This is a genomic window from Pseudomonas sp. GW821-FHT09D08 (assembly GCF_059416305.1).
This window is the reverse complement of the sequence record NZ_JBWKOX010000017.1, coordinates 1-114,916: the sequence shown is the minus strand read 5'-3', so window position 1 is coordinate 114,916 and position 114,916 is coordinate 1. Positions and strand designations below refer to the sequence as shown.

The following is a 114,916-nucleotide window of genomic DNA, read 5'->3' as shown; positions in this document are numbered from 1 at the left end:
CCCATTCAGTGGTCACCGGCAGCCCGGCCAGCCGGATCAGCAGCAAGCCCGTGATGATCTGGATGACGCCCGCCGGCGTGGTGATCCAGGTGTCGAACCGTACGACCATGCGCGCCACATGGGCGATCACCTGCGGATTGCCGGTACGACTGGCGGCGATCAGGTAAAGGTACGAGCCCATGCCGAAACCGAACAGGAAAATCGCCGCGATGATGTGCAGGTACTTCAGGCACAGGTAGAGCATCCGTCAGGCCTGCCCGTCAGAGAAGCGCAACGTCAGGCTCAGCTTCGTCGGTTCGTTGATGGCGGCCATGTATTCGTCGACGCTGATTTCGCCTACGCACGGGCGGGCGCCAGGTCCAGGCACGTAGCCGTGGGCCATTTTGATGGCGAGGGCGACGGCCGCGCAGCTGGGGATTTCCGGTCCCTTGTCGTCCAGAGCCGTGAGTTGCACCGCCAGGGACAGCGGCTGGCCTTGCCTGCCCAGGCCCTGCACGTCGATGTACATCGCGCTTTTGCCATCGCCAAATCGTTCGAACCAGGTGCCCAGGCGATGCAGCCTGGCGGCCCACACGAGGTGGTCGCGCACGATGCCCATGCGTAGCGCCCGGGCCAGCAGGTAATTGGCGACGCCGCCCAGCTTGAGCCCCGCACCGGCCTTGAAGCGCAGGGTATGGGCGCCATAACGGCCGGCGAATATATCCATGTCGGGCACGTCCACATTGGCCAGCACCCGCGTGCCGAGCTGGGGCATCCTGCGCAGGGTCAGGTCCTGCCAGCCCAGCACGTCGTGCACCTGGCCCTGCTTGAGTTGCTTGATCGGTTTGCCCGCATAGGCAAGCACGCCTTCGATGGTCGACAGCCCCGGCATCTTCGCCGACGAGGAAATGCCATGCTCGATGGCGTCGATGCGCATGAAGCGATCGCGGTACTGATCGATGAGGGCGGACGACAACGTCGGCACAGAGCTGCAACCGCTGAGGACGGCCACGCCCGCCTGCCGGGCTTTCGCGTCCAGCACGCCGATGCCATTGACGAAGGCCCGGCAGTCCGACAGGTCGCAGTAGTTCACGCGCGCATCGATGCAGTGCTGGGCGACGGCATAGGACTGCCCCTGGAACGGGCCGCCGGTGTGGATCACCAACTGGATGTCCATCGCCTGCAAGACGCCAGCGAACCCGGCTGCCATGGCGTCGCCGCGCCAGCTTTCGCACACGCGGCCGGAGGATGTTTTCAACCCATCGACTTTGCGCTGCAACTTGTGTGGGTGGCGGCCCGAGACCACCAGTTCAATGCCCGGCGCGCCCGCCAGGTGCCGGCAAATGATGCTGCCGAAGTTGCCGTAGCCGCCGATCACCATCACCCTGAGTGCCATTGCCTGCTTCCTTGATCAATCAATTGTGCGCCGAGCCTGAAGCGGCCGGCGGTTGAAGATACCCTATGTATCTAACCGCCTGAGCCAGGATCGACACTCAGGCGGCATTACTCCCCGGCCTCAGGGCTGCTTACGATAAAACCCGGTCAGGTAGTCCTGGCTGTCCGGCGCCGAGTTGTGCTCGATCACGGCAAAGCCCTTCACCAGTTGAATGTGATACGGCCCGGCCCGAGGGGGCGCCTGGGGTGCGCGCACGATAATCAGGTTTGCGGTTTCCATCGGCACGCGTTGGTACGTAGTGATGATGATCTTGTCGGTGCCGGTGTCTTTGAGCGTCACGCTGAGTTCCGCCACTTCCCTGCCCTGGGCATCGCGTTCGGGAAGGATTTTCAGGTCCAGGTCACCGTCGCGGTCGAGGAAGTCATCGCGCATCTGGTAATGGCCATCGCGCTGGTCACGGGCCACGTCGCCGAGTTTGTCGTACTCAGGCTCCCGGTCCTGCCTGTGCAGTTGAATCTGCAGCTCGGGCTGGTCACCCTTGGCGCCACTGACCCAGGTGCCCGCGTAGTCATAAGGTTCGACGGTTTCCCGCGTGATGCGCCAGATGCCGGTTTGACGGCCATCATCGGCATATTCGTGCAGGTAGATAAACGACTGGTCGCCGTATTCACCCTGGTCGCCCACCAGCTTGATCGCCTTGCCGCTGCCGCTTTTGATGTAGCGCAACTCACCGATCAGCACCGCGCCCTGTTGCTGGTACCAGAGCTGCACCGGGATCTTGCCGTTGAGGGTGCCGGCCAGGAACTCGGGGTCTTCGTTGACCGGCCCTTCCAGCCTGGGTGTTTCCAGCCACTGGCCGTCCTTCCACTCACCGGTGGTGCGCAGCATGTAGCCGCTGGGCATGCTGTTGTTGGCGTCATCGTCCGTCGCCGGCACTTCCGCCTGGGTGTACGCGCTGAGTCGCACCAGTTTGCCGTCGCGCATCTGATAGCGGCTGGCGCGGGTCCAGCAGCAACCCCGGTCGGTCTGCGAATGGATAATGCCGTCCTTGGGATTGATCGAAAACATCCCGCCGGAGGTCTCGTTGGCCAGGTCGGTCAAGGGGCCATTCAGCACCCAGTGGGGCGTGTGCGGGTCTTGCAGATACACGTCGTAACTGGACTGGAAGTCCTCGTCCGCACCGGTGCCATTGCGGATCGCCAGGTCCTGGCGGCCGTCCTGGTTGAAATCGGCGAAGTACACCACGCCGTTCTCCCCCATCAGGCGCCAGTCCACGGTTCTGCCTTGCTGGTCCAGCGGCACCTGGGCATCCGGGGTCTGCAATTGCTGAAGGATTTCGAGGGAGCGTTTGTCGCGCAGGGTGATGAGCGCCGGCGCCAGGTGCTGCAAGTCCTGCGGCACCTCTGGGAACAACACTTCGACCAGGTATTGACCGCTGGGGTCATTGACCGAGAACGAACGGGGCTCGGCCATGACGGGAGCGGCCAGGGCCAGGGAGAGGAGTACACCGCTGAGTCGCGTACGCATCCAACGCATCCTTGCTGAAATTCGGGGGCGGCAGTGTAAAGGCAAATGGCGAAGGCTTCGAACAAATCGCTGTTTAGGCGCACTCAATGGCTGCTATGTTTTGTGCCTCACGCGCCAAAGGACGTGCCATGGAACCGTTAGCCACCAACGCTGCATTGGTGATCATCGACATGCAGCAGGGCATGAATGACCCGAAGCTCGGGCGCCGCAATAATCCGCAGGCCGAGCAGCAGTTGCAGCAATTGCTCGGCGCCTGGCGGCAGTCGGGGCGGCCTGTGGTGCACGTCAGGCACATCTCCCGTACCCCCGGCTCGGTATTCTGGCCGGGCCAGCCGGGCTGCGAATTTCAGCCTGCGCTGCAACCACTGGCCCACGAACACGTGGTGGAAAAGAACGTACCCTGTGCCTTTATCGCCACCGGGCTGGAACGCTGGCTGCACGCGCGTTCGATCAAGCAACTGGTGATCGCCGGGGTGATCACCAACAACTCCGTCGAAGCAACGGCACGCACAGGCGGCAACCTGGGCTTTGACGTGCTCGTCGCCGCAGACGCCTGCTACACCTTCGATCAAACCGATGGGTCCGGGCGCCTGTGGCCAGCGGAGGACGTGCACGCACTGTCGCTGAGCAACCTGGCCATGGACTACGCCAGGGTGGCCGAAACGGCCGGGATTCTCGGCGCTATGCGCTGAACACGCCGGCTTGCACCAGCATGTCAACCAGCGCTTCAGGCCAGACCGTTTCCTCGGTGGCACGCAACGCCTGAGCCGACCACCAATGATGGTCCGCCATTACCTGGGTTTCTTCCAGCGTCCATTCGGCCCTGGACAGTTCGGTGTTGGCTGTGTGCACCACAAAGTAGTGCTCGACAGCCGACACCGTTTCACCGCTGGGAAGCATCAGCGCAAATCGGCGCTCGGCGATGGGCGCTGCAACGGCCTGCACCTGGATACCGGTTTCCTCGCGCAGCTCGCGGATGGCAGCGGCCTCGAAAGTCTCCCCCGGTTCGACACCGCCGCCAGGGGTAGCCCAGTAATTTTGACCGGCCAGTGCGCCGTCTTTATGGATAAACCTGAAGAGCAGTACTTCGTGCGCGGGGTTGATCACCAGCAGTCGTGCAGCCTTTCGTTCACGCATGGGTGTATTCCTTGCTTAATTTTCCAGTAATTGCGCGATAGCCTTACGCAGCTCCCCATGCACGTCTTCCGCGTACGGCAACGCATTTTTCCAGTCATAAAACCAAACGGGCATCTTGCGCTTGTCATCCGGTTCCGAGGCGTAGCGCGGGAAAATATGGCAATGCAACTCCGGCTCCGAATTGCCCAGGATCTCGTAGTTCATCCGCAATGCACCGCTGGCTTGCAGCACCGCGTCGCCGATGCGCGCCATGTCGAGCAGGTAGATCGCGCGGGCGTCGGCATCCAGTTCGTTCAGGCTGGCGACCACCGGGTCGGGCAATAGCAGGCAGTAGCCAGGCAGGAATTGCACATCGCCCATCACTGCCCAGCCTGAGGGCATGCGGCAGATGACTTTGTCGTTAGTGCCGTTGCGGGCCTGTTCTACGCGTTCCATGATCAGCGGCATACCCTGTCCTTGCGTTAGGTGAGTGCGGGCTACATCTTAACCATCGTCGACATTTTCAGCACTGGAAACAGCCCATGCGCATAGCCTGCCTTCATACCGCAGCCAGCAACATCGGCGTCTTTGAAACCGCCGCGAAAGCACTGGGTATCGGCACTGATGTGCTACGTCATGAAGTGCGCGCCGACCTGTTGGCTGCTGCCGAAAACGCCGGTCTTCTGAGCGCCGACATCTGCGCATCCACCGCATCAGCCCTGCTTGCACTGGCTGAACAGGCCGATGCCGTGGTGCTCACCTGCTCGACCCTGGGTCCGGTCGTTGAAGGTATCTCCAGCAGTGTCCCGATCCTGAGGACAGACGAAGCGCTGGCCGCCTCGGCGGTGCAGGATGGCGGAAAAATTGCGGTGCTGTGCGCGGTGGAAACCACCCTCGAACCTACCGCGCGGCTGTTTCACAAGGCCGCGCTGCAATCGAACGCGGTCGTCGAAGTGCGGCTGGTTCCGGGGGCATGGCGCTTGTTCAAGGCAGGTGACATCGACGGCTACCTGGCGACAATCGCCAAAGCTGCCGATGCCGCCTATAGGGATGGAATGACACGGGTTGCGCTGGGCCAGGCGTCGATGAGCGCGGCCGCCGTGCAGGTAACGGCCGGCCCGCTGCCCCTCACCAGCGCAGCGACCGGGCTGGCGGCAGCTATGCGGGCCGTTGCCCTCAGTGCGGTTGTGCAACCATTGCACGCCAGGCCTGAACGCTAGGTCGCTCGTTGACCCTGGCCTGCCAGGCGCGCAGGGCTTCACACGTCTGCGGCACCGGCAATTGCACCAGGTCCGCGAAGATCATGCCGCCGAGTAACGCGATATCGGCCATCGAGAAGGCATCGCCCGCCACAAAATCGCGGGTCTTGAGCACGTTATCGAAATAGTGCATCCCCCTGACCGCTTTGTCCCGCATGCGCATGCCCCATTCGGCGTTCTGATAAAGCTCGACCTCAGGCCCAAGCCCAGGGGTGGCATGATGGAAATACACGCTGACCGCATCCATCAATTCAATCTCTGCGCGCTTGGTCATCATGTGGATCAGGCCTTGCTCGGTCGGCGTCCTGCCGGTGAGGGTCGGGTTGCCATCGAGCGTGTCCAGGTACTGGGTGATAGCCGTGCATTCAGCGATGAACGTGCCGTCGTCCAGTTGCAGCACTGGCAGGGTGCCAGAGTAGTTGAGGGCCAGGAACGCAGGTTGTTTGTGTTCCCCTTTCCATAGGTTGACCGACACGAACTCAACGCGCGGCAACAGATTTTTCTCGGCCAGCGCTATACGAACACGCGCTGGATAGGGGCCGTTGTACCAATCATAAATTTTCATCAACGGCGGTTGGGATACGTCGGGTTGTGGTTGTTGGAACGTCATGATCTGCTCGCCTACCTGTCAAGTGGTAGGTAAAGACTGGAGGTATTATTTCAGGCCGTCAAGCATTACCTACCAGTTGGCAGGTAAAACCTTATCAGCGTAGAATTCGCCCCTCCCCCCACTGAAGAGCAATCCACACGTGAGTGAAAATGCCCGCGAAGCGATTCTGGAGGCCGCCAGACTCGCCGCTCAGCACTACGGCTACAGTGGCATCAACTTCCGCAGCATCGGCGAAACGGTGGGGATCAAGAACGCCAGTATCTATTACCACTTCCCGAGCAAAGCCGATCTTGGCGCAGCCGTCGCCAGGCGCTATTGGGAAGACGCTGCCAACGCCCTCGCGGCGATACGCAGTGAGAACCCGGATCCGCTGCAGTGCCTGCGTGCTTATCCGAGCATCTTTCGAAAATCACTCGAAGACGGCAACCGCTTGTGCCTCTCCAGCTTTATGGCGGCCGAATACAAGGACCTGCCCGAGCCGGTGAAGGAAGAGATACTGACGTTTGCCAATATCAACGTAGCCTGGCTGGCGGCGTTGCTTGCCGAGATCGAACCCGCCGGTGCAGAGGCCTGTGAGCGTCGCGCGCGTGCCATCTACACCGCCATTGCCGGCGCGCAGTTGATTGCCCGCACCCGGGCCGATCTCGGTTTGTACGACGAACTGGTCCAGAGTTATCGGGACGCGGGGCTTATCCCGGCGTGACAAGCTGGAGCCCTGTCGGCGACAGGTAGCGCTCCAGCAATGGCCCCATCGCTGTTGGCCCAACAACACTGCTTGGACAGCTTGTGCTGAATCAACACACGCCTCTTCCCCCAAAAATCCACATATCCCCTTGAAATAAAAGCATTTAATTCTCTGGCATGACGCGTGCAATCGCCTTCGCATACTGACGAAGGATACCCCCATGCCCCAGACACTGCCCCAGGCGCTGTTGCGCCAAGCCCACACCCGAGGCTCGGCGATTGCCTTGCGCTTCAAGCGCCTGGGCATCTGGCATGAGCGTAGCTGGAGCGCGGTGGCTGACGAGGTCAGCCAGCTCGCCGCAGCCCTGCATCAACGCCGCTTCGGGCCCGACGATAACCTGTTGATCCTCAGCCAGGCGCGCCCCGAAGCGTTGCTGCTGGCGCTGGCCGCGCAATGGCTGGGCGCCAGCGTTACGCTGCTGGACCCGGACCGCGACAACCGGGCGCTGCTGGCCGGGCTGCGACCGCGCTTCGTGCTCGTGCAAGACCTGGAAGCGCTGCAACAACTCAGTGAACGCGGGGTGGTGGTATTTCTTGACGGGCGTGGCCTGAGCCAGTTCGCAGACGTCGATTTGATCGACTATGCCGAGCTGCGTGCCGATGCACCGCCACCCGCCCACGCCCCGCAGCCGAGCGACACCGCCTTCGTCTTTCATGCCGACACGTCCCTGCACTTGACCCATGGGCAACTGCTCGCGGGCGGCCGGACGCTGGTCGACCGCGAACACCTCGGCGCCGACGACGAAGCCCTCGCCGCACGGGTGTTTGCCGCCAGCGGACAGGCACGCTACCTGCTCGCGCCCTGGCTGCACGCCGGCTTTCGGCTGAACTTCCCCGAGGCCCTCGCCACCCGCGACACCGACCGCCGCGAGCTGGGCCCGACCCTGGTGCTGGGCACCCGCGAATCCTATGGGCGCCTGGAGCAATGGGTGCGTGAACGCCTGCCACTGCCGGGCAGCTTCGGCCATCGTTTATACGACTGGGCCATGCAGCCGACCCCCTCCCCCGTGCGCCGCTGGCTGGGCCATTGGCTGGTGCGTCGGCCGTTGCTGGATGTGCTGGGCATGAGCCGCCTGCGCGTGCCCTTGCTGGTCGGGCCGCCACTGCATCCGGAAAGTGCCGCCTTCTTTGCGGCCCTGGGCATTCGTCCCGGCCATTGGCAAGAGCCGTCCACCCGCCACGAACCCAGCGACCACTTGCTGCCTCAATCTGCCTGACGAGCCTTTTATGCCCACACCCACTGAAGTGGTATTACTGCGGCTCGATGACATTTCCCTGTCGTTCAAGGGCATCAAGGCCATCACTTCCATCAGTTTCGAGGTCAAGGCCGGTGACATCTGTGGCCTGATCGGCCCCAACGGCGCGGGCAAAAGTTCGCTGCTCAATGTGATCAACGGGGTCTACCACCCCCAGGGCGGCAGCATCCACTACGCCGGCCAGACCCGGCGGCGCATGCGTGCGCACCAGGCGGCCGAAGGCGGGATTGCGCGGACTTTCCAGAATATTGCGCTGTTCAAGGGCATGAGCGTGCTCGACAACGTGCTTACCGGGCGCAACCTCAAGCGCCGCAGCAGTTGGCTGGAGCAGATGCTGCGCGTGGGCCGTGCGCCACGGGAGGACGACGCCCACCGCCTGCACGCGGAAAAGGTGATTGCCTTCCTGCAGATCCATCCCTGGCGCCACGTGCTGGTCGGCACCCTGCCCTATGGCCTGCAAAAACGTGTCGAACTGGCCCGCGCCCTGGCCGCCGAACCGACCCTGCTGTTGCTGGATGAACCCATGGCCGGCATGAACGCCCAGGAGAAAGCCCAGATGAGCCAGTTCATCCGCGACATCAACCGCGAGTTCGGCACCACCGTGGTGTTGATCGAGCACGACATCGGCGTGGTCATGGGCTTGTGCGACCACGTGGTGGTCCTCGACTACGGTCGCAAGATCGGCGACGGCACCCCGCAACAGGTGCGCGCCAACCCCGATGTCATCGCCGCCTACCTGGGGACCTGAGCATGGAATTTTTCTTCGAAGTGCTGATCGGCGGGCTGCTGGCGGGCGTGATGTATGCCTTGGTGGCGATTGGTTTTGTGCTGATCTACAAGGCCTCCGGCGTGTTCAACTTTGCCCAGGGCGCCATGGTGCTGTTCGCCGCGCTGACGTTTGTCAGCCTGTTGGAGCGCGGCTTCCCGTTTGCCTGGGCGTTCCTGATCACCCTGGCGAGCATGGTGGTGCTGGCGCTGCTGATCGAAAAAGTGGTGCTGCGGCCCTTGGTCAATCGTCCACCGATCATCCTGTTCATGGCCACCCTCGGGCTGTCCTACCTGATCGAAGGCTTTGCGCAGTTCCTGTGGGGTGCGCAGGTGCACGGGCTGGACCTGGGCATCGCCGACGAGCCGCTGGAAATCCGCGGCATGCTGCTTTCGCAATTCGACCTGTTTGCCGCCGGCACCGCCGCCGCGCTGGTGATCGTGCTGTCGCTGCTGTTCAACAAGACCCGGGTGGGCCTGTCGTTGCGTGCGGTGGCCGATGACCCGCTGGCGTCCATGGCCATCGGTATTCGCCTGCCGCGCATCTGGGCGTTGGTGTGGGCGGTGGCCGGGTTCGTCGGGCTGGTGGCCGGGTTGCTCTGGGGCGCACGCCTGGGGGTGCAGTTCTCGCTCTCGCTGGTGGTGCTCAAGGCGCTGCCGGTGCTGATCATCGGCGGGTTCTCGTCCATCGGCGGGGCGATTGTCGGCGGCTTGATCATCGGTGCGGCGGAGAAAGTCGCCGAGATCTACCTCGGCCCGATCATCGGCAGCGGCATCGAGAACTGGGTGCCCTACGTCCTCGCGTTGCTGTTCCTGCTGGTGCGGCCTGCCGGGTTGTTCGGCGAGCGCGCCATCGAACGGGTTTGATTGTCCTTGGGGAAATGCCTGCATGTTGTATCAAGAAGTCGGTCAAATCAGTACCTCCTACGCGGCCGAGCGCCGCACCTTTCGCCTGCGCCAGGACCGCGTCGCGCTGTGGCTGCTGCTGGGCGTGGCGTTCTTTGCGGTGCCCTGGCTGGGCAATGACTACTGGTTCAGCGCGATCCTGGTGCCGCTGCTGGTGCTGTCGCTGGCCGGGCTGGGGCTCAACCTGCTGACGGGCTACGCCGGGCAACTCTCCCTGGGTTCGGCGGCGTTCATGGCGGTGGGCGCGTTTGCCGCCTACAACCTGCAGTTGCGGGTGCCCGGACTGCCGCTGCTGGTGAGCTTTGCCCTGGGTGGCGTGATCGCCGCCGCGGTGGCGGTGTTCTTCGGCTTGCCGAGCCTGCGCATCAAGGGCTTTTACCTGCTGGTGGCGACCCTGGCCGCGCAGTTCGTGGTGGAGTGGGTGCTCACCCGCTTCAGCTGGTTTACCAACGACAACGCCTCGGGCGTGATCACCTCACCGCCGCTGCTGATTGCCGGGCTGGATTTCAGCTCACCGCGCGGCCGCTACGTGCTGACGCTGGCCGTGGTGGTGACGCTGTTCTGGCTGGGCAAGAACCTGGTGCGCAGCGAACTGGGCCGCAACTGGATGGCGGTGCGCGACATGGACACCGCCGCTGCCGTCATCGGCATTCGCCTGTTGAAGGCCAAGCTGCTGGCGTTTGCCATCAGCGGCTTCTACCTGGGCATCGCCGGTTCACTGTGGGCGTTCGCCTACCTGGGCACGGTGGAGCCCCACGGCTTTGACCTGAGCCGCTCGTTCCAGGTGCTGTTCATCATCATTATCGGCGGCCTGGGCAGCGTGCTCGGCAACGTCCTTGGCGCGGCATTCATCGTGTTGTTCCCGATCCTGTTGGCCAATCTCTTCGCGCTGTTGCCCGCTGGACTGATGGATGCCGGACAGCTGGAGAACATCCAGAAGATGCTGTTTGGCGCGCTGATCATCGCGTTTTTGATCAAGGAACCGGAGGGGCTGGCCCGTCTGTGGCAGCGCTTTCGTCAACGGGCCAGGGTTTGGCCGCTGCGTTACTGAACTCAATAACCCCCCAGGAATGACCTCCATGACACACCGCTTATCGCTGCGCCGCCTGGCCTTGGGCCTGGCCCTGATCACCGCCGGGCTCACGGCCGGCGCCCAGGCTGCCAACGAACAATACTTCCCGTTGCAGAGCTACCGGGTCGGTCCGTACGCCGCCGGTGGCACCGGTTTTTTCGGCGGCTTTATCGACTACCTGCAATACATCAATGCCAAGGGCGGGGTGAACGGCGTCAAGCTGACCTGGAGCGAATGCGAGACCGAGTACGTGGTGGAAAAAGGCGTTGAATGCTATGAGCGCCTCAAGGGTGGGCTCAACGGTGCACCGGCCGCCGCCACCAACCCGCTGTCAGTCGGCATCGCCTATGCCACCCTGGACCGCTCCACCGCCGACAAGCTGCCGCTGATCACCATCAACCATGGCCGCACCGACTCTACCGATGGCAGCGTGTTCCCCTACGTGTTCCCGCTGCAGCTCAACCCGTATTCGGAAGTCTCGGCGATCATCAACTACATCGGCCAACGCGAAGGCGGCGCCGACAAGCTCAAAGGCAAGAAAATCGCCGTGCTCTACCACGGCTCGCCCTACGGCAAGGAAACCAATGGCGTGCTCGAAACCCTGGCGAAAAACGCCGGCTTCGAACTGACCCTGCTGGAAGTGCCGCACCCCGGCAACGAGCAGCAATCGCAGTGGCTGAACATCCGGCGCCTCAAGCCCGACTGGGTGATCCTGCGCGGCTGGGGTGTGATGAACCCGGTGGCGCTCAAGTCCGCGCAGAAAGTCGGCTACCCGGCCGATCACATCATCGGCAATATCTGGAGCAACTCCGAAGAAGACGTGGTACCGGCCGGTGCCGCCGCCAAAGGCTTTATCTCGATCACCACCCATCCGTCGGGCACCGACTTCCCGGTGCTGCAAGGCATCCAGCAAAGCGTGGTAGACGCCGGCAAGGGCAACCTGGCCGACCCCAAGCGTTTCGGCACCGTGTATTACAACCTGGGCGTGGTCAACGGCATTCTCAACGTCGAAGCCCTGCGCCTGGCCCAGGAAAAATACGGGCAAAAACCACTGACCGGCGAGCAGGTACGCTGGGGCTTCGAACACCTGAACCTCGATGACGCACGCCTGCAGGCGCTGGGCGCCAAGGGCCTGGTGCAACCGCTGAAACTCTCCTGCGCCGACCACGAAGGCGGCGGCGCCGTGCGCTTCCAGCAATGGGATGGCCAACGCTGGAACCTGATCAGCGACTGGGTACAAGCCGACCGCGCCTTGTTGCGGCCGATCATCGAAGCCTCTGCGGCGCAGTACGCCAAGGAGAAAGGCATCACTCCACGAGATTGCAGCAAAGAGCAGTAAAACGACCCAACTGTGGGAGGGGGCTTGCTCCCGATGGCGGTGGGTCAGCTAGTGAATCTGTTAGCTGACACACTGCTATCGGGAGCAAGTCGAATCGTCGCACCGCCCCTCCCACATTCAGACCGAGGTGTGTCAGCCCATGCCTATTTCCACCACGCCATCGTTCAACCGCACCGGCCATACCCGCAAGCGCTGGTGCGGTGCCTCCAGGCATTGGCCGTCGTGCAAACGGTAATGCTGCTTGTAGATCGGCGCGGCCACCACCAGGTCGCCCTTGATGCTGCCGACCAGCCCGCGTCCGATCACATTCGCGCCGGATTCGGGGTCGTGGTTGTCGATGGCGTACAGCGTCTGGTCCTGGGCGCCAGGCAGGTAGAACAGCGCGACTTGGGCGCCATCGAGCCACACCACGACGCCGGAATTACTCACCAGGTCGGTCTCTTTGCACACGCTTTTCCAGGTGGCCAGGTTGCGCTGCGTGTTGGACTGGCTCATCAGGCAAGCTCCTCGGTGACGGCAATCAGGTTGAGTTCGGCGGCCATGATCGGCCGACGCTGGCCGCGTTCCTGGACAAAGTGGATGTCCGGGTCGGGGCGTTTGTCGTTGACGAAGGTGCGGAAGCGCTTGAGTTTTTCCGGGTCCTTGAGGGCGTTGGCCCACTCGCATTCATAGCGGTCGACCACCCGTTGCATTTGCGCTTCAAGCTCGGCGCCCAGGCCCAGGCTGTCGTGCAGGATCACGTCCTTGAGGAAATCCAGGCCGCCTTCCAGGCTTTCGCGCCAGACCGAGGTGCGTTGCAATTTGTCGGCGGTGCGGATGTAGAACATCAAAAAGCGGTCGATGTACTGGATCAGCGTGGCGTCATCCAGGTCGGTGGCGAACAGTTCAGCGTGGCGTGGGCGCATGCCGCCGTTACCGGCGATGTACAGGTTCCAGCCCTTCTCGGTGGCGATCACGCCCACGTCCTTGCTCTGCGCCTCGGCGCATTCACGGGTGCAGCCGGACACCGCGAACTTGAGTTTGTGCGGCGAGCGCAGGCCCTTGTAGCGATCTTCGATCAGCAGCGCCATTTTCACGCTGTCCTGCACGCCGTAGCGGCACCAGGTGCTGCCGACGCAGGACTTCACCGTGCGCGTGGATTTGCCGTAGGCGTGGCCGGTTTCAAACCCGGCCGCGATCAGCTCGGCCCAGATGTCCGGCAGCTCGTGCAGTTGCGCGCCAAACAGGTCGATGCGCTGGCCGCCGGTGATCTTGGTGTAGAGGTCGTATTTCTTCGCCACTTCGCCAATCACGATCAGCTTGTCGGCAGTGATCTCGCCGCCGGGAATACGCGGCACCACCGAGTAGGTGCCGTTCTTTTGCATGTTGGCCATGAAGGTATCGTTGGTGTCCTGCAACGGCACCAGGGACGCGTCCATGATCGGCTGGTTCCAGCACGAGGCCAGGATCGACCCCACCGCCGGTTTGCACACGTCACAGCCGATGTGGCCACGGCCATGCTTGGCCAGCAGTTCTTCAAACGTGGTCACCCCTTCCACGCGCACCAGGGCATACAACTCCTGGCGGGTGTAGGCGAAGTGTTCGCACAGGCTCTTGTCGACGCTGACGCCACGGGCAATCAGCTCGTGCTCGAACACCTGCTTGAGCAACCCGGCACACCCACCGCAACCGGTGCAGGCCTTGGTCTGCGACTTGAGCAGGCCGAGGTCGCTGCACCCGGCGTCGATGGCCGAGCAGATCGCGCCCTTGTTGACGTTGTGGCACGAGCACACCGTGGCCGAGTCCGGCAAGGCGCCTGGGCCGAGGGTCGGTGCGCCGCTGGACGATGGCAGGATCAGGCTGGCCGGTTCGGCCGGCAGCGCGATGCTGTTCTGCATGTATTGCAGCAAGGTGTCGTAGTATCTGTTGTCGCCGACCAGCACCGCGCCGATCACGTGTTTGCCGCTCGCATCCACCACCAGGCGCCGATAGCTGGCAGTCGCCTCGTCGATGAACTGGTAGCTGCGCGCACCCGGTGTATGGGCGTGGGCGTCGCCGATGGAGCCCACGTCCACGCCCAGCAACTTGAGCTTGGTGGACATGTCGGCGCCGACAAAGGGCTCGGCGCTGTGCTCGCATAACAGCGCGGCGACGCCACGGGCCATCTGGTAACCCGGCGCAACCAGGCCGAACAGGCTGCCGTTCCAGGAAGCGCATTCGCCAATTGCGTAGATGTGGGGATCGCAGCTCAAGCACTCATCGTTGATCACCACGCCGCCGCGCGGGCCAATGTCCAGGCCGGCCTGGCGGGCCAGTGCATCCTGGGCGCGGATCCCGGCGGAGAACACAATCAGGTCAGTCTCAAGGAATTCGTCATTGGCAAAGTTCATGCGATAGCGGTACTGCTCGCCGGCGCTGATCGACTGGGTGGCGCGGGACAGATGCACACCGACGCCCAGCCGCTCGATCTGGGCCTTGAGGGCCAGGCCGCCAAAATCATCCAGCTGCACCGGCATCAAGCGCGGCGCGAACTCCACCACATGGGCTTCCAGGCCCAGGCTTTTCAGGGCGTTGGCGGCTTCCAGGCCGAGCAGGCCACCGCCCACCACCACACCACGGCGGGCATTGGCGGCAGCGGTGCGAATGGCGTCGAGGTCTTCGAGGGTGCGATACACCAGGCGCGAGTCGCCTTCGGCGCCCTCGATCGGCGGCACGAACGGATAGGAACCGGTGGCCAGCACCAGCTTGTCGTAGCCCACGCAGCCCTGGGCGGTGATCACTTCACAGCGTTCGCGGTCGATCTCCAGCACCGGTACACCCAGGTGCAGGGTCACACCCGGTGTCTGGTACAAAGCGGCGTCGGACAACGCCAGGGACTCGGCATCGCGGCCGGTGAAATACTCGGAAAGATGCACGCGGTCATAGGCACGCATCGGCTCTTCGCTGAACACGTGCAACCGGTAGTGATCCAGCGCGCCGCGTTCGATCAATTGCTCCACGCAATGGTGGCCGACCATGCCATTGCCGACGACGATCAGGGTTTTCATCTGTTTGTTCATAGCAAGCACCCGACAACGTTCATCACGGTTTAAAAAGCAAAAAAAAACGCCTGAAACCTTGCGGTTCCAGGCGCCTTTGCCTGTTCTTATGCGGGATCGGATCGGCGACTGCGCCGGATCTACCGCTTTATACCCCTGTTGTCGATCGTCGTTGACCGAGATGGGTTGAGGGGGAGCTTGCAGGGTCTGTGCCAATTGGTCGCGAGCCTTACTGCGACACCTTCTAGCGGTACTCATCGAATCTGAATGCACACTTCAGCGCCTCCAACTGGTGCATCCCGCGACAAAAAAGTGCATTCCCGGATAAAAATCAAAGGGTCACGGAAGAGCGGGCTTATTGTGGTGAGCGGGCTTGCTGTGGTGAGCGGGCTTGCCCCGCGCTGGGCTGCGCAGCAGCCCTAAACCCAGGCACCTCAGTCCTTACAGGAAGTAAGCAGCGGCAGTGATGGGGCGGCTTCGCCACCCAGCGCGGGGCAAGCCCGCTCACCACAGTAATCCCGCTCACCACAACAAGCTGGCTTGCCACAATTTGCCCGTGCTTAAGAAATTGGCGCGTGACTTGCTAGGAACACACACAGAGCAGTCAACGCTGATTGCCCATTCACGACAAAGGCGCCGTGCAATCCCCGTTTCCAACGGAGGGTTGCAGGGCGCTTTTTTGTTGGCGGGCAGAAAAAGTTTCGAGGGTGACGGATGGCAAACCAAAGCGTACGCAGTGTGTGTCCCTATTGTGGTGTGGGCTGCGGCATCATCATGCAGGTCGAGCACAATAAGGTGGTCAAGGTCATCGGTGACAAGGCCCACCCCACCAACTTCGGCCGCCTGTGCACCAAAGGCACCACCTGCGGGCAGGCCATCGCCGAGTCCGGGCGGATGGAGAACGCCTACCTGCGCGAGAAGCGTGACCACGACCCGGTGCGCATCGCCATGGACACCGCCATCAGCGAAACCGCCGGGCGCCTGCGCGGCATCCTTGACAGCCACGGGCCGGATGCCCTGTCCTTTTATGTGTCCGGGCAAATGTCCCTGGAGGCCCAGTACCTGATCAATAAACTGGCCAAGGGCTTTGTGCGCACCAACAACGTCGAGTCCAACTCGCGGCTGTGCATGGCCAGCGCCGGCAGCGGCTACAAGCTGTCCCTGGGCTCCGACGGGCCGCCGGGCTCCTATGAAGACTTCGACCGCGCCGATCTGTTCTTCGTGATCGGCGCCAATATGGCCGACTGTCACCCGATCCTGTTCCTGCGCATGATGGACCGGGTCAAGGCCGGGGCGAAGATGATCGTGGTCGACCCACGGCGCAGTGCCACGGCGGACAAGGCCGGCCTGTACCTGCCGATCAAACCCGGCACCGACCTCGCCCTGCTCAATGGCCTGTTGCACCTGCTGGTCAAGAACGGCCACACCGACCCCGCGTTCATTGCCGCGTTCACCGAGGGCTGGGAGGCCATGCCCGGCTTTCTCGAGGACTACCCGCCGCACACGGTCGCCGAGATCACCGGCCTGGCCGAAGCGGATATCCGCCAGGCCGCCGACTGGATAGGCGCCGCTGCCGAGTGGATGAGCTGCTGGACCATGGGCCTCAACCAAAGCACCCACGGCACCTGGAACACCAACGCCCTGTGCAACCTGCACCTGGCCACCGGCGCCATCTGCCGCCCCGGCAGCGGGCCGTTTTCCCTCACCGGCCAACCCAACGCCATGGGCGGCCGTGAGATGGGCTACATGGGCCCGGGCCTGCCGGGGCAGCGCTCGGTGCTGGTGGAAGCCGACCGCGCATTTATCGAAGATCTCTGGCAGATCCCCCCAGGCAGCCTGCCGCGCCGGGTCGGCGGCGGCACCGTGGCGCTGTTCGAACAGATGAGCGCCGGGCAGATCAAGGCCTGCTGGATCATCTGCACCAACCCGGTGGCCAGCGCGCCCAATCGCCGCAAGGTCATCGAAGGCCTGCAAGCCGCCGAACTGGTGATCACCCAGGACGCCTTCCTCGACACCGAGACCAACCGCTACGCCGACATCCTGCTGCCCGGCGCGCTGTGGGCCGAGGCCGAAGGGGTGATGATCAACTCCGAGCGCAACCTGACCCTGATGCAAAAAGCCGTCGAACCACCGGGCCAGACCTTGCCCGACTGGCAGATCATCGCCAGGGTCGCTTGCGAGATGGGCTTTGTCGAAGCCTTCACCTATGCCAGCGCCGCCGAGGTCTTCGACGAGATCAAGCGCGCCTGGAACCCCAAGACCGGCTATGACATTCGCGGCGCCAGCCATCAACGGCTGCGCGCGCAACCGCTGCAATGGCCCTGCGCTTCAGACGCCGGCGCGGACCGCAACCCGATCCGCTACCTGAATACAGGCACGCTCAGATTCGCCACCGACAACGGCAAGGGCCAGTTCCTGGCGCGCCCACATATGCCGCCGGCGGAGATGCCGGATGAGGCCTTCCCTTTCGTGCTCAACACCGGGCGTTTGCAGCACCAGTGGCATACCCTGACCAAGACCGGCAAGGTCGCCACCCTGAACAAACTCAACCCCGGCCCCTTCGTCGAACTGCACCCCGAAGACGCCGCCAGCCTGGGCATCCAGGACAAGGACCGCGTGGAGGTGCGCTCCCAGCGCGGGCGTGCCGTACTGCCTGCGGTGGTCACCGACCGCGTGCGGCCGGGCAACTGTTTTGCGCCTTTCCACTGGAACGATGTATTTGGCGAAAACCTGGCGATCAACGCGGTGACCAACGACGCGGTCGATCCGATTTCCCTGCAACCCGAGTTCAAGTTCTGTGCCGTCGCCCTGGCCCGGGTCGAGTTGATCGATCACCAGTTTCTCGATGGGCCGGTCTCGCAAGACCTGCCCCCCTTAGCAGAGGACCTCACCCTGTCGCGCCTCGACGCCTTCGCCGATATTGCCGGCCTCCGTAACGTGCCAGCGCCGCCACTGAGCGACAGCGAGCGTACTTACCTGGCAGGTTTCCTCAGCGGTCTGCGCTCCGACGCCGGGCGCCTGGCAGCCGGTGTGCCGGTGATGCCAACCCATGCGCCGCTGACCAAGGATTCCCGACTGTGGCTGGACGGTTTGCTCGGCGGATTGTTCAGCCGCGCAGAAGCCAGCGCCGTCGCCGCAACGCCCTCCCCGGCCGTCACCCTGTTATGGGCCTCCCAGACCGGCAACGCCGAAGCCCTCGCCGAGCGATTCGCCAAGCGCCTGCGCGACGCCGGTATCAGCGTCGAGCTCAGCGCGATGGCGGATTTCCCGGCCAGCAAACTGGCGAACACGCAAAACCTGGCGCTGATCAGCAGTACCTTCGGCGACGGCGACCCGCCGGACAATGGCGAAGGCTTCTGGCACAGCCTCAGCACCGCCGAGATGCGCCTGGAGTCGCTGCGCTTTGCGGTACTGGCCCTGGGCGATCCGAATTACGACCAGTTCTGCAAGCACGGCAAACGCCTTGACCAGCGCCTGCTGGAGCTGGGCGCGACCCGCCTGCTGGAGCGCGTGGATTGCGACACCGAATTCGAAGAGCGCGCCGATGCGTGGCTGGCCCGATTCCAACAGACCCTCCACCCGGCAAAGCCCGTAGCCCCGGTAACACCCGCCACACCGGCCGGCAAAACCAAGCTGCATGGCTCACGGCTGCTGCTCAACCGGCACCTGAACCCGCAGAGCACCCACAAGGAAACCCGCCAGTTCGCCCTGGACCTGACCGACTCCGGGCTGAGCTATGAAGCCGGTGATGCCCTGGGAGTGATGCCGCGCAACTGCCCGGAACTGGTCAGCGAACTGCTCGACCTGACGCGCCTGGATGCCAGTGCCTGCGTGAACATCGACACCTTCGGCGATGTACCGCTGCACCAGGCATTGACCCAGCGTTTCGAAATCGCCCGCCCCAGCAGCGACACCCTGGCCTTTATCGCCGAGCGCAGTGCCAACCCAGGCCTTAAGCGCCTGCTGAGCCCCGAGCACAAGACCGAACTGCAGGCTTGGCTGTGGGGCCGGCAATTGGTGGATGTGCTGCACGCGTACCCCATCGATTGCTCGGCGGACGAACTGCTCGGCACCCTCAAGCGCCTGCAACCACGTTTGTATTCAATCGCCTCCAGCGCCAAGGCCTACCCACAGGAAGTGCACCTCACCGTGGCCGCCGTGCGTTATGGCAAGCGCAAGGGCGTGTCCTCGACCTTCCTCGCCGACCGCGCCGCAGACAGCGAGGTGCCGTTGTTCGTGCAGCCGTCCAAACACTTCCGCACACCGGCCGACGGCGACGTGCCGATGATCATGATCGGCCCCGGCACCGGTGTGGCGCCGTTCCGCGCGTTTTTGCAGGAACGTCGGGCCCAGGGGCACCAGGGCCGCAACTGGCTGTTCTTTGGCGAGCAGCACGCGGCCAGCGACTTCTATTACCAGGATGAACTGCAAGGCATGCAGCGCGACGGCCTGCTCACCCACCTGAGCCTGGCGTTCTCCCGCGACCAGGCGCAAAAGATCTACGTACAGGACCGCATCCACGAACAGGGGGCCGAGCTGTGGCGCTGGTTGCAGGACGGCGCCAGGCTGTATATCTGCGGGGACGCCAGCCATATGGCCAAGGACGTCGACCAGGCGTTGCGCCAGGTCGCGCAAACCCACGGCGGGCTTGGCGTTGAGGGCGCAGTGGAGTACTGGCGCCAGTTGAGCGAACAGAAGCGTTACCTGCGTGATGTCTACTGATTGGATACAGAACAATAAGCACTTTGTATTGTGTACAAAAAACCCTAAAGATTTACCGGCACCGGGCCGAAACAGCGGTGATAGCAAATCGCCGCGCTGTTTTTCCTGAGCGGACGATTTGACCACCCTCTGCGCTGATGGTCGTCTCGATGAAAATAAAAAATAAGCTGGTGCTTGCATTTGTCTCTGTGGCGTTTATTCCGGTAAGCCTGGTGGCCGTGATCTCCGTGATGAACACACGGACCCAGGCGGTGGATCAGTTTATCGATGGCAGCACCCGGGAAATCCGCCAGATCGATGGCAATATCCGCCAGTTCTTCGACGGCACACTGCAGAACGTCGATCAAATGGCCACCGATCCTGTATACACCGCCGTGGACTCTCTGAAGAATTACCAGCCTGCCGATGCAGCCAGCCAGCCGATGCCGGCGGCGGCGCAGGATGTGATCAAGCGCTTTGCACGCTTCGGCGCCACGCACCCGGCCGCCGCGATCCTGTCCATCGGCCTGGAAGACGGTACCTACGCCAAATGGCCGGATGACCCGCAGCTGGCCAAGTACGACCCACGCACGCGCCCCTGGTACAAGGCCGCGATGGCCAGCCCCGGCAAGACCGTGCGCACGCCGGCTTACTACTACGACAAAGACGATGTGGCGCTGGTGGGCACTGCCCGGGCGTTGCTGGATAACGCCGGCAAGGCCAAGGGCGTGTTCGTGGTCAGCGTGTCGCTGAAGAACCTCACCGAACTGGTCAAGAGCATCAAACTCGGCGAAAGCGGCTACGTGATGCTGATCGAAGACGGCGTGGTGCTGGTCGACCCGCGCGACGCCGCCCACAGCTTCAAGCCGCTCAAGGACCTGGGCGCCGCCTATGCGCACCTGGCCGAGACGTCCCAGGGTTCTACCGAGGTGGAAATCAACGGCGTGCGCTACATGGCCAACGTGTGGACCTCTCCCGGCCTGGGCTGGCGCTATATCGGCCTGATCGAGCACCGCGAAGTCATGGCCGAAGCCACGCGCATGACCTACCTCACAGCGGTCATCGTCGGCGTGCTGGTGCTGATCTTCGGCGTGCTTGCGGCGGCGTTTTCCAAGGTGATCGTCAAGCCCATCGGCCAGGTCAGCAGCGGCTTGCAGTCGATCGCAGAGGGCGAAGGCGACCTGCGTCACGCACTGCAGGTGCAGGGCAAGGATGAAACCGCTGAACTCGCCGGCTGGTTCAACAAGTTCCTTGCCGCGATTCGCCAATTGATCCAGCACATCGGTGCCGCCTCGGCCAATTTGCACAACGCCTCCAAGGTCAACAGCGAAGTGGCGCACAACATGAACGAAGCCGCCGGGCGCCAGCGCGAGGCGGTGGAACTGGTGTCCACCGCGTTCAACGAAATGGTCGCCACCGCCAACGAAGTCGCGCGGTCCTGCAGCAGTGCGGCAGAGTCGGCGGAGAACGGCCATCGCCGCGTGGCCGAGGGCAAGCAACAGATCGAAGTCACCACCGATAACGTCAACCGCCTGGGCCGCCGATTGACCGAGTCGTCCGACGCCATGGTCGAACTCGAAGCCGGCAGCCGCAGCATCAACCAGATCATCGGCACCATCCGTGCGATTGCCGAACAGACCAACCTGCTGGCCCTCAACGCCGCCATCGAGGCCGCCCGTGCCGGTGACCAGGGCCGTGGTTTTGCCGTGGTCGCCGACGAGGTGCGCGCGTTGGCCAAGCGCACCTCCGACTCCACCGGCGAGATCGAGCAGCTGCTCGGCACCCTGGAAAACAAGACCCAGGAAGTCACGCAAAAAATGGGCAGTTGCCTGGACCTGTCACGGGCCAGTGTGTCGTCCATCGAAAGCGCACGGGACAGCTTTGAAGGCATCCAGTTGTCAGTCAACGAGATCCGTGACCAGAACCTGCAAATCTCCGCCGCCGCCGAGGAGCAACACAGCGTGGCCGAAGAGATCAACCGGCATATCCAGCAGATCTACGACGAGGCGCGGCTGGTGGAAAGCCTGGCCAACTCGGCGCAGGACGACTCGGGGCGCCTGTCGAATCTGTCGGATGAGTTGAATGGCCTGGTGGGGCGCTTCAAGTCCTGATGAATGCCGCGATCTGTTGCCACATCGCCCGTGGGTTGGAATACATCGGGAAGTGCCCGCACGCGGCAATGGGCGCCAGGCGCACGCCGTTGGCCTGGATGTGCGGCAGGTAGGACAGCCCGGCGTTCTGCTCGCCGTACATGAACAGCTTCGGGCATGGCAGGCCGAGGAACTTGTCCATCAGGTCGGCGTTATCGGAAAGCGTCACCATCGACTGGAATATCCCGCGCACCGCACCGGCGCGGACCTTGTGGCGCAGGCTCGCTGAATACAGGGCGCTGGCATACGCCGGCGCCTGGCGGGTGCGTTCGATGAAGGCACTGAAAAACGCTTCGGGATCCTGCGCCGGGTAGTCGACAATCTGGCGGCTGAGAAAGCAGTCTTCCGCAGCGATATTGCCTTCGATATCGGTGAAGCTCAGGACACGGCCAGGGAAACGGTGCGCCAGCAGCAAGGCCGTCAACCCGCCCATGGAGTGGCCGACCAGGTGGAAACGTTCGATCTGGAAGTGCTCCAGCACCTGCAAGGCGGTTTCGAGCAGGAACGGGATGCTGATTGCCCCCAGGTCGGCGCATTCACTTTCGCCACAGCCGGGCGCGTCATACGCAACAAAGGGATGCCCGTCGAAAGCCGGGTGCAGGACGATATCGGCGTAGTCTTCCTTGGTGGAGCCAAAGCCGTGCAGGAACAGGATCGGCGCGTGCTCACCGGAGCGATACAGGGCGGCGATATCCAGCGATACGCCATCTACCGTCAGCGGCAGACGGGTGTGAGTGAACGACATGGCGAGGGCTCCTTGAACACAAAGGCGGCCAATTTCAAGGGTTTCCCTACGCGTGTAAATGACCGATTGCAGAACGTTTTCATACGCCAATCGTATGAGCCTGGAATTGTGCGACCAGTTCTGTGACTAGCGGGTTTGGCCTTTGCGAGTTCCAGGCGACCGCCGTCGTCACGACGTTGAGTTTCTGGGTCAAGGCCCGCAGCACCACGTTATCCGGCGCGAGTTTTTTCAACGAAGCCGGCACCAGCGCAATCCCCTGGCCGCAGCTGACAAAGGCAATCTGCGAGGCCACCGAGCGCACCTCATGCAGCACCCGCGGCGAGAACCCGCTGGCGCGGCAGGTGGCGATCAGGTTGTCGAAATACACCGGGCTGACCTTGCGCGAAAACATCACCAAAGGCTCGCTGGCCAGGCTCGCCAGGCTGATGCGCGTGCGCGACGCCAGCGGGTGATCGCTGGGCAGCGCCACCATCAGGCGGTCCTCGCGCAACGGCAAGGACTGGATCGCCGGGCCGAGGTCGCCGTCCAATCGCGCAAACGCCAGGTCGATATCCCCCGCCTCCAGCGCCGGTACCGCCTCCACGCTGTCGATCTCGCGCACCGATACGGTGAGCTGGGGGTATCGCTGCTTGAGCAGGTCGATCAAGCCAGGCAACACATCAAACATCGCCGTGGAAATCGCGCCAATGGTGAGCATGCCCGACTGCCCCGCCACCGCCTCCTCCACCGCCAGCTCCAGGCGCTCCAACTGTTCGGCGAACTTGCGCACCGCCGGGAGGATCGCCGCACCCACCGGCGTCAACTTGGCGCCCCGCCGCGAACGCTCGAACAACGTGACCTTGAGTGCCTGCTCCAGCACCTGGATCTGCTCGCTCAACGGCGGCTGCGACATGCCCAGGCGCTTGGCGGCACGGCCGAAGTTCTGTTCTTCGGCCACGGCGAGGAACAGCCAGAGGTGGCGAATAAGGCGGAAGTTGATCATGGGGATTCCATAGGCTTGACGTATGAAAGGTCAGGTTTAACGCTAATAAACCTATCATCTTTGGATAAGCCATATGGCGCAAGCACAGCCCCACATTTTTAATCCGCTACGTACGTAGGAAGGACGGTGGGTGAATCCATCCAATCCAGAAAAGCCCGAAGCCGCGCGGTGAAGTTTTCCATCGTGGCGCCAGGGTTCCTGGCCTCAAAGAGAAAGAACGCAAGGTGAGTGACCCGCTGCGGATACCCCCGGACGAACATCGCCACATGCTCTTCGAGGGTGCGGGGCCATGTCGACGCATCTTCCGAACGCAATACATGGGTGGACCTGATCAGCTTGCGTGAAGCCTCGCGCTGCAAGCGAAGTCGCTGCGTCTCGGTGTCGGCGCACGCGATGCGCGTGAGGTACGTGCTCAATACGGCGTGAAAATCACCATTTACCGCCAGCGCGATGTCACGGGATGGCCGAAACCGTTCGAAATGCACTGACAGATCATTGCCCCACAGGCAGCGGCACTGGTGTTTGAGCCAGAAGCCCCACCTGTTGCGGTTTTCCGCCGCCAGTACTTGCGCGCGGTGGCCGATATCGAAATCCACCTTGGTGACAAGGGGGTGCCGCTGCTCCAGCGCACGCCGGACTGCCTCCAGCCGGGCCAATAGCTCCGCGGTTGCCGGCTCGCGCAGCACCAGGGTGAGGTCGAGGTCGGAAACGCCGGGAGTGGCATCGCCCCTTGCGACACTGCCATAGAGATAGAGGCCGTCCAGGCCCAGGTCGTCCCTCGAGAGCGACGCGCAGACGTCCGCCAGCAACGGCTGGTATTCAAGCTGCACGGGGGTGTCGGGGACGGTGAGGATAAAACCGTCCGCGTCGATGCCCGCAGAAGGCGTACTCATGGGCGATGCACCTCGATCACCAGCCCTTCCGCCTCGCTCGGCACGCAGAAATGCCGGGTGATCAGGTCGAACTCGGCATCCGTCGCCGCGAAATCATGATCGCCCCGGGCATTGCGCGCATGCAGCCTTGCGCGGCAGGTGGCGTCATCCAGCTCGAGGTAATGCAGGCGGTGCGGCACCTTAGCGGCCTGCGCCAACCCCAGCAGCCATTCGCGATTGGCCAGGGTATTGGCGGGAAAATCCAGCACCACGTTGACGCCGGATTCAAGCAGGTTGATCACCAGCGGGCCCAACACCCCGCGAATACGCTGGGCACAGCGCAGGTAGTCGGCGATCGAGAGGATTTCACCGGGGTACAACTGGGCGAGCCAGGTGTCTTCGCTGAGCAGGATGGCGGCGTGCTCGGCCACCAGGGTCTTGGCCAGTGTCGACTTGCCCGAGGCGATCTTGCCGCACAGCAGGTGCAGGGTTGGCATGGGTACGGCTCCTTATGTGAAGCCTTGAGCATGCCAGCTTTCCGGCTGGTTCTTAATATTTCGACACGAATTATGCTGAACTATCTGACAGGTAAGGCGTTCATTTCCTATGCGCAGCCCCGACCAGGGGCGTTGTACAACAAGGAGCCGCCTTACCATGACAACCCTTCCCGCCTACCGATACATGCCGGGGCCGCTGCATGCGACCTTGCTGGCCGGCACCGTGCCGCTGTTTCTCGGGGCCTTGCTCAGCGACATTGCCTACACCCAGACCTACCAGATTCAATGGGCCAACTTTGCGTCCTGGTTGATTGCCGGTGCTCTGGTGTTCTGTGGGTTCGCGTTCCTGTTTGCGCTGGTCAACCTGCTTCGCGCCGAGCGCAAGGCGGGGCAACCCACGCGGTATGTCCTGCTGCTGTTAGCCACCTGGGTATTAGGGCTGGTCAATGCCTTTCAACATGCCAAGGATGCCTACGCCTCAATGCCTGCCGGGCTGATCATGTCGGCCGTCGTCTTGCTGCTGACACTGGCGGCCACCTGGACCGGCCTGCGCTCGGGAGGTGCCAAATGAAAACGCCCCACACACTGAGCGTATTGAGCGCCGCGCTGTTGCTGAGCGCCTGCGGCGGCGAAGGTGACAAGACCCAGGCCCGTGGCCCCGACCCCACGTTGCCGGAGCAACAAAGCAGCCTGTTGCCGAGCATGAAGATCGCCGAGCCCACCCCCTGGGGCGATCAGAAACCCAAGGTGCCCGACGGCTACAGCGTCACGGCCATCGCCACCGACCTGGCCATCCCGCGCCAGACCCTGGTGCTGCCCAACGGCGACATCCTCATCGCCGAAGGCCGAGGCGGCAGTGCGGCCAAGCTCAAGCCCAAGGATGTGATCGCCAGCGTGATCAAGGCCCAGGGCAATACCAAGGTCAAGGGCGGCAACCGCCTGACGCTGCTGCGCGATGCCGACGGTGACGGCACCTATGAGTTGAAGACGGTGTTCGCCGACAACCTCAACGCGCCCTACGGCCTGGCGTTTGCCGATGGCAAGCTCTACGTGGCCAACCAGGATGCGCTGGTGCGCTTCGACTACACCGATGGCCAGACCAAGGCCAGCGGCGCACCGGTGAAAGTCACCGACCTGCCGGCGCAGATCAACCATCACTGGACCAAGTCCCTGGCGGTGAGTGCCGATGGACGCCAGTTGTATGTGGGGATCGGCTCCAACAGCAACGTGACCGAACGTGGCATGGAAGTGGAAATCGACCGCGCCATGGTCTGGCAGATCGATGCAGCGACCGGCGCGCACAAACCATACGCCACCGGCCTGCGCAACCCGACGGCGCTGACCATCCAACCCGACTCCGGGCAACTGTGGACGGTGGTCAACGAGCGCGACGAACTCGGCCCCGACCTGGTGCCCGACTACCTGACCTCGGTGAAAGAAGGCGCGTTCTACGGCTGGCCCTACAGCTATTGGGGCCAGAACGTCGACCCGCGCGCGCAACCGCAGAACCCGGCCAAAGTCGCCGCCGCGATCAAGCCCGACTACAGCCTGGGCTCCCACGTGGCCGCACTCGGCGTGGACTTTTCCATCCCGGCCATGGGCGAGCAATTTGCCGACGGCGTATTCGTCGGCGAGCACGGCAGCTGGAACCGCGACAACCCGGTGGGCTACAAGGTGATCTTCGTGCCGTTCAGCAATGGCAAGCCATCGGGTGAGCCAATTGATTTCGCCACCGGCTTTCGCGGTGACGACGGCAAGACCCGTGGGCGCCCGGTGGGGGTGACGGTGGACCCGAAAGGCGCGCTGATCATCGCCGACGACCTGGCCAATACCGTGTGGCGGGTGACGCGCAAGCCATAGCGGCATATGACAGGGGCGGCGGCGCCCCTGTCAGCCTTCATCCTGCAATTGCACCTCCAGCCAGTCGAGCAACGCCATGACTTCAGCGCGAACGTCCTCTCCCTGCTGCCGATAAATCGATAGCGCCTGGGGCAAATGCACACTCTCGACACAGGGCCTTACCAGCGCCCCGCTGTCAATCAACCGGCTCCCATGGCGCCGACTGGCAGCCCCCCTGGCATGCCTCACGACGAGCCTCGTGCTGTCGAACATCAGCAGTTTTCATCAACCTGCATTGGATACACGCGCCTGGTTCGCGGGGCTGGTTTTTTCCCTGCGTGCGGTCGCCCTCTGGTTGTGGTTCAGCGTGATCAACCAACGGCAACTGACGCACCTCGCGGCGCAGGCAACCGGCCTCTGGACCGCACTGATGATGGGGGGCGCCGGTGTCGCAACGCTGTGCCTGCTGCCGACACTCGGCTTCGGCCTTTCCCAAGCGGGCCCGCTCTATGCCTTGGCCCGAGCAAAGCCATTGACATGATTGCCTAAAGCAACAATATAATTGCCTAAGGCAACCATTCGAGCATCCACCATGTCCACTCCCCTGCTTGTGGAACGCGCCGGCATCGTGCGCGGCTTCAATCGCTTCTACACCCACCAGATCGGCGTGCTGCAGGAACACCTGCTGCACAGCGACTATTCCCTGACTGAAATTCGGGTGATGTACGAGCTGTCCTCCCGTGGCGACCTCACCAGTGCCGACCTGTGCCAGATGCTCAGCCTCGACGCGGGTTACCTGAGCCGCCTGACCAGTGGCTTCGAGAAAAACGGCCTGATCCAGAAAGTCCGCTGCGCCACCGATGCGCGCGCGGTGCAATTGCACCTCACCGATCTCGGTCGCGCGGTCCTGGCGCCGCTGGAACAGCAGACCCAGGATGAAGTCATCGCCCTGCTCGAGAGCCTGCCCGAATCCCAGCAGCAGCAATTGACCGACGCCATGCAACGCATCCAGGCCCTGTTGCAAGGCAGCCCTTCGAGCTACCTGCTGCGCGATCCACGCCCCGGGGATATGGGCCTGGTGGTGCAGCAGCAAGCCGCGCTGTATGCCCGCGAATACCATTGGAACTGGGAGTTTGAAGCGCTGGTGGCGGAGATCGTCGCCAAGTACCTGCGCGAGTTCGACCCGGCGCGGGAGCGCTGCTGGATCGCGGAGAAGGATGGCGAGGTGGTGGGTTCGGTGTTCGTCGTGCGCCATGACGATACAACCGCCAAGCTGCGCATGCTCTACGTGGATGCGAGTGCGCGGGGCCTGGGCATAGGCCGGCGCCTGGTGGACGAATGCCTGCGCTTTGCCCGCGATGCCGGCTACACCCGCATGATGCTGTGGACCATGAGCGCCCTGACCGATGCGCGCAAGCTCTACCAGAAAGCCGGTTTCGAGTTGGTGGAAGAAGAGCCCACCTTGAGTTTCGGCAAACAGCTGGTCAGCCAGACCTGGGCGCGCGCGCTGTAGCAAAGGCGCTTGAAGGAATGGGTATCGACACAACGTTATGGGTGATTCGACGGACCTGTGGCGAGCGGGCTTGTCCCGCGTTGGGCTGCGCAGCAGCCCCTAAACCTGGCGCAGAGGCGTGTCTGATGCACCGCATTCGTCTTCATCAGGGGCGCTTCGCACCCCAACGCGGGCGGTGCGACGATTCGACAAGCCCGCTCACCACAGAGGTAGCGGGTCTGGGTTTACAGGTCAGTGATTTCCTTATGGCGCGGCACCAGGGTCTTCATCACGCTCCACGCCACCAGGTACGCCAGCGCACAGATCGCGAACATGATCATGTAGCCGGTGTGGATGTCATTGATGGACTTGTAGTAGTCGAACACCCAGCCGCCGATCTTGGTCATCACCACACCGCCGATGCCGCCGGCCATGCCGCCGATGCCGACCACCGAGGCCACGGTCTTCTGCGGGAACATGTCGGACACGGTGGTGAAGATGTTGCACGACCACGCCTGGTGCGCCGAGGCGCCGACGCCGATCAGCAATACCGGGACCCAGAAGCTGATGTAGCCCAACGGCTGCGCCAGCAACACCACCAACGGGAACAGCGCGATCACCAGCATGGCTTTCATGCGGCCGTCATAGGGGGCATCGCCACGGGCCATGAAGTAGCTGGGGAACCAGCCGCCGCCGATGCTGCCGACCATGGTCATGCTGTACAGCACGGCCAGCGGCATGACGATATCGGCGCCTTTCATGCCGTATTGCGCCGACAGGTAGGTGGGCAGCCAGAACAGGAAGAACCACCACACGCCATCGGTCATGAACTTGCCGAAGGCAAACGCCCAGGTCTGGCGGTAGGTGAGCAACTTGAACCACGAGACTTTTTTCTGTACCGCGCCTGCAACCGGCGGGATAGAGGGCTGCTGCGCCTGGTCGCTGCGGATATAGGCCAGCTCTTCGGCCGACAGGCGTTTTTGCTGCTCCGGCTTCTCATACACCGCCGCCCATACCGCCACCCACACAAAGCCCAGCATGCCGATGACCATAAAGGCCGCTTCCCAGCCCCACATCCCGGCGATCAGGGGCACACAGATCGGCGCCAGGATCGCGCCGACGTTGGCGCCGGAGTTGAAGATCCCGGTGGCCAGCGAGCGTTCTTTCTTGGGGAAATATTCGGCGGTGGCCTTGATCGCAATCGGGAAGTTACCCGCCTCGCCGATCGCCAGCACCGCCCGGGACAGCATGAAGCCGGCGATGGATACCGGGATCACTGCCAGGCCGAGCGCACCGCTGACCGCGGCGATGCCCTCGCCCATCGGCACCGAAAACGCATGCATGATGGCGCCGGTGGACCAGACCGCAATCGCGATCACATAGGCGGCCTTGGTGCCGATCTTGTCGACGAACCGCCCGGCGAACAGCATGGAGATCGCATACACAAACTGAAACACCGCCGCGATATTGGCGTAATCGGTGTTGCTCCAGCCAAATTGCGTCGACAACTGCGGCGCGAGCAGGCTGAGCACCTGGCGGTCGAGGTAGTTGACGGTGGTCGCGAAAAACAACATCGCGCAGATGGTCCAGCGATAGTTGCCTACAGCTTGGCCAACGCGCTGGGCGTTGATGGGCTCGATCAAGTTCATGGCATCACTTTTTATTTTTGTTAGGTAGGACATATGTAACGTCATATGTCGTCGTACAACTGTGGCTTTTATATCGGGCTACCTACCCGCTGTCAATCTGAAAGATTACGGCTTTTGCGGGCTATCTCACGGGTGTGAAAAGTGTCAGGCGCAGCTAGGTTGTAGGACGACAAATGCGCATGACCCGGCTCGGCGCCTTGCCGGGCACATCGTCGAGCACACCGAACGGCTGCATGCCGACCTTCTCCAGCACACGGATCGACGCCGCGTGATCGGGCCGCACCAGGCCGAACACTTCCGGCAGACGGAGGGTGTCAAACGCCAACGCCAGGGCATCGCGTGCCAGCTCAGTGGCGTAGCCCTGCCCCCAGGCTTCCACGGCAAAGCGGTAGCCCAGGTTGACGCGCGGTTGCGTGAGGTAGTTAAGCGGGGCGACTCCACCAAAGCCGATGATGAAGTCCGGCGCGTCAATACGGGCAACCGCCCACCAGCCATAGCCGTTGTCGGCCCACTGCTGGAGCCAGTGATCGAGCAGGCGTTGGGCCGCGGACAGGCTGGGCATGGGCCCGGAGGGATTGAAGAGATTGGTCAGCGGGTCACCGAAGATCGCGAATAATCGCTGCACATCCCCAAGCTGTGGCGGACGATAGACAAGGCGGGAAACGGTGGCAGGCATCGGGATAAGTCCTCTTTACAACTGTGGCGAACGGGTTTGCCCCAGGGTAGGTGCTCACCCCGAAAACCCAGGCAATTGCACGCAAATTGCACCCCAGGCAAAAAAACGCAAATAGCGGTGAATTATTTCATGTCCGCTTGTATCTGAACTGACAGAGCGGTGCCATTGCAACGATGGCACCTCCCCTGTTCTGTTTTAGAGTGGTCCGCATGAAATTACGTAAGAAAAGCGTCAAGCCCATCGGTTTGAAAGACATCACCATTGTTGACGACGCCAAGATGCGCAAGGCGATCACCGCCGCCGCACTGGGTAACGCCATGGAGTGGTTCGACTTTGGTGTCTACGGGTTTGTCGCCTATGTATTGGGCAAGGTGTTCTTCCCCGACGCCTCCCCCAGCGTACAAATGATCGCGGCACTGGCGACGTTCTCCGTGCCGTTCCTGATTCGTCCCCTGGGCGGCCTGTTCTTCGGCGCGCTGGGCGATAAATACGGACGCCAGAAAGTCCTCGCCGCGACCATTGTGATCATGTCGCTGAGCACCTTCGCCATCGGCCTGATCCCCGGGTATGCCTCCATCGGCATCTGGGCGCCGATCCTGCTGCTGCTGTGCAAAATGGCCCAGGGCTTCTCGGTGGGCGGTGAATACACCGGCGCCTCGATCTTCGTCGCCGAATATGCGCCGGACCGCAAGCGCGGTTTCCTCGGCAGTTGGCTGGACTTCGGCTCCATCGCCGGTTTCGTCCTCGGTGCCGGCGTCGTGGTGCTGATCTCCAGCGTGCTGGGCGAAGCCGACTTCGAGGCCTGGGGCTGGCGCCTGCCGTTCTTCCTGGCCCTGCCCCTGGGCATGATCGGCCTGTACCTGCGCCATGCGCTGGAAGAAACCCCGGCGTTCCAACAGCATGTCGACAAGCTCGAACAGGGTGACCGCGAAGGCCTGACCCATGGCCCGAAAGTGTCATTCAAGGAGATCGCCACCAAGCACTGGCGCAGCCTGCTGACTTGCATCGGCATCGTCGCGGCCACCAACGTGACGTACTACATGCTGCTCACGTACATGCCGAGCTACCTGTCCCATAACCTGCACTACTCCGAAAACAGCGGCGTGCTGATCATCATCGCGATCATGGTCGGCATGCTGTTCGTGCAGCCGTTCATCGGTTTTGTCAGCGACAAGATCGGCCGCAAGCCCTTCATCATCGCCGGCAGCATCGGCCTGCTGTTCCTGGCCATTCCGGCCTTCATGCTGATTACCAGCGGCAAGACCGGCCTGATCTTCGCCGGCTTGCTGATCCTGGCCGTCGTGCTTAACTTCTTCATCGGCGTCATGGCGTCCACGCTGCCGGCGATGTTCCCCACGCACCTGCGCTACAGTGCCTTGGCCAGTGCGTTCAACGTCTCCGTATTGATCGCCGGCGTCACCCCTACCGCGGTGGCCTGGCTGGTGGAAAGCACCAACGACCTGTACATGCCCGCCTACTACCTGATGGTGTTTGCGGTGGTCGGCCTGATCACCGGCCTGACCATGAAGGAAACCGCCAACAAACCCCTGCGCGGCGCCGCACCGGCTGCGTCGGACATGGAAGAAGCGAAGGAGTTGCTACAGGAGCATCACGACAATATCGAGCAGAAAATCGAAGACATCGACGCCGAGATTGCCGAACTGGAAGCCAAGCGCCAGAACCTGGTGCAGCAGCATCCGCGTATCAATTAAGACCTGACCAAGCGTGGTGGCAAGGGCCGCCACGCCAGTGGAGTGTTCAACCATGCTTCCAAGCTTCACCGCCGCACACGCGTTACTCAGCGCCGACGAACGCGCTGCCATCGCCGAAATCGAAGCCACCACCAGCATCCTGCAATTGGTCACCCGCCTGACGGGCATGCGCTTTGCCGGCATCGCCAAGTTCACTGACCTGGAATGGATTGTCTGTTCAGCGCACGACCCCTTCGACATGGGCATTCATGCCGATGACGTGCTCGACCTGGAAACCACCCTGTGCAGCGAGTTCTGCATCAACCCGCAGACCCTGTTCATCCCGCAGGTCAGCGCCAATGGCCGCTTTGCCACGCGCCCGGTGGTCAAGCAATACGCCATCGAGAGCTACGCCGGGGCGCCGATCTTCCTGCCGGATGGCCGCCTGTTCGGCGCACTGTGTGCGCTGGATTCCCGGGCGATGCTGTTTGACGACCCCAACCTGCCGGAAACCCTCAGCCTGTTTGCGCGGCTGATCGGCTGCATCTTCTACGCTAACTTGACGCCAGCGGATCGCTGACCGGCGCTTTGCCGCGCAGCATGGCCATATCGCCATGCTGGACACGCGGCACTCGCTCGACATCAAGCGCCGCGCCTCGTTGAGGCGCAGCCATTCCTGATACTGCAGCGGCCTCGGTTGACGCCAACACCGAAGCACTAAGCTTTTTACCCGCACCGCCGATAACCCGTCATACCAATGACTTGCAGCGACGTCCTGCGGGAAACCATGCCGAACTCTCTCGCCCCTATCGTCCGCACCTTGTCCGACCGCAGCAGCCTGTCGCTGGCGCGCACGTCGCTGTTCAATTTCGTGGCGTTGCTGGCCCTGGTCTTTGCCGCCGCTGCCTATTCCCTGGTTTACCTCGCGCACGAACTGGATCACTCCGAACAGCAGGAAAGCGCGTTTTATACGCGTAAAGCCGTGCAATCCCTGGAGAAGTCCCTGCGGGTGACCGTCAAGGACTACGCCTTCTGGAGCGATGCCTACAAGCACCTGCACATGACCGTGGACAGCGACTGGGCCTACGCGCGCGGCAACGTCGGCGCCACGCTGTATCAGGACTTCGGTTTCCAAGGCCTGTTTGTGGTCGATAACGACAATCGCACGGTCTACTCGGTGATCAAGGGCGAGCTGCAAAGCGTCGAGCTCTCGCAGTGGCTCGACCAGCCCTTGACCGAAATTATCGAGCAGGCGCGTGCCGGGGCTGAAAACGAAACACCGGTCACGGCGTTCATCAATGTACGCGGCAGCCCGGCACTGGTGGCCGCCGCCGCGATCACGCCCGGCACCGATCCCACGGTAGAGCCCGATGGCCGGCCGGCCTCGGTGTTGATTTTCGTCGACGTCCTCAACAGCGCCAAGTTGCACGCAATCGGCGATGAGTTCGGCGTGGGCAAGCTGCATGTGGCCACGCCCGATGACATCGGCCAGACCCTGGTTTTCCCCCTGGGCGACAACGGCGTCGCCGGCAGCCTGCACTGGGAACCGGCCCGGCCCGGCCTGCGCTTGATGGGCGTAGGCCTGCCGCTGCTGGGCCTGGCCGCGCTGCTGGTGTGCCTGATGACCTGGGTGATACTGCGCCGCACCACCGCCGCCGCCCTCGCCCTGGATGCCAGCCACACCTCCCTGCTGGACAGCCAGGCCGCCCTGGCCACCAGCGAGGCGCGCTTTCGCGACGTGGTGGAGGCCAGCTCGGACTGGGTCTGGGAAATCGATGTCGGCTGGCGTTTTACCTATCTGTCGGAGCGTTTCGAAAGCGTCACCGGCCTGACCCGGCAAGCCTGGCTCGGGGCGGCGATGAGCGACCTGCTGGACACCGAGGCCGACCTGCTGTCGCAGTGGCTGAGCACTCCGGGCCGGCGCGTGGACATCAGTGTGCAATGCCGCTATATCGATGCCCAGGGACAGGAGCGCACAACCCGGCTGTCGGCCCGGGAAATGCCCTGTGGCGGGTTTCGCGGGACGGCCACCGACGTCACCGAAGAAGTCGAAGCACGTCGGCGCATCGAGTACCTGTCTCAACACGACGCCCTGACCGGGCTGCCCAACCGCACGCGCCTGCAGGCATTCCTGGACGGCAAACTCAAGGCCCTGCCCAGCGCCGAGCAGCCGCTGGTGATGCTCAGCCTCGACCTGGACCGCTTCAAGCCGGTCAATGACCTGCTCGGCCACGCCGCCGGTGACCGGGTGCTCAATCAAGTGTCCGGCCGCCTGGCTGCTTGCGTGCGCCATGGTGACCTGGTGGCTCGCGTCGGCGGCGATGAGTTTGTGCTGATCCTCAGCGACGCCGGCAGCCAGGATGAAGTCGAAAGCCTGTGCCTGCGCTTGATCGAGTCCATCGAGCAGGCGATCAAAATCGACGAACAAGAGGTGTTTATCAGCGCCAGTATCGGCATTGCCCTGGCGCCCACCGATGCCCGCGATGCCACCGAACTGCTGCGCTACGCCGATATCGCGCTGTATGAGGCCAAGGCGGCCGGGCGCAATACCTGGCGCTTTTACTCCGGGGACATGAATACGCGGATCATCGAGCGGCGGCGCCTGGAGAGCGATCTGCGCTTTGCGATCAAGCACGCCGAACTGCGCCTGCACTTCCAGCCGCGCTATCGCATCGCCGATGGGCAGATGGTCGGGGCCGAAGCCCTGGTGCGCTGGCAGCACCCGGTACGCGGGCTGATCGCCCCGGACACCTTTATTCCGATTGCCGAAGAGTCGGGGTTGATCCTGGCGCTGAGTGACTGGGTACTGGCAACCGCGTGTGCATGCGCGGCGCAGTGGCCGGACACGCTGTTCGTCTCGGTGAACCTGTCACCCACCGAGTTCAAGCGCGGCAACCTGGTGGAGCGCGTGCGCCACGCCCTGGACGCTTCGGGTATCGACCCTGCGCGCCTTGAAGTGGAAATGACCGAAAGCGTCATGCTCGAGGACGCCGTCGGCGCACTTGAGGTGATGCGCACGCTCAAGCAACTGGGCATCCGCATTGCCATGGATGACTTCGGCACCGGCTATTCGTCCCTCAGCTACCTGCGGGCGTTCCCGTTCGATGGCCTGAAAATCGACCGCAGCTTCCTCACCCGACTGGAGGAAAGCGAGGATGACAAGGCGATTATCCAAGCCATTGTCGGCTTGGGCCGTGCCCTTGCCCTGACGGTCACGGCCGAAGGCATCGAAACCGCTGAGCACCTGGCCATGCTCAAAAGCGTGGCGTGTGAAGAAGGCCAGGGCTACTTCCTCAGCCGACCGCTGGATATCGACGCATTCAACGGCTTGCTGGACGACTACTGCGCCGACGTCAGCGGAAAAAATGACTCGGGGTCTTGCCAAACTGTTTCTTGAACATGCTGGTAAATGCGCTGGGGCTTTCGTAGCCCAGCTCCAGGGCCACGTCGATAATCTTCTGCCCCACCGCGATACGCTCCAATGCCAGCAGCAGCCGCGCCTGCTGGCGCCATTGGCCGAAGGTCATGCCGGTGTCCTTGCGGAACAGGCGCTGGATGGTTTTCTGGTCGAGGGCCAGGCGCTCGCTCCAATCCGCCACGGTGGAGGCATCGCCCGGGTCCTCCTGCCACGCCAGGCAGATCTGCTGGATCCGCAGATCGGCGGGCTGCGGCAGCGACAGCGGCAAGGCCGGCAACAGCGCCAGCTCGTCGAGGATCAGGTGCATGATCCGCGCATCGCGGGAGTCTTCGGCATAGGGCGGTTTCAAGCTCACGGAGGCCTTGATCAGCTCGCTGAGCAGCGGCGAAATACTCACCGCCTTGGTCTCGGTCGGCAGGTTGGGGAAACTGTCGGGGCGCACGAACACGCTGCGCATTTTCAGGGCGCCCACGCAACGCAGGGAGTGCACGTGCCCGCAGGGCATCCAGAAGCCGCGATTGGGCGGCACCGTCCATTGGTTGTGCGCCGAATGCACCACCATCACGCCTTCGGTGGCGTAGAGTAATTGATGCTTTTCGTGACTGTGGTCGGGGATCACCCAGTTTTCCGGATAATCGGTGGCCGAACTGATGACGGCCCAGTCGCCCTCATCGATTTCCTGCAAAAATTTATCCAGTGATTTGATCATTTCGCCCTTTTTACGATGGTTGCCTCCCGAATTACGCGAGACGGGCATTCCTGGCGAATCTAGCATAAGCTCTGAAACAAATTGAAATGGGCAGCCTGCTCAAGTACTCGCTGCCCCTGTTCGCTGCCTTGTATGGAATGCCTGCATGTCGACCCTGACCGCATCACCTGCCGCCACCTCGAGTCCGCCCCAAGTAAGCCCGTTAGTCCTGCGTATCCTCGGCGCCTGTGCCCTGGCGCACCTGATCAATGACCTGATCCAGGCCGTATTGCCGTCGATCTACCCGATGCTCAAGGCCAACTACGGCCTGACGTTTACCCAGGTCGGCCTGATCACCCTGACGTTCCAGCTGACCGCCTCGCTGCTGCAACCCTGGATCGGCTACCACACCGACCGGCATCCCAAGCCGTGGCTGCTGCCGGCGGGCATGGTCTGCACCCTGGTCGGCATCCTGATGCTGGCGTTTGTCGGCAGCTTCCCGGCGATCCTGCTGGCGGCAGCCCTGGTGGGCGTCGGCTCATCGACCTTCCACCCGGAAACCTCGCGCGTCGCCCGCCTGGCCTCCGGCGGGCGCTATGGCCTGGCGCAATCGACCTTCCAGGTCGGCGGCAACACCGGCAGCGCGTTGGGGCCGTTGCTCGCGGCGGCGATCATCATTCCTTACGGCCAAGGCAACATCGCCTGGTTCGGGCTGTTTGCCGTGTTCGCGATCCTGGTGCTGTACGGCTTGAGCCGCTGGTACCGCAACCACCTCAACCTGTTCAAGCTCAAGCAAGGCGGCAAGGCCACCCACGGCTTGTCCAAGGGCCGCGTGACGTTTGCCCTGGTGGTGCTGGCGGTGCTGGTGTTCTCCAAGTACTTCTACATGACCAGCCTGACTAGCTACTTCACGTTCTACCTGATTGAAAAATTCCACCTGTCGGTATCGAGTTCCCAGATGTACCTGTTCCTGTTCCTCGGTGCGGTGGCCGTGGGCACCTTCGCGGGCGGGCCGATCGGCGACCGGATCGGGCGTAAGAAAGTCATCTGGTTCTCGATCCTCGGTGCCGCGCCGTTCACCCTGGCCCTGCCCTACGTCGACCTGTTCTGGACCGCCGTGCTCAGCGTGGTGATCGGCTTTATCCTCGCCTCGGCGTTCTCGGCCATCGTGGTGTTTGCCCAGGAACTGGTGCCGGGCAATGTCGGCATGATCGCCGGGATCTTTTTCGGCCTGATGTTCGGCTTCAGCGGGATCGGCGCGGCCTTGCTCGGCCTGCTCGCCGACAGCCACGGCATCGAGTACGTCTACACACTGTGCTCGTTCCTGCCACTGGTGGGCATCCTGACGATACTGCTGCCGTCGACCAAAGGCGTCTAGACCGCCGATCATCGGATGGCTGTATGCCATTATCCTTTGGGCTCTGAAAAACCTGCGTGTGCGCTTACAATCCCCGGCTTCAACGCACACCCAGGCAGACCCAGCACGAAATGACGCTCGACCCTCCTACGATTTTGGCACTCACCGTTGCCCTGGCCGCTGCTGCTGCCCTGTACCTGGCCATAGAATGGCGCAGCGTACGCGAACCTTCGCTGCTGTTCTGGAGCGCCGGTTTCGCCACCATCACCGTCGGCTCCACCCTGGCCCTGCTGCGCATCAATGGCTACCTGCTCATCGGCATCTGGTTTGCCAACGGACTGCTGGTGGCCGCGCACTGCCTGTTCTTGCTCGGGGTCGCGCGCTTTACCCAGGTACGCCTGTCGCCGCGATGGTGGCTGCTGCTGGCCGTGTGGCTGGGCATGCTGATGCTCCCGACCGACCTGCCGTGGTCCAAAGCCATGTTGGGCGTGCAGTCGCTGCTGGTCGCACTGCCGACCCTGCGCGCCAGTTTCCTGCTACGGCCCCACGGCCGATCATTGAGCATCGGCGCGGTGCAACTGCGTTATGTGCTGCTGATCCACGGCATGTTCTACGTGGCCAAGGCGCTGTCGGTGGTGATCCCCGGCACCTTGATCGACCTTGCGGCGTTCAAGGGCGAGATCATCCAGGTGTCCCTGGTGGAAGGTGCCATGGCGATCATGCTGATTGCGCTGTCGATGACCGGCTCGGAACGCTACCGCCGCGAACAGCAGATCGCCCGCCTCGCCGCCCGCGACCCACTCACCGCCCTCTACAACCGCCGCGCCCTCGACCTGCGCGCGCCGCGCCTGCTGGCCCAGGTGTCGGCGCAACAACCGGGCGCCCTGCTGCTGATCGATATCGACAACTTCAAGTCGGTCAACGACCTCCACGGCCATACCGCCGGCGACCGTGTGCTGATCGCCTTGAGCGAGATGATTCGCGCCGTCGTGCCCCGAGGCGCGCTGGCCGCACGTTTGGGCGGTGATGAGTTTGTGATCCTGCTCAACCCGGCCTCGACCGAGCAGATCGTCGAACTGGGCAGCAGCCTGCGCGAGCAGTTCCAGCAACTGGCCGCACAAACCTTCGCCACGCCCGCGCCGGTGACCCTGAGCATCGGCGCCACCCTGTTCGACCAGCCGCCGGCCAGCCTGGCGGCGCTGATCGAACAGGGCGATACCACGCTGTATGAATCCAAGCGTGGCGGGCGGGACAGCATTCGGTTGGTGGATCGGACCGGGGCCTACAGGTCGTAACTCACCGCCACACACCTTCCCGTCCTCACCGACTCCAACGCACAATCGGCCAGATGCAGCGCATACAACCCGTCGCGCACACTGGTGGGCAGTGCCTGGCCGCTGTTCAGCGCATCGATAAACCGGGTCAGCTCATTGCGATAGGCATCGGCGTAACGCTCCAGGAAGAAATGCTGCAACGGTTCCAGCGCTTCGGTGTGGTCGGCGCTCCAGTGGCGCAGGGTGCTGGGGCGATGGTTGTCGGTGAGCAGCACGCCAAGGGCGCCGGAGACTTCCACGCGCTGGTCGTAACCGTACACCGCCTGGCGGCAACAGTTGATATGGCATTGCTTGCCGGAGGCGGTACGCAGCAGGACCATCACGCTGTCATAGTCGTCGATCTGTTCCAGGCTCGGGTCCACCAGGCGGCTGGCAATGGCGCTGACTTCCACCGGTTCCTCGCCGAGCAGGTGGCGGGCGGTGTCGAAGTCGTGGATGGTCATGTCGCGCAGGATGCCGCCGGAGTGTTCCAGGTAATCCCGCGGCGCCAGGCCTGGGTCGCGGCTGGTGATGATCACCTGGCGCACCGCGCCGATCTGGCCGGCATCCAGGGCCTGGCGCAGGCGCAGCATGTCGGGGTCGAAGCGGCGATTGAAGCCAAGCATCACCTTGCCGCCCTGGCGTTCCACGGCCTGGGCGGCGCTGCGGGCCTTGGCGATGTCGAGGTCGATGGGCTTCTCGCAGAGTACCGCCTTGCCCTCGGCGACGGCGGCCAACAGCAGGTCGATATGGGTGTCGGTGGGGGTGCCGATGACCACGGCGTCGATGTCTTTGCGCGTGAGGACCGCGGCACAATCGTAGGCCGCCTCGCAGCCCAGTTGGCGGCTGAGGGCATCGACGCCTTCGCGCCAGGGGTCGGCCACCAGCACCAGCGTGGCATTCGGGTGGGCGGCGACGTTGGCGGCGTGGATCCTGGCGATGCGCCCGGCACCTAGAACAGCGATACGTAGCATGGTTGAACTCCTGATGTTGTTGTTGGAGGGAGTACTCAGTCCGGCAGGTTGAACGGGGTGACGATCTGCACCTGTGACGGCGCAATCGGCCCGGCCTTCCACAACCGGTGGTAATGCAGGATGTGCAGGAACACGTGGCGGGCATCGATCTGCAGGTTGTGGTCGATGATCGCGGCGATTTTTTCGTCCAGCAGCAGTTGGCGGTTTTCTTCGTCGAGGTCGTGGCCGATAAACACCTCCAGCGGGCGACCCAGGGCGGCGAAGGCGTCGACAATCGCACGGTTGCCGCCGCCGACGCTGTACACCGCCTTGAGGCCGGGATGCTGTTGCAGCGCCTGGGTGACCCGCTCGAAGGTGCGCGGGTACACGCCATAGCCGCCGCTGACGTCCAGCACTCGCAGGTGGGGGGCTCGCCCGCGCAGCCAGGCGCGAAAGCCCATCTCGCGCTCTTCTTCGCCACGGAACAACTCGCTGCCGATCACCACCGCCACGTCCTGGGGCTGCGCCGGCAGCCAGCGCGACATCAGGTAGGCGGCGGTCTGGCCGGCGGTGCGGTTGTCCATGCCGACGTAGCCGATGCGTTCGCTTTGCGGCAGGTCCGTCACCAGGGTCACCACCGGGATGCCCGCTGCGATCAGGTGCTTGACGGCCTGGTTCACCGCCGGTTCGTCGGCGGCCTTGAGCACCACGCCCTGGCTGCCGGTGTCGAGGCAGCGCAGCAACTGATCGTGCATGGCCTGGGGCTCGATTTCTTCGAACAGGTGAAAACGCGGGGCGATGCGAAACGGCGCCAGGCTGGCCAGTTGTGCGGTGATCGCCGCCTGCACCGCGGCGCTGAAACGCTGAGGGGTGTGCATGATCACGTCGACATGGAAGGTGCGCCCTACCGCCAGGCCGTTTTTCTCCTGGGACTCCAGTTCATCCAGCGCCTGCTCGATACGTCGGCGAGTCTGGGCGTGCACGCTGCCGCGCTGGTGCAGCACGCGGTCGACCGTGGCCTTGCTTACGCCCGCCTGGGTCGCGAGCTGCTTGATGGAGAAGTGTTTGGCGCGTTCGAGCATGGGTTTCGCCTGAGGTGTTTATGAGGTCTTTTTTAGGTATTACTGAGGTTTTGCAATGCTAGTCTCAGTTTTGTCCGGCGTCGAGCCGGGCAATCAAAACAACAACAATCCAGGAGAACCCTATGCCTCAAGCCGACCTCGCCAGTACCTTCAACGGCCAATATTTTGTCGTCACCGGCAGCACCCAGGGCCTGGGCGCCGCCGTGGCCCACACCCTGGCGCGACGCGGCGCCGCCGGGCTGATCATTTGCGGGCGGCGCCGCGCCCAGGGCGAAGAACAGGTGCGACAGTTGGCGCAGCTGGATTGCCAGGCGTTTTTTGTCGAGGCCGACCTTGAACAGGTCGAGGATTGCCGCGCGATCATCGACGCCGCGCGCACCCACTTCGGCACCTTGCATGGCCTGGTGAACTGCGCCGGGATGTCGGACCGCGGCACCATTGTCGACACCTCGCCGGAGCTGTTCGATCGGCTGATGGCGGTGAATGTGCGGGCGCCGTTTTTCCTGATGCAGGACGCGTTGAAATTGATGATCAGCCAGGGCGTGGAAGGCGCCGTGGTGAATATCCAGAGCATCACCGGGCATGGCGGGCAATCGTTCCTCAGTGCCTATGCGGCGTCCAAGGGGGCGCTGGCGATCCTGACCAGGAACGTGGCGTTCAGTGCGCTGCGCAACCGGATCCGCGTCAACGGCCTGAACATCGGCTGGATGGACACGCCCCATGAGGATCAGATCCAGCGCCAGTACCACGGCGCCCAGGACGGTTGGCTGGCTGAGGCGGAACGCGCGCAGCCGTTCGGTCGCCTGCTCAAGCCCGAAGAGGTGGCGCAAAGCGTGGCGTTCCTGCTGTCGCGCGAGTCGGGGATGATGACCGGCGCGGTGATCGACCTGGAACAAGGCGTGGTCGGCTGCACCGACAGCGGCAGCCCGCAGCCCTTCAAGGCCCTGAGCCTGGGAGGTGAGTAATGTCGGCATTCGTGACACTGCAGGATGTACGCATTGAGGATTTCAAGCAGATTTGCGCGCAACAGGCGCGTGCCGAGGACTATCCCCTGGCTGCGGAAGTGCTCGGCAACGTGCCGGTCTATCAGGCCCGCACCTTGCGCAACAGCGACCGCCACACGGTGATGAATGAACTGCACCGGTTGTTTCGCGATGGACCGGGCGTGATGGTGGTGCGCCGCGCCTATGAGGACCTGGAAGTGGTGGATCGCCACAGCCAGGTGTTCGAGGCGATCTTTGCCCAGGAGGCCGCCCAAGGCGTGGCCGCCGACCATTTTGCCAAGGCCGGCAGTAACGGGCGTATCTGGAATTCATTGCAGAAGGCCGCGCTGCAGTCGCCGCAATCCTTTGTGGAGTATTACGCCAACCCGCTGCTGGGGCTGATCGCCGAGGCATGGCTGGGCCCGAGCTTTCAGGTGACGGCGCAAGTGAACGTGGTGCACCCCGGCGGCCAGGCGCAACAGCCACACCGCGACTATCACCTGGGCTTCCAGACCACCGAGGTGGTGGAACGCTTTCCGCTGCCCTTGCATGTGCTGTCCCAGTACCTGACGTTGCAGGGCGCCGTGGCCCACTCGGCGATGCCGCTGGAAAGCGGCCCCACCCAGCTGCTGCCGTTTTCCCAGCAATACGCCCTGGGTTACCTGGCCTGGCGGCGCCCCGAATTTATCGAGCACTTCCAGCAACACGCCGTGCAACTGCCACTGGACAAGGGCGACCTGCTGTTCTTCAACCCGGCGCTGTTCCACGCCGCCGGCACCAACCGCACGGCCGGCCACCAGCGCATGGCCAACCTGCTGCAAATCTCCTCGGCCTTCGGCAAGCCCATGGAAGCCCTCAACCGCGACCGCATGATGCTGGCGGTGTACCCGGCCCTGCTGGCCAACACGGCCCTGGATGCCCAGGCAATTGCAGCGGTGGTGGCCTGCACCGCCGACGGCTATGCCTTCCCCACCAACCTCGACACCGACCCACCTTTGCAGGGCCTGGCCCCGCAAACCGGGCAACAACTCATGCTGCAAGCCCTCGACGAACGCTGGGCGTATGAGGACTTCGCTGCGGCCGTGACGCAACTGCGGGCCAAGCGCCAGGCGTGATGCTTTAACAACAACAAAAACAACGGAGCATAACCATGAAGAAGCAACTCCTTGCGGCACTCTTGACCCTCGCCATCACCCCCTGGGCGCTGGCCGATATACGGATCGGCGTGAGCATCGCCCAGGTCGACGACGTGTTTCTCGCGCAAATGCGTGACTACATGGCCGCCCACGCCAAGGAACTGCCCGGCGTGACCCTGCAATTCGAAGACGCCCAGGGCGACGTGGTGCGCCAGCTTAACCAGGTGCAGAACTTCACCGCCCAGGGCATGGACGCGATCATCGTCAACGCCGTAGACACCGCCGCCACCCAGAAAATGACGGTCAATGCCCAACAGGCCAGGATCCCGCTGGTGTACGTCAACCGCCGCCCCGAGTTCAAGGAAGTACCGCCGGGGGTTGGGTATGTCGGCTCGGATGAGATCAAGGCCGGTGAAATCCAGATGCGCTACCTGGCCGAGAAAATGGGCGGCAAAGGCAACCTGGCGATCATGCTCGGCCTGCTCTCCAACAACGCCACCCATAACCGCACGCAGGGGGTCAAGAACGTGCTCAAGGACTATCCGGGTATCAAGATCGTCGAGGAGCAGAGTGCCGAATGGCAGCGCAGCAAGGCGATTGACCTGATGAACAACTGGATCGTGTCCGGGCGCAAAATCGACGCCGTGGCGGCGAATGCCGATGAAATGGCGATTGGCGCGGCCATGGCGATCAGCCAGGCCGGCATGCAACCGGGCAAGGATATTCTGGTGGCCGGCAGCGATGGCGGCGCGGCCGGGCTGGATGCGGTGAAGAAAGGCCAGTTGCTGGTGACGGCGTATCAGGACAACAAAGGGCAGGCCGTGGGCTCCATTGACCTGGCGGTGAAGATGGTCAAGAAACAGCCGTATGACGCCGAGCTGACCATTCCTTACCAGCAGATCACCAAGGACAACTACCAGGCATTCCTCAACCCATAAACGGTTGTCCTAATGCCAGTCAGTGAATCACCTTCGTTTAACTGAACGACGTTAGGGCTTGCCACAAAAACCGGGGTGTCGCTGCGGTTCATCGCAATGCGTAAAGCACCATTGCACCCAGCGCGAACAGGCACGTCACCCCCAGCCCATACGCCAGCGTGCGCCACGGCTGCCATCCCGCCAGATACATCAGCGTATGGGCCATCCGCGCCAGGGTGAAACCAATGAACAACCAGGCCGTGGGCGCACCGGCAGTGCCCAGCGTCACACACAACCCACCGAGCACGAAGAACAGCGGGATATTCTCCAGGTCATTGGCCCAGGCCCTGGCCGCCCGACTCACCTGAGGTAACTCCACGGGATGTGCAGCACACTTGAAGACCGCCGCATCTTCGCGGTTGGTGAACGCCAGCCCGCGAAGCCGGAAAAATCCCTGATAGCAGGAAATGCCAAACATCTTCAGGCACAGCACCAGCACGCACAGGGCGTAGATGTGCAACAGCTCATTCATCCCGAAATCCCTTCAGCACGATGTAGAGCAACGGCCCCACCGACACGAACACCGCCGTCAGCAAGAAATACGGCAGCACCGACGCCAGCGACCGCCCCCGCGCCCGTGCATCCTGGTACATCCACACACAGGCCAGCACGGCCATCAGGTAGAGGTCGATGACGACCTGCGCGGTGTCCGGGCGCGATATCAACTCTCGTCCGAAGGCCAGCAGCGATTGCTCGGCCGTGAGCAGCGTGAACAGGGTGTACAGCGAAAAGCCCAGCAGAGCGGCGAGGGCCAGATAAGGTTTGTGCATGGTCGGCTCCTTGACGTGATCGAGGCTCACCCTAGTGATAAGGTTGCCCTCCTCGCAATGACCTCGGAGGTCATAGTCACGCCATGGATAACCCCGCTACTGCCGGCGAACACTTGCGCCAGCTACGCCGACAGGCTGGTCTGAGCCAACTTGACCTGGCCCTGATGACCGGCGTTTCCCAGCGCCACCTCAGTTGCCTCGAAACCGGACGCGCCAAGCCGAGCCCAGGTACGTTGCATCACCTGCTCAGCGCGCTGGAAACACCGCTGGAGCAATGCAACCGCGTGTTCCTCGCCGCCGGCTTCGCGCCCCGCTATACCGCTACCCCGCTCGCCTCCCCGGCCATGGCCGCAATTCGCGAGGCGGTCAGCCATGTCCTGCACGCCAACAACCCGGCCCCGGCGATCCTGCTGGGCAGCCACTGGGAAGTACTGGCCGCGAATGCGAGTACCGGCGTGCTGTTGGCACTGGCGGGGGTCACGCCGCCGATGGAAGGCCTGAACCTGCTGACCACCCTGCTGCAACCCGGCGGCCTGGGCGACCACTTGGTCAACGCCGAAGAAATCCGCACCCTGGCCTGGCAACGGGCAAGCCGCGAGGCGCTGGACAACCCTGTGCTGGCCGCCCTACTGGCGAGCCTGCCCGCCCCCGCCCATACCACGCCGCCGCCTGAAATGCCGCCGCTGGTGTTGACCCGCGTGCATACCAGCCAGGGCGAACTGAGCTTTCTGTCCACCTTCACCACCTTCGGCATGCCCCAGGACATCACCCTCGCCTCCCTGCGTATCGAGCATCTGATTCCCGCAGACGACGCCACCTGGCAGGTGATGCGTGCCGCCCATGGGGAAAATGCCGCACTGGTTTTGTGAAATATCTGTACGTAGACTGCCGCCATACCTCAACTTAAGGCGGCGAAGAAAACGTCATGCAAGTTACCGAAGTCTCCATTGCCCAATTGCGCGCGGCGCTCGAATCCGGCCAGACCACGGCCGTTGAACTGGTGCAGGCTTACCTCGCGCGGATCGATGCCTACGACGGTCCGCAGACCGCTACCGCACTCAACGCCGTCGTCGTGCGCAACCCCGACGCCCTGAAGGAAGCCGAGGCCTCCGATGCACGCCGGGCCAAGGGTGAAACCCTGGGGCCACTGGATGGCATTCCCTACACCGCCAAGGACAGCTACCTGGTCAAGGGGCTGACCGCCGCCTCCGGCAGCCCGGCCTTCGCCAAGCTGGTCGCCCAGCGCGATGCGTTCACCATCGAGCGCCTGCGCGCCGGCGGCGCCATCTGCCTGGGCAAGACCAACATGCCGCCGATGGCCAATGGCGGCATGCAGCGCGGCGTGTATGGCCGCGCGGAAAGCCCGTATAACGCCGACTACCTCACCGCGCCGTTCGCCTCTGGTTCATCCAACGGGGCCGGCACCGCCACCGCCGCCAGCTTTGCCGCCTTCGGCCTGGCGGAAGAAACCTGGTCCAGCGGGCGTGGCCCGGCGTCCAACAATGGCCTGTGCGCCTATACCCCGTCCCGCGGGGTGATTTCGGTGCGCGGCAACTGGCCGTTGACCCCGACCATGGACGTGGTGGTGCCCTACGCCCGCACCATGGCCGACCTGCTGGAAGTGCTCGACGTGGTAGTGGCTGAAGACCCGCACACCCGTGGCGACCTGTGGCGCCTGCAGCCGTGGGTGCCGATCCCCAGCGTCGCCTCGGTGCGCCCGGCGTCTTACCCTGAATTGGCGGCGACGGCCGAATCCCTGGCCGGCAAACGCTTCGGCGTGCCGCGCATGTACATCAACGCCGACCCCGAGGCCGGCACCAGCGAGAAGCCCGGCATCGGCGGCCCCACCGGGCAGAAGATCAACACCCGCGCCAGCGTGATCGACTTATGGAAGGACGCACGCCAGGCCCTTGAAGCGGCCGGTGCCGAAGTCATCGAGGTGGACTTCCCACTGGTGTCCAACTGCGAAGGCGACCGCCCCGGTGCGCCGACCGTGTTTACCCGTGGCCTGGTCTCCAGGGAATTCCTGCACGATGAACTGTGGGAACTGTCGGCCTGGGCCTTCGATGATTTCCTGCGCGCCAACAACGACCCGGCCCTGAACCGCCTGGCCGATGTGGACGGGCCGAAGATCTTCCCCCACGACCCCGGCACCTTGCCCAACCGTGAAGACGACCTGGCCGCCGGCATGGACGAGTACGTGCGCATGGCCGAGCGCGGCATCACCCCGTGGAACGAGATCAGCACCGTGCCCGATGGCCTGCGCGGCCTGGAGCAAACCCGGCGGATAGACCTGGAAGACTGGATGGATAAGCTCGGCCTCGACGCTGTGCTGTTCCCGACCGTGGCCGATGTGGGCCCGGCGGATGCCGACGTGAACGAAGCCAGTGCCGATATCGCCTGGAGCAATGGTGTATGGGTGGCCAACGGCAACCTCGCCATCCGCCACCTGGGCGTGCCCACCGTTACCGTGCCCATGGGCGTGATGGCGGACATCGGCATGCCGGTCGGGCTGACCTTTGCCGGGCGCGCCTACGATGATTCGGCATTGCTGCGCTTTGCGGCGGCGTATGAAGCCACCGGCAGCAAACGCCTGATCCCGCCGCGCACGCCGCCGCTGGCGACAAACTAACTGATTCACTGTGGGAGGAGTGTCAGTTGATGCATCGGTGGCTGACCCACTGCCATCGGGAGCAAGCCCCCCCCACAGTTCTAACCGCATTTCAAGTCAGGCCATATAGGGCACGGCAATCAGCAGGATTGCCGTGCCATGGCAGGCCGTCGCCGCCAACACGCCATGACGCATGCGCACCAATGCGCAGGCCAGCCCTTCGATCAGGGTAAACAGCAACACCGGCCAGCCCAGTTGGGTCACGCTCAAGGCCAGGAAGGCATGGCAGCCGGCAAACGCCACGCCACTGATCAGCGCCGCTCGCAGCGGTGTCACCTGCTGTTCAAGGTAGCCCTGCAAAAAACCGCGAAACAACACTTCCTCCAGCGCATTGGCGCCATAGGCCAGCACCACCATGCCCGGCAGCCACACCCAGTAGCCGGGGATCGCGTGCGGCTCTATCCCTTGATAGAGCCGCAACGGCACACCGATCAGGCAACCAACCGCAAGCCCCACCGCCAGGCCCAGGGCGCGGTGGCCCCTGGTCCATACCACCAGGCGCCACAACTCCGGCGCCACCCGGGCGAACCCTACGACCAGCAGCACCGACAGGCCACCCAGCGCCGCCAATACAAAGGCATTCGCGGTGAAGGCGATTTGCACCTCGTCACTGAGCGCCCACATGCCCAGGGGCGTCATCGCATCGCGCATCAGCACGAACGCCGCGAGCAGAATCAGGATGCGCATGGCCGGCAACGACGTGGGCGTCAACCCGAACCACAGGCCAAACAGCAGCAAGCCCGGTGCCAGGTGCAGGCCGTAGTTGAGCAGGACGACCAGACCTTGGCTGACCATCAGTCGCGCGCGACCGCGACCATGTCGATCTCCACCGCCGCCGACTTCGGCAGTTGCATCACCCCCACCGAGGTGCGCGAATGCACCCCGGCACCGCCGAGGATCTCGTGCAACAGGTCCGAGGCGCCGTTGGCCACTTCACTCTGCTGATCGAAGTCCTCGGCGCTGCGTACATACACGGTGATACGCGGGATGGCCTTGACCCGGTCCAGCGAACCGAGTGCCTGCTTGAGCAGGCCCAGGCAGCGCAATGCACTGATGCCGGCGGCGATTTGTGCCTGGGCCAGGGTCAGGGTGTCACCGACTTTACCCGGCAGCATGATCGTGTCGCCTACGCGAGGGATCTGCCCACTGATGTACAGGTGGTTGCCGTCGCGCACCAGCGGTGTGTAGTTGCCGCCGACTTTGAATTCATCCAATTGATAGCCGAGGCGTTTTTGCATGGCTTGGTATTTTTCATCCGGTGTCATGCTCGGGAGTCCTCGTTGCGACGTTGCCATTCATCCACCACGTCGCCCATGGTCTTGGGCGTTGCGTTGCGAATCCAGGCCATGAAAGGCCGGTCGAACTTGAACCCCGGCCCACAGTGTTCAAGCATGAAGCGGCGCACGTTCTGGGTGTTTTTATAGTGTGGGGTCACGGGAGTGGCGCGGGTGATGGGTTCGCTGTGCCAGTCAACATCCATTTTGTCTCTCCGGAGATCTGGGGGTCGGGCAGTAGCATAGCGATGTGCTACTTGCACCGGAAGCGAGGTTTAAGCCAAACGAGGTGTTGGGACATCGTATAAGAAACCCAGATGTCCACACCCCTTGAAACGCCAATCCTTTCGAGATATTTCAAATTTTTCTTTCCTTCCCTGGGGAAAATATTGCATGGTTGTACGATGACTTAACGAGTCATATCCGCCCCCAACAACAATAAGGAAACACCCATGCAAAACGTCAAAGTGCTGATCGGATTTCTGTGCCTGTTCAGCGGCTATGTGGCCGCCGCCCCTGCCGCCGACAAAGACGTCGCCCAAGCGGTCGACCACCTCACCCAGGCCATGCTGCATAAAGACCTCAAGCAGCTCCAGAGCCTGACCGCCGAGAACCTCACCTACGGCCACTCCAGCGGCAAGATCCAGAACAAGCAGGAATTCATCGCCGACATCGAGACCGGACGCAGCGGCTTCAAGACCCTGGAAATGCAGAAACAGACCATCACCCTGAGTGGCGATACCGCCCTGGTACGCAACCACTTCTCCGCCCTGGCGGTGAACAGCGGCAAGGAAGTGCCCACCGAAATCGAGAACTTCCAGATCTGGCAAAAACAGAAAGGCCACTGGCTGCTGATCGGGCGCCAGGCGTTCAAATTCTGATGGCTAGCGGTGGGCCATAGGGCTCACCACTGCACCACCTTGCGCACCTTCACCAACGCCTCGCGCAGCGCCGGCATGTCCACCGAGCCCAAGGCCAGGCGCAACGCATGGGGCACGTGGGCCGAGACGGCGAAGGGCTCGGCGGTGGAGACGGAAATGCCGTCGCGCTGCAAGGTCATGGCGACTTGATCGGCGCGGGCCTCTTCCGCCAGGGGCAGCCACAAGAAATACGATGACGGGTGGCTGGTGTAGGCCAGCCCCTTGAGTACCTGCGCCGCCAAGGCTTGCCGCGCCCGCGCATCCTGGCGCTTTTGTGCTTCAAGTTGCGCCACCGTGCCATCCTCGATCCAGGCCACCGCAATCGCACTCATCACCCCCGGCACGTTCCAGGTGGTGGCCATGATGGTGCGTTCCAGTGCTTTGACCCAACCCGAAGGGGCAGCGATAAACCCCACGCGCAGGCCGGTCGCGACACTTTTCGACAGCCCCCCCACGTAAACCGTGCGCTCCGGCGCCAATCTGGCCACGGGCAGCGGCGCGTCCTCGGCCAGGAACGCGTAGGCCGCGTCCTCGATGATCATCAGGTTGTGCTCACGGGCAATCGCCACCAACTGCTCGCGCTGCGCCAGGCTCAGCACCCAGCCCAACGGGTTATGCAGGGTCGGCATGCTGTACACGGCACGCACCGGGCGCTTGCGACACAGGCTGTGCAGGTAGTCCAGGTCCGGGCCGTCGGCGGTGACCGGGATGGCGACGATCTCCAGGTGCAGGGTCTCGGCCAGCACCTTGAACCCCGAATACGTCAAGGCGTCGACGGCGATCACATCACCGGGCTTGAGCAAGGCCATCATGGTCACGGCCAACCCGTGCTGGGCGCCGCTGACCACCAGCACCTGTTCGGCCTCGACCGTCAGCCCTCGGCTCAACAGGTGCCGCGCGACAGCCGCGCGCTCATGCAGGCGACCGGCGTGGGGCTGGTAACGCAGCAGCGCGTCGAGGTCGCCGGACAGTGCCAACTGGCGCAAGGCCGTGCGCAGCAAGTCGGCCTGGCCCGGCAAGGACGGGTAGTTGAAATTCAGATCGAGCATGCCCGCCGCCACACTCATCTGCCCGCTGCCCTGCCCCGGCGGCAGCGAAATTTCGCGCACGAAGGTGCCTCGGCCTGTTTCGCCACTGACCAGGCCCATGGCCTCCAGCTCGGCGTACACCCGGCTCGCGGTGACCAACGCCAGGCCATGCTCGGCGGCCAGTTGGCGGTGGGTCGGCAGTCGCGTGCCGGGGGGCATGCTGCCTGAGCGAATGGCCTCGGCGAAGCTGTCGACCAACGACTTGTAGCGGGCACGGGGCATAAGCGATGTATCCATGACAATTTTTTGATTGTCTTTATCTTCAACCCTAGGATGCCTGCCACGCAACTCATCCTTTTCGGACACCCTTTATGGAACGTACAGCCCCCCTCAGCAACCTCGACACCCGCACCCAAGGCTGGATCAACGGTTTCATCGGCGTGGTGATCTTCAGCGGCTCGTTGCCGGCCACGCGCCTGGCGGTGATGGAATTCGACCCGGTGTTCCTGACCATGATCCGCGCCGCCATTGCCGCGCTGCTGGGGCTGGCCTTGCTGGGGCTGTTCAAGGAGCAACGTCCCGCACGCCAGCAATGGATGCCCCTGGCCATCGTCGCCCTCGGCGTGGTGATCGGCTTTCCGTTACTCACCGCGCTGGCCCTGCAATACGTGACCTCCGCGCACTCCATCGTCTTCATCGGCCTGCTGCCGCTGGCGACCGCCGTGTTTGCTGTACTGCGTGGCGGCGAGCGTCCACGCCCGGTGTTCTGGCTGTTTTCGATCCTCGGCAGCCTGCTGGTGATGGGGTACGCCTTCGCCCAGGGCTTGAGCGCCGCACCGGCGGGTGACGTACTGATGCTGCTGGCGGTGCTGGTGTGCGGCCTGGGGTATGCCGAAGGCGCCAAACTGTCGCGCAGCCTGGGCGGCTGGCAGGTGATCTGCTGGGCACTGGTGGTGTCGTTGCCGGTGGTGGTGCCGTTGAGCCTGGTGCTGGCGCCGTCGAGCGTCAGCGGCATCAGCCTGCCGGCCTGGCTGAGCCTGGGCTATGTGTCGCTGTTCAGCATGCTGATCGGCTTTGTGTTCTGGTATCGCGGCCTGGCCCAGGGTGGCATCGCCGCCGTCGGCCAATTGCAACTGCTGCAACCGTTCTTCGGCCTGGCGCTGGCAGCGGGCTTGCTGCATGAACAGGTCAGCCTGGGCATGCTGCTGGTGACGGTCGCGGTGATCGGCTGCGTGGCCGGGGCCAAGCGGTTCGCGCGCTAACGTTGGGGCGCGACCATCTTGAACTTGATGTTGATGTCGTCGGACACCACGCTGTTGCCGGCCCATTCGCCTTCGCCGATCCTGAAGTCGCCGCGCTTGAGGATCAACTCACCGTCGAACACGCCAATGCCATCCAGCTCCTTGAGCACCACGTTGACCGCCACCGGGCGCGTGGTGCCCTTGATCGTCAGGTTGCCGCTGATGTTGAAGCGGTTATCCCCCAGGGCCTTTACAGCGGTGGACTCATACACGCCCACCGGATAGGTCGCGGTATCGAACCACGAGGCCCGTTGCAGCTCGTCGTTGGCATCGGGGCTGCCGGCATCGATACTCGCCAGCTGGATCTTGAGCAAGGCATGTCCGCTTTCGGGCTTCTGCGTGTCAAAGCTCAGCGTGCCTTCGAAGTCGCCGAAGGTGCCATACACCCGCTGCCCCAACTGCTTATAGGTAAAACTGATCTGGCTGGCGGTGCGGTTGACGTCGGTGTACTCCGCCGCCTGGGCACAGCCGATAGCACCCAGGACCAGGACCAACGGGAGAATTCGACGCTTCATGCCACGCTCCGCAAAAAAAGGATGTATTCCCATCAGGTGCCTGTGCTGCTAAACAGATTAGCCGCTCACAACAATAAGGATGCTGCATGCCCACCCCTTCTCTACAGGACATCACCGCGCCGGAAGGCATCTGCTACGGCTGCGGCGGCAGTAACCCCCATGGCTTGCATATCAAGAGCCGCTGGGATGCCGATGGTGTCCATCTCATCGCCGAACATCGCCCCGAGGCAAAATACAGCGGCTGGCCCGACCTGGTCTACGGCGGCCTGATCGCCATGCTGGTGGACTGCCACTCCAACTGGACCGCCATGGCCTACCACTACCGTGCCGAACAACGCGAACCCGGCAGCCTGCCGCGCATCGACTGCGTCACCGGCAACCTGGGGATCAAATTCATCAAGCCAACCCCCATGGGCGTTCCGCTCACCTTGCGTGCGCGGGTCGAGGGCGACGTGGGTCGCAAAAGCCGCGTGGTCTGCGAGGTGTACGCCGGCGAGGTGCTCACGGCCATCGGCGATTCGCTGTTCGTGCGCGTCGACACCCGCGAACTGGCTGCGGCCGCCCATGGCCGTGACGGCTGATCCTGGTCTACATTGACTGGCACCGCTAATCGAGGACCGAACCGATGACTCGTCTCACCGCGAAAGACTTTGCCCCCGAACTGCTGGAACTCTACGACGGCTACGCCCACGGCAAGCTCAACCGCCGCGAATTTCTCGACCGCGCGGCGCTGTTCACCTTTGGCGGCCTGACCGCCTCGGCCCTGCTGGCGGCCCTGAGCCCCAACTATGCCCTGGCCGAACAGGTGAAATTCACCGACCCGGACATCGTTGCCGACTACATCACCTACCCCTCGCCCAAGGGCAACGGCACCGTGCGTGGCTACCTGGTGCGCCCGGCCAAGGCCACCGGCAAGCTGCCGGCCGTGGTGGTGGTCCACGAAAACCGTGGCCTCAACCCCTACATCGAAGACGTCGCCCGGCGCCTGGCCAAAGCCGGGTTTATCGCCCTCGCGCCGGACGGCCTGACCTCGGTGGGCGGCTATCCCGGCAACGATGAAAAAGGCGTGGCGCTGCAACAGACAGTCGACCCGACCAAGCTGATGAACGACTTCTTCGCCGCCATCGAATGGCTGATGCACCACGACAGCAGCACCGGCAAGGTCGGCATCACCGGCTTCTGCTATGGCGGCGGCGTGACCAATGCGGCGGCGGTGGCTTATCCGGAACTGGGCGCGGCGGTGTCGTTCTACGGGCGCCAGCCGGAAGCCAAGGACGTGCCACGCATCAAGGCGCCGATCATGCTGCATTTTGGCGAGCTGGATACGCGGATCAACGAGGGTTGGCCGGCTTATGAAAAAGCCTTGAAGGCCGCCGGCACGACCTATGAAGCGTATATCTACAAGGGTGCCAACCATGGCTTCCACAATGATTCGACGCCGCGTTATGACGAGGCAGCGGCGAATCTGGCGTGGGAAAGGACACTCGGCTGGTTCCACAAATACCTGGCCTGATCGCAATCCAAATGTGGGAGGGGGCTGCCCCCTCCCTCATTGGAAAATCATCACATTCCAGATCAGTGTTCCAAGGCATACCGGCGGCAGTGGTTGAGGTAGCCCTGCTCATGACTGCCCACCAACTGCACCACGCTGGTCCATAACCACGACGGCGCATCCAATTGCCTGGAGCGGTTTTCCTGCAGCACCGACATCCAGCCCTTGCGCGTCGCCCGGTCCATCTGCCGGGCATGGGCGATACCGACCACCCGCGCCAGGTAACCGGCGGCGTGCATGGCATCGAGCTCACTCAGTTCGTCCAGTTCCAGCTTCATGTCCTGGGGCAACAGTTCGCGGATGAAAAAGCCATGGTCCAGAAACCGTGTCGCCACCATGCGTTCACCCAGGCCCGGCGACAGCTGGCGGGCGCCCTCCACCACTCGGCGGCCGTTGTCCCTGGGCATCTTCGCCCGTGCCGCGCGCGGTGCGGCGGCGCCGACGGCTTCCTTGATATCGATCAGGCAGTATTCCTCATCGTCCTTGTCGCCCACCCCCAGCAATACGGCGTAGCGCAGCAGGCCGAGGGAGCTGCAGCCCTTGACCCAGTAAGCCGAATCCAGCAGTTGGACCTTGGCGTCCTTGGGGCGGCCCTTGAGCGAGGTGACCAACTGATGGATGTCATCCGACGCGCAGACGCTTTCCAGCGCACTTTTTTCTGCCCGCGACAGCGACCAGAAATGCTTTCCCAGCGGGATCGTCGGCCGCACGTTGTCGATGCGCTCACGGGCCAGGCTTTTCCAGGTGCGCTCGACGGCGCTGCGCATCCCCGCCTTGACCTGGGACGGACGCGGCGGTACCTCGTCGGGCTTGTCCTTGAACGCCTGTTCATAGCCCACCATCATTTCTTCAAGCATGCGCGCGGTGGTCACGCCCGGCAGGTCCGAACCGCGCGCAGCGGTGGCCAGGGACAGCGCCAGACGCACCAGGTCGTGGGCCGGGTTGCCGATCACGGCCTGGTCAAGGTCGCGGATATGCATATCGATGCGGCCCTTGTTGTCGCCGGTAGGCCCCAGGTTGCCCGCGTGGCAGTCGCCGCAGATCCAGATCGCCGGGCCTTGAGGCAGACGCCTGCCCATCTGGCTGTGCAGCCACTCGTAGAATTGCACGGTGCTGCCGCGCACATACGCGTGGGCGGAGCGTGCCATCTTCAAATTGCGCAGTTGGGTGAGGTGTGGCATGCGAGCGGAGGGGCGCGGTGTTTTCATGGAATAACTCAGTGCAGGTGTAGCGGTAGAACGCCGGCCCCAAGCAAATGTTTCATTATGTTTCAAAAATAAACTCAGACCCGCCCACTCTCCTCCAGCAACCATGCCTTGAAGGCCTGCATGGCCGAGGTTTCGGCCCGCGACTGCAGGCGCGTCAGCCAGTAGCTGCCGGTGCTGATGCCGACGTCGAAGGGCTGGCGAATCACATCACTCTCCAGTTGCCGCGAGAACATCATCGCCGGCGCCAGCGCCACGCCGCTACCTTGCAGCGCCGCCTCCATCATCGCCAGCGACGAGTCGAACACGATGCTGCGCGGTACCAGGGTATCGGCGGGCAGCCCGGCGGCCTGAAGCCACAGGCTCCACTCATCCGCGCGGTAGGAGCGCAATAGCGTGTGTTTCAACAGGTCGGCCGGCGTGTGCAACTGCGCGGCGAGTGACGGCACACACAGTACCGTCAGCGGCGCTTCCAGCAACTCCAGCGCATCCGTGCCGTGCCAGGCACCGGCACCGAAACGAATCGCGTAATCCAGGCCTTCGGCAGCCACGTCGACACGGTTGTTATGGGTGGACAGGCGCAGGTCGATGAACGGGTAGCGGCTCTGGAAGTCCGCCAGACGTGGCAGCAGCCAGCCGACGGCAAAGGTGCCGACCGCGCCCACGGTGAGTACCTCGCGGTAATGCCCGCCCTCGAACTGGCCCAAGGTGTGGGCAATGCGGTCGAACGACTCGCGCACCACCGGCAGCAGGGTTTCGCCCTCGCGGGTGAGCATCAACCCGCGGGGCAGGCGCTTGAACAAGGTGACAGTGAGCTGCGCCTCCAGGCTCTTGACCTGATGGCTGACCGCCGCCTGGGTCACGCATAACTCGATGGCGGCGCGGGTAAAGTTCAGATGCCGGGCGGCCGCTTCGAAAGCGCGCAAGGCGTTCAACGGTAAGTGGGAGCGGAGCATATTGACCCCAATATTTCTAATGGCTACTGCGAGATATCATCGTTTGCCCAGGACCGGCGAACGGCCTACATTTGCCTCGCCCGCGCAGGCTCTTCATTCAATCGATCATTCTCATGGAAGCGTTATCATGCCCCAACATTTACTGTCTGGCGTGCGTAATTTCACCGCCCTCGCGGTGTTTATCGCCGCCGGCAACTGCCTGGCGTCTACCGACCTGCAGGCGGTGGTGGATGCCAATGTAAAACCGCTGATGCAGCAGCAATCGATTAACGGCCTGGTGGTCGGCGTAGTGCGGGACGGCAAGGCGCAATACTTTAACTACGGCGTCGCCGCCACCGACACCCGCCAGCCGGTCAGCGAAAACACCCTGTTCGAAGTGGGCTCAGTGAGCAAGACCTTCACCGCGACCCTGGCCGGTTACGCGGTAGCCCGCGGCAAACTCACGCTCTCGGATCCGGCCAGCCATTACCTGCCGGCACTGGGCGGCGGCAAGTTCGACCACATCAGCGTGCTCAACCTCGGCACCTATACCGCCGGCGGCTTGCCCCTGCAATTCCCCGCCAACGCGGATAACAGCCAGCGCATGATCAGCTACTTCCAGCAGTGGCAACCCGACTTCGCCCCTGGCACCCAGCGCCTGTATTCCAACCCGAGCCTGGGGTTGTTCGGCTACCTGGCGGCGCAGAGCCTCAAGCAGCCGTTCGATCAGGCGATGGAAAAGACCCTGTTGCCCGCACTCGGGCTCAAGCACACCTTCATCAAGGTGCCGCAGAGCCAGATGAGCCTGTACGCCCAGGGCTATGGCAAAGATGGCAAACCGGTACGCGTCGGCCCCGGCGCCCTGGACAGCGAGGCCTACGGCATCAAGACCAGCGCTGCGGACTTGCTGAAGTACGTTGACGCGAACATGCATCCGGCGACGCTGGATAAAACCCTGCAGCAGGCGATCAGCGTGACTCACACGGGTTACTACAACGTGGACGGCATGACCCAGGGCCTGGGTTGGGAAATGTACCCCTACCCCATCCCGCTCGATGGGTTGATGGCCGGCAACTCCACACCCATGGCAATGGAACCGCACGCGGTCAACTGGCTGACCCCGCCCCAGGCGCCCCACGCCGACACCCTGGTGAACAAGACCGGCTCCACCAATGGGTTTGGCGCCTACGTGGCGTACGTGCCGAGCAAGGGAGTGGGCGTGGTGATATTGGCGAACAAGAACTACCCGAATGCCGAACGGGTAAAGGTCGCCCATGCAATCTTGAGTGCGCTGGACCACTAACGGTGGAGGGGCCGGTGCGACGATTCGACTGGCCCCCTCCCACCTGTTGACCCGCGCTACATACCCAGCCAATGCGGCAAGGCCAGCGAGATAAACGGCAAGTACGTGACCATGATCAGGAACACCAACAGGATCATCAGCCACGGCAACGCCGCACGAATGGTCTGCCCCAGCGTCAACCCGGTCACCGCCGAGGTCACGAACAGGTTCAGCCCCACCGGTGGGTGCACCAGGCCGATTTCCATATTGACCACCATCACGATGCCCAGGTGAATCGGGTCGATGCCCAGCTTCATGGCGATCGGGAAGAAGATCGGCGCCAGGATCAGCACGATGGCCGAAGGCTCCATGAAGCTGCCGGCGATCAGCAGCACCACGTTGACCATGATCAAAAAGCCAATCGGCGTGAGGCCCTCGGACAGCACCCAGGCGGTGATTTCCTGGGGGATCTGCTCGGTGGTCAGCACATGGGCGAAGAGCATGGCATTGGCGATGATAAACATCAGCATGATCGCCAGGCGCCCGGACTCCAGCAGCACCTTGGGGCAGTCGCGCAGCTTCATGTCCTTGTAGACGAACAACGCCACAAAGGCCGAGTACACCGCCGCCACCGCCGCCGCTTCGGTGGGGGTGAACATGCCGCTGTAGATGCCGCCGAGGATGATCACCAGCAGCAACAGGCCCCAGAACGCGCGGCGCGCACAGCTCAGCCACTCACGAAACGTCGCCCGTGGCTGGGCCGGCAGCTTCTTGATGCGCGCGACAATGTAGATCGCCACCATCAGCATCAGGCCCAGCAGCAAGCCCGGGATCACCCCGGCCATGAACAGCTTGCCCACCGAGGTTTCCGTCGCCGCCGAGTACACCACCATCACGATCGACGGCGGAATCAGGATGCCCAGGGTGCCGGCGTTGCAGATGATCCCCGCGCCGAATTCCTTCGGGTAACCGGAGCGCACCATGCCCGCCACCGCAATCGAACCCACCGCCGCCACCGTCGCCGGGGATGAGCCGGACAGCGCCGCAAACAGCATGCACGCCAGTACCGCCGCAATCGCCAGGCCGCCACGGATATGCCCGACACAGGCGTTGGCAAAGTCGATCAGCCGCTGCGCCACGCCGCCGGTGGTCATGAACGCACCGGAGAGCAGGAAGAACGGGATCGCCAGGAAGGTATAGGCGTCGGAGGTTTCGAACAGCTTGATCGCCAGGGAACTGACCGAGTCCGGGCTGAACATCAGGATCGACACCGCGCCCGACAAACCCAGCGCAATGGCAATCGGCACGCCGAGGAACATGAACACGAACAACAGCAGGAACAGACAGAGCACGGCCATCAGTGACGCTCCCCATGGCTGCCGGCCAACTTGCTGGCCTCACCGGCCTCGTCGGCCAGCCCCAACCCGACCTGACGGCGGGTAAAGATGCGGTAGAAAATTTCCAGGTAGCGGATAAACACCAGGGCAAAACCTATGGGCACGATGATCACGATGTCACCCACGTCGATGCCGAACTTATCGAGGTCTTCGGCGCCGATATGGGCAGTCATCACCGCGCTGACCCACTTGTAGCTGGCGACCATGAACAGCCCCGCATAGGCCAGGCAGCACAGGCAGGCGAGCATGCCCAGCACGCGCTGCACCGGACGCCGGGTCAGCTTGACCAGCGCGTCCACCCCCAGGTGCCCGGCGGTGCGCACCCCATAGGAAATGCCGAAGAAAATCAGCCAGCCGAACATGGCCTTGGTCAGCGCCACGCTCCAGGTCATGTCCTGGGCCCAGGTCATGGTGCCGTCGCCCAGGGCGCTGAAGAAGTTGCTGCTGAAGGCCCACTTGTCGGCCAGGGCAAAGAACAGCGTGTAGATGTTATTGAGCATGACGTAGACGAATGTCACCAGGGTCATGGCCGCCAGCAGGAAGGCAATAAAGCCTTCCTCCAGGTGCTCCCAGACGCGCCTTAGCGTTTGCATGGCAAAACCTCGCGAAAGCAAAATGAGATGTCAGGGCGGAAACCGGCCTTAGTGGTTGGCGGCATCCGCCGCCTTGATCAGATCAGCCCCGATCTCGCCTTCGAACTTCTGCCATACCGGGCGCATCGCGTCGCGCCACAGCTGGCGTTGCTCGGGGGTCAGCTCGATGATTTCGCTGGTCCTGGCGTCGATGATCTTCTGCCTGGCCGACTGGTTCAGGGCTTCGGCCTGTTTGTTCACCTCGACGGTGACCTCGACCATGACCTGCTCCAGGGTGCCGCGGATGTCCGGCGGCAGGCCGTTCCAGAAGGTGGCATTGGTGATGACCATGTAGTCGATCAGGCCATGGTTGGATTCGGTGAAGTACTTCTGCACTTCGTTGACCTTCTGGCTTTCATAGTTCGACCAGGTGTTCTCGGTGCCATTCACGGTGCCGGTCTGCAAGCCCTGGTACACCTCGGCAAAGCTCATCTTGCGTGGGTTGGCGCGGATCGCCTTGAACTGTTCCTCCAGCACGCTGGAGGCCTGCACGCGGAATTTCAGGCCACGGGCGTCCTTGGGTTCATGCAGCGCCTTGTTGGCGGAGAGTTGCTTGAGGCCGTTGTGCCAATAAGCCAGGCCGAGGATGTTCTTGTTCTGCATCGAGGTCAGCAGTTGCTTGCCCTCGGCGGCCTGGAAGCGGTCGACGGCGGCCAGGTCGTTGAACAGGAACGGCAGGTCATAGATCTGCACTTGCCGGGTGTATTGCTCGAACTTGGCCAGGGATGGCGCCAGCATCTGCACGTCGCCCAGCAGCAGCGCTTCCATTTCCTTGCCGTCACCGAACAGTGACGAGTTGGGGTACACCTCGACCTTGACCTTGCCCGGCAAGCGTTCTTCGGCGAGCTTCTTGAACAGCAACGCGCCCTGGCCCTTGGGGGTGTTTTCAGCGACCACGTGGGCGAACTTGATCACGATCGGGTCCGCCGCCTGGGCCAGGCCTGCGGCAAACAAGGTGGCGGCGCAGAACAGCGCCCGAGAAAGCTTGAGCATGGAAATCACCTTCTTATTGTTGTGGTTAGGGCAAGGTGCCTGATATGACGCGTGTAGTGAATTTCGAATTTTTGATACCTGCGTTCGGCCACGCCGAACACCAACCTCAAGAAAAATGCAGTTCCCCCGGCCACATTTGATTCGGCTCCGTCAGCTATGACTGTGCGAGCAACCGCTGCGCCCGCAACAACACCGGCGCATCCACCATCTGCCCATCAATCTGGTAAGCCCCCGCCCCATGCGCCCCGGCGTCCACCACCCGCTGCGCCCAGGCCAGGTCTGCGGCGCTAGGCGCCAACGCTTCATGGATCACCGCCACCTGCCTGGGATGGATACACAACGCGCCGGCAAAGCCCATTTCATAGGCATGCCGGATCGAACGGCGCAGGCCGTCGGGGTCGTCGATGGCCGGGTGCACGCCATCCAGTGGCGCCACCAGGCCAGCCGCGCGGGAGTGCACGATCAGCGCCAGGCGTGCCTGGTCGAGGGCGAACTGCGCGGCCGGGGAGTTGCTGCTCAGGTTGAGGTCCAGCGCCAGGTCCAGGCCGCCGAATGACAGACGTTCGACCTGCGGCGCCTGGGCGATGTCGGCCAGCGCCAGCAAGCCGCGGGCGCTTTCGATAATCGGCCAGATCAGCTTGCCCGCCGTGGCGACCACCGCCACCTGGGCCGCACTTTCCACTTTCGGCAGGAGTACACCCGCCACGTTGGCGTAGGCTTTGCAAAACGCCACATCGTCGAAATGCCCGGCATGTTCCGGCGCATTGATGCGCACCCACACCCGGGCCTGCGGGTGACTTTGCAGGAACGCCCCGAGGTTATCCCGCGCCTGGCGCTTGAGCGGCTCTTCCACCGCGTCTTCGAAATCCACGATCACGGCGTCGGCGCCACTGGCCAGCGCCTTGGCAAAGCGTTCCGGTCGGCTGCCGGGAACAAACAGCGCAGAGCGCACAAGAGGATTTGGCATAACGGACTTCCTTATTAGATAACGCCGCGCGCACGCAGGCTGTCGATGGCATCGCCGGAGTAACCGAGCTGCTCGAGGATGCCCTGGCTGTGCTGCCCCAGCGCCGGTACGGCGTCCATGCGCGGGGTAAACGCCCCGTTGCGCGCCGGCGGCAGCAGCGACGGCAACGGCCCGGCAGGGCTTGCCACTTCACGCCAACTGTCGCGGGCCTTGAGCTGCGGGTGGTCCCACACGCCTTGCATATCGTTGACGCGGGCACTGGCGATCTGCGCGTCTTCCAGGCGCTGGATCACGGCCTCGGCATCCAGTTGGGCAAAGCTGTCGACGATGATCTGGCGCAGCACCTCGCGGTTGGCCGAGCGCTTGAAGTTGGCGCTGAAGCGCTCATCCGTCGCCAGCCCAGGCGTGAGCAGGACCTTGTCGCAGAACGCCGCCCATTCGCGCTCATTCTGCAAACCGAGCATCACCGTGCCGCCGTCGCCGGTGGGAAACGGCCCGTAGGGGTAGATGGTCGAATGCGCCGCGCCGGCACGCGGCGGCGGCGGCGCACCGTCGAAGGCGTAGTACATCGGGTAGCCCATCCATTCCACCAGGCTTTCGAGCATGCTCACGTCGATGCGGCTGCCCTGCCCCGTCTTGCCGCGCAGCAGCAGTGCGGAAAGGATGCCGCTGTAGGCGTACATGCCAGCGGAGATATCGGCGATGGAGCAACCGGCCTTGGCCATCTGCTCGTCACCCGGGCCACCGGTCACCGACAGAAAGCCGCCCTCGCTCTGGATCAGCAGGTCATAGGCTTTCTTTTTCTCGTAGGGCCCGCCTTCGCCATAGCCGGAAATGTCGCAGACGATCAGCCGTGGAAAGCGTGCATGCAGCGCCTCGAACGACAGCCCCATGCGCGCCGCCGCGCCCGGTGCAAGGTTCTGCACCAACACATCGGCATCGGCCAGCAGGCTGTCGAGGATGGCGTCGGCGTCGTCCTGCTTGAGGTCCAGGGTGAGGCTTTCCTTGGAGCGGTTGGTCCACACGAAATGCGAGGCCAGGCCACGCACGCGCTCATCGTAGCCACGGGCGAAGTCACCGGCACCGGGGCGTTCGATCTTGATCACGCGGGCGCCGAGGTCGGCCAATTGACGGGTGCAAAAGGGCGCGGCGATCGCGTGTTCCAGGCTGACAACGGTGATGCCGTCCAGCGGTCGTGGGTCAGTCATGACAGTTCCTCAGAGCCAATGGGCCATGGACGCGGCGTTGCGCACATCCCAGACCTTGGCGATCAATGTGTCGGCCTGGGCCGGTGTGCGAGCGTTACTGAACCGGGCGAGGCGCTGGAATTTATCCGCCAGTTCTGCACGGCTCAGGGTGTTGCCCGGGTCGCCCTTGGGCTCGTCGATGGCGCCGTGCAGGGTGCGGCCGTCAACCGTGGTGACGGTGACGCGGCCGAGCCAGCGCTGCGGGTAGGCGCCATCGACCTCGGGGTCGAGGGTCATGCTGACCCTGTCGCGAAAGGCGGCGACGGCGGGATCGGTCAACGCGTACTCATGGAACTCGGTGAGCCCGGCCTTGCCATGCACGGCGATCAACCCCAGCACGGTGCCCATGGAGAACTTGGCCTGATGCACGCTGGTCGGCACGCTTACCCGCCCCAGCACATCGATGGCGCCTTGGTGCACACGGGTTTCCACACCGGCGATATCGACGGCCTCCAGGCCTTCGCGTTGCATCAACGCCAGCAACGCATCGGCGGCCGGATGGGTATGGCGGCAGGACGCGTGGAACTTGAACGAGGTCTCCAGCAGCGCCCAACGGCTGCCAAGGCCAGCCGACAATTTGCTCGGCTCGGCATCCGTGGACATGCCCGCCGCCAGGCCGTGGTCGCCTTCGAGGATATTGCGCGCACCGGTCAGGCCATCCGCCGTCAGGTACGCCGCGAGCAAACCGTCCGCGGCCGCCTTGGCCGTGTGCAATTGCTTGGAGTCGGCGGCGTCGCGCAGGAATTCCCACAGCCCGGCGGCCTGGGTGCCGGCGCTGCCAAGCAGATGGGTGAACTGGTCCTGATTGAAACCCAGCAACTTGCCCACCGCCACGGCCGCCGCCAGGGTGCCCACCGTGGCCGTGGTGTGGAAGATGCGGTAGTGGGAGCGCCCCATGAATTCGCCGATGCGGATCCCGGCCTCATAGCCGGCCACCGAGGCCAGCAACACGTCACGGCCGGATTTACCGAGGTCCTGGGCGGCGGCCAAGGCAGCGGGAAACATCACGGTGGCCGGGTGCAGCACCGAGCTGTTGTGCAGGTCATCCTGTTCCACCAGGTGGGACGAGGCGCCGTTGACCAGCGCGGCGAAATACGCGCTGCTGCCGGTGCCATTGACGATCACCTGGGCCGGGCCGCTGCTCGGGCCCATCTTCTGGGCATAGCGCTCGAACAACGGGATCGGGTGCGCGCCCTGGCTGGCCAACGCGGACGCCAGCCAATCCAGGAACAGGTCTTCGGTGCGCGCCAGCACGGGTTCGGGCAATTGCTCGTAGGTCAGCTCGGCCAGGAACCGACACAGGGCTTGGGTATGGCTCATGGGCAGGCCCTCAGAAGCTGCGTGGCAGCTCGAGCAGGTGCTCGGCCACGTAGGACAGGATCAGGTTGGTGGAGATCGGCGCCACCTGGTACAGGCGCGTCTCGCGAAATTTGCGCTCCACGTCGTACTCGCAGGCAAAGCCAAAGCCGCCGTGGGTCTGCAGGCAGGCATTGGCCGCTTCCCAGGACGCCTTGGCCGCCAGGTACTTGGCCATGTTCGCGCTGGCGCCGGCATTCGCGCCGCTGTCGTATTCCGCACAGGCGCGCCAGCGCATCAGGTCGGCCGCTTCGACTTCGATATGGGCTTCGGCAATCGGAAACTGCACGCCCTGGTTCTGCCCGATGGGCCGGCCGAACACCACGCGGTCGCGGGCGTAGGCGCTGGCCTTGTCGATAAACCAGCGGCCGTCGCCGATGCATTCGGCGGCGATCAGGGTGCGTTCGGCATTGAGGCCGTCGAGGATGTATTTGAAGCCCTTGCCCTCCTCGCCGATCAAGCTATCGAGGGGTAGCTCAAGGTTGTCGAAGAACAACTCATTGGTCTCGTGGTTGACCATGTTCGCGATGGGCTGCACGGTCAGGCCGTTGCCGATGGCCTCACGCAGATCCACCAGGAAGATCGACATGCCTTCGGACTTTTTCTTCACCTCGGCCAACGGCGTGGTGCGCGCCAGCAGGATCATCAGGTCGGAATGCTGCACCCGCGAGATCCAGACTTTCTGGCCGTTGATCACGTAGTTGTCGCCGCGCTTGATCGCGGTGGTCTTGATCTTGGTGGTGTCGGTGCCGGTGGTGGGCTCGGTGACCGCCATGGATTGCAGGCGCAATTCGCCACTGGCGAGCTTGGGCAGGTAGAAGCGTTTTTGCGCCTCGCTGCCGTGACGCAACAGGGTGAACATGTTGTACATCTGCCCATGCACGGTGCCGGAGTTACCGCCGCAGCGGTTCACCTCCTCGAGGATCACCGAGGCTTCGGCCAGGCCCAGGCCGGAGCCGCCGTATTCCTCGGGAATCATCGCCGACAGCCAGCCGGCGTCGGTCAGCGCCTTGACGAAGGCTTCGGGGAAGCCCTTTTCTTCGTCGATCCGGCGCCAGTAGGCCGCGTCGAATGCGGCGCACAAGGCGCGCACGCCGTCGCGGATGGCATTGAGTGCTTCGTTGTCATTCGGGTTCATCTCACGGCTCTCCGCCTGTTGTTCTTGGCTTATTCGAAATGCACTTCAGCGGTTTGCGCCAGGCCATCGGTATTCCCGGCCCACAACGCCGCCACCCCGGTGTCACTGATGCGACCGCCCACTGCAAACGGCTGCGGTGCAATCAACGGGCGCACGCCGCGATAGGCAAAGCGCCGCACGCTGGCTTCGGGATGGGCGCGGCAAAACGCGCGCAGGCTCAAGGTCGCGATCAGCGGGCCATGCACCACCAGCCCGGCGTAGCCTTCGGTGCCGGTGACATAGGGGTAGTCGTAGTGAATGCGGTGCCCGTTGAAGGTCACGGCGCTGTAGCGAAACAGCAGGGTCGGCGTGGGGTCGATGGTTTCCTGCCAATCGCCCTGGGCCGGGGCCTCGCCGCTGCCCGGCTTGGGCGGCGTCGGCTCGCGGTAGACGATGTCCTGTTCTTCGCGGATCGCCAGGCGACCGTCCTGGGCATAGTCATGACGCACGGTGACAAACAACAGCGAGCCGCTGCGGCCGGTCTTTTCTTCGACCTGGGTGATGGTCGACACGCGGGTTGCCGCCTCGCCGGCCCGCAGCGGGTGCAGGAACTCGATACGCCCGCCCGCCCACATGCGATTGCGGTTATCCGCCGGCGGCAGGAAGCCGCCACGGGCCGGGTGGCCGTCGCCGCCAAGGGCGCTTTCCGGCAGCGGGTCCTGGAAGAAGCACCACTGCCACAGCGGCGGCAGGTCCGCGCCCAGCTCGGGGACGGCTTCGCCAAAGGTGGCGGCAATGCGTTTGAGCAGGTTATGGCTCAGGTGGTCGTGGGCGGTTTCGCTTCGGCCGATCCAGTCAGTGGCGCTCATCGGGTACAGGTCCTCGGGCAGTGAGTGTCTGCCCCGGATCATGCAAGCGCGGGCCCGTTCTGAGAATTTGCATTTCAATAAACCAGCGTTCGGTTATGCTGAACGCCGCATTCCAACCCGTACCGTTTGTGACGAGGGCGCTTGCTCCCGCTGGACTGCGCAGCAGGCCTGGTTTTTTGCGGCCGCTTTGCGCCCCAACGGGAGCAAGCTCTCCCTCGCCACAGGTCTTCGCAAGCCTGGAGTTTTGCATGCACTTCGACCTGGCCGACCTGCGCCTGTTTATCCATATCGCCGAATCCCCCAGCCTCACCCAGGGCGCCAGGCGCGCGTTCCTCTCGCCGGCCGCCGCGAGTGCGCGGATCAAGGCGCTGGAAGGCCAGCTCGACACGCGCCTGCTGTACCGTGACAGCCGTGGCGTAGAGATCACCCCGGCGGGCGAACGGCTGCTGCACCATGCGCGGTTGATCATGCGCCAGGTGGATTACCTCAAGAGTGAGTTCACCCAATACGGCGTGGATTCCGCCGGGCATATCCGCATCTTCGCCAACACCACGGCGGTCACCGAGTTCCTCCCGGAGGTGCTGGCCGGCTTCCTGTCCCAGCGCCCTGGCGTGACCGTCGACCTGCAGGAGCGTTTGTCCCGCGATATCGTGCGCGGCGTGCTGGATGGCACCAGTGACATGGGCATCATCGCCGGCCCCGTGGAGGCGGCGGGTTTGCAGGTGCTGCACTTCAGCACCGACAAACTGGTGCTGATGGTGCCCGTCGGCCACGCCCTGGCCGATCAAGCCTCGGTCACCCTGGAGCAGACCCTGGCTTATCAACATATCGGCCTGCATGAAGGCAGCACCTTGCTCAGTTTCCTGCGTGAACACGTTGAGCGGCTGGGCAAACAGTTGTCCCTGCGTATCCAGGTGTCGAGTTTCGAGGCGATTTGCCGGATGGTCGAAGCGGGCGTGGGCATCGGCATCATCCCCGAGTCCGCCGCCGTACGGCACAGCCGCACCATGCAACTGGTGGCGGTGACGCTGGATGAGCCGTGGGCGATTCGCGAGCGCAGTATTCTGGTCAGGGAGCTTGAGGCACTGCCCGGCACCATACGGGCATTGATTGCCACGTTGATGCCGCAAAGCACCTAAGCTCAGAAGTCACCTTGCCAGAGGAAACCTCCCATGCAGCTTGAAGGATCCTGCCACTGCGGCGCCGTGACGTTCAGCCTCACCAGCGCCCACCCGTACCCTTACCAGCGTTGCTATTGCTCGATCTGCCGCAAGACCCAGGGCGGCGGCGGTTATGCGATCAACCTGGCCGGGGATGCCAATAGCTTGCAAGTGCGCGGACGCAAACAGATTTCGATCTACCACGCCCGGCTCAAACCCGAGGGCGCCAGCCGTGCCCATGCGAGTAGCGCCGAGCGGCATTTCTGTTCGCAGTGTGGCACTGCGCTATGGCTGTTCAGCCCGGAGTGGCCGGAGCTGATCCACCCGTTTGCCTCGGCCATCGACACGCCGTTGCCAGTACCGCCGGCGCATACGCACCTGATGCTGGGCTCGAAGGCGCCGTGGGTCGAAGTCAGCGTGCGCAAAGGCGACCTGCAGTTTGAGGCATACCCCGAAGAATCCATCGCGCAGTGGCATGAACGCCATGGGCTCAGCCGTTAACAGTCTTTGACAGTTTCCCGACAAAGCTCGCAAAGATTGTTGGACGGCCCTTCCCTAGCATTCGAGCATCCAAACAGCCATTCGGGTGCTCCTCATGTTTCGCAGATGGCGCGGTATTCCGCTGCTGGGTTGCCTGCTGGGCGGCCTCGGTTGCCATGGGCAGCCGCCGGCACCGCCGCCCATTCAGAAGGGTGACTACGGCGCGATCATCCGCTACCTGCAAGCGCGCATTCCCCGGGCGATCGCCCAAGAGCATATCGCCGGTCTGTCGATTGCCCTGGTCAATGGCCAGGAGCTGATCTGGGCCCAAGGCTTCGGCCTGGCCGACAAGGCCCGGGGCGTGCCGGTCACGCCCAACACCGCGTTCCGTGCCGGTGGCATTTCCAAGCTGCTCACCGCCACGGCCGCGCTGCAATGTGTGGAACAACAACGGCTGGCCCTGGATGCGCCGATCCAGCAGACCCTGCGCGAGTTTTACGTACGCTCGCGCTTTCATGACGACCAGGCCGCTGCCGACCGCGCTGTCACCCTGCGGCGTTTACTCAGCCACCAGTCCGGCCTGCCCAGTGAACACCTGCGTGACCTGCGCAGCACCTACGCCATGGGGCAGATGCCGATGCGCGTGTCGGGGGTTTGGCTGAGCAGCCCGCCAGGCTCGCAGGTGGCGTATTCCAACCTCGGTTATGCCCTGGTGGGCGCGGCCATCGAGCGCAGCAGCGGCAAAAGCTTTGAAGCCCAGTTGCAAAACAGCCTGCTCAAGCCGCTGGAAATGAACCAGTCGAGTTTTGTCGGCACCGCCAGCCAGCAGGCGTTCCGCGCCCTGGGCTATACGGACGGCGTTGCCAGTACCGATGCCCCGGTGCGCGACCTCGCCGCCAGCGGCCTGTGGGCCAGCCCGAAAGACCTCGCGCATTACGTGCACATGCTGTTCGCCCAAGGCGTCTACAAAGGCAACCGCGTGCTGGGCAGCGCTTCGATTGACGCGATGTTCACCCAGCAGAACACCGGCAATGCGCTGGACTTCGATTGCCAGATGGGCCTGGGCTGGTTCCTCGCCCCCTGCGGTGACGAACCCGTCGGCCCCGGTATACGCACCTACCAGCACAGCGGTGGCGGCGACGATTTTGCCGCGCAGTTGAGCCTGCTGCCTGACCAGCAACTGGCCGTGATCATCATGGCCAATGACAGCAACGCCGAAGACCTGGTGGCCGGCCTCGCCACCGACACCCTGCGCCTGCTGCTCCAGGCGCAAACCGGCCACGCGGTCTGCGCCGACGACTGCCAGGCGCCGAGCCACGGCCTGAAACTGCGCCACGTGCCGGCCGCCATTGACCGCAAGCGCCTGGCCGGCTTCTACGCCACCGCCTGGGGCGTGTTCCGGATCAAGGATGACGATCAGCGGCTGTCGGGCGAGTTGGCCGGCTACACCTTCGAATTATTGCGCGACGACGATGGCTGGTTGCGCGCGCAGAAGAAAGTGCTCGGCTTCTGGTTCAAGGACCTCGGCGAACTGGGCCGCGTGCAACTGGACGTGATCAGCGTGCAAGGCCGCCAGATGCTCACCGCCCGCAGCCACGGCCAGCGCGTGGCTATCGGTGAGCGCATCGAACCGCCGCCCTTGCCCTCGGCCTGGGCCGACACCATCGGCACCTATCAAGTGCTCAACACCCATGAGCCGGACGCGCCCCTGAGCGGCATCAGCGTGCGCCTGGAAGACGGCTTCCTGGTGATCCGCGGCCAACTGCACGACGAACCGCTGACCGACTACATCCTGCTGCCGATCGACAACGCCCATGCCGTCCTCGCCGGTAACGGCTACGGCCTGGGCGATACGGTGAGCCGCCAGATCAACGGTCTCAGCGCTTCGGGCTACGCCTTCAAACGCACTCGCTCCCCTCATAACCCCTTGGTCTTCTAACCCCCATATGGAACCCTTTATGCGCTCAACCCCCCTGTACCTGTCGCTCTCCTCACTGTGCCTGCTGGCCGCTGCCGACCGCGCAATTGCCGAAGACTGGCAATACAGCCTCAAGGCCGGCATGGCCAACGTGCCCCGCTACAGCGGCAGCGATGAACGCATGACCGCGCCGGTGCTGGGCGGCAAAGTCGTCAGCCCCTGGGGGATATTCCTCGACACCGACAAAGGCCTGGGCTGGGGCTATGAAGGCAACGCCTTGAGCTTCAGCACCTACATCGGTGCCAGCCATTCACGCAAGGACAAGAATCAAAGCCTGCACGCCGGCTCGAAGCGGCTCAAGGGCATGGGCGAGATCAAGGCCCGCCCGCAAGTGGGGGTGAGTGCCAGCTATAACCTGGGTGGCGTGATTGCCGGCGCGACCCTGGAACACGCGCTCAAGGAAGATGACCACAAAGACAGCGGCAAGGCGTTCACCCACCTGGAGCTGAGCCTGGGCACCACGCTCTACGACGGCCGCTACGGATCGGTCGATGCCAGCCTCAACAGTCACTTTGGTGACCGCAATTACCTGCAGACCTGGTACGGCGTGACCACCGGCCAGGCCGCGCAAAGTCGCTTCAAGGCCTACAAGGCCGGTGCGGGCAACATCAGCAATGGCATGAACCTGGTGTGGAGCCTGCCGATCAGCGAGCACACCCAGTTCTCGACCCTGCTGGATGTGCAATACCTGGCGGATGACGCGGGCAAGAGCCCGATTGTGGAGCGGCGCTTGCAGACCTCGGTGATGGGGGTGTTGGAATACACCTTTTGACCGGGTAAACCCGTCAGAAAATGCGGGAGGGGGCTGGCTCCCTCCCACATTTGCCTCCCATTGCTCTCCGGATACCTATTCGGCATACGCCCACGTCATGCGAAACGACGCCCCGCCCCACTCCGAATCCATCACGTGCACGTGCCCGCCATGCCACTGCGACACCCGCTGCACCAGCGCCAGGCCGAGGCCGAAGCCGCCGGTGCGGCGATCGCGGCTGGCGTCCAGGCGCATGAAGGGCTGGAAGATCCTGGCCCGGCCTTCCTCGGGCACGCCGGGGCCGTCGTCACACACACGCACTTCGTAGCCCTCGCCGAACTTCACCAGCGACACCTCGACCCGGCGCTCTGCATAACGGATGGCATTGCGCAGCAGGTTGATCACGGCGCGGGCCATGAAGCGCGGTTCGATCTGGATAACGTCGACCTCGCAGGTGCGCAACGACAACTGGATGCCGGCCGCCTCCGCTTCCAGCGCGACGCTGCCGATCACGCTGTCGAGCCAGCTGTGGGCCTCGATGCGCTCGCGGGTGACCTGGGTGGCGCCGCGCTCCAGGCTGGCGTAGGTGAGCAGTTCGGACACCATCTCCTCCAGCTCGCCGAGGTCGGCGTACATATCGGCGATCAATTCGCCCCGCTGGTGCGGGTCGGCCTGTTGCTTGAGCTGGTCGAGTTCGAACGATAACCGTGCAATCGGTGTACGCAGTTCGTGGGACACCGCATTGGTGAGTTCGCGCTGGTTGGCGATCAGGCTTTCGATGCGCTCGGCCATCTGGTTGAAGTGCCCGGCCAGCGCACGCACGGTGGAGCTGCGCGGCAGCAGGATGCGCGAGCCGAGGTCGTTGTCGCCGAAGCGCTGCGCGGCCAGGCGGATATGTTCCAGGTCGCGCCAGTGCGGGCGCACCCAGAAATACAGGACGATGGCCAGGCACAGCCCGAGAAAACCGTAGGCCCACAGGTATAACCATTTGGGCTCTTCCGGCAGCTTGATTTCCAGCAGTTGCGCACCGCCGTCGATGGCCGTGAGAAACTCCATGAAGTCGCCGCGCACCACCAGCAAGCCCTGCTCCAGAAGCTTCTGTTCGCGCTCGGTGAGGGCCTGGGCATCCTTTTGCACCAGCTTCAGGCGCAGGCCATAGTGGGACTGCAACTCGGCCAGCCGAGCGGCGCGCTGCTCCACGGGCAACGGCCGCAATTGCTCCACCAAGCCGTAGGCCGGGCCACGCATGGCTTCGCGGTTATAGGTCTCGTTGGCTTCGGGGAGCAGTTCGTCGAAGGTGTAGTTGACCAGCCAGATCGCCCCCGCCAGGCCGATCGCCAGAATCACATACAGGCGCAGAAACAGGCGCAGCATCTAGACCTCCCACGCAAACGGATTGAACAGATAACCCTTGCCCCAGATGGTCTTGATGCACACCGGCTCACGGGGGTTGTCATTGAGCTTGCCGCGCAGCTTGCTGATGTACACGTCGACGCTGCGGTTGAGGCCGTCGAAGGCGATGCCGCGCATGCGGTTGAGGATGTCGTCGCGGGAAAGAATCTTGCCCGCGCTGCTGGCCAGCAACCACAGCAGCTCGAACTCCATGGTGGTGAGGTCGATCTGCTCGTCCCCCAGGCTGACCACCCGGCAACTGCGGTCAATCGCCAACCGGCCGAACGCGAGGGCGCCGCGCACCGTCGGCTCGGGCGCCTGGCGACGTTGCAGGGCGCGCAGGCGTGCGAGCAGTACCGGCGGCTTGATCGGCTTAATCACATAGTCGTCGGCACCCGACTCCAGGCCGAGGATGTGGTCCAGGTCGTCTTCCTTGGCAGTGAGGATCACAATGGGGGTATCGGACACCGTGCGGATTTCGCGGCACACATGCAGGCCACTTTGGCCCGGCAGCATCAGGTCGAGCACGACGATCTTGGGTTTGAAGTCGAGGAACGCCGCCAGGGCTTCATCGCCACGGTGCACCACGCGGACCTCAAAGCCATGCTGTGACAGAAAATGCGCGATCAGCCCTGCCAGCTTCTCGTCGTCCTCAACGAGCAGGACCTTGCCCAGACCCAGGTTTTCCATAAGTTCTCAGTGTGCAAAGGCGGATTGAAGAGCGGGCATTATAGGTGGCAAGCTGGGCAACTAAAGCAACGGTCCAGCAGTCGCCGACGAAGCTTCATGCTTTTAAGAGTTTTTAACAAATAGCCTGCACTTTTTAACGCCATCCACAGGGAGTTGTATGCGCAAGGATTACCTGGCGTTCTTCGTTTCGCTGTTCCTGTCGCGGCTGGCGGACCAGATCCTGTTGTTTATCGTGCCACTGATCGTGTTCCAGACCACCCACAGCGTGTCCTGGGCGGGGCTGGCGTTTTTCGTCGAATCACTGCCGCGCTATCTCGCGTTTCCGGTATGCGGGGCGTTGTGCGACAAGTACTCGCCGGTGCGCATCCTGCATATCAGCCAGGTTTACCGGGCACTGGCCTGTGTGGTGGCGGTGGCGTTGTATGGGATGTTCGACGGTATCTACTGGCTGGTGCTGCTGTCGGCGTTGTGCGGCGTGCTGACGACCCAGGGCATCATGGCCCGCGAAGTGCTGATGCCCCATGTCTTCCAGCAGTACAGCTATGCCAAGACCCTCTCCTACTCGCAGATCGCCGACCAGAGCGGACTGGTGCTGGGGCCGCTGGTGGCCGCGCTGATGCTGGAGGTGTGGGCCTGGCACTGGGTGGTGCTGGGGATTGCCGGGCTGTTTGTGCTGGCGGACCTGGCGATGCTGGCCTGGCAGCGTAAAACCACGGCAAGCCTGGAAACCCATCGGCAGCACCGGGACATCTGGCTGCAGCCGCTGCGCATCGCCTTCGGGCATATCCGTCACCTGGCGGAACTGAAGCGGATCATTACCCTGGCGGTCGGTGTGAACCTGATCATCGGGGTGACGCTGGCCACCTCCGCCGCCATGGTCACCGGGCTGTACGCCGCCGACAAGGACACCTATGCCCTGCTGCAGGCGGCCGGCGCGGGGGTGACCATTGCGATTCTGTTTTACCTGGCACGCTCCACCCTGCCCCTGAAAGTGCTGGGCGGACTGTCTTACTCGATGATCGGCGCCGGCGCGTTGATCATGGCGGTCAGTCCCAACCTGTGGGCATACACCCTGGGCTTCCTGCTGGTCACCGGCTTCGACAAGATGTTTAACGTTTACCTGCGCAGCACCCGCCAGCGGGTCATTCCGGTGCAGGACTTCGGCAAGACCGTGGGCGTGATCACCTTGCTCAACAACCTGCCCCAGCCGCTGGCCGGCCTGGTGATTGCACTGCTGGCGGCGCCCTTGGGCACGCAAGCGGTGATCCTGCTGCTGACCGGGATCACCGCCTTGATCGGCGTGGCCGTGGCCTCAGGCTGGCACGCCACTGTGAAAGCGGAACTCGATATCGGGTGATTCGATCAGCTCCTGCTCGGCCGCCCTCACCCGCTCGATCACCTGGGCGATGTCCTTGGCGTCGCCGTACTGGTAGGCCAGCTTCAGGTAACCCTGGAAGTGCCGCGCCTCGCTTTTCAGCAGGCCGAAGTAGAACTTGCCGAGTTCTTCGTCCAAATGCGGCACCAGGGCTTCGAAACGCTCGCAACTGCGGGCTTCGATAAAGGCGCCGACCACCAGGGTATCCACCAGCTTGACCGGTTCGTGGCTGCGCACCACCTTGCGCAAACCGGAGGCATAGCGCCCGGCGTGCAGTTGGCGCAACTCGACCTTGCGCTTCTTGATCAGGCGCATGACCTGCTCATGGTGCACCAGCTCTTCCCGGGCCAGCCGCGACATCATATTGATCAGGTCAACGTGGGCGTGGTACTTGGCGATCAGGCTCAGGGCGGTGCTGGCCGCTTTGAATTCGCAGTTCTTGTGGTCGATCAACAGGGTGTCCTGATCGGCCAATGCGGCCTGCACCCAGGCATCGGGGGTTCGGCAACCGAGGAATTCGTGGATTTCGGGCAGGTTCATCGGGCTCACGGGCAAAGGATCACAAAAAGGCCGCCGATTATACCCACCGCACCGCAGACCACCAGCCACCGGCCTTGATGTGCATCAACATGACGTCTGGCGGGCAGCAACTATAGTTGTTCCACGCCCACCCTTTTGGAGATCCGATCATGCAAGCCATTCGCAGCATCCTGGTGGTCATCGAGCCCGCGCATTCGGAAAGCCTGGCCCTCAAGCGCGCCAAGCTGATCGCCGGGGTCACCGGCGCGCACCTGCACTTGCTGGTCTGCGACAAGAAACACGAGCATTCGGCGCTGTTGAGCCTGCTCAAGGCCGGCTTGCAGGAGGACGGTTACAGCGTGACCACCGAGCAGGCGTGGAATGAAAGCCTGCATGACACCATTATCGACGTGCAGCAGGCCGAAGGCTGTGGGCTGGTGATCAAGCAGCACTTTCCCGACAGCCCGCTCAAAAAGGCGCTGCTGACGCCGGCGGACTGGAAGCTGTTGCGCTTGTGCCCGACGCCGGTGTTGCTGGTCAAGACGTCCACACCGTGGGCGGGCGGGGTGATTCTGGCGGCGATTGATGTGGGCAACAACGACGGAGAACACCGCGAGCTGCATCACGCGATCATCGACCATGGCTTCGACATCGCCAGCCTGGCCAAGGCGCAGTTGCATGTGATCAGCGCCCATCCGTCGCCGATGTTGTCGGCGGCGGACCCGACGTTCCAGCTCAAGGAAACCATCGAGGCGCGTTATCGCGAGCAGTGCAAGGCGTTCCAGGCGGAATTCGATGTGGATGACGCGCACCTGCATGTCGAGGAGGGCCCGGCGGATGTATTGATCCCCCACCTGGCCCACACATTGAAAGCGGCCGTGACCATCATCGGCACCGTGGGGCGCACCGGCATTTCCGGGGCGTTGATCGGCAATACGGCGGAGGTGATCCTGGATGCGGTGGACAGTGATGTACTGGTGCTCAAGCCGCAGACGTTGATGGATCACCTGGAAGAACTGGCGACCAAGGCCTGACGCCGATCCCCCTCCCACAGTTGGATGTGTGTCGTCAGTCAGCGAGCGCGTCTCTCAGGAACCCCGGGGCGATATAGCGCTGGTAATGCGCCTCGGAGAGGATAAAGAACTCACGGTCGATGGCATCGCGCAGTTCCGGCAAGGCCCAGTCGCGAAACTCCGGCAACAGCACCATGCCGTACGCCTCCAGGTTATTGATCACCCGCGCGCCGCGGGCAATCAGCTGGTACGCCCAGCAGTACTCGGACTGGTGCGGCACGAAACGGATCTTGCGTTGCTCCAGTTGGCCGCGCAGGGTCTTGGGGTCGAAAATTTCGAGCTTGCCGGCCATCACCTGCACCAACAGTTGCTCCAGCCGCAGCCAGACCGCGCGTTTTTCTTCTTCGTTATAGCCATTCCACTGGATCACTTCGTGGTGGAAACGCTTGCAGCCACGGCACACGAGATCGCCGTAGACCGTGGAGCACAGGCCGACGCAGGGGGTCTTGATGGTTTGGTTGGACATGGGCAACGACACGCAAATCAGCGAAACAGTGCGCCATGTTAGCCCTTTGTCTAAGGTTGATCACCCAGCAAACTTGGTGATGCAACTTACCTTTAGAAATTTTTTGCCGTAGAATCATCCGGCCTTGTAAGGCGCCAATAATCCGCTGGAAGCTGTTTTCAAAGCGTCACGAGCACAGTCGTTCCTTCAGAACGGTGTTGGCGATGGTTATTACCCGGTAGGTAATGATCAGCGCCAACCCTCATCAGCTCCGTTCTGCAGGCGTAAAACTTTGAAAGCAGCTTCTGTAAGGAATGCCGGCAGCGCTGGCTTTGCGGCCCAAAAAGCCCCCGAGCGCATGCGTGCCGTTCATTTCTGGATGAGCGTCCCGTGGGACCACTGATGAGGGTAATAACTGTGCTTGAAGCCTACCGCAAACATATCGAAGAGCGTGCAGCACTGGGTATCGTTCCCCAGCCGCTTAACGCCGAACAAACCGCAGGCCTGGTTGAGCTGCTGAAGAATCCTCCGGCTGGCGAAGAAGAATTCCTCGTTGACCTGATCACCAACCGCATTCCACCGGGCGTTGACGAAGCTGCCTACGTCAAGGCCGGTTTCCTGTCTGCCCTGGCCAAGGGCGAAGCCACTTCCCCCCTGATCGACAAGAAACGCGCGGTTGAACTGCTCGGCACCATGCAGGGCGGCTACAACATCGTGACGTTGGTCGAGCTGCTGGACGACGCCGAGCTGGCGCCTGTCGCGGCTGCCCAACTCAAGCACACCCTGCTGATGTTCGATGCGTTCCACGACGTCGCCGAAAAAGCCCGCAACGGCAACGCGCACGCCAAAGCCGTGATCCAGTCCTGGGCTGACGGCGAGTGGTTCCGCAACCGTCCGACCCTGGCCGACAAGATCAGCCTGCGCGTGTTCAAGGTCACCGGCGAAACCAACACCGACGACCTGTCCCCTGCCCCGGACGCCTGGTCCCGCCCTGACATCCCGCTGCACGCCCTGGCCATGCTGAAAATGGCACGTGAAGGCATCGTGCCGGACGAGCAAGGCAAGACCGGCCCGATGAAGCAGATCGAAGAAATGCGCGGCCAAGGCTTCCCGATCGCCTACGTCGGTGACGTGGTCGGTACCGGCTCTTCGCGTAAATCCGCGACCAACTCGGTGCTGTGGTTCTTCGGCGACGACGTTCCCTACGTGCCGAACAAGCGCGCCGGCGGCTTCTGCTTCGGCAGCAAGATCGCTCCCATCTTCTACAACACCATGGAAGATGCCGGCGCGCTGCCGATCGAATTCGACGTGACCAACATGAACATGGGCGACGTGATCGACCTGTACCCTCATGCTGGCAAAGTCTGCAAACACGGCACCGACGAAGTCCTGACCACCTTCGAAATGAAGACCCCGGTGCTGTTGGACGAAGTTCGCGCCGGCGGCCGTATCCCGCTGATCATCGGCCGTGGCCTGACCGACAAGGCGCGCGCCGAGCTGGGCCTGGGCCCTACCGACCTGTTCAAGCTGCCTGAAGCACCGGTCGACACCGGCAAAGGCTTCACCCTGGCCCAGAAAATGGTCGGCAAGGCCTGCGGCCTGCCGGAAGGCAAAGGCGTTCGTCCAGGTACCTACTGCGAACCGAAGATGACCACCGTGGGTTCCCAGGACACCACCGGTCCGATGACCCGTGACGAACTGAAAGACCTGGCGTGCCTGGGCTTCTCGACCGACCTGGTGATGCAGTCGTTCTGCCACACCGCGGCCTATCCGAAGCCGATCGACGTGACCACCCACCACACCCTGCCTGACTTCATCATGACCCGTGGCGGTGTATCGCTGCGTCCAGGCGACGGTATCATCCACAGCTGGCTGAACCGCATGCTGCTGCCGGATACCGTCGGCACCGGCGGTGACTCCCACACCCGTTTCCCGATGGGCATCTCGTTCCCGGCCGGCTCCGGCCTGGTCGCGTTCGCCGCCGCCACCGGCGTGATGCCGCTGGACATGCCGGAATCGATCCTGGTGCGCTTCAAAGGCAAGATGAAACCTGGCATCACCCTGCGTGACCTGGTTCATGCCATTCCTTACTACGCGATCCAGGCTGGCCTGCTGACCGTAGAGAAGAAAGGCAAGAAAAACGCCTTCTCCGGCCGCATCCTGGAAATCGAAGGCCTGAACGACCTGACGCTGGAGCAGGCTTTCGAGCTCTCCGACGCCTCGGCCGAACGTTCGGCTGCCGGTTGCACCATCAAGCTGTCGAAAGAATCCGTCACCGAGTACCTGAACTCCAACATCACCCTGCTGCGCTGGATGATCGGCGAAGGCTACGGCGATGCCCGTACCCTGGAACGTCGTGCTCAAGCGATGGAAGCCTGGGTCGCCAACCCGGAACTGATGGAAGCCGATGCCGACGCGGAATACGCCGAAATCATCGAGATCGACCTGGCCGAAATCAACGAGCCGATCCTCTGCGCACCGAACGACCCGGACGATGCCCGTCTGCTATCCAGCGTTGCCGGCGAGAAGATCGACGAAGTGTTTATCGGTTCGTGCATGACCAACATCGGTCACTTCCGCGCTGCCGGTAAGTTGCTGGAGCAGGTCAAGGGTCAGTTGCCAACTCGCCTGTGGCTGTCGCCGCCGACCAAGATGGACGCTCACCAGTTGACCGAAGAAGGCTACTACGGCATCTACGGCAAGGCTGGCGCGCGCATGGAAATGCCGGGCTGCTCGCTGTGCATGGGTAACCAGGCACGGGTAGAGCCGAACTCGACCGTGGTATCGACGTCGACCCGTAACTTCCCGAACCGCCTGGGTGACGGCGCGAACGTCTACCTGGCTTCGGCTGAGCTGGCGGCAGTCGCCTCCACCCTGGGTCGCCTGCCGACCGTCGAAGAGTACATGGGCTACGCAGCGAAACTGGACACCATGGCCAGTGACGTCTACCGCTACCTGAACTTCGACCAGATCGCCGAGTTCCGCAAAATCGCAGCAAGCGCCAACATCCCGGTGATTCAAGCTTAACGGTGTGTTGATGTGAAGGACGCCGCGTATCGCAAGGTACGCGGCGTTTCTTTATGCCTGGAATACCAACACATTCAGTTGATCCATCTGTCACTGACCCACCACCATCGCATAAGCCCCCTTCCTCACGCTTTTCCTACCTCAAGCGCCAGCTGCACCGCGCCATCGACGCTCAGGCCACTGAGCAATACATGGGGCGCCAATGCCTCAGGCAACCCCTGCAACACCTCACGAGCCTCATGCCGGACGCGGGCCAGCACCAAGCGCTTGCCCTCCCCACGTACCTGGGCAAAAAACGCCGCCAGCGCTTCGATACTGGTGCCGTCGAGGTCCGGCGATTCTTCCAGGCTCAACACCACCACCTCTACCTGTGACTGCCGCATCAGGCGTAAGGCGGCGCCCAGGATGCGCTCGGCATTCGCAAAAAACAGCGCCTCGCTGGGCCGTACGATCAAGACTCCAGGCACGGCCAGGGCATCGGCATGGTGCTGACAATCGACAAAGTCATGGCTGTCACCCAGGCGCCCCAGCACTTGAATGTCGGCTGACGACATCTGGCGCAGCATCAACATCACGCTGATCGCGACCGCGAGCAGCAAACCATCCAGCACACCCAGCACCAGCACTGCCGTTACCGCACAGATCACCAGCACGCGATCGCGCCGCCACAGGAAATAACGCCCGAGCGGCTGCACGCTCAAGCCTCGTCCCAGGGCATAGATGACGACGGCGGCCAGCACCGGCTCCGGCGTGAGCGCGACATAGGGCAGCACCGTCAGCACAATCAGCAGGATCACCAGGGCCGCGACAATCCCCGCCAGGCGTGAATAGGCGCCGGCCGCCTCGTTGGCCGACGTCGCCGAATACCCGGCACCGGCCGGCATGCCGTGGAACAACCCGGAAACCAGGTTGGCCGCGCCCAGTGCCAGCAGGTCACGGTTGGATGACACCCGGTCGCCATGCTTGAGCGCGAACGAACTGATAGAGCCGTAGGACTCCGCATACAGGATCATCACCAGCGCAAACGCCAATTCCCCCAGGCGCAGCCAGTCGGCAAACGGCAGCACCGGCAAATGCCCCAGCTCCAGGCGCAGGTCGATCATGCCGATCTGCGCCACCCCGTAGGCCTGCAGGTCCAGGTACTGCCCGGCAACGATGCCGAGCACCACGACCACCAGGCCACCGGGCAGGCGCGGGAGGCGTGCGCACAGCCACAACACCAGCAACGCCAGCGCCGCTACCAGTGCCGCAGGCCAGTTCCAGCGCGGCAGCTGCTCCAGCAACTGCGGCAGAAAACGGATCAGGTTGTTATCGGTCAGGTGCACACCCACCACACCGGCCAATTGCTTGAGGATGATGGTCAGCGCCAGGCCGAAGGCGAAGCCACGCAATACCGGTTTGGCGATAAACGAGGTGACGCCGCCGAGCTTGAACAGTCCGGCCAACAGGAAAAACACCCCGGTGAGCAACACCAGCCCGAAGGCCAGGGACAGCCTCAATGCCGGGTCGTCACCCGCCAGGCTCGCCGTGGCCGCCGCCAGCACGGCCGCCGACGACGAGGTGGCCGAGACAATCGCAAAACGGCTGCTGCCGAACAGGCCATAGCACACCAGCCCGGCAAACAAGGCGATTACCCCGGCCTGGGGCGGCAGCGCGGCAATACTGGAATAGGCCACGGCCTCCGGCAGCAGCAAACCGGCAATGGATAAGCCGGCCAGCAGGTCTTGGATGCGGTTCGACGGTACGGCAACGGGTGCATCGGTTTCAGTCTTCAAGCGGCCCAACCCATCCTGGCAAAAAGCGTGGGTAAGCTTAGCCCTCATTGGCCGGCGGCGGTTGCGCCGCGTCAGCTTTTGCGCAGGCAAAAAAAAGCCGATTCGCGGTGTGCGCGAATCGGCTTGCGGGCGTGAGCCCCGGGGTCAGGACAGCAGCGAGTAAATCAATGCGGTAATCGCCACCAGACCCACCGCCGTGACAAACACGTTGGACGCCTGCCCACGGTACTTGGCCATGGCCGGCACCTTGCGGATCGCGTACATCGGCATCAGGAACAGGATCGACGCAATGATCGGCCCGCCCAGGGTCTCGATCATGCCGAGGATGCTCGGGTTCAGCGTGGCAACGATCCAGCACACCACCAGCATGAAGGCGGCGGTCATGCGGTCCAGAGTCTTGGCGGCCGGGCGGCGACCGCTTTTGAGCACCAGGCCCTTGAGGCCTTCGCTGGCGCCGATGTAGTGGCCCAGGAACGACTTGGCAATCGCCACGAACGCGATCAACGGCGCGGCAAACGCGATGGTCGGGTTGTTGAAATGGTTGGCCAGGTACGACAGGATCGACAGGTTCTGCGCTTTCGCTTCACCCAATTGCGCCGGCGACAGGGTCAACACGCAACTGAACACGAAGAACAGCACCATCACCACCATCAACAGGTGCGCGCGGGACAGGATCTGCGAACTGCGCTCATCGGCGTGTTCGCCGTACTGGCGCTTCTGGTCGACCGCAAACGCCGAGATGATCGGCGAGTGGTTGAACGAAAACACCATCACCGGAATCGCCAGCCACAGGGTGTTGAGCAGCGCGGACGGCGCCGGTACCACACTGGCGGTGCTGAGGATGCCGCCGTTCCAATGGGGGATCAGGTACACCGCGAGGAACAGCAGGGCGACGATAAACGGGTACACCATCAGGCTCATGGCCTTGACGATCACCTGCTCACCGCAACGCACCACCGCCAGCAGGCCGAGGATCAGCACAAATGCCAACAGCGCGCGCGGTGGCGGCATGATGTGCAGTTGGTGCTCCATGAAGCTGCTGACCGTGTTGGTCAGGGCCACGCTGTAGATCAGCAGGATCGGGAAGATCGCGAAGAAGTACAGCAGCGTGATCAACGCACCGGCCTTGACGCCGAAATGCTCTTCGACCACATCAGTGATGTCGGAACCCGCACGACCGGAGAGTACGAAACGGGTCAGGCCACGGTGGGCAAAAAACGTCATCGGGAACGCCAGCACCGCCAGGATCACCAAGGGCCAGAAGCCGCCCAGGCCGGCGTTGATCGGCAGGAACAAGGTGCCGGCGCCAATGGCAGTGCCGAACAGGCCAAGCATCCAGGTGGTGTCCTGGCGGCTCCAGCTTGAGAGGGTTGCAGGTGTCGTTGCATAGCGTTCGTCGACGCTATTGGCCTGATCATTCATCCGGTCGGATCTCCGCATTTACACGGCCGGGACGAGTCAGAAAAACCTGACAGGCAGCGCCCCGACCATAGAAGGGGCCGGATTGTCCGGGATTCTCGTGAATAAGCAAAGACTTAGCTGAGGAACGGTTATGCGGTGCAGAGGCTCAAGCGCGGCCCTGGGCAGTGGTTTCGGGGGGCTGCCGCGGGTTTCTCGAGTGGCTGCCAGGCGCCATTGACGAGGGCGATCCAGGACTCTAGCCAATAGACTCCCCATACTTTTAGAGAAGTCGCCTACAGCAAAACCAGAACCCCCTCATATCTAAATAAAAGTTTAACCACAACGCCTTTGCAATTGTTACATAACCCTACATAGCCATTGAGCAATCGCCAAAAACCCAACTAACATCGCCCCGCTCCAATCGAAGAACAACATGCTTATTTAAAATAACAAGGATTCCAATATGCGAAGACTCACTGTTGTTTTTGCTGGTTTGTTGATCACGGGCCTACTCTGCTCGTCTGAAAGTTACGCCAGTCAAACCGCGTCTGAACCTGACGCTCAAGCACTGGCCTCCTCGCCTCAATGGCTGACCACCAAGGTTTATATCGAAGGCGAGCCGGACACCGACGTCAAGGCCAGCTACCCCGGGGTGGTAGGCATATCGATGTGGGACCCGCAGCGCAATCGCTATGAGTTCTTCTACACCGATACCGGCCGCTCGAAACACGCCGATGGCGGCGGCGGTTACTTCCTGGTCACCGGCGATAAAAAGACCCATATCCTGGTCCCTGACGTTGGCCCGACCAGAACCATTGTCAGAAGGCTCGAAAAACTCGACGGCAGCGAATTCACTTATTCCCGCGAAGTGCCGCGCGATATGGTCAGCACTAACCCGCCCGTTCGAATTTATGTGGTACACGCCCCCTACACCGGCCCCATAAAGACAGTCATGTCGAACTGATTAAACATTCATGTTTAGTGATAAAACCGAATAACAAACAAGGCATCTGACAATGAATATGCGCAAACTGTTAATACCCGCACTGCTGGCCGCGACACTGTTACCCGGTGCAGCGACTGCGCAAACTTCAACAGCCCTTCCTGCAAAAAACGCTGCTGCCACAGCGGACAACGCCGTCATGTTGACCGTATTTCTTAAACACGATCAATCACGCCCGTTGAGCGAACTGAAACAACAACTGGCCAAGCAGGAGTTTCACAAGGTGTTCCCGCCTGTCGGGGTGGAAGTGCTGAGCTGGAACATCACCATGGGCATCGGGCAGGTCGTTGTGCTGCGCCTGCCGGCGTCGCGCCTGGCGGAAGTCAACCTGGCGATTGAAAACACCGCATGGGGGGTCTACACCACGGAATTCTTCCCCACCTACAATTTCATGCCTATCGCTCAGGCCGAGCAGGAAAAGGCACGACTTAGCCCCCCGCAGTGATCTCCTGCTGGCAGCAGCGCCCCTGTTCCGGCTGGGGCGCAACTTTTTCGGCACCTGATGCATTTGACAGCCCGCACCTGTCCCAGCATGATCGGCCCATGATCCTTTTCCAGCAGCTCCTCACCCGCACCACCACCACGACCGCTCCAGGCGGGTCGTGCGGTTGCCGTGGGTGCTCGAGCTAGACACCACCCAGATTCAACCCAAGGCCCCGCCAGCAATGGACGGGGCCTTTTTATTGCTCCGTCGACTGGCACTCACAAGGAGCAATACCATGGCTGACGCCCTGTTGATCATCGATATGCAAACCGGCCTGTACGATGGCCCCGACAAACCCTTTGAACGGGAGCGCGTGCTGGGCACCATCAACTCGTTGATCGGCCGCGCCCGTGAAGCCGGCGCGCCGATCCTGGTCGCCCGCCATACCGGCCCGGCGGGCTCGCCGATAGCTGCGGGCAGTCCGAATTGGCAACTGTGGCAAGGGCTGCACGTAGACGAGACTCACGACCATCTGTTCGACAAAACCCGCCCCAGTTGCTTCCTGGGTACCGACCTGGCCCGACGACTGCGCGCCCTGGAGGTTAATCAACTGGTGATCGTCGGGATGAAAACCCAGTACTGCATCGACACCACCTGCCGCGTGGCGGTAGAGCTGGGCTTCTCGGTGATCGTGCCTGAAGACGCCCATACCTGCATGGACACCCCGGCGCTGAAGGCCGAGGCGATCATCGCGCATCACAATGCCACGCTGGCGGGGGGGTTCGGGCTGAGCGTGAAAGCGGCTGACGTCCGGTTCTGACCGGTACAGACTGTAGGAGCAAGCATGCTTGCGCCTGCAGTCGTAGATTTTTTCTACCCGAGCAAAACGCGCCCTCCTGCAAATCCCGCATACTGATCCCCTCAAACCCTTCAGGAAGAGCCTTCCGATGACCACCACTGTTCTGGTTCTGGTTGAAACCATCAATGAATACCTGCAAATCATCGAGAGCAACGACTTTCATGTGATCCTGGCGCCCACACCCAGCGAGCGCGCCCAGGCGATCAAAACCCACGGCGGCCAGATCAAGGCCGTACTGACCCGTGGCCCGTTGGGCCTGTATGCCGAGGAAATCGCCGCCCTGCCACTGCTGGAGATCATCTGCGTGATCGGCGCCGGTTATGAGCATGTCGACCTGCAGGCGGCGAGCAATCGCGGCATCGTGGTCACCAATGGCGCCGGGGTGAATGCGCCGTCGGTGGCCGACCACGCCATGGCGCTGCTGTTGTCGCTGGTGCGCGGCATTCCCCAGACGGACGCAGCGGTACGCCGCAGCGAATGGCCCAAGGTCATGCGCCCGTCCCTGGGCGGCAAGCAATTGGGCATCCTCGGGCTCGGCGCGGTGGGCCTGGAGATCGCCCGGCGCGCGGCCCTCGGCTTTGGCATGGAAGTGAGCTATCACAACCGCCAGCCGCGCGATGATGTGGACTACACCTACTGCGCCACGGCCGTGGAGCTGGCGCGCAGCTCGGATTTCCTGATCCTGGCCACGCCCGGTGGCGTCGGCACGCGCCACTTGATCGACCGCCACGCCCTGGACGCCCTCGGCCCGAACGGTTACCTGGTGAATATCGGCCGTGGCAGCGTGGTGGTCACCGCCGACCTGGTCACCGCCCTTGAACAACGCCGTATCGGGGGCGCGGCGCTGGACGTGTTCGACGATGAACCCAAGGTGCCGGATGCCCTCAAGCGCTTGAGCAATACCGTGCTCACGTCCCACGTGGCCGGCCTGTCTCCCGAGGCCGCCCACGACACCGTGCAGCGCGTGGCCGACAACCTGGTGGAGTACTTCGCCGGCCGTCCGGTGCTCACCCCGGTTGTATTGCCCGCGCCCGAAAAATGACCGATCAGGCAGGCTGATCACCCTTCAACACGCTAACCTATTAAGCCGCCCCGACCTTGTCGCTGGGCGGTGGTGCGCATTAGATTAGGAAATAGTCCGACGCCTTTAGAATAAGCAGAAGGGATAAGCATGGCGCTTAACGACCAATCGACCCAGATTCGCCCAGGCGAAGAACTTGATGCCAGCCTGATCGATCCCTACCTCAAGGCCCATATCCCTGGCCTGAGCGGCACGCCCACGATCAGCCAGTTCCCCGGCGGTGCATCCAACCTCACCTACCTGCTGGAATACCCCGGCCAGGAATTCGTGCTGCGCCGCCCGCCCTTTGGCCACAAGGCCAAGTCCGCCCACGACATGGGCCGCGAATACCGCATTCTCAACCAGCTCAAGGATGGTTTCCCGTATTGCCCCAAGGCCTATGTGCACTGCACCGACGCGTCGGTGATCGGCGCCGAGTTCTATGTGATGGAACGGGTCAACGGCATCATCCTGCGTTCCGACCTGCCCGCCGAACTGGGCCTGGATGCCACCCGGACCGAGGCGTTGTGCAAAAGCTTTATCGACAAGTTCGTCGAACTGCACCAGGTCGACTACCGCGCCTGCGGCCTGGCCGACCTGGGCAAGCCTGAAGGTTATGTGGCACGCCAGATCGGTGGCTGGAGCGACCGCTACGAAAAAGCGCTGACCCCGGACGCCCCCAACTGGGAAAAGGTACGTGCCTGGCTCAACGACAAGATGCCCGCCGACCATCCCACCTCGAGCATCGTGCATAACGACTACCGCTTCGATAACGTGATCCTCGACCCGCATAACCCGATGCAGATCATCGGCGTGCTGGATTGGGAACTGACCACCCTCGGTGACCCGCTGATGGACCTGGGCAACACCCTCGCCTACTGGATCGAAGCCGACGACCCGGCGCCGGTGCAACTGATGCGCCGCCAGCCGAGCAATGCCCCCGGCATGCTCACCCGCCGCCAGTTCGTGGATTACTACGCTGAGCGCGCCGGGATCCAGATCGACAATTTCGACTTCTACTACACCTACGGCCTGTTCCGCCTGGCCGGTATCGTGCAGCAGATCTACTACCGTTTCTTCCACGGCCAGACCCAGGACAAACGCTTTGCGCAGTTCATCCACATGAACAAGCTGCTGGAGCAGATGAGCCTGAATGTCATCGGTAAATCAGCCCTCTAAGGAATCGCTAATGTCCAAGACCCACCTGTTCGACCTCGACGGCAAGATCGCCTTTGTGTCCGGCGCCAGCCGTGGCATCGGTGAAGCCATCGCCAAGCTGCTGGCCCAGCAAGGCGCCCACGTGATCGTCTCGAGCCGCAAGCTCGAAGGCTGCCAGCACGTGGCGGACGCGATCATCGCCGACGGCGGCAAGGCCACGGCGATTGCCTGCCATATCGGTGAAATGGAGCAGATTACTCAGGTGTTTGCCGGCATCCGCGAACAGTTCGGCCGCCTGGATATCCTGGTCAACAATGCCGCGACCAACCCGCAGTTCTGCAACGTGCTGGACACCGACCTCGGCGCCTTCCAGAAGACCGTTGACGTGAACATTCGCGGCTACTTCTTCATGTCGGTGGAAGCCGGCAAGCTGATGCGCGAAAACGGCGGCGGCAGCATCATCAACGTCGCTTCGATCAACGGCATTTCGCCGGGCGTGTTCCAGGGCATCTACTCGGTGACCAAGGCCGCCGTGATCAACATGACCAAGGTGTTCGCCAAGGAATGCGCCGAATTCGGCATTCGTTGCAACGCCCTGTTGCCGGGCCTGACCGACACCAAGTTCGCCTCGGCGCTGGTGAAGAACGACGCGATCCTGAAAATGGCCCTGGCGCAGATCCCGCTCAAGCGCGTGGCCGACCCGAGCGAGATGGCCGGTGCGGTGCTGTACCTGGCCAGCGATGCGTCGAGCTACACCACCGGTGTGTCGCTGAATGTGGATGGCGGCTTCCTGTCCTGAACACGTGCCTGGGAGCAGGTGCGCTTGCTCCCAGGCATACCGGCACGGCTAGAAGTCCACGGGGCTCATGTCAATCTTGAACATGACAAGTTTGCCGTCCTTGGACGTCGCGCCTAATAACTTGAATAACTGGCCACGCCACAACGCGTCGGAAACGCGCCTGGCCGCCGGCGTATCGGGTTGGGATAACGCCAGCACTTGCCGCACCCAACTGTCGGTCATTTGACGTGAGTTTGTCGTCCCTCCCAGGCTGACGTTGGCAAGCTCGCCGGCGGAGGTATGACTGACATGCTTGGCTTCCAGAATGTAGATATCGCCTGCCGGGCCTTCAAACACACGATCGAAGCCATTCTGCCCACCTCCGTAGGTTCCGCCGGGAAGTACCGTATAGCCATCTTCCGTCAACCGGGCCTCATACATCGCTTCGTTCACTTCGCCCTTGCGCTTGTTGTCCCGGGCAGCGTCTTTTTCCCGCCACGTCTCAAGTAATTTCTCTTCGGCCACCGACCGTCTTCTGTCGGGATAGTGCAGTTGCATCGTTCGGCTGATACGCGCCACATTGAAGTTTCCGTCTTTTGAGCAACTGACCGTGCCCAAACCTTGAAACCCATCGAATATCGGCATCCCCGGCGGCAATGGGCGTCGGCTTTCCAAGGCACTGCAGATGGAAGCCAGACAGTCATACGGGTAACCATTGCGCCAGATATAGGCATCGATCAGTCGGCCTTTTTGCGCGGTTGGCGCACTGCGGACAGTCGGCTCGCAAAACCCGACTATTTGCCGCAAGTAGCCCTGCATGTAGTGATAAACCCGCTGGTCGATACTGCTATTGGGCAGATCGACCGCCCCCACACGCCCGGCATAACCTTTGATATTCCGCGCCGCTTGAAAAAGATTCGAGAGTTGATCGACAGCCAGCATCGGCACCCAGCTATCGGGCGCGCCACCCATTTCAATAAAAATCCCTGCCCCGCCATGCCCGCCCGCCTCCATCACCTTCCAACGCAGCCTTGCACTATCGAAGCTCACGGGGCAAAAACCTGTGCCCACCGGCAAATAATGTCGGTTGTCGTTTAACCTGAACAGGCCTTCCGGTTCGATACGCCCGGCGTTTACCAGATTGCCTTCCGCCCCCACAGCAAACAGATGGGGTAGCGCATTCGGCACGGCACCTGATGGGTTGCCATAATTGGCATCCATAAAATATTGCTCAGCTCCGATCATGAAGGCTCTCTTGCCCGGGAACGCCAGGGTGTTGGTGGGGGCCGGACTCACCGGCAACGTGTAAAGCCCCAGGTCCCATACCGGATCAATACGCTGGGTCGCCGACAAGCTCACACTGCTCAGTGGGGCGGTCAGCGAGGAAGACGAAGCACTGTGGCTCAGTGACGACGCCGATGAGCTATGACTCAGGCTCGGGGAAGACGAGGACGAACTGGCCGCAGAGTGACTGCGCCAGGTGTTCGTCTGCGGCACCCGATGCAGTGCCGGGCCTTGTGGCAAACGTGAATCCGGCGGTCTTTCACGCCATTCCCCGGTCTGCGGATCGCGCACCGCCAGGACGGTGGTGCCGTCGTCCAGGTTCAAGTAAGTGCGCGAATCATATTCACGCAACCCCGTAGCGGGATCAGGCGCCGGTATGGGGTCACCCAGGGCGGCGAAAATGGCCTCTCGGGTGACGGCGGGGGGCGTGGGCAGATCGGTCATGCGCTGATAAGTCGCGCTCGGAACCGCTGCGGATGGCGTGTTGCGCACGGGTATCGCCTCAGGCGGCAGGGGCCCGCCGGCAAAATCAACCACAGGAAACGCGGTACGCGCGCTGGGTGCTGTGCCGCTGGGGCGATCGACCGGACGCCCTGTAACCGGTGGCACGGAAGGGGAAGTAAATTGCTTCATAGAATGTCCTTGGACTATGTTGTTCAGCCACCCGTCAGAACCACCTCGGCTGCTGATGGGTTCAGGTTGAAACAGCCAGTTCCTCACTGGATAGCCGTCGATGCCTGTCAGCCTCCAGCCTCCAGCAATCCGCCATGACGTCGTAGTAAACGGTGCCCGTTGTCCCATCGGCCATGCCGATGCCGGTCACGTTGATGGTTGGCGTAAACACGGAGGCTCTTTGCCGATGGTGACGCAAGGACTTCAACAGTTGCGCAATCGAACTATTGCCCGAGGCAGCGACCCTGGCCAGGTACACCTTGCCAAGGTCCAGCCTGACGTCGAAACGCCCGCCGTCCTTTGAATGAATCCGGATGTTTTCCAAGGGAACGTCGGGGTCGTCATACCGGGGGACCCGAATCGATACGCTGCCCACCTTGATGTGACCGGGGCTGACAACAATGCTGTCGAGCTGAATATCTTCCGCCAGCGCTGTACAAAAGAAGTCCCAGGTCGATGCATCGGACTCTTTACTCAGCGCCTGCGGTGTTGACAGCTCAACGATCGCCCAGGACGTCAGATAGATTTCGTACACCCCGCCCCGTCCGCATAACACACAGGTTGCCAGGTGAGGTGCCGCCCCCAGGTGCACCCGTTGTGAGTGAGCGGTCAGATTCAGGCTTTTAGGCCTGCGCGGCCTCAAGAACGGGTAATACCCGTACCTCAGGTTCAGCGAAGCCATTGCGTCCTTGATTTTGTAACCCGGGCTGGCGAAATCACTGACGTAAGACTGCACCGGCGGTAATAGCCGGTACGAAACACCGTCACGCATCACCACGACAAATTCGGCCTTCAACCTCAAGGCTGACGCCTGTAATGAACCGCCCACGCTCGTCCACGTCGCTGAGGGTTGCGCTGCGTATTCGTCGAGATACAGCGTGCGGCCATCAGCCCACTCAAACTTTATCTTCGCGTCCGTGTAATCCAGGTAGTCGAAGTGGCTCCGGCGTCGCGTGGCCACATGATAGGTCGTATACACCCCTGTCAATTCCTGGCTGTCATAGTCCACATACACACAGCATCGGCCCTGCTCCTGGCTTGCATGCGCATCAATGGCCGTCATCCCGTAGCCGCGGCTGACAAAGTAACTGGACGTGCCTGCCGCCAAGGCAACCGACTGACCGGGTCCCAGAATAATCGGGGAGATCCTGGGGCCGGGAGGCGCCAGCACTTCCATGCTCACCTGCGGCTCCCCGGTCGGGTCCAACGTTTCAGGCAACAAGGGCGCTATTCGATAGCCGTCCTGGGTGAGAAAGCTGAAAAGCGCGTTGGCCAGGTGGCGTTTACCCTCGCGTAGCGTGTAGACATTTTCGATCCCGACACAAGGGCCCGGCAGTTCACCGTCCAGCCCCAGGGTAGACGCCACCTTCAGAGCGTTGCCCGAGATCCACCAGCGTTGAATCCGGCCGAAGGGCCAGTTGAGCATGATGAGGCTGCGCTGCTGGCCGTCCTCCTCGATAACCACGTCCTTGGCGCTCTCAAGAATCTCGAAGTAATCGGCGCCTGGCCCGCCATTCACCCTGGCGCTGCCCCGCTGTATCAACAACTGGTCGTCTCCGGCCATTGCGTGGGCCTGGTCGTACTCCCCCTTCAGGACAATACGGTTGGCCTCGTTACTGCCGGTAATCACGCTGGAAGCGCCGGCAAGAGACGCAACATTTTCAATGCTCCACAACCCCATGCACTTGAGACCGTCGCGGCCATTGTCGGTCATCACCGTCACGCTGCCCGCCCCCAGGTTGACGTTGAAGCCTGCTGCACGCGGCCCCGTCGTCTCGCCGAGAAAGCTCAGGGTGTCAGCCCCGGTACCGCCCACCAACACCGAGATCGGCACCCGCCCTTCTGCGCCAGAAAAAGTATCCGGCGGTACCTCGAACATGAATTCGTCGTCCTGACTGCCGCCCACCAGGTGCTTGCGACCACCGCCATAGCGAAAGTGGTTCGGGCGATTCGGCACGCCCAACACCGAGTCATCCCCGCCACCCAGCAGCCAGAGCACACCTTTTTCGGGGCCCTTCGCCCCCCAGGTGGCCTCAGGCAATAGATCGACGGCCCCCTCCTTGCTCGCGTCGAAGTAGTCATCCACCTCATGGATGACCGGTTCACGCACCAGCGTGTGAGGGGACTCACCCGCCTGCTCATCCCATTGATGTTTCCAGTGCCGTATCGTCTGCAGGCGGACCTCGAACCTGCCATTGACGATGGCCTGCACACTGTTCTTCATCTCTGCGCCAAGCAATGCCCGGGCTTGGGCCTTGAGGCTTTCTGCGTAGGCAGTGCGCGCGCGGCTGGTCTTGTAGCGATCGAGTACGCTGTCATCCAACTCCACACCGGCAAACGCGAACCAGCCAGTGCGCAGGCGCTCAAGGGTGCTCAACTCGATGTAATCATCGATCTCATCCACCACTCGACACGCGGCATAAATCCGCGCGCCGACAATCAGCACCGCTGCGGCGATAAGGCCCACGGGCCCTGCCGCGCCGAAGCCCGCCAACGCCGAGACGCCCAGTGCAAGACTGAGGGTTGCGCTGACGAGACTGAAACCGGCCTCGACATAGAGATCCTGTGCCTGTTTACCTTCTGCTTTCAACGCTTTTGAAAGCGCAATGACCGCCTGGGCAATGTCAAAAGGCACGGTCAATACCGAGGCGATCAATCCGGCACCACGGCGCAACAGCAACCCCGCGCGTGATGCGCAGAACCCGCGATAAACCGTATGGCCGGCGCTCATCATTTTCTGGCCGATACGCTCCAACGCCAACTCCACACCGAGGGACGCCACTTCTGCGGAAAAGGCGCCGCCCTCGAACAACAGCTCGCCCGTATCCCCCGTTCTGAGCGCTTCGCCTATGCCTCGAATGGCACTGTAAAAACCGTAGAGCTGCAGCCCGGCGCCCAAGGTTTGCGCACTCCCGCTCCTGAGCTTATCGGCCCAGCCGGGCAGGCTTTCCATGGCACTCACGTCGTTGAGGTTGACGCTCTGTACCCGCCGCAGCAATCGATCGAGTTTGACAATCGCCTCGTCCGAAGCATCCGGCGGGCTCAACATGCCGGGCGCCCACTCCGAACGCAATGACGCCAGTTCAAACAGTGCGGCAGTGGCCTGGTCACAGCTTTCACCGCTGGCGGACGTCATATACGCTTTAAGGTGCACGGCAGAAAACGTGATCTGATCGATCAATGCCTGATCAGCTTCCTTGACGCGATACCGCTCCACATCAAGTTCCGCGCCCTCCAGGCGCGCGCCCATGCTATCCAGGGCCACGCGGCCAACCGAAGTCTCACCGATACCCATCGGGCCCCATGCAGTATCCAGATCCATCAAGGTCTGTTGACGCAGCGGTAAGACCGACGCGCTGTCGTCCTGCAACTCTTCCATTACGGCACTCCAGTCACTGACGAAGCACGCTTCGTCGTTATCAACGCGAACACCCTGTGTGCGCACTGCGTCGATACTGAAGTGTTGAGGCATGAACCTGGGGTGCATAGGTAGCGCGCGGGTGAATATCCCGCTCAAGCATTCGGCGGTTGCTGGCGAAAACTCACCGCCAGGCGGTTCCAGCCACTGATGCTGGAGACCGCCATGGTCAGGTCCACCAGTTCCTGTTCGCTGAACTCCTCGCGCACGGCGCTGAAAAGTTCGTCCGAAACACTGGAAGTCGGCAGCATCGCCACCGATTCGCACCAGGCCAATGCCGCCTTCTCCCGCGGCGTAAAGAACGGCGAGTCACGCCATACGCACAGCGCGAACAAGCGCCGCTCCGTTTCGCCGCGCTGGCGCGCCGCCATCGAATGCATATCGGTGCAAAAGCCGCAGTGGTTGAGCTGCGAAACGCGGATCTTGATGAGTTCCAGCAGCGGCCGCTCGATGGACAGGCCAAAGGTGTTCGCCTCCAGCAGCAACATGCCCTTGAGCGCTTGCGGTGACGCGGTGTAGTAGTCCAGACGGGATTCCATGGGCAGTTCTCGGGGCAATGACAGTTCAGCCTAGAACTCTCACGGTGTAAGCCCTATAGCCAATCCGACGGTTTACCCGGGGACCATTTTGAGCGCGCCCCGCGAGCGAGTAACCTTGGCGCAGAGCGAAGACCCCGGGATGAAACATGGAACTGCACGTCGTCATCAATGGCCGCAAGGATCTGGCCGAACAGCTGTACCAGCAGTTGCGCGAAGCCATTGGCTCCGGGCGCCTGGCCGCGGGTGCGCAACTGCCGCCCAGCCGCTTGCTGGCCGAACAACTGGGGGTGTCCCGCAAGACCGTATCCGACACCTACGCGACCCTGACCTACGAAGGCCTGCTGGTCGGCAAGACCGGCCGCGGCACCTTCGTCAACGCCCGTACGCCGCAGACCGAGCGCCTGCAAACCGCTACCGACCTGGCCTGCGCCGCCAACCTGGCGAAGTGGCAGTCACTGCCCTCGCCCATGCGCCACCCCACTCGCGACAGCACGTTGCGCTACGAATTTATCGGCGGCGCCACCAGCCGCAACCAGTTCCCCCAGGATGAATGGCGGCGCTGCACCCAGGACGCGTTGCGGCGCATCGCCCGGGACAGCGGGTTCTACAGCCAGCCGGAAGGGTTGCCGGCCCTGCGCAGTGCCATCGCCGGGCATATCGCGTTTTCCCGTGGGGTCCAATGCCGCGACAGCGACATCGTCGTCACCAACGGCGCGCAGCAGGCCCTGGACCTCATCGCCCGCGTGGTGCTGGAACCGGGCAGCATCGTCGCCATGGAAGACCCCGGCTACAGCCCCGCGCGCCAGTTATTCATGGCGATGGGCGCGCAGGTCATCGGTGTTCCCGTCGATGAGCAAGGCATCCAGGTCGACCGGATCCCCGATGGCGCACGGCTGATCTACGTCACGCCCTCCCACCAGTTCCCCCTCGGCATGCCCATGAGCCTGCCACGTCGGGAGGCGCTGCTGGCGAGGGCCTTCGAGCTGGGTGCGATCATCATAGAGGACGACTACGACAGCGAGTTCCGCTACGAAGGCCGGCCCACCGACTCACTGCAAAGCATGGACAGCCGTGGCGTGGTCACCTACGTCGGGACGTTCTCCAAGACCCTGTTGCCCGAACTGCGCCTGGGCTATGCGGTGCTGCCGCCGGCGATCTACGGCGCGGTGCTCAAGGCCAAGCAATTGACCGACCAGCACAGCTCCACGTTGCCGCAATGGGCACTGGCCAAGTTCATCAGCGAAGGTTATTTGCTCAAGCATATTCGCCGCTGCCACACCGTGTACGCCGGGCGCCGCGAGCGCATTTTGCAGCGCCTGGCGGGCGACCTGTCACCATGGTTCGAAGCGGTGCCCACCGTCGCCGGGTTCCATATGGCGGCGTTGTGCAAAGTACCGGTGAATATCCCGTTGCTGATGGAATTGGCACGCCAGGTGGAAGTCGGCCTGTACCCGCTGGACGTGTTCTTCCACGACACGCCGGTGCGCCCAGGCCTGATCATCGGGTTTGGGGCCATCGAGACCCTCGACATCGACCCGGCGCTGGACAAGGTGTGCGATATTCTCCAGCAGATTGGCTAGGGGGTTTTCCGAGGGATTGGTCATTGGTCCTGGCGCGTCGAGGCTCTAGCCTGTGCGCTGACACCCGACCTCGGAGACCATCGCCATGCCCGACCGTGCCTTCAACACTGTTCATGTCCGCGCGGCTGCCGGGCGCTCCAGGGAACTGGGCGAGCGCCTGCGACAGATCGCCGAGCTCGTGCGCACCACCCCAGGCTGCCTCGAATACGCCGTACAGCGCAGCCCGGTGGACCCCGACCTCTGGACCGTCAATGGCTGCTGGGCCAGTGCCGAACCGCTCAACGCACACTTCGGGCTGCCAGCCCTGCAAGGCTTTATCGAGCTGGCCTCGGCAAACCTGGCGAGCCGGCTTGCGTTCGACCATTGATGGGATTGGCCTCATCACCAATCAGCAGCATGGGTGAAGCCCCCTCCCACCGTCAGCGGCTCACGGGCGCTTGAACTGGCGGCGCAGTTCTTCGATCTTTGGGCGGCACACGCACCCATCAAGGTGGTCATTGACCATCCCCATCGCCTGCATCAGCGCATACATCGTGGTCGGCCCGACGAACGTCCAGCCGCGTTTCTTCAAGGCCTTGGACAGGCGCACCGAGGCCGGCGAGGTGGGATTGCCCGTCCAGTAAGCCAGGTCCACCACTGCCGGGCGCTCTTCAGGGCCGGGTTCGAACGCCCATAACCACTGCGCCAGCGAGCCGGTTTCAGCCACCAGTTCGCACGCCCGGCGGGCGTTGTTGATGGTGGAAACGATCTTCGCCCGATTACGCACGATGCCCGGGTCCTGCATCAACCGCGCGATATCCGCCTCGCCGTACTGCGCCACCCGGCGAAAATCAAAACCGTCGAATGCCGCCCTGAACGGCTCGCGCTTGCGCAGGATGGTGATCCAGGCCATGCCGGCCTGGAAGCCTTCCAGGCAGATCTTCTCGTACAGCTGAACATCATCCGCCACCGGTACGCCCCACTCGTGGTCGTGATAACGGGGGTATTCCGGTGCGGTCGTACGCCAGGAGCAGTGGGTCTGCCCGGTGTCGTCAGTGGTCAGTCCTGGTTTATCCATCCATCACCTCATGTGCCAGGCGGCGGATGATAAGCGAAAAAATTTGCGCCCCGCCAACCGCTCAAGCATCAACCTTCGCGACCAACTGGTCAGACCGGGACCTGCCAACCGCCGAATTTTTACTTGTGATTTCAAAAATACCTGGCCTAGACTGGCGACGCACTGGACTTACCGGTATGACCACAACAATTAAGCCCTGGAACCACCAGGGCACCGAATAGAGATCCCTCCCATGCTCAGATGGTGCTCGCGTTCGATTTTCCTGCAAGTCGTGATTGGCCTGATGCTCGGCATCGTGTGCGGCCTGGCCCTTCCCGAATTCTCCTCGCAACTCAAACCCCTGGGTGACGGCTTTATCAAGCTGATCAAGATGCTGATCGGCCTGATCGTGTTCTGCGTGGTGGTCAGTGGTATTTCCGGGGCCGGCGACTTGAAGAAGGTCGGGCGCATCGGCCTCAAGTCGGTGATCTACTTTGAAGTGCTCACCACCATCGCCCTGGTGATCGGCCTGGTCATGGCCTTCAGCACCGGGATCGGCACCGGCGCCAATATCCATTTGGAACAGCTCTCCTCCGCCGGTCTCAATGAACTGGCCGACAAGGGCCAGCACATCAAGGGCACCAGCCAGTTCCTGATGGACCTGATCCCCAACTCGGTGATCGGCGCCTTTGCCGACAACAATGTCCTGCAAGTGCTGCTGTTCTCGGTGCTGTTCGGCAGCGCGTTGAACCTGGTGGGCGAAGCGGCCTCCGGTATCACTCGGCTGATCAATGAACTGAGCCATGTGATTTTCCGCATCATGGGCATGATCGTGCGCCTGGCGCCCATCGGCGTGTTTGGTGCGATCGCCTTCACCACCAGCACCTACGGGCTGGACTCCCTGCAACACCTGGGCAGCCTGGTGGGCCTGTTCTACCTGACCTGCCTTGCCTTCGTCGCGCTGATCCTCGGCGTGGTGATGCGCCTGTCAGGCCTGCGCATGCTGCCGCTGCTCAAGTACCTGCGTGAAGAACTGCTGATCGTGATGGGCACCGCTTCCTCCGACGCGGTGCTGCCGCAGGTCATGCGCAAACTCGAACACCTGGGCATCGGCAGCTCCACCGTGGGCCTGGTGATTCCCACCGGGTACTCGTTCAACCTCGACGGTTTCTCGATCTACCTGACCCTGGCCATCGTGTTTATCGCCAATGCCACCGGCACGCCGCTGTCGATGACCGATCTGCTGACCATCCTGCTAGTGTCGCTGATCACCTCCAAGGGCGCCCACGGGATTCCCGGCTCGGCCCTGGTGATCCTGGCGGCGACGCTCACGGCGATCCCGGCGATTCCAGTGGTCGGCCTGGTGCTGGTGTTGGCGGTGGACTGGTTCATGGGTATCGGTCGCGCCTTGACCAACCTGATCGGCAACTGCGTCGCCACCGTGGCCATCGCCCGCTGGGAAAAAGACATCGATATCCAACGCGCCAACAAGGTGCTCGACGGCCAGCAAGGCTATGCCTTCCAGGCCAGGAAGCCGGTATCACCGGCGCACCAGGAATTTTAAAACGCTAAACGCTTTCCACTGTAGGAGCGAGCTTGCTCGCGAAGGTCGTCACCGATAACGCGGGCATTCTGGATGCACGCGGTGACTTGAAGTTTTTCGCGAGCAAGCTCGCTCCTACAGTGCAGGGATTATTCATTCTTAAGGAGCGCACGACGTGATCAGCACCTCAACCGTCGTCAATTCAGTCGTAGAAAAACTCCGCGCCGCACTCAAGCAAGGTCAGTGGCGCCGGGGCGAAATGCTCCCGGGCCAGCGCGAACTGGCCGAACAGCTGGGCATCAGCCGCCCCAGCCTGCGCGAAGCGGTGATCGTGCTCGAAACCCTCGGCCTGGTGCGCTCCATGCCCGGTAAAGGTGTGGTCGTGCTGGAAACCAGCGTCAGCGAACCACAATCGAGCGACGCCGTGGCCGATGCCAGCCTCGAAGACATCCTGCAACTGCGCTACACCCTCGAACCCTTTATCGTCGGCCTGGTGGCCCAGTCCATCAGCAGCAAGGAAGTCGGCCAATTGCGCCTGACCCTGATGGACATGCGCGAAGCCCTGGATGCCGGTGACGCCGAAGCCGGCATGAACGCCTACCTCGATTTTCACGAAGAACTGTTCGCGCTCACCGCCAACCCGATCTTCCAGAACGTGGTGCAGCAAACCAGCACCGCCCTCAAGCAAAGCGCCCAGGTACTGCGCAACTCCCCCGAGCACCTGGCGGAACGCCTGCAGGAAAATGAAGCGGTGGTACGCGCCATCCGCAACAAGAACAGCGCCCTGGCCAGTGCCGAGATGCGTCGGCACATCCTCCAGGAAGGCCTGCGCATGGGCATTCACTTGAACATTCCGGACGACCATCTCGGCAACTGATTTTTTGGAGACAGGCCATGACCGCCCACGCCCTGCAACGCGATCCGATCATTCCTGCCCTGCGCCTGGTGGCCGGTAAAAAGCCTTCGGTGGACGACATCTACCCACGGTTGTTCGACGCCATCCTCGAACAACGCATCGCCCCGTCCAGCCGCTTTACCGAAGAAGGCCTGGGCGAAACCTTTGGCGTCAGCCGCAGCGTGATTCGTCGGGTGCTGGCCAAGCTGTCCCACCAGCAAGTGGTCATCCTGCGCCCCAACCAGCGCGCCCAGGTCGCAGCGCCGGATGCCCAGCAGACGCGGCATATTCTCGAAGCGCGGCGCATGACCGAAATCACGGTGGTGCAATTGGCCTGCGCCCAGGCCACGCCCACGCAGATACGCCAGCTGCGCGAGCTGATAGCACGGGAACGCGACGGTATGGAACGCAACCAGCGTGGGCCGGCGATTCGGTTGTCAGGGGAGTTTCACCTGCAATTGGCGCAGATGGCGGGCAACGCGCCGTTGGCGCAGTTTCTCAACAGCCTGGTGCCATTGACGTCGCTGATCATTGCCCAGTACGAAGCGAAAGCCTGCACGTATTGCGCGTGGCAGGAGCATGTGGCGATTGTGGATGCGATTGAGCAGCGGGATGTGACTGCTGCGGTGGGCTTGATGACCCGGCACCTGGATCACCTGGAAAGCAAATTACTGAAACACCACTGATATCCAGATAGATAAAGATCCAAATGTGGGAGGGAGCAAGTCGAATCGTCGCACCGCCCCTCCCACATTGGTTTCACCCAGGCATCAAGCCGGTTGCAGCACCGACTGACCACTCAACGCCAGGTCCAGCAGTTCACGGTTGGCCACCGCGTACATGGCGTAGTCCGTGCCGACCGCAGCACGGATTTCCACCATCATTGCGACCCAACGATCAGCCATGTCCTTGTGCTGCTCAAGCCACAGGGCTACGCGGGCTTCCATGTCCTGTGGCGCGTCGGCCATTTGCAGGACGGAAATGGTGATCGCCCGCTGCTGCCAATCCACATCGTCGCGGAACGCTTCGCGGGCCTGGGCCTGCCAGTTGTTGGCCACGGGCAGGTCGCTGATCTGCTGCAGGTACCACGGCAGGTCCAGGGCGCTACCGACGGCGAAGTAAGCCTTGGCCACTTCGGCGGCGTCATGCCCGGTCACATCAGCGGCTTCGATGATCGGCAGCAAGGTGTACAGGTGGGTCGTGCCTGCAACCATGCGCGCCAGCAACTCCGGCACGCCGGCTTCGGTGTAGGCCTGGTAGCGGGTCTGCCAGCCTTCGCGGGTCGGACCTTCCAGCAGTTCGTCGAGCTTGAGGCCCAACGCAGCCAGGTGCGGACCGAAGTGCGCGGTGTCACGACCGGCGTCCTGCTCGTTGCGACGGCTGCGCAGGAACCAGCGCGTGGCACGACGGCCCAGGCGCATCAGCTCATCCATCAACTGCAATTGCACGTCAGCGGAGACCTGGTGGTCCAGGGCTTCGATCTGGCGGAACCAGTGCGGGAGGTGGAAGATGTCGCGCACGATCACGTAGGCACCGGCCACGTTCGCCGGGCTCATGCCGGTCGACTCCTTGAGTCGCTGCACAAAGGTGATGCCCATGTGGTTGACCAGGTCGTTGGCGATCTGGGTGCTGACGATCTCGCGCTTCAGACGATGGCGACGCATGGCTTCGCCGAACTTGGCCACCAGGCTCGGTGGGAACGCGGTTTCCATGTCGCGGGTCAGGTAGTCGTCATCCGGTACCAGCGACTTGAGCAGCGCTTCCTTGAGGTCGATCTTGCTGTAGGAGATCAGCACCGACAGTTCCGGACGGGTCAGGCCCTTGCCGGTGGAAGCGCGCTCGGTGAGCTGCTCCTCGGTCGGCAGGTACTCGATGGCGCGATCCAGCTTGCCACGGCTTTCCAGGTCGCTCATCAGGCGCTTGTACTCGGCGGCACGCTCGTAGGCACGGCGCGCGGCCAGGGACAGGGCCTGGGTCTGCTTGTAGTTGTTGCCCAACACCAGGCTGCCGACTTCGTCGGTCATGCTCGCCAGCAACTGGTTGCGTTGCTTGTCGGTCATGTCGCCGGCCTGCACCACTTCGTTGAGCAGGATCTTGATGTTCACTTCGTGGTCGGAGCAGTCCACGCCACCGGCGTTGTCGATGAAGTCGGTGTTGGAGCCGCCGCCATTGAGGCCGAACTCCACACGGCCCAGCTGGGTCATGCCGAGGTTACCGCCCTCGCCCACCACCTTGCAGCGCAGCTCGTTGCCGTTGACGCGCAGCGCGTCGTTGGCCTTGTCGCCTACATCGGCGTGGCTTTCGGTGCTGGCCTTGACGTAGGTGCCGATACCACCGTTCCACAACAGGTCCACCGGCGCCTTGAGCAAGGCGTTCAGCAGTTCGGTCGGAGTCAGCTTGTCGGCCGAAATGTCGAAGCGTTCCTTCATCTGTGGCGAGATGGCAATGCTCTTCGCGCTGCGCGAGAAGATACCGCCGCCTTCGGACATGATGCTGGTGTCGTAGTCGGTCCAGGCCGAACGCGGCAGCTCGAACATGCGCTGGCGCTCGACGAAGCTGGTGGCCGGGTTCGGGTTCGGGTCGATGAAGATATGCAGGTGGTTGAAGGCCGCGACCAGTTGCAGCTTGTCGGACATCAACAGGCCGTTACCGAACACGTCACCGGCCATATCGCCGACGCCCACCACGGTGATGCTGTCTTCCTGCACGTTGATACCGCGTTCACGGAAGTGACGCTGCACACCGACCCACGCGCCCTTGGCGGTGATGCCCATTTTCTTGTGGTCGTAACCGGCGGAACCACCGGAGGCGAACGCATCGCCCAGCCAGAAGCCGTAGTCGATGGCGATACCGTTGGCGATGTCGGAGAAGGTCGCGGTGCCCTTGTCCGCTGCCACCACCAGGTACGGGTCATCGTCGTCATGACGCACGACGTTGGCCGGCGGCACCAGGGCGCCGTCCTTGAGGTTGTCGGTGATGTCCAACAGGCCGGAGATGAAGATGCGGTAGCAGGCGATGCCCTCGGCCGCGATCTCGTCACGGCTGCCGCCCAGTGGCAGGCGACGCGGCAGGAAGCCGCCCTTGGCGCCCACCGGCACGATCACCGAGTTCTTCACTTGCTGGGCTTTGACCAGGCCGAGCACTTCGGTACGGAAGTCTTCTTCACGGTCGGACCAGCGCAGGCCGCCACGGGCCACGTTGCCAAAGCGCAGGTGCACGCCTTCGACGCGGGGCGAGTAGACGAAGATTTCAAACTTCGGCACCGGCTTGGGCAGCTCAGGGATCGCGCGCGGGTCGAACTTGAAGCTGAAGTACGACTTGTTCTGGCCGTTGGCGTCGGTCTGGTAGAAGTTGGTGCGCAGGGTGGCCTTGATCAGGTCCAGGTAGCGACGCAGGATGCGGTCTTCGTTGAGCACCTGGACGTCGTCCAGGGCCGTGAGGATCGCTTGTTCCAGGCGCTGCTGCTTGTCTTCCAGGTCATCGGCGGTGAGCTTGCGCGCCAGGTAGAAGCGGGTCTTGAACAACCGGGTCAACTCGCGGGCGATGTCGGTGTGGTTGTTCAGGGTGCTCGCGATGTAGCCGAGGTCGAAGCCCAGGCGGATCTGCTTCAGGTAACGGGCGTAGGCACGCAGCAGCGCGACGTCGCGCCATGGCAGGCCGGCGGTGAGTACCAGGCGGTTGAACGCATCGTTCTCGGCATCGCCATGCACGATGTGCACGAACGCGTCCTGCAGGGTGTCGTTGAGCTGCTGGATGTCCAGGTTCACGCCTTCGGCGGCGATGAACGCAAAATCGTGGATCCAGAACTCGCGGCCGTTGGCATGGCGCAGGCGGTACGGGAACTCACCCAGCACGCGCAGGCCGAGGTTTTCCAGGATCGGCAATACGTCGGACAGCGCCAGCGGGGTATCGGCGTGATACAGCTTGCAATGCAGCTCGCGCTGGCCGGACACCTGGCCCAGCGGCTGATAGAAGCTCATCACCAGCGGGTTGGCTTCGGTGAGGCTGAGCAGGTGCTGCATGTCGACCACAGCCGAATGCGCAGCGAAACGCTCGCGGTAGCCGGCCGGGAAGCCTTTCGGGAAATCCGCCAGCACGTTGGTGCCGTGGGCTTCGCCGAAGCTTTCCACAACGAGACTGGAGTAGTCGTCCTGCCAGCTGCGGCAGGCCTGCACCACTTCTTTTTCCAGTTGCAGCGGGTCGATGTCCAGGCGGTTCTTCGGGTCGACCCGCAGAATCAGCTGCACGCGCGCCAGCACGGATTCGGAGAAGAAGGTCCAGAATTCGCAGTCCGAGGCTTTCAGGCGATCCATCAGCACTTGCTGGATCTTCTGGCGCACTTCGGTGGAGTAGATGTCGCGCGGCACATAGGCCAGGCAGTAGCAGAAACGACCGTACGGGTCTTTGCGCAGGAACACGCGGATCTTGTTGCGTTCCTGGATCTGCACGATCGACATCACGGTGCTGAACAGCTCGTCGACCGGGGTCTGGAACAGGTCGTCACGGGGCAGTACTTCAACGACTTGAGCAAGCTCCTTGCCCAGGTGCGCCTTGGCCTGGAAGCCCGAGCGGCGTTCGATTTCCGCGACCTTGCGGCGGATATACGGGATGACGCGCACGCTTTCGCCGTACACCGACGAGGTGTAGAGGCCCATGAAGCGGCATTCCTTGATCACCTTGCCGTCGGCATCGATCTGGCGGATCGACACGTAGTCCGGGTAAGCCGGGCGGTGTACACGGCTCGGGTGCGCGGCCTTGGCGAACGACAGCACGGTCGGCTCGCGCAGGTACGACACGGCGTAGTCTTCGATGCGCAGGTCGTCGGCGGTGAGGCCGGCGCGCAGCAGCTTGGTCAGACCGAGGAACGAGTTGGCGTCATATTCGATATGACCGCCGTCCGCCTCGTCACGTACCACGAACTCTTCATAGCCGAGGAAGGTGAAGTGGTTGCCCACCAGCCATTCCAGGAAGTTCTTGATCTCGGCTTTTTCTTCGCCATCGATGCCGAACGGGCTGGCGTCGATACCGTCGAGCAGCTCCTGGACCTTGGCCTTCATCGGTTCGAAATCGGCCACAGCCACGCGCACTTCGCCCAGTACCTGCTCAAGCTCTTTGCTCAGCACGTTGAGTTCGGCGGCGTTGGCGCAGCGGTCGATTTCCAGGTACATCAGCGATTCTTGCTCGATGCCTTCGCCCTGGGTGCCCTTGGGCAGGATTTCCAGCAACTCGCCCTTGCTGCCACGGCGCACGCTGAGCACGGTGGTCTGCAGGGTGTGGATGCTGTAGCCACGGCGGTTCAGCTCGGTGCGTACCGAGTCCACCAGGAATGGCAGGTCATGGTGCAGCACTTCGACCGCGGTGTGGGTCGATTGCCAGCCATGACGTTCGTAATCGGGGTTGTAGACCCGCACTTGCGGTTGGGTGTGATCAAAGCGCTCAAGCAGGCGCCAGGCAGACAGGGTGCAACCGGCCAGGTCGGAAAGGCGACGCTGGGTCAGTTCGTCCAGGGAAATGATGCCGAAGAATTGTTCAGCGAACAGCGCCACTTGTGGCAGTGCCTGTTCACTGATGTGCTGCGCCAGTGCCGCTTGCAGTTGATGCTGGAAGTCGGCCTTGCTGGCTGCGGTGAAGAACGCCATCTGTGGTACTCCGCTTGGGCTTGTTATTGATGGAAGCGTCGCGTGTTATCCCCTGGTGGGGAGACCGTCAGCTCTGTTCGCTGGTAACGAGTTAAGCACCATAAACGAATCAGAGTGACAGGTGGGTGAAGCTGGACAAGACAATGAGGTCACATACAACTTCCATAAGATGCGCACCTTGCCGGGTGACGGTACGACGGGCAGGTCAGGCGCCTGGCACGTGCACATCCGTTGCGCAGCTTAACGAGTGTGGGAAGCCGGGTGCTTGCGGTGCTGCGACATATTCGGTCATCGGTACGCAGGCTTGGGGTTGCGACTTGGGCAACCCGGAATTCCCGGTGGAAAAACCGGCTATTTTTCCGCCCCCGAGTACCGAAAATGACTGGTAGAGCCCGACAGGTCATGCACTGGGTCTGACACAGGAAGCAGCACAAAATTCGCCGCGATGGCACAATTGCCTACGCAACGCCCTACCCCAGACAGGATTCCCCATGCTGCAAGTGAAAACCGACGCCCTGATGGCCACCCCGTGCGACGACGAAGAAGACAACATGGCCATGCTCTGCTGCCACGGCAGGAACGGCGAGATGTTCATGCTCACCCGCTACCCCGACGAAGACGAAGTGGAGCTGACCTGGGACTACGAGCCGTCGACCCTGGATGGGCTGAAAGTCACCCTCAGCGATACGACATTGCGGGTAGAGCTGGCGGCGGGCGATGCCGATGCACTGGGCGGCAAGGACCAATTGGAGATAACCCACGCCACCGCCGCAGCGGAGATGGCAGAAGTGGAACAAACCCTGCAGAACATTCTCAAGGGCACCGGCACCTACATCCGCGCCTGAATCGCACTGGCGCAGCCTTCACCGATGCCCTTGACCGTTGGTCGGTACTGTTATTTCTAACAGTACCCGGCCCCGTGTTTCCGGCCTTAGCTGAGCAAAGCAACGGTGACTGCACGGGTGCCTTGATGAAATCCCTCAGCAAGTTTCTGGCCATTGGCCTTTTGGCCACCGCTTCATCAGCGCTGGCGGCATCCGCAGCCAACACTGACTATTCACACTTGATCCTTCTGATCAAAGACGACGGATCCAGGTCGCGAAATCTTCAGGACCTCGTCGACCCCTCCAGCACCTTCCAGCACCGCGTGCCCAACATCAAGCCGCTGGTAACGCCGAGCAAGGCCCGCACGCTGGCGGATGTAGAAGCCCTGCGCCGCCATCGGCTGGACCGCTACTACATCGTCGACACCCGCCACTTGAGCCACAGGCAGGCTGACGCACTGCGCCAGCAACTCAAGCAAGACCCGGCCATCGAAGACGTCGACTTCGAACCCGTGGTGGAGGGCATGCACGAGGACAAGGCCGAACCCATCGTGGGCAGTGCGCGCGGCAGCATCCCGGACCATACCGGACGCCAGCACTACCTGCTCGGCCCACCAGCCGTACCGCCCTACAAGATCGGCGGCGTGAATGCCGTGCAGGCCTGGAAGGTTCCCGGTGGCAAAGGCCAGAACATGCGGGTGGTCTCTGCGGAAATAGATCATTGGGCCTACAACCACGTGGACCTGCCCAAACCTTTCCTGGAAGTCGATGCAGGGGCCATCACCGGCTACCACGACACGGCCAGCGTCGGCACCATCGGCTCCAGGGACAACGGCTTCGGCACCACCGGCATCGTGCCCCATGCACAACTGGGCTATTCGCAATATGGCCCCAGCCGATTGCTGCAAACCGCCGAACTGCTGAGCCCCGGCGATGTGGTGCAACTGGGCGTGCATATGAATTACACGCCTTTTCCAGCAGTCGGCTGCACCCAGAACTGCTACATGCCCCTGGAATATAACAGCATGGTACGCGACATCATCACCTACCTGACCATGGAAAAAGGTGTGCATGTCGTACTGGCTGCGGCAAACGGCAATATCAACCTGGATCACCCCTACTTCAACGGCTACTTTGATCGCAACAGATTCGATTCCGGCAGCATCTACGCGGGCGCCGTGTACCCCACGAGCGGTTTGAGAGCCTATTACTCCCAATACGGCCGACGCGTCGACCTGTTCAGTTGGGGCGGCTCCGTCACCACGACGACCTGGACTACCGCCAACCCCACCAGCGCCTATACCCACACCTACAGCGGCACCTCCTCCGCCAACCCGATCATTGCCGGGGTGATGGCATCGCTGCAAGGTGTGGCGCGGGCCAATGGCCTGGGCAACCTCGCCCCCAAGGAGCTGCGCAGAATCCTCGTAGAAACCGGCTACCCGCAAGCCAACGGCAACCGTACCGAGATTGGCGTGCAGCCGGACCTGGAGGCCGCTATCCGCAAACTGCTTGCCGACGGCGTCGGCCAACCGCCCACGGGCCGGCTGGCCATCCCCGAGCAAGCCAAATCGGGAGAGACGTTCAACGGCCATGTCTATGCTGAATCGCCCACGCAAAAACCGCTGACCTATCGCTGGAATGCCGACGGGTTTACCCCTCCGGACGGGGATGGGCCGACCTTGGCATTGACCGCACCGCCCGTAACCGCCGATACCCTGACCTCGATTTCCGTGGCGGTGTCCGACGGCACCCACACCCTCAACCTGAGGGAAAACATCACCATCAAGGCCCCTGACGCGCCTCCGGTCGGCGACTGCGCCGCTCCCTGGATTGCGAGCAAGGTGTATGCCGTGGTGGGCGAAAAAGTCTCCTACAGCGGTTACAACTACCAAGTGGCGCACTGGACGCAAAACGCTCGTCCCGATCTGAACTTTGTTGAAACCGGCTCCGCCAAGCCCTGGCGACGCCTGGGCACCTGCGGCAGCGGGCTGCCGGTCGCCAGGATCACCGGCCCCTCCAGTGTTGAAGCCGGCAAGGCGGTGCTGCTATCGGGGGCTTCCTCCACGGGCCAAGGCTTGCGCTTCGCCTGGGCGGCCACTGGCTTCAACCCGGATTCTTCGGCGCAAGCGTCCAGCAGCTTCGTTGCCCCGAATACGGCGGGAACACGCGTCATCACCCTGACCGTCACCGATGAACGCGAGCGCCGCGCAACCGCCAGCCACACCCTCACGGTGACCGCCGGCACCCCCGCCAACCGCCCACCCGTCGGCAGCCTGCAGGGCAGCGAAACGGTCGATTCGGGCAAGGCCGTGACCTTCATAGCCAACGCCAGCGACCCTGACGGCGACCCGATGAGCTACACCTGGACGCGCCCGACCGGCTTCACCGGCACCATCGGCAATACCCGCAGCGTCACCCTCACCGCCCCTGCCGTCAGCGGCGATACCCGCGTCATCGTCAGTGTCGTGGTCAGTGACGGACGCGGCGGTACGCTGCGACTGGAAAAACCGATCACCGTCAAGGCCCCGCCACCTTCGGGCAGTTGCGGCGATATTCCGGCGTGGTCGCCCACCAAGGTGTATTCAACGTACGCAGAGGCGGTGTCGTACAACGGCATGGTCTACAAACAGAACTTCTACAGCCGCGACAAACGCCCGGATCTCAACTCTGCCGAGCACGGCCAGCCTTGGCATACCGGGGTGCCCTGCCGTTGAAGCAAAGGCGGTGAGCGGGCACGCCTGCTCGCCGCCCTTTGTGCCTCTCACACAATTTTCCTACAAGTTTTGCTAAAAATACCCCGCGTGCCGTTAGTCGCCACCCCCTGCCATGCATTAAAGTAGGCGCCCCAGGCTGTCGTTTGTTACATGACGCACAGGCTCATCTCTCCAGGAACCGTCATCGATGGAACATCGTGAAGCGCTGCTCGCGCTGCGAACCTTTCTTTCTACGCAGATTCTCGGCCAGGAAAAACTCATCGATCGCCTGCTGATCGCCCTGCTCGCCGACGGCCATATGCTGGTGGAAGGCGCGCCGGGCCTGGCCAAGACCAAGGCGATCAAAGAGCTGGCCGAAGGCATCGAAGCGCAGTTCCATCGTATCCAGTTCACCCCCGACCTGTTGCCCGCCGACATCACCGGCACCGAGATCTATCGCCCGGAAACCGGCAGCTTCGTGTTCCAGCAAGGGCCGATCTTCCACAATCTGGTACTGGCGGACGAGATCAACCGCGCCCCGGCCAAGGTGCAATCGGCGCTGCTGGAGGCCATGGCCGAGCGCCAGGTCAGCGTCGGGCGCAGTACCTACGACCTGTCCCCGCTGTTTCTGGTGATGGCCACGCAGAACCCCATCGAGCAGGAAGGCACCTACCCGCTGCCCGAAGCCCAGCTCGACCGCTTCCTGATGCACGTCAAGATCGGCTTCCCCGACGCCGCCGTCGAACGGCGCATCCTGCAACAGGCCCGTGGCGAAGCCCTCAACGGCGAAACCAAGCCCGAGCGCCGCGTCAGCCAGCAGGCGATCTTCGCCGCGCGCAAGGAAATCCTCGGCCTGTACATGGCCGATGCCGTGGAGGAATACCTGGTGCAACTGGTCATGGCCACGCGCACCCCGGCCAAGTTCGATCCCGAGATGGCCGAGTGGATCGCCTACGGCGCCAGCCCCCGTGGCTCCATCGCCCTCGATCGCTGCGCGCGCGCCCATGCGTGGCTGGCCGGTCGCGACTTTGTCAGCCCGGAAGACATCCAGGCGGTGCTGTTCGACGTGCTGCGCCATCGCATCATCCTGTCGTTCGAAGCCGAAGCGGCCGGGATTGACCAGGACCGTGTGGTGCAACGCATTCTCGACGTCGTTGCCGTCGCTTGAAGTCGATGAACGCAAGCGATGGGGTGCGCGTCACGCTCAGCGAGCTGATCGAGATGCGCCACCGCGTGCGCGAAGTGCAGCTGTTTTCCACGCCAAGCCAGCGCAGCCCGCTGATCGGCCTGCACCACTCCAAGCTGCGCGGGCGCGGTGTCGACTTCGACCAGGTGCGCGTGTACCAGGCCGGCGACGACGTGCGCACCATCGACTGGCGCGTCACCGCGCGCACCCAGGAGCCGCACACCAAGCTGTTCCACGAAGAACGCGAACGGCCGATTTTTATCATGGTGGAGCAAAGCTGCCGGCTGTTTTTCGGCTCGGGGCAGATGTTCAAGTCGGTGCTCGCCGCTCAAGCCGCCAGCCTGATCGGCTGGGCCGCGTTGGGGCACAACGACCGCGTCGGCGGGCTGGTGTTCGGCGACAACGAGCACTACGAAATCAAGCCGCGCCGCAGCAAGCAAAGCCTGCTGCAATTGCTCAACCGCCTGGTGCGCGTCAACCAGAGCCTGGACACCGAAAGCCGCCCGGAGGCCGACGCCCTGGGCATGGCCCTGCGCCGTGGCCGCGAAGTGCTGCGTCCCGGCAGCCTGGTAATCGTGATCTGCGACGAACGTGCCCTCACCGAGGGCGCCGAGCAGCAATTGAGCCTGCTGTCACGCCATTGCGACTTGCTGCTGTTGCCGATCTCCGACCCGCTGGACCACGCCCTCCCTGCCGCCGGGCTGCTGCGTTTTGCGCAGCGCGGGGCGCAATTGGAACTGGATACCCTGAACTTCGATTTGCGCCAGGCCTACAAGGCCCAGGCCGAAGCGCGCATCGCCCGCTGGGAGCTGCTCGCGCAGAAACTGCGGATCCTGCTGATGCCCCTGAGCACCCAGAGCGAAATGGTCGAACAACTGCGCGAATACCTCAACCCGCAACGCCCGGTTAAAAAGCAATGAGCAGCCTCGACCAACTGCAACCGCTGATCGCCCCGCCGCCCATCGGCTTCTGGCCGCCCGCGCCGGGCTGGTGGCTGTTGCTGTTGGTCATCCCGCTGCTGGGTTGGGGGTTGTGGTCGCTGCGCCGCTTCTTGCCGACTCGACGCCCCCTGGCCCGTGCCGAACAGCCGCTGGACCCGCTGCGCATCGCCGCCCTGGCGGAATTGGCGCTGATGCCCAAACCCTACGATGGCGCGCCCGCCGGCGCCTGGCTGCAACAGCTCAATGGCCTGCTCAAGCGCCTGTGCCGCAACGACTATCCCTATAGCCAGAGCCATACCCTCAACGGCCGCAAATGGCTGGCATTCCTTGACAACCGTTGCCCGGCCGCCGGCCTCACGCGCTGGATGGTGCTGGTGGAGGGAGCCTACAAACCCGAATGCAAACTCGACGACAAGGCCATCGCCGGCCTGACCCAAGCGGTCGACACCTGGATTCGCAAACATGTTTGAGTTCGCCTGGCCGTGGATCTTCGTCCTGTTGCCCTTGCCCTGGGTGATGCGGTTCATCCTGCCGGCGGCCGACAGCGGCGAGCCCGCCCTTAAAGTCAGCTACCTCGGCGATCTCGAAAGCCTGGCCCGCCGCCGTGCGCGGGTGAACCTGCCGGGCTGGCGCCAACAGGCGCCCTTCGTGGTGCTGTGGCTGCTGCTGCTGAGCGCCGCTGCGCGCCCGGAATGGCTGGGCGAGCCACTGCCGATTGCCGCCAGCGGCCGCGATTTGCTGGTGGCGGTGGACGTGTCCGGCTCCATGGACTTCCCCGACATGCACTGGCAGGACGAAGACGTCAGCCGCCTGAACCTGGTCAAGCACCTGCTCGGCGACTTCCTTGAAGGCCGCGAAGGCGACCGCGTGGGCCTGATCCTGTTCGGCAGCCAGGCCTACCTCCAGGCGCCGCTGACCTTTGACCGCCGCACCGTGCGCACCTGGCTGGATGAAGCGCGCATCGGCATCGCCGGCAAGAACACCGCCATTGGCGATGCCATAGGCCTGGCGCTGAAACGCCTGCGCCAGCGGCCTGCGCAAAGCCGCGTATTGATCCTGGTCACCGATGGCGCCAACAACGCCGGGCAGATCAACCCACTGACCGCCGCGCGCCTGGCGGCCGAAGAAGGGGTGAAGATCTACCCCATCGGCATCGGCGCCGACCCTGAGCAAACCGGTTCCCTGGGCATCCTTGGCGTCAACCCGAGCCTGGACCTCGACGAGCCGGCACTCAGGGCGATTGCCGAGGCCACCGGCGGCCAATACTTCCGTGCCCGCGATGGCCAGGAGCTGGAAGCGATCAAGCAGACACTGGACAAACTCGAGCCTGTCGAACAACAACCGACCCAGGCGCGCCCGGCGCTAGCGCTGTACAGCGGACCGCTGGCCCTGGCGCTGATCCTGAGCATGTTGCTGGTGATCCACGAACGCTGGCCGAACAACGCCCTGCAACGCGGGTTCAACAAACTGTCGAGCAAGGGGATCTTCCTGCAACAGCATCCGGAATGGCGCCAGCGCCTTAAACGCCTGCGTCTGCGGAGGCGTCGATGATCGCCCTGTGGCCGCATTGGTTCCGACCCTGGTGGCTGTTGCTGCTGCCGCTGCTCGGCTGGTTGCTGTGGCAGCTGTGGCATCGGCAAAAGCGCGCCGGGCGCTGGCAGATGATCCTGCCGCCGGCCTTTCACGCCGTGCTGCTCAGCGGTGGCAACGGGCGCGAAAGCAAATCGCCGTGGGTGTTGCTGGGCCTCGCCTGGCTGTTGGCGGTGCTGGCGTTGCTGGGTCCCAGCTGGCAACGGGTTGAACAAACCAGCCAGAAACCCTCCGACCCGTTGGTGGTGCTGCTCGAACTGACCCCGGAAATGCTCGCCACCGACAGCCCGCCCAACCGCCTCGAACAGGCACGGCGCAAACTCTACGACTTGTTGCAGGCGCGCAGCGATGCGCAAACCGCCATCGTCGTCTATGCGGGCAGCGCCCACACCCTGGTGCCGCTGTCGGACGACCTGGCCACCAGCCGCAACCTGCTCGAGGCCCTGCGCCCCTCGATCATGCCGGAGTCCGGCCACCGCGCCGACCTGGCCGTGGAGAAAGCCCTGGACCTGCTCAAGCATGGCGGCCTGGGCCAGGGTCGCCTGCTGCTGGTCGGCTCATCGCTGTCCAAACAGGAGCGCCAGGGCATTCGCCTGCTGCTGCAGGGCAACCAGGCGCCGAGCCTGTCTATCCTGGGCATCGGCAGCCGTGAAGGCACACCGGTGACCCAGGAAAGCGGCGAATTCCTCAAGGACGAACAAGGCGCAATCCTGGTACCGCGCCTCGACAGCCCGACGCTCAAGGCCTTCGCCAGCGAAATGGGCGGACGCTACCGGGCCGCACGCCTGGACGATAAAGACCTGCGCCAACTCGGTGTACTGGACCCGCCCCAAGCCCTGCGCAACGACGGCCAGTTGCTGCACCTCGACACCTGGGCCGACCAGGGTTACTGGTTGCTGCTGCCACTGTTGCTGCTGGCCGCCTGCGCCGGGCGGCGCGGCTGGTTGTTCTTTCTACCGCTGCTGCTGTTAGGTACGCCGCAACCCAGCTATGCGTTTGAATTCCAGGATCTGTGGCTGCGGCCGGACCAGCAAGGCCAATACCTGCTCAAGCAGAAACGCCCCGCCGAAGCCGCAGAGCACTTCCAGGACCCGCAGTGGCAAGGCGTCGCCCTGTACGCGGCCGGCAACTATGCCGAGGCCATCAAGCGATTTGCCGAGGGCAATGACGCCTATTCCCACTACAATCGCGGCAATGCCCTGGCCAGGTCCGGTGAACTCGAAGCGGCCATCGACGCCTACGAACAAGCCCTGGAAGCCCAGCCCGACCTGCAACCGGCACTGAAAAACAAGGCCCTGGTAGAAGCCCTGATCCAGGAACAGACAGAACCCGAGTCGCAAACGCCGGCAAAAAACGAGGATGACGAAACCACCCAACCCGGCCAAACTGCGCAACCGGGCGCCACTGGGCAAAATGCCACAGGTGCCGAGCAATCGTCCCAGGGCCAGGGCGAAGCCGGCAGCGGCGATACCCAGGCCGGCACCCCGCCGCCAGCCGCTGGCAACGACGTGCCGGGCAGCGAGTTGGGCGATGAGCACACGACCACCCCGCCGCTGCTTGCTGCCGACGCCAACCTCGACGGTGAACACCGCCAGGCCCTGGAACAATGGCTGCAGGAGATCCCGGACAATCCCGGCGAACTGCTGCGACGCAAATTCTGGTACGAACAGCAACAGCATCAGGACAAGACTCGATGAGCCGCCGCACCACCCTTCTGCTTCTGCTCGCGTTGTCGGCAGGTCACGCCCAGGCGGCCAGCCTGGTCGCCAGCGTCGACCGCAACCGCCTCAATTCCGGGGAAACGGTGGAACTGACGGTGGAGTCCAGCGATGTCACCCAGTTCGGCAAGCCCGACCTGTCGCCCCTGGATGCGCAGTTCGAAGTCAGCGGCACGCGCCAGCTCAACCAACTCACGACGTTGGGTGGCGATAACCATGCGACCACCCGCTGGATCATTACCCTGCTGCCCAAGCAGAACGGCACGGTGGTGATTCCGCCGCTGCAAGTGGGTGAGTACACAACCCAGCCGATCAGCCTGCAAGTGCTGGAAACCACCAGCCAGGACACCAACGCCGAACTGGCCCCGGTGTTTGTCGAAGCCAACCTCGACCAGACCAGCGTCTATGTCCAGGCCCAGGCACTGTTGACCGTGCGCGTGTATCACTCGGTGTCGCTGTACGACGACAGCAGCTTGACGCCGTTGCAGATCCCCGATGCCCGTGTCGAACAGTTGGGCGAGTCGCGTACCTATGAAAAGGTCATCAACAGCATTCGCCATGGCGTGATCGAAACCCGCTACGCGATCTACCCGCAGCACAGCGGCACCCTGGAGATTCCCTCGCAGACGTTCAGCGCCACGCTGGTGGAGTCGCGTCCGCCCCAGGAAAACACGCTGCAGGGCACCAAGCCCGGCAAGCTGATCCATGTGAGTTCGGCGGCGCTGCCACTGGCGGTCAAGCCCAAGCCTGCGCTGTACCCCGTCGATGCCCCCTGGCTGCCGGCTCGCAGCCTTACGCTCACCGAGAGCTGGAACCCGGAGCCGGAACATGTACAAGTCGGCGACTCCCTGACCCGCAGCCTGACCGTCAAGGCCGAGGGCCTGTCCAGCGCCCAACTGCCCGCCCTGCCCAGCACCGACATCAACGGCCTGCGCCGCTACCCGGACCAGCCGGTGCTCGGCAACCAGACCAGTGACCGTGGCCTGATCGGCAGTCGCGAAGACCGTGAGGCCCTGGTGCCCAACCGTGTCGGCGCCCTGGAACTGCCTGCCGTCGAGGTGGTGTGGTGGAACACCCACGAGGACCATCTGGAACGCACCAGCCTGCCGGCCCGCACCCTGCAAGTGGCCAACAACCCCAGCCTGGCGGTGGACACACCTGCCACGCCGACCATCATCACCGCACCGGACGACAGCCGCCTGTGGCTGTGGCAACTCAGCACCCTGCTCCTGGCCTGCACCACCCTGCTGGGCTTCGGCCTGTGGTGGCGTGCCCGCTGGCAACCGGCGGTACTGCGCGCCGCGCAAACCGGCCCGAGCCCGCGCACCCTGCTCGACGACCTCAAGCGTGCCACCCAGGCCAACGACCCCCAGGCCACCCGCCAGGCACTGGATGCCTGGGCGCGACAACAGCCGGAAACCCTGGCGGATATGGCGGCGCGGTTTGTGCCGCTGTCGGATGCCTTGGACGGCCTCAATGGCGCGCTCTACAGCGAGAGCGGTCAATACTGGCTGGGCGAAGAGCTGTGGCGTGCGGTCAAGGCCATCCCCATGGCCGAGCGCGAGCAGGACCCGGCGACGGACACCACCAGCTTGCCGCCGCTGTATCCCAAATAAGCCCTGCTGCCATCCAGCGATGGAAACGGTCCCAGGGCTGGCGCGACCGCCAACCTGATCGACGCCTGCAGGTCAACCCCGGCAACCACTCGTCGTCACTGTCAATTCTGACAGCTAGACGCCCCTCCCCACCGGGTGTCTGATTTTCCTTGCCTGAACGCGCCTTTTTATTC

The 114,916-nt window shown here is 63.1% G+C and carries 100 protein-coding genes and 1 pseudogene (1 of these 101 cut by a window edge); 56 read left to right on the top strand and 45 right to left on the bottom strand.

Features of this window, described 5'->3' with window-relative positions; genetic code table 11:
- From AC07OP_RS24095 to AC07OP_RS24085, 3 genes are all read right to left on the bottom strand, one after another.
- Window positions 1-244: the start of a DUF2269 family protein gene (locus tag AC07OP_RS24095; protein ID WP_495102747.1), read on the bottom strand. The gene continues 254 nt to the left of window position 1, outside the view; only the first 244 of its 498 coding nucleotides appear in the window; its start codon is at window positions 242-244; its stop codon lies beyond the left edge, outside the window.
- A gap of 3 nt (window positions 245-247) precedes the next feature.
- Window positions 248-1,375, bottom strand: coding sequence for a saccharopine dehydrogenase family protein (locus tag AC07OP_RS24090; protein WP_495102746.1), 1,128 nt, complete (start codon window positions 1,373-1,375; stop codon window positions 248-250).
- Window positions 1,376-1,495: 120 nt separating this feature from the next.
- On the bottom strand, window positions 1,496-2,902 hold the full coding sequence (locus tag AC07OP_RS24085) for an XAC2610-related protein (RefSeq protein WP_495102745.1): 1,407 nt from the start codon (window positions 2,900-2,902) through the stop codon (window positions 1,496-1,498).
- Between the two features lie 128 nt (window positions 2,903-3,030).
- Between AC07OP_RS24085 and AC07OP_RS24080 the strand changes: the two genes are divergently transcribed.
- Entirely contained in the window at window positions 3,031-3,594 is a 564-nt protein-coding gene (locus tag AC07OP_RS24080) for a cysteine hydrolase family protein (RefSeq protein WP_495102744.1), read from the top strand.
- Here AC07OP_RS24080 and AC07OP_RS24075 read toward each other — a convergent pair.
- Window positions 3,584-4,039, bottom strand: a complete 456-nt coding sequence (locus AC07OP_RS24075) for an NUDIX hydrolase (protein WP_495102743.1) — start codon at window positions 4,037-4,039, stop codon at window positions 3,584-3,586. The two genes, AC07OP_RS24080 and AC07OP_RS24075, sit on opposite strands and share 11 nt — an antisense overlap.
- A gap of 15 nt (window positions 4,040-4,054) precedes the next feature.
- Window positions 4,055-4,486, bottom strand: coding sequence for an HIT family protein (locus AC07OP_RS24070; RefSeq protein ID WP_495102742.1), 432 nt, complete (start codon window positions 4,484-4,486; stop codon window positions 4,055-4,057).
- Between the two features lie 74 nt (window positions 4,487-4,560).
- On the opposite strand from AC07OP_RS24070, the gene AC07OP_RS24065 reads away from it, so the two are divergent.
- Window positions 4,561-5,238, top strand: coding sequence for an aspartate/glutamate racemase family protein (locus AC07OP_RS24065; protein ID WP_495102741.1), 678 nt, complete (start codon window positions 4,561-4,563; stop codon window positions 5,236-5,238).
- On the opposite strand, the gene AC07OP_RS24060 is transcribed toward AC07OP_RS24065, so the two are convergent.
- Window positions 5,195-5,887 (bottom strand): glutathione S-transferase family protein, encoded by a 693-nt coding sequence (locus AC07OP_RS24060; protein WP_495102740.1) that lies wholly within the window; start codon window positions 5,885-5,887, stop codon window positions 5,195-5,197. The two genes, AC07OP_RS24065 and AC07OP_RS24060, sit on opposite strands and share 44 nt — an antisense overlap.
- A gap of 139 nt (window positions 5,888-6,026) precedes the next feature.
- Between AC07OP_RS24060 and AC07OP_RS24055 the strand changes: the two genes are divergently transcribed.
- The 6 genes from AC07OP_RS24055 to AC07OP_RS24030 all read left to right on the top strand — a co-directional run bounded on the left by AC07OP_RS24055 (window position 6,027) and on the right by AC07OP_RS24030 (window position 11,969).
- Window positions 6,027-6,590 carry a TetR/AcrR family transcriptional regulator gene (locus AC07OP_RS24055; RefSeq protein ID WP_495102739.1) on the top strand — a complete coding sequence of 188 codons (564 nt, stop codon included), beginning with the start codon at window positions 6,027-6,029 and terminating at the stop codon, window positions 6,588-6,590.
- 202 nt (window positions 6,591-6,792) lie between these two features.
- Complete coding sequence (locus AC07OP_RS24050; protein ID WP_495102738.1) at window positions 6,793-7,848, top strand: AMP-binding protein; 1,056 nt, start codon at window positions 6,793-6,795, stop codon at window positions 7,846-7,848.
- Between the two features lie 10 nt (window positions 7,849-7,858).
- Window positions 7,859-8,635 carry an ABC transporter ATP-binding protein gene (locus AC07OP_RS24045; protein WP_495102737.1) on the top strand — a complete coding sequence of 259 codons (777 nt, stop codon included), beginning with the start codon at window positions 7,859-7,861 and terminating at the stop codon, window positions 8,633-8,635.
- 2 nt (window positions 8,636-8,637) lie between these two features.
- Window positions 8,638-9,519, top strand: a complete 882-nt coding sequence (locus AC07OP_RS24040) for a branched-chain amino acid ABC transporter permease (RefSeq protein ID WP_027608467.1) — start codon at window positions 8,638-8,640, stop codon at window positions 9,517-9,519.
- A 22-nt stretch (window positions 9,520-9,541) separates the two neighbouring features.
- Complete coding sequence (locus tag AC07OP_RS24035) at window positions 9,542-10,609, top strand: branched-chain amino acid ABC transporter permease (RefSeq protein ID WP_027608468.1); 1,068 nt, start codon at window positions 9,542-9,544, stop codon at window positions 10,607-10,609.
- Window positions 10,610-10,637: 28 nt separating this feature from the next.
- Window positions 10,638-11,969, top strand: coding sequence for an ABC transporter substrate-binding protein (locus AC07OP_RS24030; RefSeq protein ID WP_092485010.1), 1,332 nt, complete (start codon window positions 10,638-10,640; stop codon window positions 11,967-11,969).
- Between the two features lie 132 nt (window positions 11,970-12,101).
- Here AC07OP_RS24030 and nirD read toward each other — a convergent pair whose 3' ends face one another.
- Both nirD and nirB read right to left on the bottom strand, forming a co-directional pair.
- Window positions 12,102-12,464 (bottom strand): nitrite reductase small subunit NirD, encoded by a 363-nt coding sequence (gene nirD, locus AC07OP_RS24025; RefSeq protein WP_495102736.1) that lies wholly within the window; start codon window positions 12,462-12,464, stop codon window positions 12,102-12,104.
- Window positions 12,464-15,007 (bottom strand): nitrite reductase large subunit NirB, encoded by a 2,544-nt coding sequence (gene nirB / locus AC07OP_RS24020; protein WP_495102735.1) that lies wholly within the window; start codon window positions 15,005-15,007, stop codon window positions 12,464-12,466. The genes nirD and nirB overlap by 1 nt, the downstream gene beginning before the upstream one ends.
- Before the next feature lie 693 nt (window positions 15,008-15,700).
- Here nirB and AC07OP_RS24015 point away from each other — a divergent pair.
- The 3 genes and pseudogenes from AC07OP_RS24015 (at window position 15,701) to AC07OP_RS24005 (ending at window position 21,798) form a co-directional block, all read left to right on the top strand.
- Window positions 15,701-19,708, top strand: a complete 4,008-nt coding sequence (locus AC07OP_RS24015) for a bifunctional nitrate reductase/sulfite reductase flavoprotein subunit alpha (RefSeq protein WP_495102734.1) — start codon at window positions 15,701-15,703, stop codon at window positions 19,706-19,708.
- A gap of 137 nt (window positions 19,709-19,845) precedes the next feature.
- Window positions 19,846-20,943 (top strand): annotated as a pseudogene (locus AC07OP_RS24010) (cache domain-containing protein); the annotation flags it as partial.
- Window positions 20,944-21,030: 87 nt separating this feature from the next.
- On the top strand, window positions 21,031-21,798 hold the full coding sequence (locus AC07OP_RS24005; protein ID WP_408013604.1) for a methyl-accepting chemotaxis protein: 768 nt from the start codon (window positions 21,031-21,033) through the stop codon (window positions 21,796-21,798).
- Here AC07OP_RS24005 and AC07OP_RS24000 read toward each other — a convergent pair.
- The 4 genes from AC07OP_RS24000 to AC07OP_RS23985 all read right to left on the bottom strand — a co-directional run bounded on the left by AC07OP_RS24000 (window position 21,788) and on the right by AC07OP_RS23985 (window position 24,933).
- Window positions 21,788-22,582 (bottom strand): alpha/beta fold hydrolase, encoded by a 795-nt coding sequence (locus AC07OP_RS24000; protein WP_115488356.1) that lies wholly within the window; start codon window positions 22,580-22,582, stop codon window positions 21,788-21,790. The genes AC07OP_RS24005 and AC07OP_RS24000 overlap by 11 nt on opposite strands.
- Window positions 22,583-22,661: 79 nt before the next feature.
- Window positions 22,662-23,564 carry a LysR family transcriptional regulator gene (locus AC07OP_RS23995; RefSeq protein WP_065942089.1) on the bottom strand — a complete coding sequence of 301 codons (903 nt, stop codon included), beginning with the start codon at window positions 23,562-23,564 and terminating at the stop codon, window positions 22,662-22,664.
- Between the two features lie 98 nt (window positions 23,565-23,662).
- Window positions 23,663-24,457, bottom strand: coding sequence for a nucleotidyltransferase domain-containing protein (locus AC07OP_RS23990; protein WP_495102732.1), 795 nt, complete (start codon window positions 24,455-24,457; stop codon window positions 23,663-23,665).
- Window positions 24,454-24,933 (bottom strand): P-loop nucleotide/nucleoside kinase family protein, encoded by a 480-nt coding sequence (locus tag AC07OP_RS23985; protein ID WP_027608492.1) that lies wholly within the window; start codon window positions 24,931-24,933, stop codon window positions 24,454-24,456. Before AC07OP_RS23985 ends, AC07OP_RS23990 begins: the two co-directional genes overlap by 4 nt.
- Window positions 24,934-25,090: 157 nt before the next feature.
- Between AC07OP_RS23985 and AC07OP_RS23980 the strand changes: the two genes are divergently transcribed.
- From AC07OP_RS23980 to AC07OP_RS23965, 4 genes are all read left to right on the top strand, one after another.
- Window positions 25,091-25,504: a DUF2231 domain-containing protein gene (locus AC07OP_RS23980; RefSeq protein ID WP_092356949.1), complete on the top strand. Its 414-nt coding sequence runs from the start codon at window positions 25,091-25,093 to the stop codon at window positions 25,502-25,504.
- On the top strand, window positions 25,501-26,793 hold the full coding sequence (locus tag AC07OP_RS23975; protein WP_092356946.1) for a PQQ-dependent sugar dehydrogenase: 1,293 nt from the start codon (window positions 25,501-25,503) through the stop codon (window positions 26,791-26,793). The genes AC07OP_RS23980 and AC07OP_RS23975 overlap by 4 nt, the downstream gene beginning before the upstream one ends.
- A 238-nt stretch (window positions 26,794-27,031) precedes the next feature.
- Window positions 27,032-27,313 carry a hypothetical protein gene (locus AC07OP_RS23970; RefSeq protein ID WP_495102731.1) on the top strand — a complete coding sequence of 94 codons (282 nt, stop codon included), beginning with the start codon at window positions 27,032-27,034 and terminating at the stop codon, window positions 27,311-27,313.
- Between the two features lie 51 nt (window positions 27,314-27,364).
- Window positions 27,365-28,285 (top strand): bifunctional helix-turn-helix transcriptional regulator/GNAT family N-acetyltransferase, encoded by a 921-nt coding sequence (locus AC07OP_RS23965; protein ID WP_495102730.1) that lies wholly within the window; start codon window positions 27,365-27,367, stop codon window positions 28,283-28,285.
- Window positions 28,286-28,509: 224 nt separating this feature from the next.
- Here AC07OP_RS23965 and AC07OP_RS23960 read toward each other — a convergent pair whose 3' ends face one another.
- Together AC07OP_RS23960 and AC07OP_RS23955 are read right to left on the bottom strand one after the other, a co-directional pair.
- Window positions 28,510-29,913 (bottom strand): MFS transporter, encoded by a 1,404-nt coding sequence (locus AC07OP_RS23960; protein WP_065942081.1) that lies wholly within the window; start codon window positions 29,911-29,913, stop codon window positions 28,510-28,512.
- 154 nt (window positions 29,914-30,067) lie between these two features.
- Complete coding sequence (locus AC07OP_RS23955; RefSeq protein ID WP_092356931.1) at window positions 30,068-30,589, bottom strand: GNAT family N-acetyltransferase; 522 nt, start codon at window positions 30,587-30,589, stop codon at window positions 30,068-30,070.
- A 209-nt stretch (window positions 30,590-30,798) separates the two neighbouring features.
- Here AC07OP_RS23955 and proP point away from each other — a divergent pair, with 209 nt between their 5' ends.
- The 3 genes from proP (at window position 30,799) to AC07OP_RS23940 (ending at window position 35,677) form a co-directional block, all read left to right on the top strand.
- The gene (gene proP / locus AC07OP_RS23950) at window positions 30,799-32,301 is read left to right on the top strand and encodes a glycine betaine/L-proline transporter ProP (protein WP_027608499.1); all 1,503 of its coding nucleotides are present in this window, start codon (window positions 30,799-30,801) and stop codon (window positions 32,299-32,301) included.
- 52 nt (window positions 32,302-32,353) lie between these two features.
- Entirely contained in the window at window positions 32,354-32,860 is a 507-nt protein-coding gene (locus tag AC07OP_RS23945) for a GAF domain-containing protein (RefSeq protein WP_027608500.1), read from the top strand.
- A 207-nt stretch (window positions 32,861-33,067) separates the two neighbouring features.
- Window positions 33,068-35,677, top strand: a complete 2,610-nt coding sequence (locus tag AC07OP_RS23940) for a bifunctional diguanylate cyclase/phosphodiesterase (RefSeq protein WP_495102729.1) — start codon at window positions 33,068-33,070, stop codon at window positions 35,675-35,677.
- Here the strand turns inward: AC07OP_RS23940 and AC07OP_RS23935 are convergent.
- The gene (locus AC07OP_RS23935) at window positions 35,634-36,455 is read right to left on the bottom strand and encodes an AraC family transcriptional regulator (RefSeq protein WP_065942075.1); all 822 of its coding nucleotides are present in this window, start codon (window positions 36,453-36,455) and stop codon (window positions 35,634-35,636) included. The genes AC07OP_RS23940 and AC07OP_RS23935 overlap by 44 nt on opposite strands.
- Before the next feature lie 97 nt (window positions 36,456-36,552).
- Between AC07OP_RS23935 and AC07OP_RS23930 the strand changes: the two genes are divergently transcribed.
- On the top strand, window positions 36,553-37,764 hold the full coding sequence (locus AC07OP_RS23930) for an MFS transporter (protein ID WP_315871735.1): 1,212 nt from the start codon (window positions 36,553-36,555) through the stop codon (window positions 37,762-37,764).
- A 110-nt stretch (window positions 37,765-37,874) separates the two neighbouring features.
- The gene (locus AC07OP_RS23925; protein WP_495102728.1) at window positions 37,875-39,038 is read left to right on the top strand and encodes a GGDEF domain-containing protein; all 1,164 of its coding nucleotides are present in this window, start codon (window positions 37,875-37,877) and stop codon (window positions 39,036-39,038) included.
- On the opposite strand, the gene iolG is transcribed toward AC07OP_RS23925, so the two are convergent.
- Window positions 39,026-40,030 carry an inositol 2-dehydrogenase gene (gene iolG / locus AC07OP_RS23920; protein WP_065942072.1) on the bottom strand — a complete coding sequence of 335 codons (1,005 nt, stop codon included), beginning with the start codon at window positions 40,028-40,030 and terminating at the stop codon, window positions 39,026-39,028. The genes AC07OP_RS23925 and iolG overlap by 13 nt on opposite strands.
- A 35-nt stretch (window positions 40,031-40,065) precedes the next feature.
- Window positions 40,066-41,091 (bottom strand): LacI family DNA-binding transcriptional regulator, encoded by a 1,026-nt coding sequence (locus AC07OP_RS23915; protein ID WP_141155132.1) that lies wholly within the window; start codon window positions 41,089-41,091, stop codon window positions 40,066-40,068.
- A 122-nt stretch (window positions 41,092-41,213) separates the two neighbouring features.
- On the opposite strand from AC07OP_RS23915, the gene AC07OP_RS23910 reads away from it, so the two are divergent.
- From AC07OP_RS23910 to AC07OP_RS23900, 3 genes are read left to right on the top strand one after another with little or no spacing between them, the layout of a single operon-like run.
- Window positions 41,214-42,056, top strand: coding sequence for an SDR family oxidoreductase (locus AC07OP_RS23910; protein ID WP_065942070.1), 843 nt, complete (start codon window positions 41,214-41,216; stop codon window positions 42,054-42,056).
- Complete coding sequence (locus AC07OP_RS23905; RefSeq protein WP_495102727.1) at window positions 42,056-43,189, top strand: phytanoyl-CoA dioxygenase family protein; 1,134 nt, start codon at window positions 42,056-42,058, stop codon at window positions 43,187-43,189. Before AC07OP_RS23910 ends, AC07OP_RS23905 begins: the two co-directional genes overlap by 1 nt.
- Before the next feature lie 35 nt (window positions 43,190-43,224).
- The gene (locus tag AC07OP_RS23900; protein ID WP_253490645.1) at window positions 43,225-44,148 is read left to right on the top strand and encodes a sugar ABC transporter substrate-binding protein; all 924 of its coding nucleotides are present in this window, start codon (window positions 43,225-43,227) and stop codon (window positions 44,146-44,148) included.
- Window positions 44,149-44,236: 88 nt separating this feature from the next.
- On the opposite strand, the gene AC07OP_RS23895 is transcribed toward AC07OP_RS23900, so the two are convergent.
- Window positions 44,237-44,659: an MAPEG family protein gene (locus AC07OP_RS23895; protein WP_495102726.1), complete on the bottom strand. Its 423-nt coding sequence runs from the start codon at window positions 44,657-44,659 to the stop codon at window positions 44,237-44,239.
- Window positions 44,652-44,957: a DUF2834 domain-containing protein gene (locus tag AC07OP_RS23890; protein ID WP_027608514.1), complete on the bottom strand. Its 306-nt coding sequence runs from the start codon at window positions 44,955-44,957 to the stop codon at window positions 44,652-44,654. Before AC07OP_RS23890 ends, AC07OP_RS23895 begins: the two co-directional genes overlap by 8 nt.
- Window positions 44,958-45,040: 83 nt before the next feature.
- Between AC07OP_RS23890 and AC07OP_RS23885 the strand changes: the two genes are divergently transcribed.
- Together AC07OP_RS23885 and AC07OP_RS23880 are read left to right on the top strand one after the other, a co-directional pair.
- Complete coding sequence (locus AC07OP_RS23885; protein ID WP_495102725.1) at window positions 45,041-45,826, top strand: helix-turn-helix domain-containing protein; 786 nt, start codon at window positions 45,041-45,043, stop codon at window positions 45,824-45,826.
- 56 nt (window positions 45,827-45,882) lie between these two features.
- Window positions 45,883-47,589, top strand: coding sequence for an amidase (locus AC07OP_RS23880; RefSeq protein WP_027608516.1), 1,707 nt, complete (start codon window positions 45,883-45,885; stop codon window positions 47,587-47,589).
- A gap of 96 nt (window positions 47,590-47,685) precedes the next feature.
- Here AC07OP_RS23880 and AC07OP_RS23875 read toward each other — a convergent pair whose 3' ends face one another.
- The 3 genes from AC07OP_RS23875 to AC07OP_RS23865 are packed head-to-tail and all read right to left on the bottom strand — an operon-like array spanning window position 47,686 to window position 49,108.
- Window positions 47,686-48,423 (bottom strand): CPBP family glutamic-type intramembrane protease, encoded by a 738-nt coding sequence (locus AC07OP_RS23875; RefSeq protein ID WP_495102724.1) that lies wholly within the window; start codon window positions 48,421-48,423, stop codon window positions 47,686-47,688.
- Window positions 48,423-48,893 (bottom strand): RidA family protein, encoded by a 471-nt coding sequence (locus AC07OP_RS23870; RefSeq protein ID WP_495102723.1) that lies wholly within the window; start codon window positions 48,891-48,893, stop codon window positions 48,423-48,425. The genes AC07OP_RS23875 and AC07OP_RS23870 overlap by 1 nt, the downstream gene beginning before the upstream one ends.
- A complete protein-coding gene (locus tag AC07OP_RS23865) occupies window positions 48,890-49,108 on the bottom strand; it encodes a DUF6434 domain-containing protein (protein WP_027608519.1) in 219 nt (72 codons plus the stop codon). Before AC07OP_RS23865 ends, AC07OP_RS23870 begins: the two co-directional genes overlap by 4 nt.
- A gap of 246 nt (window positions 49,109-49,354) precedes the next feature.
- On the opposite strand from AC07OP_RS23865, the gene AC07OP_RS23860 reads away from it, so the two are divergent.
- Window positions 49,355-49,783, top strand: coding sequence for a nuclear transport factor 2 family protein (locus AC07OP_RS23860; RefSeq protein ID WP_024075865.1), 429 nt, complete (start codon window positions 49,355-49,357; stop codon window positions 49,781-49,783).
- A gap of 23 nt (window positions 49,784-49,806) precedes the next feature.
- On the opposite strand, the gene AC07OP_RS23855 is transcribed toward AC07OP_RS23860, so the two are convergent.
- The gene (locus tag AC07OP_RS23855; protein ID WP_495102722.1) at window positions 49,807-51,132 is read right to left on the bottom strand and encodes an aminotransferase-like domain-containing protein; all 1,326 of its coding nucleotides are present in this window, start codon (window positions 51,130-51,132) and stop codon (window positions 49,807-49,809) included.
- Window positions 51,133-51,221: 89 nt separating this feature from the next.
- On the opposite strand from AC07OP_RS23855, the gene AC07OP_RS23850 reads away from it, so the two are divergent.
- Complete coding sequence (locus AC07OP_RS23850) at window positions 51,222-52,112, top strand: DMT family transporter (RefSeq protein ID WP_065942063.1); 891 nt, start codon at window positions 51,222-51,224, stop codon at window positions 52,110-52,112.
- On the opposite strand, the gene AC07OP_RS23845 is transcribed toward AC07OP_RS23850, so the two are convergent.
- Entirely contained in the window at window positions 52,109-52,666 is a 558-nt protein-coding gene (locus AC07OP_RS23845) for a YceI family protein (protein ID WP_115488373.1), read from the bottom strand. The genes AC07OP_RS23850 and AC07OP_RS23845 overlap by 4 nt on opposite strands.
- A gap of 86 nt (window positions 52,667-52,752) precedes the next feature.
- On the opposite strand from AC07OP_RS23845, the gene AC07OP_RS23840 reads away from it, so the two are divergent.
- Both AC07OP_RS23840 and yghX read left to right on the top strand, forming a co-directional pair.
- Entirely contained in the window at window positions 52,753-53,247 is a 495-nt protein-coding gene (locus AC07OP_RS23840) for a PaaI family thioesterase (RefSeq protein WP_169899383.1), read from the top strand.
- Window positions 53,248-53,291: 44 nt separating this feature from the next.
- Entirely contained in the window at window positions 53,292-54,179 is an 888-nt protein-coding gene (gene yghX, locus AC07OP_RS23835; RefSeq protein ID WP_495102721.1) for a YghX family hydrolase, read from the top strand.
- Between the two features lie 62 nt (window positions 54,180-54,241).
- Here yghX and AC07OP_RS23830 read toward each other — a convergent pair whose 3' ends face one another.
- The gene (locus AC07OP_RS23830; RefSeq protein WP_495102720.1) at window positions 54,242-55,426 is read right to left on the bottom strand and encodes a DUF2252 family protein; all 1,185 of its coding nucleotides are present in this window, start codon (window positions 55,424-55,426) and stop codon (window positions 54,242-54,244) included.
- Window positions 55,427-55,500: 74 nt separating this feature from the next.
- The gene (locus AC07OP_RS23825) at window positions 55,501-56,379 is read right to left on the bottom strand and encodes a LysR family transcriptional regulator (RefSeq protein ID WP_495102719.1); all 879 of its coding nucleotides are present in this window, start codon (window positions 56,377-56,379) and stop codon (window positions 55,501-55,503) included.
- A gap of 127 nt (window positions 56,380-56,506) precedes the next feature.
- Here AC07OP_RS23825 and ampC point away from each other — a divergent pair, with 127 nt between their 5' ends.
- Window positions 56,507-57,661 carry a class C beta-lactamase gene (gene ampC / locus AC07OP_RS23820; RefSeq protein ID WP_495102718.1) on the top strand — a complete coding sequence of 385 codons (1,155 nt, stop codon included), beginning with the start codon at window positions 56,507-56,509 and terminating at the stop codon, window positions 57,659-57,661.
- Between the two features lie 56 nt (window positions 57,662-57,717).
- Here the strand turns inward: ampC and dctM are convergent, their stop codons facing one another.
- From dctM to AC07OP_RS23780, 8 genes are all read right to left on the bottom strand, one after another.
- The gene (dctM, locus tag AC07OP_RS23815; protein WP_027608528.1) at window positions 57,718-58,998 is read right to left on the bottom strand and encodes a C4-dicarboxylate TRAP transporter large permease protein DctM; all 1,281 of its coding nucleotides are present in this window, start codon (window positions 58,996-58,998) and stop codon (window positions 57,718-57,720) included.
- The gene (locus AC07OP_RS23810) at window positions 58,998-59,630 is read right to left on the bottom strand and encodes a TRAP transporter small permease (RefSeq protein ID WP_027608529.1); all 633 of its coding nucleotides are present in this window, start codon (window positions 59,628-59,630) and stop codon (window positions 58,998-59,000) included. The genes dctM and AC07OP_RS23810 overlap by 1 nt, the downstream gene beginning before the upstream one ends.
- A gap of 48 nt (window positions 59,631-59,678) precedes the next feature.
- On the bottom strand, window positions 59,679-60,662 hold the full coding sequence (locus AC07OP_RS23805) for a TRAP transporter substrate-binding protein (RefSeq protein ID WP_495102717.1): 984 nt from the start codon (window positions 60,660-60,662) through the stop codon (window positions 59,679-59,681).
- A 154-nt stretch (window positions 60,663-60,816) separates the two neighbouring features.
- Window positions 60,817-61,629, bottom strand: a complete 813-nt coding sequence (locus AC07OP_RS23800) for an HpcH/HpaI aldolase/citrate lyase family protein (RefSeq protein WP_027608531.1) — start codon at window positions 61,627-61,629, stop codon at window positions 60,817-60,819.
- 14 nt (window positions 61,630-61,643) lie between these two features.
- On the bottom strand, window positions 61,644-62,837 hold the full coding sequence (locus AC07OP_RS23795) for a CaiB/BaiF CoA transferase family protein (protein WP_495102716.1): 1,194 nt from the start codon (window positions 62,835-62,837) through the stop codon (window positions 61,644-61,646).
- A gap of 9 nt (window positions 62,838-62,846) precedes the next feature.
- Window positions 62,847-64,196 (bottom strand): MmgE/PrpD family protein, encoded by a 1,350-nt coding sequence (locus AC07OP_RS23790; protein ID WP_495102715.1) that lies wholly within the window; start codon window positions 64,194-64,196, stop codon window positions 62,847-62,849.
- 10 nt (window positions 64,197-64,206) lie between these two features.
- Entirely contained in the window at window positions 64,207-65,370 is a 1,164-nt protein-coding gene (locus AC07OP_RS23785; protein WP_495102714.1) for an acyl-CoA dehydrogenase family protein, read from the bottom strand.
- Window positions 65,371-65,399: 29 nt separating this feature from the next.
- Window positions 65,400-66,218, bottom strand: a complete 819-nt coding sequence (locus tag AC07OP_RS23780) for an HTD2 family dehydratase (protein ID WP_495102713.1) — start codon at window positions 66,216-66,218, stop codon at window positions 65,400-65,402.
- Window positions 66,219-66,466: 248 nt separating this feature from the next.
- Here AC07OP_RS23780 and AC07OP_RS23775 point away from each other — a divergent pair, with 248 nt between their 5' ends.
- From AC07OP_RS23775 to AC07OP_RS23760, 4 genes are all read left to right on the top strand, one after another.
- On the top strand, window positions 66,467-67,357 hold the full coding sequence (locus tag AC07OP_RS23775; RefSeq protein ID WP_115488385.1) for a LysR family transcriptional regulator: 891 nt from the start codon (window positions 66,467-66,469) through the stop codon (window positions 67,355-67,357).
- A gap of 33 nt (window positions 67,358-67,390) precedes the next feature.
- Entirely contained in the window at window positions 67,391-67,879 is a 489-nt protein-coding gene (locus AC07OP_RS23770) for a GFA family protein (protein ID WP_253490682.1), read from the top strand.
- A gap of 94 nt (window positions 67,880-67,973) precedes the next feature.
- Window positions 67,974-69,797: a serine hydrolase domain-containing protein gene (locus AC07OP_RS23765; protein WP_495102712.1), complete on the top strand. Its 1,824-nt coding sequence runs from the start codon at window positions 67,974-67,976 to the stop codon at window positions 69,795-69,797.
- Between the two features lie 19 nt (window positions 69,798-69,816).
- Window positions 69,817-70,608, top strand: coding sequence for a MipA/OmpV family protein (locus AC07OP_RS23760; protein WP_146476084.1), 792 nt, complete (start codon window positions 69,817-69,819; stop codon window positions 70,606-70,608).
- Between the two features lie 75 nt (window positions 70,609-70,683).
- Here AC07OP_RS23760 and AC07OP_RS23755 read toward each other — a convergent pair whose 3' ends face one another.
- Complete coding sequence (locus AC07OP_RS23755) at window positions 70,684-71,961, bottom strand: ATP-binding protein (RefSeq protein ID WP_495102711.1); 1,278 nt, start codon at window positions 71,959-71,961, stop codon at window positions 70,684-70,686.
- Entirely contained in the window at window positions 71,962-72,669 is a 708-nt protein-coding gene (locus AC07OP_RS23750) for a response regulator (RefSeq protein ID WP_065928008.1), read from the bottom strand. It lies immediately after the preceding gene.
- 157 nt (window positions 72,670-72,826) lie between these two features.
- Between AC07OP_RS23750 and AC07OP_RS23745 the strand changes: the two genes are divergently transcribed.
- Window positions 72,827-74,026: an MFS transporter gene (locus tag AC07OP_RS23745; RefSeq protein WP_146476082.1), complete on the top strand. Its 1,200-nt coding sequence runs from the start codon at window positions 72,827-72,829 to the stop codon at window positions 74,024-74,026.
- On the opposite strand, the gene AC07OP_RS23740 is transcribed toward AC07OP_RS23745, so the two are convergent.
- Window positions 73,982-74,584, bottom strand: a complete 603-nt coding sequence (locus AC07OP_RS23740) for a MiaE family protein (protein WP_027608547.1) — start codon at window positions 74,582-74,584, stop codon at window positions 73,982-73,984. The two genes, AC07OP_RS23745 and AC07OP_RS23740, sit on opposite strands and share 45 nt — an antisense overlap.
- A gap of 149 nt (window positions 74,585-74,733) precedes the next feature.
- Here AC07OP_RS23740 and AC07OP_RS23735 point away from each other — a divergent pair, with 149 nt between their 5' ends.
- A complete protein-coding gene (locus AC07OP_RS23735) occupies window positions 74,734-75,597 on the top strand; it encodes a universal stress protein (protein WP_027608548.1) in 864 nt (287 codons plus the stop codon).
- 34 nt (window positions 75,598-75,631) lie between these two features.
- Here AC07OP_RS23735 and AC07OP_RS23730 read toward each other — a convergent pair whose 3' ends face one another.
- Window positions 75,632-76,102 (bottom strand): DUF1289 domain-containing protein, encoded by a 471-nt coding sequence (locus AC07OP_RS23730; RefSeq protein WP_065928006.1) that lies wholly within the window; start codon window positions 76,100-76,102, stop codon window positions 75,632-75,634.
- 396 nt (window positions 76,103-76,498) lie between these two features.
- Between AC07OP_RS23730 and acnB the strand changes: the two genes are divergently transcribed.
- A complete protein-coding gene (gene acnB / locus AC07OP_RS23725; protein WP_065942045.1) occupies window positions 76,499-79,108 on the top strand; it encodes a bifunctional aconitate hydratase 2/2-methylisocitrate dehydratase in 2,610 nt (869 codons plus the stop codon).
- 125 nt (window positions 79,109-79,233) lie between these two features.
- Here the strand turns inward: acnB and AC07OP_RS23720 are convergent, their stop codons facing one another.
- Together AC07OP_RS23720 and AC07OP_RS23715 are read right to left on the bottom strand one after the other, a co-directional pair.
- Window positions 79,234-80,883, bottom strand: coding sequence for a SulP family inorganic anion transporter (locus AC07OP_RS23720; RefSeq protein WP_495102710.1), 1,650 nt, complete (start codon window positions 80,881-80,883; stop codon window positions 79,234-79,236).
- Window positions 80,884-81,027: 144 nt separating this feature from the next.
- The gene (locus tag AC07OP_RS23715; protein ID WP_495102709.1) at window positions 81,028-82,305 is read right to left on the bottom strand and encodes a serine/threonine transporter; all 1,278 of its coding nucleotides are present in this window, start codon (window positions 82,303-82,305) and stop codon (window positions 81,028-81,030) included.
- A gap of 442 nt (window positions 82,306-82,747) precedes the next feature.
- Between AC07OP_RS23715 and AC07OP_RS23710 the strand changes: the two genes are divergently transcribed.
- The 6 genes from AC07OP_RS23710 to AC07OP_RS23685 all read left to right on the top strand — a co-directional run bounded on the left by AC07OP_RS23710 (window position 82,748) and on the right by AC07OP_RS23685 (window position 87,587).
- Complete coding sequence (locus AC07OP_RS23710; RefSeq protein WP_495102708.1) at window positions 82,748-83,248, top strand: DUF4822 domain-containing protein; 501 nt, start codon at window positions 82,748-82,750, stop codon at window positions 83,246-83,248.
- 52 nt (window positions 83,249-83,300) lie between these two features.
- Complete coding sequence (locus AC07OP_RS23705; RefSeq protein WP_495102707.1) at window positions 83,301-83,732, top strand: hypothetical protein; 432 nt, start codon at window positions 83,301-83,303, stop codon at window positions 83,730-83,732.
- A gap of 274 nt (window positions 83,733-84,006) precedes the next feature.
- Window positions 84,007-84,531 (top strand): cysteine hydrolase family protein, encoded by a 525-nt coding sequence (locus AC07OP_RS23700; RefSeq protein WP_495102706.1) that lies wholly within the window; start codon window positions 84,007-84,009, stop codon window positions 84,529-84,531.
- A gap of 127 nt (window positions 84,532-84,658) precedes the next feature.
- On the top strand, window positions 84,659-85,612 hold the full coding sequence (locus AC07OP_RS23695) for a 2-hydroxyacid dehydrogenase (protein WP_495102705.1): 954 nt from the start codon (window positions 84,659-84,661) through the stop codon (window positions 85,610-85,612).
- Window positions 85,613-85,741: 129 nt separating this feature from the next.
- A complete protein-coding gene (locus AC07OP_RS23690) occupies window positions 85,742-86,809 on the top strand; it encodes a phosphotransferase family protein (protein ID WP_463574121.1) in 1,068 nt (355 codons plus the stop codon).
- Between the two features lie 10 nt (window positions 86,810-86,819).
- Window positions 86,820-87,587 (top strand): SDR family oxidoreductase, encoded by a 768-nt coding sequence (locus AC07OP_RS23685; protein WP_027608558.1) that lies wholly within the window; start codon window positions 86,820-86,822, stop codon window positions 87,585-87,587.
- A gap of 48 nt (window positions 87,588-87,635) precedes the next feature.
- Here the strand turns inward: AC07OP_RS23685 and AC07OP_RS23680 are convergent, their stop codons facing one another.
- From AC07OP_RS23680 to AC07OP_RS23670, 3 genes are all read right to left on the bottom strand, one after another.
- Complete coding sequence (locus tag AC07OP_RS23680) at window positions 87,636-89,483, bottom strand: hypothetical protein (RefSeq protein ID WP_495102704.1); 1,848 nt, start codon at window positions 89,481-89,483, stop codon at window positions 87,636-87,638.
- 61 nt (window positions 89,484-89,544) lie between these two features.
- The gene (locus AC07OP_RS23675; protein WP_495102703.1) at window positions 89,545-92,901 is read right to left on the bottom strand and encodes a hypothetical protein; all 3,357 of its coding nucleotides are present in this window, start codon (window positions 92,899-92,901) and stop codon (window positions 89,545-89,547) included.
- 134 nt (window positions 92,902-93,035) lie between these two features.
- Complete coding sequence (locus AC07OP_RS23670) at window positions 93,036-93,479, bottom strand: carboxymuconolactone decarboxylase family protein (protein WP_027608560.1); 444 nt, start codon at window positions 93,477-93,479, stop codon at window positions 93,036-93,038.
- Between the two features lie 146 nt (window positions 93,480-93,625).
- On the opposite strand from AC07OP_RS23670, the gene pdxR reads away from it, so the two are divergent.
- Complete coding sequence (pdxR, locus tag AC07OP_RS23665) at window positions 93,626-95,059, top strand: MocR-like pyridoxine biosynthesis transcription factor PdxR (RefSeq protein ID WP_495102702.1); 1,434 nt, start codon at window positions 93,626-93,628, stop codon at window positions 95,057-95,059.
- Between the two features lie 85 nt (window positions 95,060-95,144).
- Window positions 95,145-95,426, top strand: coding sequence for a putative quinol monooxygenase (locus tag AC07OP_RS23660; protein ID WP_115488397.1), 282 nt, complete (start codon window positions 95,145-95,147; stop codon window positions 95,424-95,426).
- Window positions 95,427-95,486: 60 nt separating this feature from the next.
- Here the strand turns inward: AC07OP_RS23660 and AC07OP_RS23655 are convergent, their stop codons facing one another.
- On the bottom strand, window positions 95,487-96,116 hold the full coding sequence (locus tag AC07OP_RS23655) for a DNA-3-methyladenine glycosylase I (RefSeq protein WP_495102701.1): 630 nt from the start codon (window positions 96,114-96,116) through the stop codon (window positions 95,487-95,489).
- A 217-nt stretch (window positions 96,117-96,333) separates the two neighbouring features.
- On the opposite strand from AC07OP_RS23655, the gene AC07OP_RS23650 reads away from it, so the two are divergent.
- The 3 genes from AC07OP_RS23650 to AC07OP_RS23640 all read left to right on the top strand — a co-directional run bounded on the left by AC07OP_RS23650 (window position 96,334) and on the right by AC07OP_RS23640 (window position 99,219).
- The gene (locus AC07OP_RS23650) at window positions 96,334-97,659 is read left to right on the top strand and encodes a C4-dicarboxylate transporter DctA (protein WP_175539031.1); all 1,326 of its coding nucleotides are present in this window, start codon (window positions 96,334-96,336) and stop codon (window positions 97,657-97,659) included.
- A 154-nt stretch (window positions 97,660-97,813) separates the two neighbouring features.
- A complete protein-coding gene (locus AC07OP_RS23645) occupies window positions 97,814-98,515 on the top strand; it encodes a FadR/GntR family transcriptional regulator (protein WP_027608565.1) in 702 nt (233 codons plus the stop codon).
- A 17-nt stretch (window positions 98,516-98,532) separates the two neighbouring features.
- Window positions 98,533-99,219 (top strand): GntR family transcriptional regulator, encoded by a 687-nt coding sequence (locus AC07OP_RS23640; RefSeq protein WP_495102700.1) that lies wholly within the window; start codon window positions 98,533-98,535, stop codon window positions 99,217-99,219.
- A gap of 84 nt (window positions 99,220-99,303) precedes the next feature.
- On the opposite strand, the gene AC07OP_RS23635 is transcribed toward AC07OP_RS23640, so the two are convergent.
- Complete coding sequence (locus tag AC07OP_RS23635; RefSeq protein WP_027608567.1) at window positions 99,304-104,172, bottom strand: NAD-glutamate dehydrogenase; 4,869 nt, start codon at window positions 104,170-104,172, stop codon at window positions 99,304-99,306.
- 491 nt (window positions 104,173-104,663) lie between these two features.
- Between AC07OP_RS23635 and AC07OP_RS23630 the strand changes: the two genes are divergently transcribed.
- The 8 genes from AC07OP_RS23630 to AC07OP_RS23595 all read left to right on the top strand — a co-directional run bounded on the left by AC07OP_RS23630 (window position 104,664) and on the right by AC07OP_RS23595 (window position 114,743).
- On the top strand, window positions 104,664-105,017 hold the full coding sequence (locus AC07OP_RS23630) for a hypothetical protein (protein ID WP_027608568.1): 354 nt from the start codon (window positions 104,664-104,666) through the stop codon (window positions 105,015-105,017).
- A gap of 125 nt (window positions 105,018-105,142) precedes the next feature.
- A complete protein-coding gene (locus tag AC07OP_RS23625) occupies window positions 105,143-107,713 on the top strand; it encodes a S8 family peptidase (RefSeq protein ID WP_495102699.1) in 2,571 nt (856 codons plus the stop codon).
- A gap of 187 nt (window positions 107,714-107,900) precedes the next feature.
- A complete protein-coding gene (locus tag AC07OP_RS23620; RefSeq protein ID WP_003174327.1) occupies window positions 107,901-108,860 on the top strand; it encodes an AAA family ATPase in 960 nt (319 codons plus the stop codon).
- A gap of 5 nt (window positions 108,861-108,865) precedes the next feature.
- Window positions 108,866-109,798, top strand: a complete 933-nt coding sequence (locus tag AC07OP_RS23615; protein ID WP_027608569.1) for a DUF58 domain-containing protein — start codon at window positions 108,866-108,868, stop codon at window positions 109,796-109,798.
- Complete coding sequence (locus tag AC07OP_RS23610; RefSeq protein WP_065927988.1) at window positions 109,795-110,289, top strand: DUF4381 domain-containing protein; 495 nt, start codon at window positions 109,795-109,797, stop codon at window positions 110,287-110,289. Before AC07OP_RS23615 ends, AC07OP_RS23610 begins: the two co-directional genes overlap by 4 nt.
- On the top strand, window positions 110,282-111,370 hold the full coding sequence (locus tag AC07OP_RS23605) for a vWA domain-containing protein (protein WP_115488403.1): 1,089 nt from the start codon (window positions 110,282-110,284) through the stop codon (window positions 111,368-111,370). Before AC07OP_RS23610 ends, AC07OP_RS23605 begins: the two co-directional genes overlap by 8 nt.
- Complete coding sequence (locus AC07OP_RS23600; RefSeq protein WP_495102698.1) at window positions 111,367-113,106, top strand: tetratricopeptide repeat protein; 1,740 nt, start codon at window positions 111,367-111,369, stop codon at window positions 113,104-113,106. Before AC07OP_RS23605 ends, AC07OP_RS23600 begins: the two co-directional genes overlap by 4 nt.
- Window positions 113,103-114,743: a BatD family protein gene (locus tag AC07OP_RS23595; RefSeq protein ID WP_495102697.1), complete on the top strand. Its 1,641-nt coding sequence runs from the start codon at window positions 113,103-113,105 to the stop codon at window positions 114,741-114,743. The genes AC07OP_RS23600 and AC07OP_RS23595 overlap by 4 nt, the downstream gene beginning before the upstream one ends.
- Window positions 114,744-114,916: the final 173 nt, after the last annotated feature.

Coding starts and splice junctions, on each gene's coding strand:
- AC07OP_RS24090 (WP_495102746.1), bottom strand. CDS start 1,375: ATGGCACTCAGGGTGATGGTGATCGGCGGCTACGGCAACTTCGGCAGC.
- AC07OP_RS24085 (WP_495102745.1), bottom strand. CDS start 2,902: ATGCGTACGCGACTCAGCGGTGTACTCCTCTCCCTGGCCCTGGCCGCT.
- AC07OP_RS24080 (WP_495102744.1), top strand. CDS start 3,031: ATGGAACCGTTAGCCACCAACGCTGCATTGGTGATCATCGACATGCAG.
- AC07OP_RS24075 (WP_495102743.1), bottom strand. CDS start 4,039: ATGCGTGAACGAAAGGCTGCACGACTGCTGGTGATCAACCCCGCGCAC.
- AC07OP_RS24070 (WP_495102742.1), bottom strand. CDS start 4,486: ATGCCGCTGATCATGGAACGCGTAGAACAGGCCCGCAACGGCACTAAC.
- AC07OP_RS24065 (WP_495102741.1), top strand. CDS start 4,561: ATGCGCATAGCCTGCCTTCATACCGCAGCCAGCAACATCGGCGTCTTT.
- AC07OP_RS24060 (WP_495102740.1), bottom strand. CDS start 5,887: ATGACGTTCCAACAACCACAACCCGACGTATCCCAACCGCCGTTGATG.
- AC07OP_RS24050 (WP_495102738.1), top strand. CDS start 6,793: ATGCCCCAGACACTGCCCCAGGCGCTGTTGCGCCAAGCCCACACCCGA.
- AC07OP_RS24045 (WP_495102737.1), top strand. CDS start 7,859: ATGCCCACACCCACTGAAGTGGTATTACTGCGGCTCGATGACATTTCC.
- AC07OP_RS24040 (WP_027608467.1), top strand. CDS start 8,638: ATGGAATTTTTCTTCGAAGTGCTGATCGGCGGGCTGCTGGCGGGCGTG.
- AC07OP_RS24035 (WP_027608468.1), top strand. CDS start 9,542: ATGTTGTATCAAGAAGTCGGTCAAATCAGTACCTCCTACGCGGCCGAG.
- AC07OP_RS24030 (WP_092485010.1), top strand. CDS start 10,638: ATGACACACCGCTTATCGCTGCGCCGCCTGGCCTTGGGCCTGGCCCTG.
- nirD (WP_495102736.1), bottom strand. CDS start 12,464: ATGAGCCAGTCCAACACGCAGCGCAACCTGGCCACCTGGAAAAGCGTG.
- nirB (WP_495102735.1), bottom strand. CDS start 15,007: ATGAACAAACAGATGAAAACCCTGATCGTCGTCGGCAATGGCATGGTC.
- AC07OP_RS24015 (WP_495102734.1), top strand. CDS start 15,701: ATGGCAAACCAAAGCGTACGCAGTGTGTGTCCCTATTGTGGTGTGGGC.
- AC07OP_RS24005 (WP_408013604.1), top strand. CDS start 21,031: ATGAACGAAGCCGCCGGGCGCCAGCGCGAGGCGGTGGAACTGGTGTCC.
- AC07OP_RS24000 (WP_115488356.1), bottom strand. CDS start 22,582: ATGTCGTTCACTCACACCCGTCTGCCGCTGACGGTAGATGGCGTATCG.
- AC07OP_RS23995 (WP_065942089.1), bottom strand. CDS start 23,564: ATGATCAACTTCCGCCTTATTCGCCACCTCTGGCTGTTCCTCGCCGTG.
- AC07OP_RS23990 (WP_495102732.1), bottom strand. CDS start 24,457: ATGAGTACGCCTTCTGCGGGCATCGACGCGGACGGTTTTATCCTCACC.
- AC07OP_RS23985 (WP_027608492.1), bottom strand. CDS start 24,933: ATGCCAACCCTGCACCTGCTGTGCGGCAAGATCGCCTCGGGCAAGTCG.
- AC07OP_RS23980 (WP_092356949.1), top strand. CDS start 25,091: ATGACAACCCTTCCCGCCTACCGATACATGCCGGGGCCGCTGCATGCG.
- AC07OP_RS23975 (WP_092356946.1), top strand. CDS start 25,501: ATGAAAACGCCCCACACACTGAGCGTATTGAGCGCCGCGCTGTTGCTG.
- AC07OP_RS23965 (WP_495102730.1), top strand. CDS start 27,365: ATGTCCACTCCCCTGCTTGTGGAACGCGCCGGCATCGTGCGCGGCTTC.
- AC07OP_RS23960 (WP_065942081.1), bottom strand. CDS start 29,913: ATGAACTTGATCGAGCCCATCAACGCCCAGCGCGTTGGCCAAGCTGTA.
- AC07OP_RS23955 (WP_092356931.1), bottom strand. CDS start 30,589: ATGCCTGCCACCGTTTCCCGCCTTGTCTATCGTCCGCCACAGCTTGGG.
- proP (WP_027608499.1), top strand. CDS start 30,799: ATGAAATTACGTAAGAAAAGCGTCAAGCCCATCGGTTTGAAAGACATC.
- AC07OP_RS23945 (WP_027608500.1), top strand. CDS start 32,354: ATGCTTCCAAGCTTCACCGCCGCACACGCGTTACTCAGCGCCGACGAA.
- AC07OP_RS23940 (WP_495102729.1), top strand. CDS start 33,068: ATGCCGAACTCTCTCGCCCCTATCGTCCGCACCTTGTCCGACCGCAGC.
- AC07OP_RS23935 (WP_065942075.1), bottom strand. CDS start 36,455: ATGCCCGTCTCGCGTAATTCGGGAGGCAACCATCGTAAAAAGGGCGAA.
- AC07OP_RS23930 (WP_315871735.1), top strand. CDS start 36,553: ATGTCGACCCTGACCGCATCACCTGCCGCCACCTCGAGTCCGCCCCAA.
- AC07OP_RS23925 (WP_495102728.1), top strand. CDS start 37,875: ATGACGCTCGACCCTCCTACGATTTTGGCACTCACCGTTGCCCTGGCC.
- iolG (WP_065942072.1), bottom strand. CDS start 40,030: ATGCTACGTATCGCTGTTCTAGGTGCCGGGCGCATCGCCAGGATCCAC.
- AC07OP_RS23915 (WP_141155132.1), bottom strand. CDS start 41,091: ATGCTCGAACGCGCCAAACACTTCTCCATCAAGCAGCTCGCGACCCAG.
- AC07OP_RS23910 (WP_065942070.1), top strand. CDS start 41,214: ATGCCTCAAGCCGACCTCGCCAGTACCTTCAACGGCCAATATTTTGTC.
- AC07OP_RS23905 (WP_495102727.1), top strand. CDS start 42,056: ATGTCGGCATTCGTGACACTGCAGGATGTACGCATTGAGGATTTCAAG.
- AC07OP_RS23900 (WP_253490645.1), top strand. CDS start 43,225: ATGAAGAAGCAACTCCTTGCGGCACTCTTGACCCTCGCCATCACCCCC.
- AC07OP_RS23895 (WP_495102726.1), bottom strand. CDS start 44,659: ATGAATGAGCTGTTGCACATCTACGCCCTGTGCGTGCTGGTGCTGTGC.
- AC07OP_RS23890 (WP_027608514.1), bottom strand. CDS start 44,957: ATGCACAAACCTTATCTGGCCCTCGCCGCTCTGCTGGGCTTTTCGCTG.
- AC07OP_RS23885 (WP_495102725.1), top strand. CDS start 45,041: ATGGATAACCCCGCTACTGCCGGCGAACACTTGCGCCAGCTACGCCGA.
- AC07OP_RS23880 (WP_027608516.1), top strand. CDS start 45,883: ATGCAAGTTACCGAAGTCTCCATTGCCCAATTGCGCGCGGCGCTCGAA.
- AC07OP_RS23875 (WP_495102724.1), bottom strand. CDS start 48,423: ATGGTCAGCCAAGGTCTGGTCGTCCTGCTCAACTACGGCCTGCACCTG.
- AC07OP_RS23870 (WP_495102723.1), bottom strand. CDS start 48,893: ATGACACCGGATGAAAAATACCAAGCCATGCAAAAACGCCTCGGCTAT.
- AC07OP_RS23865 (WP_027608519.1), bottom strand. CDS start 49,108: ATGGATGTTGACTGGCACAGCGAACCCATCACCCGCGCCACTCCCGTG.
- AC07OP_RS23860 (WP_024075865.1), top strand. CDS start 49,355: ATGCAAAACGTCAAAGTGCTGATCGGATTTCTGTGCCTGTTCAGCGGC.
- AC07OP_RS23855 (WP_495102722.1), bottom strand. CDS start 51,132: ATGCCCCGTGCCCGCTACAAGTCGTTGGTCGACAGCTTCGCCGAGGCC.
- AC07OP_RS23850 (WP_065942063.1), top strand. CDS start 51,222: ATGGAACGTACAGCCCCCCTCAGCAACCTCGACACCCGCACCCAAGGC.
- AC07OP_RS23845 (WP_115488373.1), bottom strand. CDS start 52,666: ATGAAGCGTCGAATTCTCCCGTTGGTCCTGGTCCTGGGTGCTATCGGC.
- AC07OP_RS23840 (WP_169899383.1), top strand. CDS start 52,753: ATGCCCACCCCTTCTCTACAGGACATCACCGCGCCGGAAGGCATCTGC.
- yghX (WP_495102721.1), top strand. CDS start 53,292: ATGACTCGTCTCACCGCGAAAGACTTTGCCCCCGAACTGCTGGAACTC.
- AC07OP_RS23830 (WP_495102720.1), bottom strand. CDS start 55,426: ATGAAAACACCGCGCCCCTCCGCTCGCATGCCACACCTCACCCAACTG.
- AC07OP_RS23825 (WP_495102719.1), bottom strand. CDS start 56,379: ATGCTCCGCTCCCACTTACCGTTGAACGCCTTGCGCGCTTTCGAAGCG.
- ampC (WP_495102718.1), top strand. CDS start 56,507: ATGCCCCAACATTTACTGTCTGGCGTGCGTAATTTCACCGCCCTCGCG.
- dctM (WP_027608528.1), bottom strand. CDS start 58,998: ATGGCCGTGCTCTGTCTGTTCCTGCTGTTGTTCGTGTTCATGTTCCTC.
- AC07OP_RS23810 (WP_027608529.1), bottom strand. CDS start 59,630: ATGCAAACGCTAAGGCGCGTCTGGGAGCACCTGGAGGAAGGCTTTATT.
- AC07OP_RS23805 (WP_495102717.1), bottom strand. CDS start 60,662: ATGCTCAAGCTTTCTCGGGCGCTGTTCTGCGCCGCCACCTTGTTTGCC.
- AC07OP_RS23800 (WP_027608531.1), bottom strand. CDS start 61,629: ATGCCAAATCCTCTTGTGCGCTCTGCGCTGTTTGTTCCCGGCAGCCGA.
- AC07OP_RS23795 (WP_495102716.1), bottom strand. CDS start 62,837: ATGACTGACCCACGACCGCTGGACGGCATCACCGTTGTCAGCCTGGAA.
- AC07OP_RS23790 (WP_495102715.1), bottom strand. CDS start 64,196: ATGAGCCATACCCAAGCCCTGTGTCGGTTCCTGGCCGAGCTGACCTAC.
- AC07OP_RS23785 (WP_495102714.1), bottom strand. CDS start 65,370: ATGAACCCGAATGACAACGAAGCACTCAATGCCATCCGCGACGGCGTG.
- AC07OP_RS23780 (WP_495102713.1), bottom strand. CDS start 66,218: ATGAGCGCCACTGACTGGATCGGCCGAAGCGAAACCGCCCACGACCAC.
- AC07OP_RS23775 (WP_115488385.1), top strand. CDS start 66,467: ATGCACTTCGACCTGGCCGACCTGCGCCTGTTTATCCATATCGCCGAA.
- AC07OP_RS23770 (WP_253490682.1), top strand. CDS start 67,391: ATGCAGCTTGAAGGATCCTGCCACTGCGGCGCCGTGACGTTCAGCCTC.
- AC07OP_RS23765 (WP_495102712.1), top strand. CDS start 67,974: ATGTTTCGCAGATGGCGCGGTATTCCGCTGCTGGGTTGCCTGCTGGGC.
- AC07OP_RS23760 (WP_146476084.1), top strand. CDS start 69,817: ATGCGCTCAACCCCCCTGTACCTGTCGCTCTCCTCACTGTGCCTGCTG.
- AC07OP_RS23755 (WP_495102711.1), bottom strand. CDS start 71,961: ATGCTGCGCCTGTTTCTGCGCCTGTATGTGATTCTGGCGATCGGCCTG.
- AC07OP_RS23750 (WP_065928008.1), bottom strand. CDS start 72,669: ATGGAAAACCTGGGTCTGGGCAAGGTCCTGCTCGTTGAGGACGACGAG.
- AC07OP_RS23745 (WP_146476082.1), top strand. CDS start 72,827: ATGCGCAAGGATTACCTGGCGTTCTTCGTTTCGCTGTTCCTGTCGCGG.
- AC07OP_RS23740 (WP_027608547.1), bottom strand. CDS start 74,584: ATGAACCTGCCCGAAATCCACGAATTCCTCGGTTGCCGAACCCCCGAT.
- AC07OP_RS23735 (WP_027608548.1), top strand. CDS start 74,734: ATGCAAGCCATTCGCAGCATCCTGGTGGTCATCGAGCCCGCGCATTCG.
- AC07OP_RS23730 (WP_065928006.1), bottom strand. CDS start 76,102: ATGTCCAACCAAACCATCAAGACCCCCTGCGTCGGCCTGTGCTCCACG.
- AC07OP_RS23715 (WP_495102709.1), bottom strand. CDS start 82,305: ATGAATGATCAGGCCAATAGCGTCGACGAACGCTATGCAACGACACCT.
- AC07OP_RS23710 (WP_495102708.1), top strand. CDS start 82,748: ATGCGAAGACTCACTGTTGTTTTTGCTGGTTTGTTGATCACGGGCCTA.
- AC07OP_RS23705 (WP_495102707.1), top strand. CDS start 83,301: ATGAATATGCGCAAACTGTTAATACCCGCACTGCTGGCCGCGACACTG.
- AC07OP_RS23700 (WP_495102706.1), top strand. CDS start 84,007: ATGGCTGACGCCCTGTTGATCATCGATATGCAAACCGGCCTGTACGAT.
- AC07OP_RS23695 (WP_495102705.1), top strand. CDS start 84,659: ATGACCACCACTGTTCTGGTTCTGGTTGAAACCATCAATGAATACCTG.
- AC07OP_RS23690 (WP_463574121.1), top strand. CDS start 85,742: ATGGCGCTTAACGACCAATCGACCCAGATTCGCCCAGGCGAAGAACTT.
- AC07OP_RS23685 (WP_027608558.1), top strand. CDS start 86,820: ATGTCCAAGACCCACCTGTTCGACCTCGACGGCAAGATCGCCTTTGTG.
- AC07OP_RS23680 (WP_495102704.1), bottom strand. CDS start 89,483: ATGAAGCAATTTACTTCCCCTTCCGTGCCACCGGTTACAGGGCGTCCG.
- AC07OP_RS23675 (WP_495102703.1), bottom strand. CDS start 92,901: ATGGAAGAGTTGCAGGACGACAGCGCGTCGGTCTTACCGCTGCGTCAA.
- AC07OP_RS23670 (WP_027608560.1), bottom strand. CDS start 93,479: ATGGAATCCCGTCTGGACTACTACACCGCGTCACCGCAAGCGCTCAAG.
- pdxR (WP_495102702.1), top strand. CDS start 93,626: ATGGAACTGCACGTCGTCATCAATGGCCGCAAGGATCTGGCCGAACAG.
- AC07OP_RS23660 (WP_115488397.1), top strand. CDS start 95,145: ATGCCCGACCGTGCCTTCAACACTGTTCATGTCCGCGCGGCTGCCGGG.
- AC07OP_RS23655 (WP_495102701.1), bottom strand. CDS start 96,116: ATGGATAAACCAGGACTGACCACTGACGACACCGGGCAGACCCACTGC.
- AC07OP_RS23640 (WP_495102700.1), top strand. CDS start 98,533: ATGACCGCCCACGCCCTGCAACGCGATCCGATCATTCCTGCCCTGCGC.
- AC07OP_RS23635 (WP_027608567.1), bottom strand. CDS start 104,172: ATGGCGTTCTTCACCGCAGCCAGCAAGGCCGACTTCCAGCATCAACTG.
- AC07OP_RS23630 (WP_027608568.1), top strand. CDS start 104,664: ATGCTGCAAGTGAAAACCGACGCCCTGATGGCCACCCCGTGCGACGAC.
- AC07OP_RS23625 (WP_495102699.1), top strand. CDS start 105,143: ATGAAATCCCTCAGCAAGTTTCTGGCCATTGGCCTTTTGGCCACCGCT.
- AC07OP_RS23620 (WP_003174327.1), top strand. CDS start 107,901: ATGGAACATCGTGAAGCGCTGCTCGCGCTGCGAACCTTTCTTTCTACG.
- AC07OP_RS23615 (WP_027608569.1), top strand. CDS start 108,866: ATGAACGCAAGCGATGGGGTGCGCGTCACGCTCAGCGAGCTGATCGAG.
- AC07OP_RS23610 (WP_065927988.1), top strand. CDS start 109,795: ATGAGCAGCCTCGACCAACTGCAACCGCTGATCGCCCCGCCGCCCATC.
- AC07OP_RS23605 (WP_115488403.1), top strand. CDS start 110,282: ATGTTTGAGTTCGCCTGGCCGTGGATCTTCGTCCTGTTGCCCTTGCCC.
- AC07OP_RS23600 (WP_495102698.1), top strand. CDS start 111,367: ATGATCGCCCTGTGGCCGCATTGGTTCCGACCCTGGTGGCTGTTGCTG.
- AC07OP_RS23595 (WP_495102697.1), top strand. CDS start 113,103: ATGAGCCGCCGCACCACCCTTCTGCTTCTGCTCGCGTTGTCGGCAGGT.